81 protein-coding genes and 6 pseudogenes are annotated in these 108780 nt (G+C 68.2%); 48 read left to right on the top strand and 39 right to left on the bottom strand.

Annotation, left to right across the window (positions count from 1 at the left end):
- The first annotated feature begins 179 nt into the window (after nt 1-179).
- The 3 genes and pseudogenes from ACIBEI_RS43050 to ACIBEI_RS43040 form a co-directional block, all read left to right on the top strand.
- Nucleotides 180-1106 carry a hypothetical protein gene (locus ACIBEI_RS43050; RefSeq protein WP_398896392.1) on the top strand — a complete coding sequence of 309 codons (927 nt, stop codon included), beginning with the start codon at nt 180-182 and terminating at the stop codon, nt 1104-1106.
- The gene (locus tag ACIBEI_RS43045; protein WP_398896391.1) at nt 1070-1345 is read left to right on the top strand and encodes a hypothetical protein; all 276 of its coding nucleotides are present in this window, start codon (nt 1070-1072) and stop codon (nt 1343-1345) included. The genes ACIBEI_RS43050 and ACIBEI_RS43045 overlap by 37 nt, the downstream gene beginning before the upstream one ends.
- A gap of 716 nt (nt 1346-2061) precedes the next feature.
- A pseudogene (locus tag ACIBEI_RS43040) lies at nt 2062-2349 on the top strand (reverse transcriptase N-terminal domain-containing protein); the annotation flags it as partial.
- A 415-nt stretch (nt 2350-2764) separates the two neighbouring features.
- On the opposite strand, the gene ACIBEI_RS43035 reads toward ACIBEI_RS43040, so the two are convergent.
- The 6 genes and pseudogenes from ACIBEI_RS43035 to ACIBEI_RS43010 form a co-directional block, all read right to left on the bottom strand.
- Nucleotides 2765-3058: a hypothetical protein gene (locus ACIBEI_RS43035; protein ID WP_398896390.1), complete on the bottom strand. Its 294-nt coding sequence runs from the start codon at nt 3056-3058 to the stop codon at nt 2765-2767.
- A 106-nt stretch (nt 3059-3164) separates the two neighbouring features.
- Nucleotides 3165-4895 carry an ADP-ribosylglycohydrolase family protein gene (locus ACIBEI_RS43030; protein ID WP_398896389.1) on the bottom strand — a complete coding sequence of 577 codons (1731 nt, stop codon included), beginning with the start codon at nt 4893-4895 and terminating at the stop codon, nt 3165-3167.
- Between the two features lie 22 nt (nt 4896-4917).
- Nucleotides 4918-5601, bottom strand: a complete 684-nt coding sequence (locus tag ACIBEI_RS43025; protein ID WP_398896388.1) for a DarT ssDNA thymidine ADP-ribosyltransferase family protein — start codon at nt 5599-5601, stop codon at nt 4918-4920.
- The gene (locus tag ACIBEI_RS43020; protein WP_398896387.1) at nt 5598-7004 is read right to left on the bottom strand and encodes a 3'-5' exonuclease; all 1407 of its coding nucleotides are present in this window, start codon (nt 7002-7004) and stop codon (nt 5598-5600) included. The genes ACIBEI_RS43025 and ACIBEI_RS43020 overlap by 4 nt, the downstream gene beginning before the upstream one ends.
- A 491-nt stretch (nt 7005-7495) precedes the next feature.
- Nucleotides 7496-7580, bottom strand: a pseudogene (locus tag ACIBEI_RS43015) (IS5/IS1182 family transposase); the annotation flags it as partial.
- A 13-nt stretch (nt 7581-7593) separates the two neighbouring features.
- Nucleotides 7594-8043: a hypothetical protein gene (locus ACIBEI_RS43010; RefSeq protein ID WP_398896386.1), complete on the bottom strand. Its 450-nt coding sequence runs from the start codon at nt 8041-8043 to the stop codon at nt 7594-7596.
- 107 nt (nt 8044-8150) lie between these two features.
- On the opposite strand from ACIBEI_RS43010, the gene ACIBEI_RS43005 reads away from it, so the two are divergent.
- Complete coding sequence (locus tag ACIBEI_RS43005; protein ID WP_398896385.1) at nt 8151-8774, top strand: hypothetical protein; 624 nt, start codon at nt 8151-8153, stop codon at nt 8772-8774.
- A 641-nt stretch (nt 8775-9415) separates the two neighbouring features.
- Here the strand turns inward: ACIBEI_RS43005 and ACIBEI_RS43000 are convergent.
- The 5 genes and pseudogenes from ACIBEI_RS43000 to ACIBEI_RS42980 form a co-directional block, all read right to left on the bottom strand.
- Complete coding sequence (locus ACIBEI_RS43000; protein WP_398896383.1) at nt 9416-10873, bottom strand: UvrD-helicase domain-containing protein; 1458 nt, start codon at nt 10871-10873, stop codon at nt 9416-9418.
- A 75-nt stretch (nt 10874-10948) separates the two neighbouring features.
- Nucleotides 10949-11434, bottom strand: coding sequence for a hypothetical protein (locus ACIBEI_RS42995; RefSeq protein ID WP_398896382.1), 486 nt, complete (start codon nt 11432-11434; stop codon nt 10949-10951).
- Nucleotides 11434-12150 (bottom strand): annotated as a pseudogene (locus tag ACIBEI_RS42990) (DUF6083 domain-containing protein); the annotation flags it as partial. The pseudogene ACIBEI_RS42990 and the gene ACIBEI_RS42995, both read right to left, overlap by 1 nt.
- Nucleotides 12151-12162: 12 nt before the next feature.
- Nucleotides 12163-12321 carry a DUF6083 domain-containing protein gene (locus tag ACIBEI_RS42985; RefSeq protein ID WP_398896380.1) on the bottom strand — a complete coding sequence of 53 codons (159 nt, stop codon included), beginning with the start codon at nt 12319-12321 and terminating at the stop codon, nt 12163-12165.
- A 159-nt stretch (nt 12322-12480) separates the two neighbouring features.
- Nucleotides 12481-12744, bottom strand: a complete 264-nt coding sequence (locus ACIBEI_RS42980) for a helix-turn-helix transcriptional regulator (RefSeq protein ID WP_398896379.1) — start codon at nt 12742-12744, stop codon at nt 12481-12483.
- Nucleotides 12745-13442: 698 nt separating this feature from the next.
- On the opposite strand from ACIBEI_RS42980, the gene ACIBEI_RS42975 reads away from it, so the two are divergent.
- From ACIBEI_RS42975 to ACIBEI_RS42920, 12 genes are all read left to right on the top strand, one after another.
- Entirely contained in the window at nt 13443-14027 is a 585-nt protein-coding gene (locus tag ACIBEI_RS42975; RefSeq protein ID WP_398896378.1) for a hypothetical protein, read from the top strand.
- 326 nt (nt 14028-14353) lie between these two features.
- Nucleotides 14354-16054 (top strand): ATP-dependent nuclease, encoded by a 1701-nt coding sequence (locus ACIBEI_RS42970; RefSeq protein WP_398896377.1) that lies wholly within the window; start codon nt 14354-14356, stop codon nt 16052-16054.
- Complete coding sequence (locus ACIBEI_RS42965; protein ID WP_398896376.1) at nt 15975-16280, top strand: hypothetical protein; 306 nt, start codon at nt 15975-15977, stop codon at nt 16278-16280. Before ACIBEI_RS42970 ends, ACIBEI_RS42965 begins: the two co-directional genes overlap by 80 nt.
- A 3-nt stretch (nt 16281-16283) precedes the next feature.
- The gene (locus tag ACIBEI_RS42960) at nt 16284-18476 is read left to right on the top strand and encodes a UvrD-helicase domain-containing protein (RefSeq protein ID WP_398896375.1); all 2193 of its coding nucleotides are present in this window, start codon (nt 16284-16286) and stop codon (nt 18474-18476) included.
- 394 nt (nt 18477-18870) lie between these two features.
- The gene (locus ACIBEI_RS42955) at nt 18871-19161 is read left to right on the top strand and encodes a hypothetical protein (RefSeq protein WP_398896373.1); all 291 of its coding nucleotides are present in this window, start codon (nt 18871-18873) and stop codon (nt 19159-19161) included.
- Nucleotides 19158-19859 (top strand): restriction endonuclease, encoded by a 702-nt coding sequence (locus tag ACIBEI_RS42950; protein ID WP_234525418.1) that lies wholly within the window; start codon nt 19158-19160, stop codon nt 19857-19859. The genes ACIBEI_RS42955 and ACIBEI_RS42950 overlap by 4 nt, the downstream gene beginning before the upstream one ends.
- A gap of 850 nt (nt 19860-20709) precedes the next feature.
- The gene (locus tag ACIBEI_RS42945; protein WP_398896371.1) at nt 20710-21057 is read left to right on the top strand and encodes a PadR family transcriptional regulator; all 348 of its coding nucleotides are present in this window, start codon (nt 20710-20712) and stop codon (nt 21055-21057) included.
- Complete coding sequence (locus ACIBEI_RS42940) at nt 21054-21878, top strand: HD domain-containing protein (RefSeq protein ID WP_398896370.1); 825 nt, start codon at nt 21054-21056, stop codon at nt 21876-21878. Before ACIBEI_RS42945 ends, ACIBEI_RS42940 begins: the two co-directional genes overlap by 4 nt.
- Entirely contained in the window at nt 21875-22153 is a 279-nt protein-coding gene (locus tag ACIBEI_RS42935; protein ID WP_398896369.1) for a hypothetical protein, read from the top strand. Before ACIBEI_RS42940 ends, ACIBEI_RS42935 begins: the two co-directional genes overlap by 4 nt.
- Before the next feature lie 275 nt (nt 22154-22428).
- The gene (locus tag ACIBEI_RS42930) at nt 22429-23136 is read left to right on the top strand and encodes a hypothetical protein (protein WP_398896368.1); all 708 of its coding nucleotides are present in this window, start codon (nt 22429-22431) and stop codon (nt 23134-23136) included.
- A gap of 343 nt (nt 23137-23479) precedes the next feature.
- On the top strand, nt 23480-24217 hold the full coding sequence (locus tag ACIBEI_RS42925) for a hypothetical protein (RefSeq protein WP_398896366.1): 738 nt from the start codon (nt 23480-23482) through the stop codon (nt 24215-24217).
- Between the two features lie 142 nt (nt 24218-24359).
- The gene (locus tag ACIBEI_RS42920; protein ID WP_398896364.1) at nt 24360-25100 is read left to right on the top strand and encodes a hypothetical protein; all 741 of its coding nucleotides are present in this window, start codon (nt 24360-24362) and stop codon (nt 25098-25100) included.
- A 708-nt stretch (nt 25101-25808) separates the two neighbouring features.
- Here the strand turns inward: ACIBEI_RS42920 and ACIBEI_RS42915 are convergent.
- Nucleotides 25809-26879: a hypothetical protein gene (locus ACIBEI_RS42915; RefSeq protein WP_398896362.1), complete on the bottom strand. Its 1071-nt coding sequence runs from the start codon at nt 26877-26879 to the stop codon at nt 25809-25811.
- 304 nt (nt 26880-27183) lie between these two features.
- Here ACIBEI_RS42915 and ACIBEI_RS42910 point away from each other — a divergent pair, with 304 nt between their 5' ends.
- Nucleotides 27184-28341, top strand: coding sequence for a DNA-processing protein DprA (locus ACIBEI_RS42910; protein ID WP_398896361.1), 1158 nt, complete (start codon nt 27184-27186; stop codon nt 28339-28341).
- Nucleotides 28331-29554, top strand: a complete 1224-nt coding sequence (locus ACIBEI_RS42905; protein WP_398896359.1) for a hypothetical protein — start codon at nt 28331-28333, stop codon at nt 29552-29554. The genes ACIBEI_RS42910 and ACIBEI_RS42905 overlap by 11 nt, the downstream gene beginning before the upstream one ends.
- A 60-nt stretch (nt 29555-29614) precedes the next feature.
- On the opposite strand, the gene ACIBEI_RS42900 is transcribed toward ACIBEI_RS42905, so the two are convergent.
- Nucleotides 29615-30769 (bottom strand): hypothetical protein, encoded by a 1155-nt coding sequence (locus ACIBEI_RS42900; protein WP_398896357.1) that lies wholly within the window; start codon nt 30767-30769, stop codon nt 29615-29617.
- A gap of 375 nt (nt 30770-31144) precedes the next feature.
- Here ACIBEI_RS42900 and ACIBEI_RS42895 point away from each other — a divergent pair, with 375 nt between their 5' ends.
- The 5 genes from ACIBEI_RS42895 to ACIBEI_RS42875 all read left to right on the top strand — a co-directional run bounded on the left by ACIBEI_RS42895 (nt 31145) and on the right by ACIBEI_RS42875 (nt 35145).
- On the top strand, nt 31145-31363 hold the full coding sequence (locus ACIBEI_RS42895; RefSeq protein WP_398896355.1) for a hypothetical protein: 219 nt from the start codon (nt 31145-31147) through the stop codon (nt 31361-31363).
- A 43-nt stretch (nt 31364-31406) separates the two neighbouring features.
- Entirely contained in the window at nt 31407-33683 is a 2277-nt protein-coding gene (locus ACIBEI_RS42890; protein ID WP_398896353.1) for a restriction endonuclease, read from the top strand.
- A 265-nt stretch (nt 33684-33948) separates the two neighbouring features.
- Nucleotides 33949-34215, top strand: a complete 267-nt coding sequence (locus ACIBEI_RS42885) for a hypothetical protein (RefSeq protein WP_398896351.1) — start codon at nt 33949-33951, stop codon at nt 34213-34215.
- Nucleotides 34212-34475 carry a hypothetical protein gene (locus ACIBEI_RS42880; protein ID WP_398896350.1) on the top strand — a complete coding sequence of 88 codons (264 nt, stop codon included), beginning with the start codon at nt 34212-34214 and terminating at the stop codon, nt 34473-34475. Before ACIBEI_RS42885 ends, ACIBEI_RS42880 begins: the two co-directional genes overlap by 4 nt.
- A 28-nt stretch (nt 34476-34503) precedes the next feature.
- Entirely contained in the window at nt 34504-35145 is a 642-nt protein-coding gene (locus ACIBEI_RS42875) for a hypothetical protein (RefSeq protein WP_398896348.1), read from the top strand.
- Nucleotides 35146-35158: 13 nt separating this feature from the next.
- Here the strand turns inward: ACIBEI_RS42875 and ACIBEI_RS42870 are convergent, their stop codons facing one another.
- A complete protein-coding gene (locus tag ACIBEI_RS42870) occupies nt 35159-35497 on the bottom strand; it encodes a hypothetical protein (protein ID WP_398896346.1) in 339 nt (112 codons plus the stop codon).
- Nucleotides 35498-35902: 405 nt separating this feature from the next.
- Between ACIBEI_RS42870 and ACIBEI_RS42865 the strand changes: the two genes are divergently transcribed.
- The gene (locus ACIBEI_RS42865) at nt 35903-36586 is read left to right on the top strand and encodes an RNA polymerase sigma factor (protein ID WP_398896344.1); all 684 of its coding nucleotides are present in this window, start codon (nt 35903-35905) and stop codon (nt 36584-36586) included.
- 656 nt (nt 36587-37242) lie between these two features.
- Here the strand turns inward: ACIBEI_RS42865 and ACIBEI_RS42860 are convergent.
- From ACIBEI_RS42860 to ACIBEI_RS42840, 5 genes are all read right to left on the bottom strand, one after another.
- The gene (locus ACIBEI_RS42860) at nt 37243-38073 is read right to left on the bottom strand and encodes a DUF6551 family protein (RefSeq protein WP_398896342.1); all 831 of its coding nucleotides are present in this window, start codon (nt 38071-38073) and stop codon (nt 37243-37245) included.
- Nucleotide 38074: 1 nt separating this feature from the next.
- Nucleotides 38075-38932, bottom strand: coding sequence for a ParB/RepB/Spo0J family partition protein (locus ACIBEI_RS42855; protein WP_398896341.1), 858 nt, complete (start codon nt 38930-38932; stop codon nt 38075-38077).
- Nucleotides 38933-40582: 1650 nt separating this feature from the next.
- A complete protein-coding gene (locus ACIBEI_RS42850; protein ID WP_398896339.1) occupies nt 40583-41248 on the bottom strand; it encodes a hypothetical protein in 666 nt (221 codons plus the stop codon).
- Between the two features lie 174 nt (nt 41249-41422).
- Nucleotides 41423-42055, bottom strand: coding sequence for a hypothetical protein (locus ACIBEI_RS42845; protein WP_398896338.1), 633 nt, complete (start codon nt 42053-42055; stop codon nt 41423-41425).
- Between the two features lie 729 nt (nt 42056-42784).
- Nucleotides 42785-43015 carry a hypothetical protein gene (locus ACIBEI_RS42840; protein WP_398896336.1) on the bottom strand — a complete coding sequence of 77 codons (231 nt, stop codon included), beginning with the start codon at nt 43013-43015 and terminating at the stop codon, nt 42785-42787.
- 181 nt (nt 43016-43196) lie between these two features.
- On the opposite strand from ACIBEI_RS42840, the gene ACIBEI_RS42835 reads away from it, so the two are divergent.
- Both ACIBEI_RS42835 and ACIBEI_RS42830 read left to right on the top strand, forming a co-directional pair.
- Nucleotides 43197-44573 (top strand): helix-turn-helix domain-containing protein, encoded by a 1377-nt coding sequence (locus ACIBEI_RS42835; protein WP_398896334.1) that lies wholly within the window; start codon nt 43197-43199, stop codon nt 44571-44573.
- 102 nt (nt 44574-44675) lie between these two features.
- Entirely contained in the window at nt 44676-45536 is an 861-nt protein-coding gene (locus ACIBEI_RS42830) for a nucleotidyltransferase domain-containing protein (protein ID WP_398896333.1), read from the top strand.
- 159 nt (nt 45537-45695) lie between these two features.
- Here the strand turns inward: ACIBEI_RS42830 and ACIBEI_RS42825 are convergent, their stop codons facing one another.
- The 8 genes from ACIBEI_RS42825 to ACIBEI_RS42790 form a co-directional block, all read right to left on the bottom strand.
- Nucleotides 45696-48047, bottom strand: coding sequence for a transposase (locus ACIBEI_RS42825; RefSeq protein ID WP_398896394.1), 2352 nt, complete (start codon nt 48045-48047; stop codon nt 45696-45698).
- 311 nt (nt 48048-48358) lie between these two features.
- Nucleotides 48359-48772 carry an endonuclease domain-containing protein gene (locus ACIBEI_RS42820; protein ID WP_398896332.1) on the bottom strand — a complete coding sequence of 138 codons (414 nt, stop codon included), beginning with the start codon at nt 48770-48772 and terminating at the stop codon, nt 48359-48361.
- Nucleotides 48694-50709 (bottom strand): TniQ family protein, encoded by a 2016-nt coding sequence (locus ACIBEI_RS42815; RefSeq protein WP_398896331.1) that lies wholly within the window; start codon nt 50707-50709, stop codon nt 48694-48696. The genes ACIBEI_RS42820 and ACIBEI_RS42815 overlap by 79 nt, the downstream gene beginning before the upstream one ends.
- A gap of 146 nt (nt 50710-50855) precedes the next feature.
- Nucleotides 50856-51011: a hypothetical protein gene (locus ACIBEI_RS42810; RefSeq protein ID WP_398896330.1), complete on the bottom strand. Its 156-nt coding sequence runs from the start codon at nt 51009-51011 to the stop codon at nt 50856-50858.
- On the bottom strand, nt 51011-51889 hold the full coding sequence (locus ACIBEI_RS42805; RefSeq protein ID WP_398896328.1) for an AAA family ATPase: 879 nt from the start codon (nt 51887-51889) through the stop codon (nt 51011-51013). The genes ACIBEI_RS42810 and ACIBEI_RS42805 overlap by 1 nt, the downstream gene beginning before the upstream one ends.
- On the bottom strand, nt 51877-54033 hold the full coding sequence (locus tag ACIBEI_RS42800; protein WP_398896327.1) for a transposase: 2157 nt from the start codon (nt 54031-54033) through the stop codon (nt 51877-51879). The genes ACIBEI_RS42805 and ACIBEI_RS42800 overlap by 13 nt, the downstream gene beginning before the upstream one ends.
- Nucleotides 54030-54740: a TnsA-like heteromeric transposase endonuclease subunit gene (locus ACIBEI_RS42795; RefSeq protein ID WP_398896326.1), complete on the bottom strand. Its 711-nt coding sequence runs from the start codon at nt 54738-54740 to the stop codon at nt 54030-54032. The genes ACIBEI_RS42800 and ACIBEI_RS42795 overlap by 4 nt, the downstream gene beginning before the upstream one ends.
- Nucleotides 54741-55386: 646 nt before the next feature.
- Nucleotides 55387-56418: a hypothetical protein gene (locus tag ACIBEI_RS42790; RefSeq protein WP_398896325.1), complete on the bottom strand. Its 1032-nt coding sequence runs from the start codon at nt 56416-56418 to the stop codon at nt 55387-55389.
- 857 nt (nt 56419-57275) lie between these two features.
- On the opposite strand from ACIBEI_RS42790, the gene ACIBEI_RS42785 reads away from it, so the two are divergent.
- Complete coding sequence (locus ACIBEI_RS42785; RefSeq protein WP_398896323.1) at nt 57276-58901, top strand: helix-turn-helix domain-containing protein; 1626 nt, start codon at nt 57276-57278, stop codon at nt 58899-58901.
- Between the two features lie 204 nt (nt 58902-59105).
- On the opposite strand, the gene ACIBEI_RS42780 is transcribed toward ACIBEI_RS42785, so the two are convergent.
- Nucleotides 59106-59522 (bottom strand): hypothetical protein, encoded by a 417-nt coding sequence (locus tag ACIBEI_RS42780; protein ID WP_398896322.1) that lies wholly within the window; start codon nt 59520-59522, stop codon nt 59106-59108.
- A gap of 227 nt (nt 59523-59749) precedes the next feature.
- Between ACIBEI_RS42780 and ACIBEI_RS42775 the strand changes: the two genes are divergently transcribed.
- The 4 genes from ACIBEI_RS42775 to ACIBEI_RS42760 all read left to right on the top strand — a co-directional run bounded on the left by ACIBEI_RS42775 (nt 59750) and on the right by ACIBEI_RS42760 (nt 66047).
- Complete coding sequence (locus tag ACIBEI_RS42775; protein WP_398896321.1) at nt 59750-60346, top strand: helix-turn-helix domain-containing protein; 597 nt, start codon at nt 59750-59752, stop codon at nt 60344-60346.
- Between the two features lie 25 nt (nt 60347-60371).
- Nucleotides 60372-62507, top strand: a complete 2136-nt coding sequence (locus tag ACIBEI_RS42770) for a hypothetical protein (RefSeq protein ID WP_398896320.1) — start codon at nt 60372-60374, stop codon at nt 62505-62507.
- Entirely contained in the window at nt 62507-63229 is a 723-nt protein-coding gene (locus tag ACIBEI_RS42765) for a helix-turn-helix domain containing protein (RefSeq protein ID WP_398896318.1), read from the top strand. The genes ACIBEI_RS42770 and ACIBEI_RS42765 overlap by 1 nt, the downstream gene beginning before the upstream one ends.
- Nucleotides 63230-63665: 436 nt before the next feature.
- A complete protein-coding gene (locus tag ACIBEI_RS42760) occupies nt 63666-66047 on the top strand; it encodes a hypothetical protein (protein ID WP_398896316.1) in 2382 nt (793 codons plus the stop codon).
- Between the two features lie 132 nt (nt 66048-66179).
- Here the strand turns inward: ACIBEI_RS42760 and trpC are convergent, their stop codons facing one another.
- Both trpC and ACIBEI_RS42750 read right to left on the bottom strand, forming a co-directional pair.
- The gene (gene trpC, locus ACIBEI_RS42755; protein ID WP_398896314.1) at nt 66180-66983 is read right to left on the bottom strand and encodes an indole-3-glycerol phosphate synthase TrpC; all 804 of its coding nucleotides are present in this window, start codon (nt 66981-66983) and stop codon (nt 66180-66182) included.
- A gap of 205 nt (nt 66984-67188) precedes the next feature.
- Nucleotides 67189-67761 carry an RNA polymerase sigma factor gene (locus tag ACIBEI_RS42750; RefSeq protein WP_398896313.1) on the bottom strand — a complete coding sequence of 191 codons (573 nt, stop codon included), beginning with the start codon at nt 67759-67761 and terminating at the stop codon, nt 67189-67191.
- Between the two features lie 1825 nt (nt 67762-69586).
- On the opposite strand from ACIBEI_RS42750, the gene ACIBEI_RS42745 reads away from it, so the two are divergent.
- From ACIBEI_RS42745 to ACIBEI_RS42735, 3 genes are all read left to right on the top strand, one after another.
- Nucleotides 69587-69760 (top strand): hypothetical protein, encoded by a 174-nt coding sequence (locus tag ACIBEI_RS42745; RefSeq protein ID WP_398896311.1) that lies wholly within the window; start codon nt 69587-69589, stop codon nt 69758-69760.
- Between the two features lie 584 nt (nt 69761-70344).
- Entirely contained in the window at nt 70345-70866 is a 522-nt protein-coding gene (locus tag ACIBEI_RS42740; protein ID WP_398896309.1) for an RNA polymerase sigma factor, read from the top strand.
- Between the two features lie 25 nt (nt 70867-70891).
- Nucleotides 70892-71824 carry an RNA polymerase sigma factor SigF gene (locus ACIBEI_RS42735; protein ID WP_398896308.1) on the top strand — a complete coding sequence of 311 codons (933 nt, stop codon included), beginning with the start codon at nt 70892-70894 and terminating at the stop codon, nt 71822-71824.
- Nucleotides 71825-72041: 217 nt separating this feature from the next.
- On the opposite strand, the gene ACIBEI_RS42730 is transcribed toward ACIBEI_RS42735, so the two are convergent.
- Nucleotides 72042-72788 (bottom strand): hypothetical protein, encoded by a 747-nt coding sequence (locus ACIBEI_RS42730; RefSeq protein WP_398896307.1) that lies wholly within the window; start codon nt 72786-72788, stop codon nt 72042-72044.
- Between the two features lie 1081 nt (nt 72789-73869).
- Between ACIBEI_RS42730 and ACIBEI_RS42725 the strand changes: the two genes are divergently transcribed.
- Nucleotides 73870-77085: an NB-ARC domain-containing protein gene (locus tag ACIBEI_RS42725; RefSeq protein ID WP_398896305.1), complete on the top strand. Its 3216-nt coding sequence runs from the start codon at nt 73870-73872 to the stop codon at nt 77083-77085.
- Between the two features lie 19 nt (nt 77086-77104).
- Here ACIBEI_RS42725 and ACIBEI_RS42720 read toward each other — a convergent pair whose 3' ends face one another.
- Nucleotides 77105-78397, bottom strand: a complete 1293-nt coding sequence (locus ACIBEI_RS42720; protein ID WP_398896303.1) for an ArgE/DapE family deacylase — start codon at nt 78395-78397, stop codon at nt 77105-77107.
- 168 nt (nt 78398-78565) lie between these two features.
- Here ACIBEI_RS42720 and ACIBEI_RS42715 point away from each other — a divergent pair, with 168 nt between their 5' ends.
- Nucleotides 78566-79696: an IS701 family transposase gene (locus ACIBEI_RS42715; RefSeq protein WP_398896302.1), complete on the top strand. Its 1131-nt coding sequence runs from the start codon at nt 78566-78568 to the stop codon at nt 79694-79696.
- Between the two features lie 617 nt (nt 79697-80313).
- Here the strand turns inward: ACIBEI_RS42715 and ACIBEI_RS42710 are convergent.
- Both ACIBEI_RS42710 and ACIBEI_RS42705 read right to left on the bottom strand, forming a co-directional pair.
- Entirely contained in the window at nt 80314-80991 is a 678-nt protein-coding gene (locus ACIBEI_RS42710) for a hypothetical protein (RefSeq protein ID WP_398896300.1), read from the bottom strand.
- Nucleotides 80992-81243: 252 nt separating this feature from the next.
- Nucleotides 81244-82212 carry a hypothetical protein gene (locus ACIBEI_RS42705; protein WP_398896299.1) on the bottom strand — a complete coding sequence of 323 codons (969 nt, stop codon included), beginning with the start codon at nt 82210-82212 and terminating at the stop codon, nt 81244-81246.
- Nucleotides 82213-82395: 183 nt separating this feature from the next.
- On the opposite strand from ACIBEI_RS42705, the gene ACIBEI_RS42700 reads away from it, so the two are divergent.
- The 4 genes from ACIBEI_RS42700 (at nt 82396) to ACIBEI_RS42685 (ending at nt 85459) form a co-directional block, all read left to right on the top strand.
- Nucleotides 82396-82659 (top strand): helix-turn-helix transcriptional regulator, encoded by a 264-nt coding sequence (locus ACIBEI_RS42700; protein WP_360065628.1) that lies wholly within the window; start codon nt 82396-82398, stop codon nt 82657-82659.
- Between the two features lie 168 nt (nt 82660-82827).
- On the top strand, nt 82828-83688 hold the full coding sequence (locus ACIBEI_RS42695; protein WP_398896296.1) for a DUF6083 domain-containing protein: 861 nt from the start codon (nt 82828-82830) through the stop codon (nt 83686-83688).
- A gap of 2 nt (nt 83689-83690) precedes the next feature.
- On the top strand, nt 83691-84167 hold the full coding sequence (locus ACIBEI_RS42690) for a hypothetical protein (RefSeq protein WP_398896294.1): 477 nt from the start codon (nt 83691-83693) through the stop codon (nt 84165-84167).
- A complete protein-coding gene (locus ACIBEI_RS42685) occupies nt 84164-85459 on the top strand; it encodes a UvrD-helicase domain-containing protein (protein WP_398896293.1) in 1296 nt (431 codons plus the stop codon). The genes ACIBEI_RS42690 and ACIBEI_RS42685 overlap by 4 nt, the downstream gene beginning before the upstream one ends.
- 31 nt (nt 85460-85490) lie before the next feature.
- Here ACIBEI_RS42685 and ACIBEI_RS42680 read toward each other — a convergent pair.
- Nucleotides 85491-86669: pseudogene (locus tag ACIBEI_RS42680) on the bottom strand (AAA family ATPase); the annotation flags it as partial.
- A gap of 434 nt (nt 86670-87103) precedes the next feature.
- Here ACIBEI_RS42680 and ACIBEI_RS42675 point away from each other — a divergent pair.
- On the top strand, nt 87104-87883 hold the full coding sequence (locus tag ACIBEI_RS42675; RefSeq protein ID WP_398896292.1) for a hypothetical protein: 780 nt from the start codon (nt 87104-87106) through the stop codon (nt 87881-87883).
- A gap of 86 nt (nt 87884-87969) precedes the next feature.
- Here the strand turns inward: ACIBEI_RS42675 and ACIBEI_RS42670 are convergent, their stop codons facing one another.
- From ACIBEI_RS42670 to ACIBEI_RS42655, 4 genes and pseudogenes are all read right to left on the bottom strand, one after another.
- Entirely contained in the window at nt 87970-89139 is a 1170-nt protein-coding gene (locus ACIBEI_RS42670) for a WD40 repeat domain-containing protein (RefSeq protein ID WP_398896393.1), read from the bottom strand.
- A gap of 75 nt (nt 89140-89214) precedes the next feature.
- Nucleotides 89215-89565: pseudogene (locus ACIBEI_RS42665) on the bottom strand (WD40 repeat domain-containing protein); the annotation flags it as partial.
- 28 nt (nt 89566-89593) lie between these two features.
- Nucleotides 89594-91699, bottom strand: a pseudogene (locus ACIBEI_RS42660) (hypothetical protein); the annotation flags it as partial.
- A 179-nt stretch (nt 91700-91878) separates the two neighbouring features.
- Nucleotides 91879-92088: a hypothetical protein gene (locus ACIBEI_RS42655; RefSeq protein WP_398896290.1), complete on the bottom strand. Its 210-nt coding sequence runs from the start codon at nt 92086-92088 to the stop codon at nt 91879-91881.
- Nucleotides 92089-93414: 1326 nt separating this feature from the next.
- On the opposite strand from ACIBEI_RS42655, the gene ACIBEI_RS42650 reads away from it, so the two are divergent.
- From ACIBEI_RS42650 to ACIBEI_RS42620, 7 genes are all read left to right on the top strand, one after another.
- On the top strand, nt 93415-95178 hold the full coding sequence (locus ACIBEI_RS42650) for a hypothetical protein (protein WP_398896289.1): 1764 nt from the start codon (nt 93415-93417) through the stop codon (nt 95176-95178).
- A 377-nt stretch (nt 95179-95555) separates the two neighbouring features.
- The gene (locus ACIBEI_RS42645; RefSeq protein WP_398896288.1) at nt 95556-96710 is read left to right on the top strand and encodes an exonuclease SbcCD subunit D; all 1155 of its coding nucleotides are present in this window, start codon (nt 95556-95558) and stop codon (nt 96708-96710) included.
- On the top strand, nt 96710-99739 hold the full coding sequence (locus ACIBEI_RS42640) for an AAA family ATPase (RefSeq protein ID WP_398896286.1): 3030 nt from the start codon (nt 96710-96712) through the stop codon (nt 99737-99739). The genes ACIBEI_RS42645 and ACIBEI_RS42640 overlap by 1 nt, the downstream gene beginning before the upstream one ends.
- 190 nt (nt 99740-99929) lie before the next feature.
- The gene (locus ACIBEI_RS42635; RefSeq protein ID WP_398896285.1) at nt 99930-102173 is read left to right on the top strand and encodes a Helicase associated domain protein; all 2244 of its coding nucleotides are present in this window, start codon (nt 99930-99932) and stop codon (nt 102171-102173) included.
- 873 nt (nt 102174-103046) lie between these two features.
- Nucleotides 103047-103895, top strand: a complete 849-nt coding sequence (locus tag ACIBEI_RS42630) for a DUF6065 family protein (protein WP_398896283.1) — start codon at nt 103047-103049, stop codon at nt 103893-103895.
- 419 nt (nt 103896-104314) lie between these two features.
- A complete protein-coding gene (locus ACIBEI_RS42625) occupies nt 104315-105478 on the top strand; it encodes a hypothetical protein (protein WP_398896281.1) in 1164 nt (387 codons plus the stop codon).
- 9 nt (nt 105479-105487) lie between these two features.
- Entirely contained in the window at nt 105488-107863 is a 2376-nt protein-coding gene (locus tag ACIBEI_RS42620) for a lanthionine synthetase LanC family protein (protein WP_398896279.1), read from the top strand.
- Nucleotides 107864-108780 lie beyond the last annotated feature (917 nt).

The following is a 108780-nucleotide window of genomic DNA, read 5'->3' as shown; positions in this document are numbered from 1 at the left end:
CTGCGACACAACGCCCGCAACACGGACCGCCCGCTCGCCCTACTCGGGCTCAAGTGATCACAAAACGGACGCCCGCCGACTACGCCGAAGCCCTGCCGGAATGGGGCCCTTACACTCGCGAGATGTTCTCAGGACCACGGGCAATCCGGCGCGGTGCCGGAACGGGTCTACTGCGCCGCATGGTGGTGGCAGTGGCCGTGCTGCTGGTCGTGACCGGTTGCGACAGCGGAGGCAGGGACGATACCAAGCCGCGCTCGGCACGCTGGCAGCTCGACTACGTAACCACCATGTCTCGTGAAACGAACGTGATCGACATCGCTGCTGCTTCCCGGGACGAAGGCTGGGCCCTGGGCCGGGACATACGGGAAGACGGCCCCGGCGAATACTTCCTGATGCACCGCCACGGCACCACCTGGAAACGTGCCGAGACGCCGCTGCGGCCCGAGAAGGGGACGGAGTTCGACAACACCAACACCCACCTGGACGCCTCAAGCCCCGACAACGTGTGGCTGTTTGCCAGTCAGATCGGGTATGGCGGCTTCGAGTCCGTGGGGACGCCGAGGGCGGCACGCTGGGACGGCCGCAGGTGGCGTACGACGTCCGTCGACTTCAGCGTGTCGGACGTCGCCGTCCTGGCGCCCAACGACGTGTGGGCGCTGGACGCGAACCCCGCGGTCGGCCTGCGCCATTGGGACGGCGAGCACTGGGCCAACCACGACCTGCCTGGCGAGGCCGAGGCGCTGTCCGCGACCGGCCCGGACGACATCTGGGTGGTGGGCTCCCACGACGACCGGCACTTGGCGCCCTCTCCCCGCACCTGGCCCGCGACCATGCACTTCGACGGGAAGAAGTGGCGGTCGGTGCCCACGCCCGAGCTCCGCCTTCCAGGGCTGAAGCGGGACGGGGACGCGTCGCTGTTAGACGTCGTCGCCGTTTCCCGGGACGACGCCTGGACGGACGACGCCGAGATACACGAGATGGCGTTCGCCCTGCACTGGGACGGCAAGCGCTGGCGGAAGGCCCCGAAGGCCATCGACACCGCGCTGCGCAGCACCCCGATCTCGGGACGTTGGGGACCCGGGACGGCGCGGGCGGGTTCGTCCTGAGCGGCGGGCTCCACCACACCGCGGACGGCACACTGCACGCGATCAAGAAGCCGAAGCCGGTCGCTGGCCGCTCCGGGAAGATCACCAAGGCTGACCAGCGGCAGCGCTTCCACGTGAACGACCTCGAACTCGTGCCCGGCACCCACGAGATCTGGGCCTCCGGCGACGTGAGCGTCGAGCTCAACGGCGACGCGACCTTCCTGCGCGGCGTCATCGCCTCCTACTCCACCGGCGGCTGACTCCGAGAGCCGACCCTCCCTCCAGGCAACGCCACCAATCTCATGAGAGTGCGACACGAGGTCGCACCGGAGAAGTAAGGACAGCCAGATGAAGGAGAGATAGGTGGCTGGACTTCGAGCCAGTATCCAGGCTCGTCCCCGCGCTCACATGCGTCGCTGGCAACGGCGGGGTGTGGAGCTGAGCGTTCAAGCCCAAGGGTGCCTCGGCCATCGAGGAGCCACAGGTGAGGGGAAGGCTGGACGGGCGAACGCAAGTGAACCCTTGGTGATGCCCCGTGAGATTGAGGCTGCGCGATGGCACGTAGGCGGCGGTCGCAGGACCCGCGTGTTGGAAGGCACGAAGCGACCCCTGGGGATCTCATCCCAGGGGGCGGATACCGCTGGTCCCGGGGTGAAGAGGGCGCCCTCCCCAGCCGCATCTTCCTGGTGCGGAACGTGGAAACCCCGTCGGGGTCCAGGCCACGGCCTGGTAAGCCGACCGTGAGGAGAGCTGAACTCCCCGGCGGGAGAAGGATGACCCAAGAAGCGAAGGCCGGCGAGCCGAAAGGCCAGAGGAAACTGGGGGGTCGGGGCCTTCACCCGTTCCCGAATAACTCGCCGGATACGGGCCCTGGTGGCCCGGCCCGAAAGGGTGCCCACGTGGGTCAGGTGAGCCTTTGAAGGCTCCGACGCAAGGACAACGGAACCAAGGGACAAGTTGGACACCGGAGGCGTAGATGCAGGACACGGCTATCGCCGGACCCCGCACAGCTGCGGTGAACGGACCCGAGGGCGAGATCACCGACTGGCGCAGTATCGACTGGGCCAGGTGCGAGGAGAACGTACGGCGTCTGAGGCAGAGGATCTTTAAAGCGATGCAGGAAGGGGACCTGAAGAAGGTCCGCAACTTGCAGAAGCTCATGCTGCGCAGCCGCAGCAACACGCTGATCAGCGTGAAGCGAGTGACGCAGCAGAGCAGTGGTCGCAAGACCGCTGGCATCGATGGGCAGCGAGCCCTCACCCCCGAGGTGACAGTCTGCGGGGAAATGTCAGCTGGGCATCGTCATCTGAATGTCAGTGGTACAGCCTCGGTGACCTGGTAGTTGGCACTGACGGATGGTGCTCAGCTGTTGCTGACATGGGTGACGAAAGGCCAGGTCATTCTCACGCCGACTGCTATAGCGGGTGCGGGTTTGTGCTGGTCAGAGGTGTTGAGCCTTGGGGGAGCGTAGCGGGTTCGCTGGCCATGGCGGTCCTGTCGTGCACGCCGCCAGGGTTACGGTCCCTGCGCCTGGCCGCAGTTGGGGTCACTTGTGGGGCCTGAACCGAGACGCGAGGCGCCAGCCCGGGACAGCAAGTCCGCGATGATCTGGACGCGCTGCGGCATGCAGATGTTGGCGAACCACTTCATGGGCCAACTCGAGGAGGTCTGCCTGTGGTTCACCCCCCTGGCGTTCTGTCGGTGTCCTCGGCGGCGGAGTGGCGGACCCGGTCGAAGTCGGGGCGGATGACGCGCATGGGGTTGTTCAGATCGCCCAGTATGGTGGTCATCTGCTGAGCCTCGTTGGCGGAGCATTCCTGCCGGGTGCGCCAGTGCTCGACGATGCGGCCGCCCTCGGGCAGCCAGCGTTCCGTCGTGATGACGCAGTGCAGGCGCAGCCTGTCGAGTACCTGCAGGGCAGCGGCTGCCATCGGGGTGGGGGATGGCTTGGGCAGGTTCTCGGCCACGCACATGAAGCCATGCTGGTGTTCTGCAGCGCCCTGAGCTGGCCCGCGAGGTCGTGCGACGGCATCTCAATCCCGAGCGCCGATGGCAGGGACACGTGGACGGAGTGTCACGTCAGTCGGGCCGCTCGGAAGCCGGGCGGTGTCCTGGCCGGTTGAGGGTGACGGTGAGCCAGGGGTCCACGAGCACCAGGAAGTTGGTGTTCCTGTTGTCCACCGAGCCCGGCAAAACGTGCTCCTGGGCGCGTTGCCAGATCTCCTGCGGACGCTCGGACGTCAGGCGCAGCTGTGCGCGTGGCGCTGAGGCCGGAGGAGGAACAGGGGAGGCGTCCTCGGCGATGACGAGGTTGCCGTAGGCGACCCAGGTTTGCCCATAACGGTCTGGGTGAAGGCCGAAGACCAGGTCCAGGACCTGCCGCACACGCTGGACGTCGGTCACTGCGAGATAGGCACCCTGGAGTTGTGCGCTAGGCGGATCCGGATGCGTGGCTTGCGGGGGCGTGGCACGGTGCACGGAATGCAGGAGGTGCAGCCGTTGCCCGTCGTCGGTGAGCAGTAGAGCCTGGCGTGCTTTCCATTGCCCTGCACTTACTTCTTCGTCGTCTTTGACCTGGGCGGTGCGCTGGTAGGGCATGGGGATGACGCTTCCCGGTACGGCGTCGGCCAGTTGGTCGTTGAACTCGGCCAGCGCCGCGCGGGCCTGCTGTGGTGAGGGTGGCTGCAGACGAGGTGGCAAGGACGGCACCAGGAGGTCCTGTGCGAGAGCTACCAGCAAGGGTCGGTCTTGAATGTTGCGTCCATTGGAGCCCAGCCATTCTTGTCCCAGTGCTGCTCCCAGCAGGCTGCCCGTCATGGATGCAAGAGTGTCGGTGTCCGCACCCTCCAGACGGGCGGCGGAGGTGAGGGCGTGCTCCGGGCTGGCGGCTGAGCGGGCGGCGAGGTAGGCGGCTGCGACGGCGCACAGGGTCCCGGAACCGCGGGACTTGCCCGTGAGGCCCTGAGACTTCAGGAAGACGCTCGGTGCGCTGACAGCGCCGCCCCTGAGTTCCTTGTGCGCGAGTGCGAGGAGCTCCTCGACTTCGCGGCCGGTGGTCAGCCACAGCCGGTCGAAGGGGTGCTCAAGTGTGTGCGAAGCGCGGTTCTTCCACTCGTCCGCCAGGGACTCGAAGATCGGCTTTTGCCACTGCGCGGCGTTGTCCAGGAGAGCCTCGATCAGCCATCCGTAGGACAAGGGGGCGGGCTGGCGCATGCTCAGCCACAAGGCGTGGGCGTGGACGATGGCACCGAGGAGTGCTCGAGGATGGCCATGCGTGGTGGCGGCGTCGCGGACAACGTCGATGGCGAGGTCGTCGAACCGGGCGTCCGCGTGATGGCGGATGACGTGCGGCGCTACCCGCATCGCGGCACCGTTGGCGCCGGCGTCGAAGTACTTGCGCACGTCGCTGCCAGCGACCGTCCACGGGGAACGTCCCTGGGACCAGGCTTTGCAAGCACGTTTAACGCTGGCACCCGCGCCGCGTTCGTAGGACGGTAGGAGAGGCCATTCGACTCGTTGTAGCCAGGTGAGCCATTCGTCGCCAGCGGTGAGCAGGGCTCGCCCGACCGCGATGATCATCTGGGTGTCGTCGCTGTAGTCACCGGCCTTGACCACCTCGGTGAACGGCCGAAACCGGTTGCCCGCCATGCGTTCCCAGGCGACGAACTGATTGGGACCGCTGTCCGCCGGCAGGCGGCGGGTGCGGTCTCGGCGCTCGTACGGCCAGCCCAGGGCATCGCCGACCGCGGCAGCCAGCACCATGCCGACGGCACGATCAAGCCAGGGATGCGGCTGCGGTTCACGGTTCACGGGGTCACTCTGCCAGAGTCGGTCAGGGGATGAAGGGGAGCTCCGCGGGGCGGTGTCCGGCCCGCACGGTCTGGCTCAGCAGATACTTGTCGAACAGGGCGGGAGCGATGATCAGCGGCGGTAACACCGTGCCCATGTCGAGGTGTTGAGTGAGCCGGTAGCGTTCAAGCTCGGCCTGCGCAGCGTCCTTCACGACGACGCCGTGCACGTGGCTGAGCGGAATCGGGCCGGGGAGCAGGACCTCGGCCTGGTCGTCGGTGGGCCACCAGTCGGGATGCCGGGCGGTGCGGGTCCGCCTAGCGTTCCCGGAAACGGTGGCTTGGAACAGAGCAGCGAAGGCGGCAAAACCGCTGCTGATGCCGCCTCCTAGGCCTCGAGCAGCGTTGTAGGGGCAGAATTTCGCTCCCGGCAAGGCAAGCAGCGCAGGATCCAGGAGCAGAACGACCCAATCCTTGAAGTGCGGATCCTCGGCTCTGGCCCGGTCCAGGTACCACGTATTGGGGTACTCGACGCTGCAGTTGATGTGGTCCGGGTATCCGTCCAAACGGGCCAGGTCTGTAGGCCTGAACCCTTCAGTGCCCGCCCGCAGGGTCACCGCATCGCGTATCTCGCCGGTGGCCAGGATGTGGGCCAGATTCGCGGACTTGGTGAAGTGACACAGCCGCGTGATCCCACGGCGCTGTGCTTCGGCCCAGATCTCGATCATGACGCGAGCCTGAGAAAGAGATCTGACGCTTCGTCGGGTAGCAGAGGCGTCAACGCGCCCGAGCGCAAGATGATCAATCCGGTGCGGGCACGAGTCACCGCCACATACAGCTGGCGCGCCTCGCGCGCTTTGGCCTCCTCCAGCCCGTGCGACTCAACCTCGGAGGCCTTGGGCAGTTCATCCGCGTCACACAGCGGCAGGATGACCGAGTCGAACTCCAGGCCTTTGGCCGCCGAGTAGGTGCCGTAGTACACGCCTGGACCTGGCGGCCACACCGTCAAGTCCCGGTGCAGCCTGCTGATGCGGTGCCGCGGATCCAGGTGACGCACCAGCTCGTTCTCGTGCCCGCGGGTGCGCATGAGAACAGCGACCTGCTGGTCTGCTGCCAACCCGTTGGCGAACTCCGCTGCGCGGCGGATCTGTTCCACCTTGCTGGCGGCTGTGACGATCGTGGGCTGAGGGCCGTCAGCGGTTGGAGCCTTAGGCTGGACCAGGTCGACCTCGTCACGGAAGTGCGGCATGTCAGAGATGGCCTGGGCAAGTTGGGCGATCTGGCGGCTGTTGCGGTAGTTCTGCTCGAACTCGACCTGCCGGGTCACCCTCAGGCCCAGGGAGCGCCACGACATTCGGCTGCCGTAAATCTGCTGGGCGTAGTCCCCGAAGAACGACAACGTTCCGTCGGCAGGTATCGCTGCGGCCAAAGAGCGGATCATCTCGGGGGTGAAGTCCTGCCCTTCGTCCACCACGACGTGTTTGTAGCGGCGAGCGGTGGCATCCGCTGCGAGCGCCGCCAGGACGACGGAGGCCAGATCATCCCAGTCCTGGCCGTACCCGGCCTGGGTGCGTAACTCGATGTACCGGCGGTAGACGTCGTAGACCACCGCCCTGTCCGCGGGGGCCAAGGCCGTCCCCCTGCCGATCCGGCGTGCACCGTTGACGTAAGCGTCTTCACCAGTGACGCCGTGACCAGCCATCCAGTGCAGTTCGTCCATGAAGAAGCCCAGCGGTCGGCTGGCCACCGCTCGGCGACTGGTGTTGCGGACCTCGGACAGTGCCTTGTCGACCAGGGACTGCTTGCTGGCGCAGATGGAGACGTGCTGCCCGGCCGCATATTTGAGGTAGCCCCGGGCGAACAGATGGTAGTTCTCCACGGTCAAATGCGGGCCGGAGGCGCCGATGGCCCGCAGGTACGTGACCAGCGCCCGGTTGAAGGTGACCAGCAGCGTCCGGCCTCCGATCCCCGGTGCCTCGGACAGATAGCGGGCACGGTGTACCGCCATGGTCGTCTTGCCGCTGCCTGCGGTTCCCAGGACCACCAGATGGCCTTGAGCCGTCAGATACACCACTTCACGCTGCTGGCCTTGCGGCTCTGGAAGCGCCCCCATCGCGTCAGTATGGCGCACGAAGTGCACCTGTGCCCGATGTCGGGGGAATCTCGCTGCCATCTGCACGCATCCGACCACTCGCGCAGTTCGCTGCTACCGCATCCCAGGAAGCCCCGGGCGCCGTTCGGGCGAGGGACGGCAGGCCGTGCGGGACCGTGGGTATGGCTTCTGTGCGGTGAAGGCAATGCCACCCAGTAGGCCAACCCAGTTACGCAGCGTCTTCGGATTCCTCTCTGCAGTCCGCAGCGACTGGTCCGGTTCGGCGCGCAGGTGCTGTGCCGCACTCCCCGAACCCTCGACGACCGCCGACAAGCAGCCGCCCCCCAGCACCCCTTGATCCGGCACCCATGTCTGAGTGCCCGTGAACAAACTGATACTTTCGGTGCTTGGGGGTGGTCGGGGGGCGTGCCAGGCGGCGGACATGAGCATGATCATCGGCCACTTGGCCATCCCCTCGTGGTGCTGGGGTAATCGCTCGTAGTCGCGCACGCAGCACCGGCGCTGGCAGATCCACGACAGTGTTCGCTCCACGCACCAGCGGCGCGGCAGGACGACGAAGCCCTTGGCGTCGTCGCTGCGCTTGACGATCTCCAGGACGATCTGGAGTTCACGCCACGTGCAGGTGCCGATTTCGGCGCGGGGGCTCCTCGTCCTTCGTGGCGGGCGGTTCCGGCACGGCCTGGAGGGGGCCCGTCTCGGCGGTGTCCTCGGGCTTGCGGTTCAACTTCGACCTGAGGCCGTTGAGCTTGCTCTTGATGTGCGGCGCGGCCTTCACGGCGACGGCACCGAGCGCGGCGGCGGCGACGGTGGCGGCGACGCCGATCACCACGCCGTTCGCGACGCCTTCCTGGCGGCCTTCTTCCCTCGCCTCAGCCCTGATCTCGTCGAGTTCGGCGTCGGCCGAGTAGAGCACGGCGTGTCCAGCGAGCACATTAGCGGCGTCCCGCAGGAGGGCGCTGATCCCCCCGGGACTGCTCGAATCCGAGAGGCTCGTCCCAGCCGGGCGTTCCACCACGAACACGTCTCGGATGGTCCCGGTCTCTTCGTCATAGGCCATGGGAGCACTGTAGGGGGCATCGCCTTTGCCGGGACGGGGTATCCGGCAGGTGACTCTTGGCCGAGGTGCTCTTCTGCCGGCGGCGCTGCCGCACCACAATCTCGGACATGCGAGAAGAGGACCTCTACACCGAGCAGTACTTCGGCGACGAGCAGCAATCCGTCGCCGATGCGCCGCAGTGGGAGCAGCAGGCGTTGCCGACGACGAGGCTGAACGTGCAGTACAGGAACCCTTACCTGGACTCCATGACGGCGAAGGTACTGCTGGGCGACTACTTCGACACCGGGCGTCTGCCGCCCGCGGAGGTCGTCGCGGCGGTACGGCACCAGTCGTGGAGGGACCTGGAGTACAAGGGGGGTTCGCTCAACGTCGTCGGTGACCGGCTGTACGTCCTGTTCTTCCGGTCCATGTGCTCGAAGCTGTCGTACGTCAAGGTCGGCCGGACGAAGAAGGAGGACAAAGCGCAGGTCCGGAAGCGGATCATGGCGCATGAGGGCGAGGCCAAGATCGCCCAGGCGGTCCTTTTCGACGCGTGGATCTCCCGTCCCTGCGTGTCGGCCGTCGTGTGGGAGAGGGGCGTCAAGGCACACTTGAGTGCTGTGGCGGAGGAGGACATCATTCCGGTCGAGCAGGTGAAGGCGGAGTACTTCCGTGGCATCGCCTTCGGCGCTGCTATCCGGGTGGCCCGGATGCAGGAAGACCGCAGCGGGGTTGTCTTCCTCGCACCGTGATGTCCGGTCCGGGGCGTCGTCCTGCGCTGCGTGTCCGACGGCTGCGGGGGCCAGGGGTCTCTTGCGGTCGCCGCGCGCAGCGCGTCCTCTTCACGTTCCACGGCCTGCGGATTGCGTCCGACAGCCGGGGAGTGTGGAAGGGATGCAGCGCGGTCGGGCGGTGCGGGCCCCGTAGGGGCCTTGACAGCAGAAACAGAACTAGTCATCGAACCTGAATCAAGATCGGCCAGATGTCGCTACTGACCGTTCCGATCCTCCCCGAGGGCCCTGAAGCTCCGCCCGCCTGAACCGTCAGCAAGCCGACGAGGTTGGATGCCTCCATGGTGAGACGAAAGCGGGAGAAGAAGAGACGACCTCCCTTCGGCATGCCGAAGGGCATCGTCCTGCTCACGACGCCAGAAGGCTGGCGTCACAGTGTCCTCACCGCGGAAGGGGGATGCTCTGCGGGCATCTCGCCGACGTTCCGGTCACCGCTGACCCAGCCGAGGCACGGGCCGCCGCGGCGACCATGGTGATGGGACTCGCACACGACTTCCACAAAGTACGCGTCAACGTGACCTGGGATCCGCCCCGGGAACCCGGGTCCTGGACCGCTCAGGTCACCATGGCCTCGACCTCGCTTAAACAACAAGCTGAGTCACTCAGCGCGGTGGGTGGGAGTTGATCCATGAGAGGCCGCCGAGGTCGAGGCGCTGTCGGGCGCGGGTGACGGCGACGTAGGCGAGGCGGGCGTCGGTGTCGCTGACGGGTTCCGGGATGGGGCGTCCTTGGGCGTCGTGCTGGTCAGTGTCCTTGGGCGGCGGGAAGTCGTTGCCGATCTGGACGGTGGGCCATTCGCGGCCTTTGGCGGTGTGGGCGGTGGAGACGGTCACGTCGGCGTGGGTCTCGTCGGTGAGCTGGTCGACGGCGGCGATGATGGCGTCGGGGCCGTGGGTGTCGACGAGGTCGACGAAGGGCTGCAGGTCACGACCGGCGGGATCGTGGGCGGCGTAGTCCTGCAACTCGCCCCAGGAGGGGAAGAGCACGAGTTCGGGGTGGGAGGTGCGGCGGCCGTCCTTGAGTTCGCGGGCGGCGAGGGCGAGCGCGGCCAGCTGCTGCCCGCCGCGGGTGAGGGCGACGCGGTGGCCGGCGGTGAGCAGGCGCATGACTTCGGCCATGGCGCCGATGTTGGTGCGGCACAGCACCGCGTCCGGCCGGGTGAGGCCCCCGACTTCGGTAGCAATGGCGTCGGTGCCGGTCAGGCGGATAGGTGCGTCGGCGAGCGTGAGCCACCGGTTGGCCTCTTCGGCGATCAGGGGGCCGAAGCGGAAGGAGCGGGTCAGGGTGAGGGCGGTGGCGTCGAAGCCGGTCATCACGTCCCGGGCCCCGCGCCAGCCGTAGATGGCCTGGGCGGAGTCGCCGACCATGACGAGCTGGGCGTGGCGGCGCTGGGCGGCGAAGACCTCCTCAAGGACCGGGTTGGTGTCCTGGGCTTCGTCGAGGAAGAGGAAGTCGGCTTCGATGGTCGGCTCGGTCAGGGCCCACATTTTCAGGTAGTGGTCGTGTTCGAAGCGGACCACACCTGTCTCGGGGTGGTGCAGGTCGGCCCAGGCCTTGGCTGCGAACGGCAGCACTTCATGCGCGAGTTGGGTGTGCTCGTCGGAGGTCGTCAGGCCGCGCAGGTGCGGTACGTGGTGGCGGGTCAGGGTGCGGTCGGCGGAGTAGCAGTAACGGGTCACGGTGCGCAGCACGGTGTGGGAGAGCGTCCGGGGGCTGATTTCGTGATCGCCGATGCGGACCGGGCGAGTGATGCCGAGTGCCCGGCCGGTCTTCCAGGCCGGCTGGCGGGGGCTGTTGAGCCGGCTCGCATAGCGGTGGCCGACGGCGGCGTAGGCCGTGGCGTGGGCGGTCTTGCACACCACCGTGCGGGGGAAGCGGGTGGCGGCATCGCGCGCGATGTCCTTGTTGAAGGCGAGGTAGCGGCCGCTGCTGAGGGTGCTGGCGGCAAGCAGGCTGAGCGTGCTGGTCTTTCCCGTCCCGGCGCCGGCCTGCAGGACGAGATGGTGGCCGGCCCGGAAGGCGTCGACGGCGTGGGCCTGTTCGTCGGTGGGCGTGTGCAACAAGGGCTCCGCGAAAGATTGAAGAGGATCAGGAGGGCCTGCAGCCGCCGCGTCGGCGGCGGTGTAGGAGAGGAGTTATGGCGCTGTGCGAGCGGGATGGTGCTGGTGGCGGTGCAGGAGGACGGCCACACAGGCCAGGACGTCTTGGGGGGTGTGCTGGGTGAGCAGACTCTCGAGGCGAACCTCTAGGCGCCGGGCGCGTTCGTGATCGTCCCGGGCAAGGGCCGCGGTCACCCGCCGCCGGAGCAGGTCCTGGGGGCGTTGCCCCAGGACTGCCGCAGCCTGGTGCAGGGCCCTGTCGGCGGTGTGGTCCAGGGCGACGTTGAGCAGGACCTGGCCGTGCCGGTCGGGGTAGTGCGCGGTCAGGACGTCGATCGGCAGGCGCGTGCCCAGCCGGCGCCGCAGCGCATGCAGGGCACTGGCGGGACTGCGTGCGCTGTAGACCGTCATCAGCCGCGTGCGGTCCGCACTCGCGGCCAGGGACACGCCGCAGTGTGCATGCCGGAGTTCGCCGGGAGTGACAGGCCTGGTCAGGGCGATCTCGGCGGCGTGGTGCGGCATCACGGCCGGGCCGCCTGCCGTGCACTGCCTGCAGTCCTGGGGCGTCGGACGGGGGTGGGCAGGCGGGTGTGGATGTGTTCGTGGTGGTGCAGCGGGTCGAAGGGCTCCCAGCCGGCCACCGCCAGGTCGGCGGCCGTGGGCGTGGCGGCATGCTGCGGGCAGCGCTGGGCGCGCCAGCGCAGTTGCTCGGCGTAGGGGACGCCGGTGAGGTCGTAGAGGGCCATGACCTCGGCGGGCAGGGCCAGTTGGCCGCCCGTCGCGGTGGCGGGGACCAGTCGCCAGGTGCCGGCCGGGGCGTCGCAGGCAAGGAGCGGGCTGGTGCAGCGGTGGCGGCGCCGGGTCTGGGCGACACACTGGATTTCATCCACCGGCCGGGAGGCGAGGTAGCGGACATACAACAGCTGCACGATGGGCCGGGCCGGGCGGCAGACGGGCGGCCGGGGCGCAGAGCTGTCCGTCAAGGCCGGAGGAGGAGTGAAGACCCCGGCGTCGATCATGCGGCGGGTGTGCACGGCCAGCGACCGGCGCAGCCCGGCCAGTTCAGGGGGAGCCGGTGCCGTGTCGCGGGCGGGACAGAGGACGGCGTGCGGCAGACGGCACCAGCTGCTGCCGTCCCCGGCCGGGTGGGCGATTCCGGAGCTGACGTGCCAGCGGCAGGCGGCGGGCACCCGGGTGGCCGGCAGTTCCTGCGGATGGAGACGGACCGGCCGGCGGTCGCTGCGGTGGTATCACTCGATCCGGTTGCCGCAGTCGCGGCACCGGTCGCTCTGTCCGCAGCGCAGCAGCCGGCTGGCGCCGTGGGGGGTGATCTGCAGGGAACGGCGCGCGCGGTGGGCGAGGACGGGACTGCGGTCCCAGTGGCGGGAGGCGGGAGGTGTGGAGCGCATGCGCGTGAACCTGCCAGCCAACACGCCGCATCCGCGGCAGCGGTGGGGCCGGATCGCCCGCTCAGCCGCACATGGTGCAACTGGAGTGCGAACGGACGGTCGCGCGTTCGATGCGGTCTCGCCGGTTTGGGTGATCCGGGGCGGCCGCCCGGACGGGGGTCAGTCCCCGTTCGGCCCCGGCAGGTCGTGCCCGCTGCACAGCGTGCTGAAGAGTTCGTCGAACGGGGTGCCCAGAGCGTGGGCGAGGGCGTGCCAGGTCTTCAGCGTGCCGATGGTGCGGCCCTGCTCGATCTCGATGACGGTGCGTCTGGCCAGGCCGCTGCGGGCGGCAAGCTCGTCATAGGTCCACCTGCGCGCGGCCCGCAGACGCGCGAGTTCCAACCGCAGCGCGTCGAGGTCCGGATCGGGCGGCAAGATCGTCACCCGTCCATCCGACGGTGCAGACCCCTGCCCTGTCAGTGCAGACCTCTGCCCTAATTTCGCAGGTGGTGACGCCAGCGAAAGGGCAGACCTCTGCACTACGGTGGGCCGCCGCCCCAGCCCCGACGGGACCGGCGTGCACGCAACAGGAGGAACACGCGCCCATGAGGCTGCGCACAACATGCCCGGCGACGCCACGTGCCTGGACCGTGGAACTGCGCTCGCACCCCAGCGGGCTCGTCCTCGTATGCCAGCAATGCCCCCACGGCAGTGGACCGGTCACCGCGGCCTCCGCCCGCTCAGCCGCCCTCGCCCACCTCGCACGACACGCACGCGGCGACCTCCTCCCACCCCACCTGCGCACCTGCCAATGCCACGAACGCGGCTGCCGCTGGCATCCCCGCCACCGGGGCTGCGCCGGCCCGATCCGCCTCCTACTCGCCTGCGAACGCGGCGGACGAGTCTGGCGGCTCGCCGACGCCTGCAGTACCTGCGCCGCAGCCACGGCACACGCCGCCGTCGTCCCCGACACGGCCCTCGCCCGCGCACCGCATCCCGCAACCACCCGGCGCCGCAGACGACAGCCCAAGGGCCCGGGCGCCCGGATCCGAGTCCGCGAAACGCTCAGCTACCTCGCCGCCGCCCTCCCCGAAAGCACCCCGGCCGCAGCGCGCCTGCTCGCACTGCAGTGCGCGCTACGCATGAACACCACCATGCGTGTGCGGCTGCCCAAAGGCATGCTGCGCAGCCTCCGCCTCGACAACCCAGACCCGTGGCGCGACCTGGAACACGCACGATGGCTACGGATCGGCGCAGGAAGAGCCGCCAACGAGGTCGTCGCCGAACTGCTCGACGCAGCACTGCTCAGCCAGGCCCCTGCGGGCCCCGACCGAACGCAGGCCGCAGACTGGGCACTACGCGCCACCACGGCCTCGACAGCCGGGGCAACGGTCGGCCCACAGCTGCAACTGGCAAGCCTCTACCTCACAGCGAACGCCGACCCGGATACCGGCACTGGCCTGGCCGAACCCGGCCAGATGGCACGCGCCTGCGGAACCCATCCCGCGCGCCTGCCCAACACCCTTGATCAACTGACCGTGACGGGTCTGCTCAGCTCCTGGTACACCTGCCCGAACTGGGGAGACCTGCACTGGACTCTGGCGTACCCAGGGGGAGATCGGCAGCCGGCCCCCTCGAAAGATCCCGAACACCCTGCGGATCGGGCACAGAATCGAACGATCACCCGGCCCTGCGCCCTACAACGACGAGCGCCGTCAACCTGCTGAGACCGCCGATGGGTTGACGGCTGGCAGTGCGACCCTCGCCCTGTCGGCAAGTGCGGCAGTAGACCCGCCAGGAATGGACAGGAGGCGTCGCTCAGAAGCAGTCCGGCCACGTGGTCGCTTTGATCGAACAGGGACGTGGTTCGGGTGGGTGGGTGATTGGCGGCCGCGCACATCGCGCGCGGGTTTCTGTCTGGCTGAGGCGTGTGCGGCAAGTGACACAGTTCTGAAACTGTGGACATAGAGTGAAGGAAAGGTGCTTATGATGCGTCAAAGCCGTCTGTCCGACAAGGGGTTGGGAGATGAAGGCGGCTTGGAGCGCCTGCGTCATGCCGGACGTGGGAACGCAGGAACCATCGGGGGGCCGCTTCGTGTATCTGGCATGCCTGTCTGCCGAAAACTTCCGGATCTTCGGTCCCGCTCCCAAGCAGGGTGGTGATACAGACACCCGCCTTCGGATGGGCTTCGGCCCCGCCACCAACGTCCTGGTCGGCGAGAACGGCAGCGGGAAGACTGCGGTCATCGATGCCATCCGCCTGTGTCTGCAGACCACGGCGGGGGACTACTACCGGATCACTGCCGACGACTTCCACATCCGCAACGGCCACCGTGCCGACAGCTTCACCCTCACCTGTGGGTTCAAAGACCTCACGCCGCAAGAGCAGGCCGTTTTCCTTGAACTGCTGACCACCGAAGAGGACGGCAGAAGCTCCCTGTACGTCACCGTGCGGGCCCAGCTGATCGACCCCCTGCACTCAAGCAGGGTCTCTCTCGTCACCCGCACCGGCCCCGACGGCCAGGGTCCCACCCTCGACGGCACTGCCCGAGAACTGCTCAAAGCCACCTACCTGCGCCCGTTGCGGGACGCTGAAGCGGAGCTGCGTTCTGGCCGTGGCTCGCGCCTGGCGCAGATCCTCGCCGGCTATCCCACCATCAAGGACCAGGGGACAAGCGACTTCGACCCGGTCGAAGACACCGCCACGACCCTGGTCGGCATCCTGCAGCGCACCGAGCACCACCTCAGCGAGAACAAGGCCATCATCGCGGCCCGCGACGACATCAACGCCAGCTACCTGCAGAAGTTCGCCATCGGCTCCGACGTCCTGCGCGGTGAGATCGGCGTCTCCGGTGACGCCACCCTGGCCCGTGCCCTGGAGTGTCTGGAACTGCGTCTGTTCGCAGGCTCCAAGGAGTGGACCCGGCACGGACTCGGCTACAGCAACGCGCTGTTCATGGCCGCCGAACTGCTCCTGCTGAATAACAGCGAACTCGCCCCGCTGCTGCTCATCGAGGAGCCCGAGGCCCATCTCCACCCGCAACTGCAGACCCGCATCATGGACCTGCTGCGCGAACGCGCCGGAGAAGCCAGCGACAAGCCGGCCCTGCCGGTACAGGTCATCTGCACCACCCACAGTCCCAACCTCGCCTCCGCCACACCGGTGGAACAGCTCACGCTTGTCTCGCGTGGTGCGACCTTCAGCCTGGCCCCAGGGCAGACCCGGTTGCACCCCAATGACTACGCATTCCTTTCCCGCTTCCTCGACGTCACCAAGGCCAACCTGTTCTTCGCCCGCGGCGTCGCCATTGTGGAGGGTGACGCTGAGGCCATCTTCTTGCCGGCCCTCGCCAAGGCGGTGGACCGCTCGTTAAGCGATTGCGGCGTGAGCATCGTCAACGTCGGCAGCGTGGGTCTGTTCCGCTACAGCCGCATCTTCCAGCGTGACGGCGCGCAGATACCCGTCACCGTGGCGTGCATCCGTGACCGCGACCTGGTACCCGCAGGCACCCCCCCAGGACATGCGTGGAAAGCTGAAGTGCTCGGCCGAGATGAGCGCCGAGCAGATCGAGAAGCATGTGACAAGGCTGACGGCCGAGGACAGCGGCAATGTCCGCACCTTCGCCTCCGACCACTGGACCCTCGAGTACGACCTGGCCGCAGCCTCCTGGACCATGGCCACCCTCATGCACCAGGCCGTCCGCTCCGCCGTCGCCTCCAAGAACAAGTGGCCCACCGCGGAAAGGCTCGCTGAACTCGACGGTGAGGCCCAGCTCGAGGTGCAGCAGTGGAAGGACAGCGGCACATCCCTGGCCGACGCCGCGGTGGACATTTACAAACCCCTGCGCCTGGACGAGGCCAGCAAGACCATTGCCGCCCAACACGCCGCCCGACTGCTGCAGTCCACCCCGGTCACAGACGAGGAACTGCCCCCTTACCTGGTGGCCGCGTTCAACCACCTGTGCACCCCGGCGGCCTGACCTATGACTCTTCCCTTCGCCCCTGACACCTTCGCCAAGGACAAGGCCGAGGCCCTGGCCGCACAGCGCGGACTTGAACTCACCCACCCGCAGCAATGGGACTTCCTGCAGAGCGCCGAGTCACTCGATCTGCAAGCTGCTCCCGGGTCGGGCAAGACCAGCCTCATCGGCCTCAAACTCACCCTTCTCGCCCAAGGATGGTCCTCAGCGACCCGCGGAATCTGCGTCCTGTCCCACACCAACACGGCCAAGGACGAGATCACCCACCGCCTCTCCGACTCCCCAGCCGGACGCCGCTTGCTGGGATTCCCTCACTTCATCGGAACCATCCAGTCCTTCACCAACACCTTCCTCGCCCTGCCCGCCCTGCGTTCCCGCGGCATCGACATCCAGACCGTCGACGACGCCGCCTACGAACATGCCGCCCTGCGTCTGCTGGACAACCACCGTGGCTACTTCAAGCTGAAGGCATACACCGAACGCCGCCGTGACGGGCGGGACCTTGTCGCTGGCGCCCACTACATATGTGACGCCGGCGAACTCACCGTCACAGGACCAACCGGGACCCTGCCCTTCAAGAGCACCAGCCCCAGTGGACAGCAACTGATCCGCCTCAAAAACGACCTCGCCGACCAAGGCCTGTTCCGCTACAGCGACATGTTCGCCATCGCCGAGCACCATCTCCTGCACCACCCCGACATCGCCCAGGCCGCCGCGCACCGCTTCCCGTTCGTCCTGCTCGACGAGATGCAGGACACTAGCGACCTGCAGCAGCACCTCCTGGACCAGGTCTTCGGCAAGGTCGGCACCGTCGTACAGCGAGCCGGTGACGTCAACCAGGGCATCTTCACCGACCGCACCCAGGCGCCGTTGCTGCCCTCGGCCTTTCCTCACTCCTCCGCGGCCCAGCTCCCTGTCAGCCGCCGCTTCGGCACCCAGATCGCCGACCTGGCCAGCCGGCTGACCGTCCAGCGCCGACAGACCATCGACGGTGCCGGCCCCCAGGGCACCATCGCTCTGCTCCTCTTCGACGATGACTGCGTACCCGGCGTCATCCCCGCCTTTGAGCGCCTGACCCGAGAGACTGTCCCCGACCACCTGCTGGCCACAGCACCACCACGCATCCTGGCCTCACGGCTGGTCCCCGGAAAGGCCGAAGCCTTCCCCCAGTCGATGACCTGCTACCTGCCCACCTTCACCTCGCACACTGCTGCACAACCCGCCCTCGAGCTGATCACCACCGTCCGCGCAGCGCGCGCCCTGCTGGCCACCGGTGACCGGCGCACCGCAACGGTCCAGACCTGGGACGCTGTGCGCAGAGCGTTCCGGCAGGGCTCCGGCAACGCCCTGCCCGCGATCCAGCACATCGAACGCCGTGCCGACTCGGCAGGCCTGCAGATGCGCGTACTGCTACACGACCTGCTCAGTGCGGACACAGACGACCCGGCGCAGTGGAACGCTCTGATGGGGCGCCTGCGAGGGGTGTGGCCGCAGCTTGCCGACCTTTCGCCGCTCACCGCGCCCCGCATCGACGACCTCCTGCGCCACATTCCGCCGCTCGTTCCCCGAAGCGAAGCGGTTGTGGAGGAGGCGGCTCCGATGATGTCGGTGGCCACTTCCATACAGCGGGCCAAGGGCGAGACGCACGCGGCCACCCTCATCCTGGAGTGCCTCGACAGCCGCGGCCGTAAGTACGACGTCCACGAGACACTCGCACTGGTGGCCCAGTCGAAAGATGTGGCCGACGCCCCGATCACCGTGCGCAAAGCGGCTCAGTTGCTCTTCGTGGGAGCGACTCGCCCCACGCATCTGCTGGCCTTCGCTGCGCACCCGCATCGCACCACATATCGAGGCACTACAGGCCCGGGGGTGGCTGGTGCGGAGCGTGGCCCCTGGGCGGTGAGGTTCCAATCGCCCGAGCGGGCAGCGCAGTTCCCCGTTCATGGCCGGACCTGTTGCCAGGGCATGAACGGCGACGGCGCGCCAGACCTCGCGCCCCTCCGCTTGCCCGCCGTCGAACGGGACCCGAACGGCAGTCACTTCACTGCCACGGCGTGCGCTGCGTGCGTGGCGGTGGCACCGCGGAGATGGTGCTGGCCCGCCGCTTTCCCCCGTAGCGGCGGGCCACCCTTTTGTTCAGGGCGCGAGGGCGACCTCAGTGGGACGCGCTGGGCGCGCACGGAGCAGGCCTGCTGAGCGGCCCGCTCCAGGGTCGATCCCCAGACCCCGGGCAGCTGACTCTCATTTTTCGCCACTTGGGCGCTGTGCCCGAAATGGCCGGATCGCCCTCCGCTTGCTCGGTCACTGACCGGCCTGCAGCCGGGATTCTGCCCTGCCATGACGTTCGGCATGGTCCGACTGCCCTGGTGAATCCGCCTTCCGCGACCCTGCGGCGTGTACCCCAGTGCACTCGGCATCCCGACGCGGGGCTCGGACAGTAGGGACCCGCCAGCAGGGCATCCCGTTCGGCCTGTCTTGAACTGGCCGTGGAACCAGCAGAGTTGAGCCACTCAGGTTGATCGACTGTCAGTGGCGGCCGCCAGCATGGCAGAGATCGCGGGGAACTTACGAGCCCTTGGGGGAGGACCACATGCCAATTGTCCGGCCGTACGTGCGCTCCGACGGAACGCCAGTACGCGGGCACACCCGGTGGGCGCCGGGTGCGCGGCGGGAGATGACCGTCTTCGCCGTCTTCTGCCTGGCAGTACTCGGCTTCGGCAACACCTCGACCGCGGACGGAACGGACAGCCAGTCGCCCACGCCCTCGGTGACTTACCCGATCCGCTTCGACCACACCACCAACGACGCTCCACGGGTGGCTGTCCCGCACCCGACAGTGTCGTACCCGATCGACCTCTCTGCCCTGGGAGGTGGGCGATGACCCGGCGCCCGCCCGCCAGGCGACGGACCACCCGGCGCCCCAGCCGCCGGCGCAGCAGGCAGGACGCACCGATCACCGTCCTGGCCGTGGTCGCTGTGGCAGCGGTCGGCCTGGTGGTGATGGTGGTCAACTGGCTGCTCGCGCACTGGTGGCTGCTGCTCGTTGGGGCCGTCTTCGCTGTCCTGGCCGGCATCGGGTGGTGGCAGCAGCGGACCCAGCGTGTGCAGTGGGAGCAGGCGCGGGCGCGTGCCCTGCGCTATGGGCTGGCCCAGCTGGATGCGCTCTCCCACCGGCAGTTCGAATACGCCGTCCGCGACCTGATGAACCGGGATGGCTGCGCCGACGCTGTCCAGGTCGGCGGGCAGGGCGATCTGGGGGCCGACGTGAAGGCGACCGACCCGCAGGGTCGGCGCTGGGTGATCCAGTGCAAGCACCGCCGGCACGGTGAGCGGGGCGCCGCGGTGGGCACCCCGGATCTGCAGGTCCTCAATGGGACGGGCCGCCCGGTCCACAAGGCGGATGTCGTGGTGATGGTGACCAACGGCAGGATCTCCCGGCCCGGTCGCGTCTTTGCCCGGCAGCAGCGGTTGCACCTCGTCGACCGCCAACTGCTCGGTTCCTGGGCCGCGGGATCGCGGCCGCTGTGGGAACTGCTGCCCGCGCTTCCTCCGCCCCGGAAACCCTCCCAGCTCTCCTGAGTCCCCCCGCTCCTGCAAAGATCGCAAGAAGATGTGCGGCCGGCTTCCGCCCGAAGCACTTCGGGAAGCCGACCGTCCGTTTCTCGGACTCACCGGACGGGTTCAGGTGAGGCCGGGTTGTGGAAGTCGCGGCGTGCGAGGGTGTGATGCTCTTCCGGTGGGCCAGCGGGCGGTGGAACCCGATTCCATCTACAGGATGTCGTGACGCTCTCGGCGACTGGGCGGAGGTGCTTATGACAGCCAGGCGCAGCCGCCTCTGTGCGGGTGGTGGAGGGATTCCGCGGGCACGTGAACGCAGCGTGGTGGTGCATCCACGTAGGCACGTATGCGGGCAGCGCCCTGGCAGTCCGTTGTGTGCGTTGATCCGGGGGAAGCCGGCGTGTGCCGGTTGAAGAGGTGTCCCGGTCCTCTTTTGGTGAGCAGATCCTTGAGCGCTGACCTGTGGATTGCTCAGTTGGGGGAGCAGGGCGCATTCGGAGCTGACCATTAGTCAGTGCTGACCTAGTCGGTGCCTTGCGTCTGCGACCTGCGGTGTCGTGCATGTTTTAGCTGGCCTGCTCGCCATGACCGTTGATTGCTCACTGAGGGAGAGTCGCCGGTAGTAGCGGACGAGGTAGGCGGTTGGAGTGGCGGGTCGGGTGATCTTGCTTTGCCGGGCTTCAAGTGCTGCTGACTGGTGGGTTGTTCGTGGAGATCGGAGCGCTTGAGGCCAGTCGGAGGCCCCGGGCTGTCGCGCCGTGTCGGTCGTCGCAGCAAACATGGCGAGTAGGTCGCCGGCCGCAGGACCTGCATCGGTCCGGCGCGTTACGTTCCCTAGACACCCCATATATAGGCTATGTAGAGTACGAGTATGGGTAGTCCGCGTATGACCCTGCAGACCCAACTGGTCCTGCGGGCTTTGCTGGAGGAACCCGCCAAGCAGCGGTACGGCCACGAGCTGTGCGAACTGGCGGGACTGCCGTCGGGCACGATCTATCCGATCCTCGCCCGGCTGGAACAGGTTGGCTGGGCGGAGAGCACCTGGGAAGACCCGGCCGTACACGAGAAAGCCGGACGGCCGCGCCGCCGCTTTTACCGGATCACCGAAGACGGAGCCGAACGGGCCCGCCTAGCCCTCGCCCGTGCCTACCGTGCCCGCAAAAAGCCACTGCCGGGCTGGGTGGCAGCGCACCCGGTCGGCGATGGGGGAGTGTCATGAGGGCGTGGCACCGGTTAGCTGCCCGGCCGGGCAGCCGGCACGGCAACACCCCTTCCCTTGAAGGCCTGTTGGGTGTCGTGCGGGCACACCACCCCGCCGCCGATCTCGCTTCCATCGAGCTCGCCCACGAGGAGGCCGCCCGCTGGCACGCGGGACAGACCCGCCGCAGCGGCGACCCGTACCTGACCCACTGTCTTGCCGTTGCCCGGATCGTCGCCGATGTGGGTATGCCGCCGACCGTGGTCTGCGCCGCCCTGTTGCACGACGTCATCGAGGACACGCTCTGTCCGCCGAGTCGTCTGGCTGGGCAATTCGGGCTGAGCGTCGCCCAGTTGGTGGCAGATGTCAGCACCGTCGACCTGCGTGCCATCCCGCCGGACGCCGCGCCGCGGTCTGCCCGGCCGCCGCACAGCGAGGCGGTGCTGGTCATTCGCCTTGCCGACCGACTCCACAACATGCGCACCATAGAGTTCGTCGCCGCAGCCAAGCAGTACGGCAAAGCCCGCGAGACCATCGAAGTCTTCGCCCCCATGGCCCACGCGGCGGGCTTGGCCGACGTCGGCCGTGAACTGCACGACCTTTCCGCGGCCGTGCTCCAGCCAGCACCTACCGCCTACGCCGTCACCACACGCCTGCTGGCCCTGCTCACTCTGCTGCTGCCCGGCACGCAGCGAGCCCGATGGCGACAGGAATGGCAAGCGGAACTGGCCGCCCTGCCCACCCGCCGTACCCGTACCTGTTTCACCTTCCGGGTGCTGCTCAGCACGCCCCACCTGTCCCTGACCCTGCGCCGCCCCGTCTGCCAGGAACCACGACGATGAGCTGGACGGCCCGCATCGGCGGCCTGCTCGGGGCGGCGGCCGCCTTCACGACAGCCATTGTGAACGCAGGCCCACCCAGCTGGGTGGTCGCAGGACTCACCGCAGGCGCCTTCATCCTGCTCGTGCTTGTCCTGTTCCTCCCGAGCGAGACACCCGCCCGCCGCCTGGGTCAGCTCATCAGGGCCTGGCGAAACCCCACCGGAGCCCCTGCCGGACCAAGCCCCCGCCCGCTCTCCAGTGCGCCCTCCCCGCCCACCCGAAACGGCAGCATCTGACCTCGCCGGCAGCAAGTCCCCTCAGCAACGCGGGCTCTGACCTTGGCGGTGATCAAACCGAATGGTTCGGCGGTCAGTTGGCCAAGGCCGGTTCGGCAGCTCGCGTCATGGGTCCGCAACTGGCGCAGGGCCCGGACTGCCCGGTCCCTTCCCCTTCCGGCCGTGGCGGTCTTCGGTGCTCCTGTACGTCCGGGGCCTGGCAGGATGGAGCAGTTCACACGGCTTGGGGGAGAGCCGCGCAGTTAGTGGGGGGCATCGTGGGGATGGAACGTGAGGTGTCGGAGGAACTGTGCCGGCACTGCGGTGAGCCGATCGTTTTCGTCAACGACCGCTGGAGCCACGGTCGTTACGGGTTCGGGGGATGGGGAACGGTTGGTTGCAGCGCTTACAGCTACACCGCGCACGGTGACTGGGACAGGCGCCTGACCAAGTCGGAGAAGGCGGCACCGCGTACGCACGGACAGCGCATGGGGCGTGAGGAGTTCCCCGCCTGGCCGGGGCTGCAGCAGCAGCGGCGTGAAGCCGAGCGCAAGGAACGGGAGGCGGCCGAGCTGGAGGCGACGCGCTTCGCACCGGCCCTGGCCCGGGCCGTGAAAGCAGCCGAAGAGATCATCGCGGATCCGGCCAGCACCACGTTCCGGGCCCTGGAGCGGCGCCGTCAGGCGGTGTGTGTGGCGATGGAGCGGCAGGCCTCCCGGACCGCCGCTGCTCGCCTTAAGTCCGGCAGTATGCCGGGGTATTCCGCTGCTGGGGATGAACTCAACCGGCTTCTTCAGCTCACTCAAGAGCTGTTTCGAGCACTGCGTGCCGCAGAGGAGCTCCTGCCTCCTGCAGAGGCGGTCAAGGCCGCCACGAGCCGTTACGCCGCGCGCATCGACCAGGTTGCGACGGAGCGCTACAGCCGTCTGCCCGCCAACGCCGATGGCGCCTTCGAGGAACGTCGTGCGCTGGACGCGGCCCGGCGGCGCGTTCAACAGCCGTAGCGGTGTTGGGGCGCCTCAGCACAACGGCGAGGTGAGGGCCTCAAACATTGCTCGGGTCGGGCCGTTCCGGCGTTGTCGTTGCTGGGGCGTGGGCTCGCTACCGCCTGCGCCTGCTTATGCCTGTGCCGCTGAGGGGTGCCACGGTCGGCACGGAACGCGTCGCGCGGGTGCGGAGGCGTCCTTCGGCCTGACGTGCCCGGTACGCCATGGCACCGGTGACGCGACCGTACCGGTCCGGAAGCGGGGCCAAGGCGCCCAGCTCAAACGAGACCAGCCCACGTCCACGGTCCTGTTCGAACCGTTTCCCGGTGGGATGTCAGTGCCTGCTCCTAGTCTCTTTGCCATGACGTCAGTGATGCCCAAACGGCCGGTCAATGAACTCCCGGGCGATCCTGCCCGTCTTCACTTCCATTACGGCCATGGGCATCCCGCGGTGCCCTACGACTCCGAAGACACGCTGGAATCCTGGTATGTCACGGTCACCTACGGGATGGCGAGTGACGAGGAGTGGGAAGACGAAGAAGACGGGGGCGATGGTGCCCCGGCTGCGGGATCCGAGATCGGGCATCTGATCCTGTGGAGGCTGCGTGACTACACCGGCGACAACCGGTGGGAGGTGGCGGACGCCGAGTCCGGCGATCTTGAGGTCATTGTCTCCGCGGTCCTTGGCCGTTCCCAACGCGCCGGCTACAGCGCCGCGTTCAAGAAAGCTGTCACCCACCCCGTCGGTGATCTGCTGATCCTCGACCGCGTCAGCCTCGACAGGGAATGGAGAGGTTTCGGACTGGGGCCGGCCCTCGCCGGCGAGGCGGTCCGCCGCCTGTCCGGGGGCTGTTGCGCGGTGGCGGTATTTCCCGCCATGGGGGAGTACCCCGAAGGCCGTGAGCAGGTCACCGAGGCCTACCGGCGCCAGGCGAAGAAGAAGATCGCCGCGCTGTGGGAGAGCATCGGCTTCCAGCCGTTCCGCCGCGGGGTGTGGCTTCTGGACACCGCCCTGCGCCAGCCGGAGGAACTCATGCAGGCCCGGCGCGCTGAACTGCGCGCGCTCGGCACGGCCTTCCAACGCCGCCCGTCCGCCTGAGAGCGGGCCTGCCGGACCCCACGGCTACGGCAGATGACGGTACCCAGGGTTGGCGGCGGAGCCCGCGTACGATCGCGTCTTCTGGGGGCGTCGTGGCGCGGATGACGCGAACGCCGGGAAGAAGAGAAGGAGTTGGCGAGTCATGGGGGAGAGCGGAGCGGTGGACGAGGATATTCAGGATGCGCTGGGCTGGGCACGGCAGCGTCTTGAGGAGATGGGCGTCTTTGCGGCACAGGACGGATTGCGGTGGGCGGCGGCTCACGGCCTCGTCATGTCCGTGTGGCGCAACGGTCCGATCGAGAACGCGCATGCTTCCCGGCCGACCAGTCGGCGCAAGGCGTTGCGCGACGGGACGATGTTCGCCCGCAACACCTGGCTCATCCGGCAGGCGTTCGACGTCCTGGGCTCCGACGACGAGTTCCGTCTCTATAAGCTGGAGGACCTGATCCTGGACCGGGACATGATCTGGCCGGGATGTGAGGGGACCCTGACGGACTTCGGCTGGGGGTTTCTCGGGGAGATCAAGAAGCAGGTGAAACAGCGCATCGACATGTTCGGACACTTCGAGAAGGTCCTGCCGCCGGACGACTTCCTCGTCTTCGCTGGCGCTCCCCGGATCGGGACCCACGACGACCATTACGGCATGCCGAAGTGGCCTGCCTGCGTGGACGCGGCGATACGCCGGCTGCGCGGCGAGGACGAGGAGTTCTGGCACGCACGGGGGGACTTGATGACCCGTATCGGTCCCGCTCCTGCTTCCGTCACCGCGGACCTTGAAGCAACCCGGAAACTGCTGCTGGGGGCCCCGTGGGAACTGGGCGCCGAAAGTCTGGACTGGTTCGCCTGGAACCCGGTCCTGCGACCACCGCGCACGACACCCTAGGCCCAGGTAGGAAACAGCGGCCACGCCTCGCAGTACGCGCCGCCGCCCGTGACACCTAAACACCGCGGCCTGGCCCCGGCTCGCCCCTCCCGGCCGTCCCCCCCAGGGGGCGGGGCCGTGTGGCCAAGGACAGCCGGCAGTCCGGGAGTTGTCACCGCGACGGTGCGTTGCCTTCGTGCGGAGCGCCGTGCCGGATGCCGGGAGGACCGGCGTTCAGCACGAGAGGGCAGCCGCCCGGCGCAGGGGTGGTGTCAGCCCTCGCGAGGCGCTGCGGGACGGTGCGGGCCCCGTCCGGAATACCGGACAGCACCGTTGACGATCATGATCTCGTGGGCGGGGCCATGCGTGGTGGCAGCCGGCGCACACCGCCTTGGCCCACCCGGCCGGCGTGTCACCGCGCGCCCCGTGCCCGCGCAGAACGCGCCAAGCGCGGGCAGCCTCCGCCGCGGCGGCCCTGACGAACCGGGCGGCTGCCGCGCGGGCGGCCCGCTCACCCGTGTCGGTCTGCACCCGCGGGCCTTTGAACTTCGCCTTCACCCCAACAGCACAGTGGCCGGGCCGTCGGGGGGCCAACTGCTCGTGCAAACGGTGCAGTACGGTGTGCCGGCCCGGGCCGAGGCCGTTGGCAGGCGAGGAATCTGTATCACCGGCGGATCCAGTGCGGGGCCCTTCTCGTGCACGGCCTCCTCCTCGCCCGTTCTCCTGTCTTCAGGGCACGTCGAGGTCGAACTGCTCCAGCCAGTCGGCGTTGCCTGCCCCGGCGACAGCCACGACACCGCACGTCAGCCAGATCATCGCCGGCAGCAGATCGTCGCCCAGGTCCTCGGTCACCTCCGCCACGGTCACATCGCCGGCTCCGGGAACTCCGATCAGCCCTGACATCTGGGAGGCCGTTTCGCCTGCCCGGCCGCCGAGGTACTCATCGACCCACGCCGTGGCCGCCTTGGCCTGCGCCGGCGACAGACCCGACTCCCGTGCCCCGGCCAGCCATCCCGCCAGCACCCCGAACGACACGGCTCCTGCCAGCCCGGCGGCCTCGTCCCCGGACTCCTCCGCCAGCCGCTCCAGCCCGATCACGACCCGCAGCGCGATGCGCGGATCGCGCCGCGCCAGGATCGTGGCCACCACCTTGCGCAGACTGGCGACCGCCGCCGTCCGGTCGTCGTCGGGAAGATCCTCGCCCGCGACGGCTTCGGCCCCGGCGGCTTCCTGTTCGCCGAGTGCCGCCGACTGGTAGGCGTGCACGGCATCGCTGAAGGCCATCACCTCGGCGGCGGAGAAAGTGTGCCGGTTGTCCTCCGTCACCAGATACCCGCACTCGCGCCAGGCGTGCACGAACGCGGGATCCGCGCCCGAACGGTCCGCAGCCTCCAGCAACTTGCCCATCACCGGGCCGATGCCCTCCTGTGTCAACGGGCGCGGCTCGTCAGCGTCGGGATCGAAGAAGACCGGATCGTGCGGGCCGGGAGGCCGTCCGAACTTCTCTTCGAAAGCGGCCCGTTGCCCCTCCATCGCCTGCCGCATGTGCACATCCACCTCGGAGCCGGCCGCCCAGGACACCTCGACCGAACCATCCGCCCCCCGGCGCCGCTGCACGAACCGCGGATCGCCCTGACGCTGCGCCACCACCCGGGCGTGCTCCTCGGTGAACTCCTCCTCCACCGCCGCCGCCGTGCGCCGCTGCTGCTCCGCGCGGCCGCGCGCCCGCGCGTTGTCCCGCTGACGCTGCGCCTTCGACTTCTTTCCCAACGATCTGCCTTCCTCCTGCGGCCCGGACATGTCGACCCTAAGCAGTCCGCCGCTTCACGGACGCCCTTTGCACACAAGATGAAAGACCCGTCGGCCGCCCCTGCGAAATGCCCGGGCCCCAAGAGCCCGTCCTGCCGCCGTCCGAGGAGCGGTACGGTGGCAGGACAAGCCGGGACAGGCCCCCCGCCCTGCGCCCCCGCTGCCGGTTCGAAGGGATAATCCGACAGCGGTGGCGCACGAGGACCCGAAGCCCGCGATCCCGGCACGAGCCACACCTACGGCCGCCCACTGCACGGGCGCCTGCCGCCCGGCGTCTGCCAGGTAGGGTGCTGGGGTGGATCAGCACGGCACTCAGGGAGAACGCGGGCGTTCCGCTCCCGACGGGCAGCCCACGCTGTGGCAGGTCCCCGATGACTTGCCCGCCACCGGCATGCCCTTCGCGGTCGCGCTCCTCGCCCTCGGTGCCGCCCACGGCCTGGGACACAAGGGACTGCACGCGCTGGTACGGGAACACCGGGAACAACTCGGCCGGCTATGGGACGTTCCCGACAGCCGCCTGGCCGACGAGCTCGCCCGCGTCAAAGTCCCCACCGCCCGCAAGGTCGCAGACGAGATCAGCACCCATCGTGCCGACCTGCTGGCAACGGCCCGGGCCAAGGCCGACGAACTCGCCCGGCACAACATCAGCATCATCGGCCCCTCCGCGCTGCCGGCCCGGCTCGCTGCGCTCCCGGGCGCACCGTTGTGGCTGTTCGTCGAGGGCGACCCCAGTGCCCTGTACGAGGGCCCGCACGTCGCGGTCGTCGGCACCCGGGACGTGACACCTGACGGCGTGCGCGCCACCGAAGCCGCCGTGCGCACCCTGGCCGCCTACCCGGTCACCCTGGTGTCCGGTCTCGCCAACGGCGTCGACGCGGTCGCGCACCAGGCCGCCCTGCGCGACGGAGTACGCAACGTCGCCTTCCTCGGCCACGGCATCGACATCGTCTTCCCGGCCGAGACCGCGGACATCCGCGCCCGCATCGTCCGCACCGGCGGGGCCGTCGCCAGTGAGTACCTGCCCGGCGAGCACTACCGCAAGGCCCAGTTCGTCCAGCGCAACCGCCTCCAGGCCGGTCTCGCGGATCTCGTCGTCGCCGCCGAGGGACGGCGCTCTGGCGGCACCGCCCATACCGTGCGCTTCGCCGCCACCTACCGCCGCCCGGTCATCGGCTTCACCTGGCCCGGCGCCGGCGATCTGGCCGACCTGATCGGCACCGAGCCCACCGGACGGCTCATCGACATCTTCACCACGGCCGGCCGCCGCACCCTCGACGCCCTGTGCCGCAGCGCGGCCGACTCCTACGGACACACCACCTTCGGCCTGAGCCTGGTCGAGCGCCAGCTCGGCCGCGAGGCGGAACTGCGTGCCCTGCCCCCCGAAGACCTCATACGGCTACGGCAGTTCCTGGATGACCTGCTGGGCCAGGAAGACGGTGGTCATGCCCGCTAAGGTAGTCATCTTCGACTACAAGACCCTCCTTCTGAAGCCCGGTAATGCCGCGGCCGCCGAGACGGCCGCGCTGCTGCACAGCCTTGCCGCGCGGGGACTGCAGTGGTGCATCCTGTCCACCGACCCGCTCTCGCCGGCGCAGAAAGAGCGGATACAGCAGCTCGGCTATCCCGCCCCGAGCCTGCTGGTCGACCGGTCCCACATAGCCGGCGGCAAAAACCGCGGCTCACCGGCCTGGATCGATGCCGTCACCACCGCCCTGCACCTGCAGCGGTATGAGCTGCTGTATGTCGGCTGCACGGCCCTGGACTGGCGCACCGCCATCAACTCCGGCGTCATGTACCAGCACGCCGCCTGGGCCGCCCCGATGCCCGGCGGCACCACCTCGCTCGTCGCCCACGCTCCCAGCGACGTGGACAGGTTCCTGGAGATGTTCCTTTCGGGCGACCCGAGTTGGTCGCACCGCACCGATCAGGACAACTGGTCACTGCGCTCGCTGCTGCCGGCTTCCGCGCGGCTGCCCTCGACCTCGCCCGGCCCCACCTTCAGGCTCCAGGACGTCTTCACCTACAAAAGGCCGGTGGAGATCGGGGATGCGGACGCCCGGAGCGTCCTCATGCTGTTCGTCCTCGCCTACGCCTATCTGGAAGACCTGATCCCTGCCAGTCCCTACTTCTGCATCTACCCCAGCAGCACGAGCGGTCAGGTCAGCGAACGGCTGAAGACCTATCTGGACAAGGCAGCCGCACTCTTTCACGGCTACTACCGCGAGGACCTCTTGGTCCGCGCCGTCGACGCCCCGGACACCAGCCTGGAGCGCTGGAAGGCCAGCCAGGGCCAGGCGGCTAAGGACGTCTCCATCGCCACGCAGGCCCAGACGGTGCACCTGGGCCCCGGCTACCGCGGCAAGCTCGGCGCGAAAACCGTCGTCGTCGTCGACGACTTCACCACCCACGGCATGTCCCTGGAATGGGCGCGCCTCCTGCTGACCGCAGCCGGAACCCGGCGGATCGTCATGCTCACCGTCGGCAAGTACGGCAGCCGGCATACCCGCTACGACCTCAAAGACCCCAGCACGCTCGCCCCGTACCGGCTCAACACCCTTACCGCTGACAGCTTCACCACGACCTCACTGACCCCCGTCTTCGACCCCCAGGCCGAAGGCCGCCTCTACCAGCGCCTCGCCGCAGCTCTGGATTCCTCCCAGGACTGACAACACCACCGGCCGGCCCCGCACAGGCCGACAAGGCCGCTGGGTCTGCTCGCGGCCCGGTCAGATCAGCCGGTCCCGGTCGCGGGCCGCGGTGTCGCGGACGAGCCGGGCAAAGTGTTCGCGGCTGCGGTTCTGGTGCTGCTCGGTCTGCTCGTCGTCCCATTCCTCCACGTCGTCTGTGCCGGATTCCCCGTCGTGCTCAAGACCCTCGTACTCGTCATAGAGGAGCCAGCAGCCGTGGATACCCGTAAGAAGGTCTTCGAGGAGGTCACGTGCGGGGCGCTGAGGGTCGAGAGGAGTCAGGCGCAGAGGCATGCGGGTGAGGTCGGCCTCCGTTGTGCCGCTGTATTGGGCGAGCGTCCCCTCCAGATCGTCGAGTTGCTCCCGCAGCGCGGCAGCGTCGGGCAGCAGGCCGTCGGCGACGTGCATGGCGTGGCGCACCAGGCCGGTGACAGCCTGGTGGGGGCTGGCGCCCTGGCCGATGAGATCGAGGACCAGCGTGGGTGTCTCGTGGGGGAGAGCCTCGATGTTGTCGGCCTCAAGGACCACCTCGGTGGGGTTGAGCCCGGCCGCTTCGGCGGCGACGTCAGCCGCCGCGGCGAGCCAGTGCGCCGCCGCGACGGCGGCCGCAGTCGGGTCGACACCGACGAAGAGCTCGGCAGGGCCGAAGGGGTCTCCCTGCAGAAGATGGTTCGAAGCAGCAACCTGGACGGGAGAGGCGTCCTCACGGCTGAGAAGAACCGCCTGCTGGGCGCGGCCGCTGAGGTCGCCGAGTTCGGCGCTCTCCACGGCTGCGAGCTCGGCGGCTGCTTCGGCGGCCACGGCCTTCACCAGCTGCGGATCGTCCAGGCGGTGCAGCGCCCGTCCGACCCGGTGCGCGGATTCAAGGAGGCTGCTGTAGGAGACGGCCATCGAACCGCCGCTGGGCAGGTTCGGGCGGGTGATCGCGTCGGCGACCTCGCTGAAGTGTTTGCGCTCCTGCTCTCTGCGCCAGCCCTCGCTGTTGGCCTCCAGGGAGCCGGCAGCGCTGGCGGGATGCGTGTAGGTGCGCCACGCGGCACCGGAGAACTGGGTCAGAGCGCGGGCCAGACTCAGGAGCCCGATGGTGCCGGCGCCGGACGGCAAGACGGCTGCACTAGCGGCCAGGTCGCCTTCACCGGTTCCCCAGGCGGCTATCAGCTCGTGCCGGTCGAACACGACACAGTAGCGGGTCATGAAACTACTCCTCCGCAGACAGGCGATGCCATGGTGCTGAGCCTATGGGGACGGTCGGCAGAACCGGCACGGGATGACCCTGTGATGCACTGCCACCGCTGTGGTCGGGTGCCTCTCCGCGCGGCATTCTGATAAAAATTCCTCGCTGAGCCCGTGGTGACGACAGGTCAACTGTCATCCTGCGGCGTCCTGCCAGCCCTCATGCCCGCAAACTCTGCACTCCGGTAATACGTTGCCCAGCTGGCACCGTGCACCGCATCATCAGCCCATGACTGATCCTTCCCATCACCCCAATCCCGGTACAGGCCTGCTCGGCCCGAACTACGCCCGCCGCAACCAGCTCAGTGTCACCACGGACACTGAGGAAGGGGGGCGGTGGCTGTCGACGAATCGGGATGGGACGGGGACCAACTACACGGTGAGGAGCGCAGCCGTTACCTGTCGATCGGATCGGTCGCCACCAGCGACGCCGACGAGGCGCCCATCGTCGACGAGATCCGTACCGCCATTCGCCTGCAGGCACCCGAGCTGAAGTTGTCCAAGGCCTTCGCTGCGAGCCCTCTCCGTCAGAGGTGTGCCGTGGTGGGCCGGTGAAGAATGGCGCCCGACGGCACCACTGCGATTGTGTGAAGGCGGCATGGATTCTTTCGACTTGGGGCGCCTGACGGACCATGATTTCGAGGTCGTCTGCCGGGATCTTTTCGGTGAGATTCTCGGCATGCCGCTGGAGCTCTTCCCGCGCGGCCGGGACCGGGGGATCGATCTGCGTCACACGGCGGCGGACGGGACCATGACGGTAGTCCAGTGCAAGCACTGGCCCAAGGCTGCGCAGGCGACGCTGACGAAGCGTCTGGTCAAGGATGAGCTGCCCAAGGTCGTCGCGCTGAAGCCGGCCCGGTACCTCATCGCCACGAGCGTGGGCCTGACCGTCGGCGGCAAGGACACGATCCGCGATGCGTTCGCTCCTTACGTGCACACCACCGGCGACCTCTACGGTGTGGACGAGATCGTCGCCGAACTACAGAGCAGACCCGAGCTGGTCCGGCGCCACTTCCGTCTCTGGCTGAGCGGCACCGCCGTACTGCAGACAGTGCTGAACCAGGAGAAGTACGTGCGCTCGTCCTGGCTGCGCAAGCGGATCCCGCGCGCGGCGGACACCTTCGTACCGCACGAGGGCTTCGACCGGGCGAAGGCCATCCTGGACGAGCAGCACGTCTGCGTCATCGCCGGGATTCCGGGGGTGGGCAAGACGACGGTAGCCCTGATGCTCGCTGCGTGGCTCATGGGCAACGGGTACGAGGTGCATGAGATATCGCAGGATGCCGAGGAGATCGCGGCGCTGTGGCGCGAGGACACGCCCCAGCTGTTTCTCTATGACGACTTCCTTGGCCAGACGACGCTGGAGTCTCAGCTCAACAAGAACGAGGACGCCCGCCTCATCGACATCATCAGGGAAATTCAGGAGGCTCCGGACAAGGCGCTGGTGATGACGACCCGTGACTACATCCTGGAGCACGCCTTGCTGAAGCATGACAGGCTCGGCGCCCCGGATGTCTCACAGGCGACCAGCGTCGTCCACCTCACCGACCTGAGCCTCGGTGTCAGAGGCCAGATCCTCTACAACCACGTCCACCACGCGCAGCTGCCCGCCGGGCAGAAGAGGCCGTTCGCCGACCGGACGGTGTGGCAGCCCATCGTCGAGCACCCCAACTTCAGCCCCCGGCTGATCGAGGAGACGCTCCGGCTCGCCGCCCGGCAGGAGCAGGACGTCGCCGCCGCCGTACGGAAGAACCTCGACGATCCCCGCCGCATCTGGGAACGGATCGTGGAGAACGATTTGACCGACGCAGCGGTGCATCTGCTCGAAGTCCTCTTCACTCTGCGCAAGGCCACACTGGACACGCTGAGCGAATCCTGGTCCTGGTATCGCCAGGAGCGGGGGCTGGAGGCAGACGTCCGGACCTTCCGCAGGGCGCTGCAGGTGCTGGACGGCACGATGGTCGCCGTTGAGCAGCAGGCTGTGTCCTTCCATAATCCGTCGGTCGCGGACTACCTCCGCTTTCATCTCGACGCCGGGCGGGCCCCGATGGCCGCGCTCCTGGGCGCGCTGGTCGAGCCGGTGCAGATTCATAGCCTGATCGACGCGGCCGGAATGGCGGACGGGGCCGGCATTCTCGCGCAGCTCAAGGCGGAAGCCGCACGGACCGGGTCCGCGGTGCTGGAGACGGCGGAATTCGTCGAGTGGTCTCCTGAAGTCGCAGCCGAGAGCGAGGTGTCCAACCTCCAGTGGATCCTGGAGGCTGCCGAACTGCTGGACTCCGCCCCGCTGGCCGCGCATGTCGTCAAGGAGAGGGGCCCGGACCACTGGTACGGCGAGCACGTCGAGCACCTCGTCAGCCTGGTGCATGCCATCGCAGGCAGCCGGCTCATCGCCCAGGAGGACATGACGCGCTTCGCCGGTGAGGTGGCGGACGCAATCCGGCTGCAGCTGGCGGAGCAGGTGGAGGACGGCGACTGGTACGGGGCCATCGGCCTCTACGAAAGCCTGAAGGAGATTCCCGGTGGCGCGCTGAGCGGCCCTGTTCTGGAGGCCCTCGTCGACCGCGCGCTCGAAGCGCTTCACCTGGTCACCGGCGAGGATGAGTCCTCGCTCGACGCAGATCCGTTGGAGATGCTGCTGCAGTTCCTGTTCGACCAAGGCTATGAAGGTGGCGCGGACGACGAGTTCGCTGAGGACTTCGCCACCCTCCAGAAGATGGCCGACCGGTTCGGCAAGTTCCGTGAGGTGCCACGCTTCGAGCCCCGCCAGGAGACCGCCGCACCAGGCCCGTACAGCGACGAGGAGCGGGACCGCGAGGTCATCACCGAGCTGATGAAGGGACTGAGAGACCCCGACATCACCCCCGGCGTATGAGAAACCCCGGCCCGTCCTGTCCTTGTACCGGCGGAACCGGCTACGAGGCCCTGGGCTGTGCAGGCTGTCGCGTTCCCCGGTGATCGCATCACGAACATCACGGCCGTGCACGACGCCGCCCTCTTCCCGCTGTTCAACCTGCCGCACACGTGGGCGAAGAATCCGGGTCGTTCGTCGCCATGAGCGAAACGCAGGCGAGGGCGTTGAGTCGGGCAAGACTGGGGCGAGGCTTGTCCCTGGCCATGGGCACGCGGAGTATGTCGGCATGATCGAACGTGACCATGCGCCGAACGCCGGAACGGGACTGCTCGGAGCGAACTTCAGCCGCCGCAACCGTCAGGCGCCCACCGACGACCGTGCTGGCACCGGCCGGTGGATCGCCATCGATGCGTCCGGCTACGACGGCGATCAACTCCACGGCGGCGACCGCTACATGATCCTGGGCTCGGTGGCCATCGACGACGCCGACCCGCCGCGATCGTGGACACGCTGCGACGTGAGGCGGGAATCCAGAAGTCCGCGGCCGAGGTGAAGTTCCAGAAGATGTTCACCGGCGGGGGAGCCGGCCAGCGCCGCCGGCTCCTGGGCGAACTGCTGGAGCCCGGCGGCCCCTTGCACGACCGCGCCTCGGTGTACGTGATCGACAAACACTACTTCGTCACGGCCAAACTCGTCTCCCTCCTGCTGGAAGAGCGGTTTCACGCCGTGGGCCATGACATCGCCAGCAATGGTGCGGGCCGGCAGTTCGCACTGGATCTGGCCACCGAAGGCCCCCCGGGCGTTGGGCCGTGACGGATTCGACCGGCTCATCGCTACTGCCGTGGGCTTTTTCGCCAAGAAGAACCGCACGGGCGAGCGCGTGAGCGTCGACGACCTCTTCACTGTCATCCGGGAGTCCCTCGCCTACGCCCGCCGCCGCAAGGCCCCTCAGGCGAAGAAGGCGGCAGACGTCCTGGAGATGCTGCGCATGTGCCGCGCGGAGGCCGAAGCGTTCGCCCGCGAGCGTCCGGCCGAGGCCACCCCGACCGGAGAGCTCGGACTGCTCGACGACTCCACGGATCCCCTTGTCACCGCCGTGCCAACGGTCATCCTCCACGCGTCGCTACGGTACGGCGGCAGGCTCCAAGTCATCGCGGACGACCAGCGGTTGCTGACCGACGACAAACTCGACGTACTGGAACGCGGTGCCGCGGCTGTGGGTATGGTCCATGGTCTGATCAAGGGAAACCACCTCCAGGATCTGGTGCGCGGCCGTTCGGTGGACCACCCCTGTCTTCAGCTCGCCGATCTGGTGGCGGGTGCGGGCCGGGCGGTGGCACGGTGGCACGACGGCCAGGACGATCCCGCAGGAGAAGACCTCCACCCGGTCGTGGCACCCCTGGTGGATCCCGGCAGCCTGCTCATGGACGAAAAGCCCGAGGATTTCACGCGGATCGACACCGCCCGCGCAAAACGCCGCTGACGTCGGCCACGGTTCACCGCCCGCGATCCGCGGCGTCTCGGTGGCAGTCACGGTCGGCCACCTGGGGACGGGTGCATGTGCCGGGACGGATGCCGTTTGCCATAAGCCGGTCAGGTCGTCGCTTCGCGGGTCGCAGGCGCTCGTACTCCCGCTGGATGCCGTTGCCGTCGAGGGTGGCGGCCCAGTCGGCTTCGAGCCGGGAGCGGAACGTGGTGTGGCCGTAGCGGGTCGGGATGGCATCCACGGACGGACCGGGGACGTCGGGTGTACCGACTAAACCGAACCCCTGTCCTGCTGCTGCGGCCGTGTCGATGATGCCGGTGGCCGGTGCGGACCTCGCATTCAAGATCATTAGACCCGTATGGGGTATTTTCCGGGATTCTGTACGTATGCGCGTTAAGGATTGGCCTTCTCCCGACTAGGAACGGTGAAGGGCGGACGCAGCTCTTCCTGAAGAGCGAGAGAAGAGGATGACGTCGCAGATCCCGGACTATGTGATGGCCGTGGCGGGCGCCGTGACTGCGGCCCACGCCGTGGGAATGGGTGCGCTGCTCCGCCGTCGTTCCAGAAGCGAGCCGCGAGCACGCGTGGTGCTGTCCTCCGGGCGCAGGCACCGGATGAACGGATGCGAGGCGGTGGCGGCGGCGGTACGTCTGCTCCCGCACCTGCCTGATGGCACCGCAGTGTACTGCCGGGGCTCCTGCGGAGCGGAGGTCCTCGTGTGGCGGAGCTGCCCGGCGGGCAATGACCACTGCGAATGCCGGGCTCGCAAACTGTGGTGAACGAGGGCGCCGAGGCGTCTGCACCCAGCGAGTTCTCTTTCAGGGACGAGCGGCACTACCAGAGCACGAGAGACAAGATCGTCGCCGCTTTGCGGTTCCGTATCATCAACTGCGACAGCTACTTCAGCGAGGCCTGTCTCTACGACTTCGCGGACGACGCGATCGAGAAGAGCGTGCTGAGCGGAAGACTCGACCCGCGCAGGAGTCCCCTCACCTACATGGCGAACCAGGCCGTTTGGTGTGCGGTGCGCAGGATCAAGACGCGGTCTCCTGTCGACCTGATGGAGACGGTCGCCCTCGATGCGTGCACCCCCGACCAGCGCGGCCCCCATCACCTGGACTGCGCGCCCTGGGAGCCGACGGCCCTGCAGGCGGCAGAGGACTCCCGCGCCGCTGCCCTGCGCGCCTGGCACGAGCTGCCGGCTTCACAGCAGCGGACCGTGATGGAACTGAGGATCGAGGGCCTGACCGCCGAGGCCGCGGCCGAAAGGCTCGGCATCCCGGTCAATCAGGTCTACCAGCAATCGCACAAAGCGGTGAAACGCTTGCGCAGCGACCCCGCCGTCCAACCCCGTGTGAGGGCCGCACACGTGACGCGGCGCAAAGCCCCAACCGGCCACGAGGCGCTGCCCGGCTACCAGGACAGGAGTGAGGAATGACCTACATGGAGCGGTTGCGGCGGCAACTGCTGGCACAGGCCCAGCCGCGAGACCACTGGGACCGCCCCGGCGGCGACTGGGACGGGCATCCCAGGCAGGTCCCGCACCTGGTGTGCTCCCGGCGCGCCGAAGCCAACAGCGCATACCGCATCGGTTCCAGGGCCTTGCACCGCGGCGAGAACCAGACGGCCGAGTCCATGTTCCACTGCGCTCTGGCCGCCCGGCATCCGGGAGCGGCCTTCCGCCTGCTGGCGGCCGCCGCTCGCCGCAGCACGGCGGCCCAGCAGGAGGGACGCGGACATCTGCTGGGGATGCGCGCAGCCGTCCGGCACCTGCGACGTGCCGCCGGCTGGGGACACGGCGACGCAGCGCACCTGCTCGCCTGGATCGATTCCTTCCCCTCAACTCTGTGCCCGGCCGGCCCGGACGGCGAGAGAGTCCAGGACCTCACGGCTGTCTACACGCCCGAGGACAAGGACTTCTATCTTGAAATCTACCGATTCCTGTGCCGTCTGATGGCCGCCCGGTCCGCCGCACCCACCCCCTCTACGGCCCCGCCGCAGACCCCTTCCTCGAACGTCTCCAACCAGGGACAAAAAGACGGTGGGCCTGCCACTGCGAAGGCAGGCCCACCGTCCGAACGCCGGGATCCGACCTCACAGCTTGACGGTCATCTGCTCCGCGTGCCCAGAAGACCGCGGAGCCGGAGGGCCCCAGGTCGCGAGGCGTCCAGAACGCCGATTGCTGTTGTAGATGGCCCGGATGACCTGGTCGACGCCCTGGCTGACGGTGCATCCGGTCGCAGATTTGAACCCCCGGCCCTTGCCCAGGATGCTGCTGGGCCCGCCATCGACCGCAGCCAGTTTGCGGACCAGCGACTCGAGAGTCAGGCCGGGGGAGGCGTTGATGACCGACGCGAGTCCCACGAGCATGTGGGCGCTGGACGCATCGGTGGCGTGCCCCCACGCCTCCGTGATGACATGCAGCACGGCGTCAAGGGTGGTTCCCGCCTGGGAACTGGACCGGTAGACGGTGTTGAGGGCCCCGACCGCAGCGATGTTGCTGGCGCTGCCTGCGTCCGAAACCGTCCAGCCGTACTCGGCGGCGATCCTGGTGATCTCCAGTGCATCCGGCCGGCCGGCAGTGACCTCCGCCAGGAACTTGTAGATCGGAGCCACACGACGGTTGTCGTTGAGCCCGAGGAACAACTCGGCCTCCTGGGAGAGGGAAAGACCCCGGAAGACCTGCATATCGATCTTGGCTGCTCCGTGTCCGGCGGCCACACTCAAAGCCCCCCGGTTCTGCCCGTCGAGCCAGACAAATGTGCCCTCCGCGCGAGCCGAAACGGTGGGTACACCGATGCGTTTCCGGTCGTATCCCTCACGGATTTTCCGATTAACCCACGCGCGGTCGACGGGCCGGGTGTTGACCCGCGGATCGGTGGTCACATCATCCGGAGCGACGGACTCGATCTTCTTGTCTCGCATATCAATCACGGCTATTCCCCTGGAGGCTCTTCAGTACATCCCACAAAATTTGTCGGTTCTTCCGGATTTCGCGTGCAAGATAAGGCACATCATCAGCCGGAAGATCCGCAACGCACACGCTGGCGAGCCCTGCGCATGCTCCAGAAATGGTGTCGACGCCTCTGCGGATCTCATTCTGCGTACGCCTGCGCACCGGGCTGATCGGTGCCTGCCCGGCTCCCCTCTCGCCCTGCGCCGGCATCGGCAGCTTGGGGAGAGGCGCCTCACACGCATCCGCAAGGGAGGCCGGGCAGTCACCGGACTTCAGATAGCCGTACAGCCGCCGGACGGCCTGGCCGGCGCTGCGGCCCGCAGTAGGCTTCTCGAGCGCTTCGAACATCAGTAGCAGCACACGGTGCGCATTCTCCGCCGAAGGGCCGGATGCCTCCTGACCAGAGCAGCCGCGCGCAGCCGAGCGGAGGCCCTTCAAGATCGCGGCGGACAGCCCGACCGCAGGCCCTGCGTAGTCTTCGTGCCGCCATGGTCCCGCATGCTCCGGCCTGGGGAAATCCCGCAGGCGCTGCGACAAGACGAACCTGTCCCGCACGGACATCGGCTGCTGGTGCGGGTCGTTCTTGGCCCCCAGATGGGTTCGCACCAACTGGCAGGCCTCGGCGGCGTCGGCGGGGAACAATACCGGCACGCTCAGTCGGCGGAGCTGCCGCAGTGCCGCATAACGTCGGAATCCGCTGACAATCTGCAAAGTCCCAGGGTGCACGAGAAGCGGCTCACGCAGCTCATTGTTCCTGATGGAATATTGAAGTTTATCGGTCGATCCAAGTTCCTCCCGGGTCGGATGGTCGACCTTGAGGTCGCCCACCGGGATCATTTTTCTCTCCAATATGACCATCCATGAGCGTGCCGTACTGTTTCCTTTGCGTACATTCTTGGGCTGGATAAAGCCCGATGCAAGAACCGAAACGCGCGTGCCCGGCTGCTTGTCAGCCCGGGCCCCGGGAACACCGCGCACAAAGGGACGCGGACCGAAACCGCCTCGAACTCGGCCCCTGTAGGTACTCAACTTCGCGAGCCACGCCAGCCCGCAGCCCGGTACGCGCGCCTCACCTCGTGGCCCGTACACACCTGCCCGAGGACCGCGGAAGACCCTGCCGTCTGCATTCGCTCCGATATACGCAGGAGGACAAACCCGCAGATAGCCCCCTGCCGGACGGGATGCCAACGTGCCCAACAGGCCGTAGCCCCCTCGCGCACGTCCTGATCGGGAGTGCAACGCCACGCGCTGCCTCGACCGGCCGCGGCCCGCGCGACAGCGCGCTCCCGGCATGCAGCTACGACTCGCCAGAACACCGCGATCGATCCGTCCTCCCACCGCCCCCTTTGGACAAACCGCTGATCGCCGTGACGCTGCGCCACCACCCGGGCACGCTCCTCGGCGAACTCCTCCACCGCCGCCGTGCGCCGATGCTGCTCCGCGCGAGGGCCCCATGGGCCCAACGTGAAAGACCCGACTCGACGTTCGCGCCTTCGGCCCCGAGCCCTCTGTGTCACCAGCTGTCAGGGCGTCAGCGGCCGGCCCAGGCCACAGCGTGGAATACCGGGCCCCTGGCGGGCCGGGGTCCCGCACCGCAGCACATGCAGCGGTGTCAGTGGTGCGCCATACAGTGAGCAGTGCGCATCATCAACATCGGGGGGCAGGGCGTTGGCCAGGCAAACAGGGCACGACATGGTGGCACCGGAGGGGCGATACCTCTACGAGCGGTTAGGGGAGAAGACATTCCAGCGGCTGTGCAACGCCCTGCTCGCTCATGTTTTCAGCGACACCCGCTGTTACCCGGTCGGGCACTCCGACGGCGGCCGTGACGCCACCCGCGGCGACGGCGCCCGGCTGGCCATCTACCAGGTCAAATGGACAAGCAAACCCCACCAGAATCCGGTCGCGTGGCTGAAGGCGGCGATCAACGGCGAGGCCGACAACATCCGCCGTCTGGTGCAGGAGGGCGCCCAGGCCTACTACCTGCTGACGTCGGTGGCCGGGACAGCCGTTCCGCAGCGCGGCTCCATGGACACTGGATGCCGCCTTGGCCAAGTACACCGCCCAGTTCGGCATTCCCATCCATATCTGGTGGCGTGCCGACCTCGACGCCCGCATGGATGCCGCGCCCACCGAGCTGAAGTGGGCGTACTCGGACATGCTCGCCGGCCAGGACCTGGTGCGCTATCTCATCGACGGGGCCGGGCAGGCCGCACACGACCATGCCCTGCGCACACTGGCGATGAAGGTCATCGCCACCCAGTGGGACGAGGACGCCCCGGCATCACGAGATGGCGTGAGTGCACGCCGGCAGTCCCCGCGGCGGGAAAGGAACCATGACGACGGCGGGCAGAACGGCCTCTCGCGGGATGAGCCGAACGTCTCGCTGCCGTCAGGCAGGCGGGCAGTGGCCTGGTTGATGCCGTGGCGTGAACAGCTCCGACGCTGTCCTGGCCGTTGCCCCCGAGAGCAGGCCGGTCACAGCAGATCGTCCTCGGTACCATCGGTGAGGCCGAGTTCCTCATCGGTAAAGGGCCCGCCCAGGTCGGGCATCGCGAAGAGACCCCTGCCCGCGGAGGTCTCAACGAAGCGGACGAACCGGTCGACAGGCCGGTAGGCGTGTTCTTTCTCCAGCAGCGCCAGGCAGGCACGGCAGCGCCACGGGCGCCGGAGGGTGATCCACTGCGCCCGTGTGCACGCGGGGCATGACACGAAATACGCGGCTGGCCCGAAGGGGGCGGCCCAGTTCGCGTAGCCGCTGCGGGGGCGGTGACCGGGCTCGTTCCACTCGGAGGCCAGGGACGGCTTGCCGAGGAGGACGAACTCGCCTCCGGGCCACCGGCAGGTGCAGGGGGTCTGGCACCGGCAGGCGCGGGTGCGGGCCAGTTCTTCCGTTTTCTCGGTCCGTGGTATTCCGGGGCCTTTGACCTCGATCCAGGTGCCGAGTTCGGGCAGCCAGAAGTCAGGGAGGTAGAGAGTGCCGGACTCCAGGGTGATCGTCTCGGGCTCGTACTGCCACTGGATGCCGTTGCCGTCGAGGGTGGCGGCCCAGTCGGCTTCGAGCCGGGAGCGGAACGTGGTGTGGCCGTAGCGGGTCGGGATGGCGTCCATGGACGGACCGGGGACGTCGGGCGTACTGACCAAAGCGAACTCCTGTCCTACTGCTGCGGCCGTGCCGATTATGCGGGTGACCGGTCACGCTGTGGAGTGGGCGCCAGCCGTTGCCGCGTCGTCCACGGTCGTGGCGGCAACGGCTGTACGCAGTTCTTCGGGCGCCGGTCCGGGGATCCGGCGAGTAGGCCGGGCGGCAGCCCCCGTCTACTCGCCCCGCTGGCTCAGCGGAATGGGGGCGTCGAAGACGTCGACGACGAATTCCGAGGTTCCGCTGCCCTCGAAGTCGATGTCGTAGCGGCTGTGCAGCAGTGTATGAATCCTCACCCACCGGCCCATGGCCGTTGCATCCGCGGCCGCTTGGAGCGCGTTGCGGACAGGACCGGCATCGCCAGCCCGTTGCTTACTCGTCCAGGTCCGCGCGAGCTTCGCCCCAGCGGGGACGGCCCAGGTGCGCGGCTCGGCGCTGGCCGGCACGGAAACCTCGTCGTTGAGCAGCCGGATGACCCACCCGACGAGGCCATCGTGCTGACGCTCGTTCGACATACGGATGCCCAGCCCGATCGTGTAGGCGCACTCGAGGTACTCCTCGAGTTCCGCGTCGATCCCTCCGAAGAAGACAGTCTCGCGAACGACCTCGACCGGCCCGCACTCGGTGAAGGCTCCCATCACCGGTTCGCACTTGTCCTTGAGGTACTGCTGCACGGCCATGCGCACTGGTTTGGGGACCTGGTCCAGCACCTTTTCAAGGGCGCTGTCGTCGTGGTCGTACAGGAAGGAGTTGAGTGCGCTGACCAGTTCGCTGGTCAGGTGGAGATCGCCGGCTCCCAGTGTCGTCACCGCCTCCAGCTCGTCCCCAGGCCTCCTGGCAAGAGCGAACACCCTGCTTCGTCCGGGGCTTGTGTGCGCGATGAACGAATGAATCATTTTCTGTCTCACATCACATCTCGGGAGCGGTCCCCGGCACGGACACGGGCCGGGGCCGCAGAAGAATGAGGGAACCCTGCCGACCGACGTGTCGCACGAGCTACCGGCTCGTCCGCATGGGGCGGAGGTGAGTTGCTGTCAGACCCGGCGCTTCAGCCCGGGATCCGCATGGCTGCCAGCACCCTACCCAGGCGCCATCAGCGGTGGCAACGACGCATCCGCCACTTTCAGGACGCGGGCTGTCGATCCCCCCCCCGCCACCGTGACGATCCGAGGCCGGTTCAGCTCACCCAGATGCCCCCTGGGGGGCGAGTTGCCTGACGCCCCAGCATTCTCCAGGGGTTGGACGGGCCCCTGCATACAGCAGGGGTCCGTCCAACCGTTGGCGCCGGCCCTGGCTTGTGGTCGTGGGGCGTAGTGGAAAGCGTGGACGCGTAGGTCGTGCGGGCCGGCGCTGCAGGGGCCGACGGGCGTCTTGCGGGCGGCAGACCAGATCACCGAAGCTCTGGGCGCCCCGCTGCCGGCCGTGCGAGGCCCCGGCCTCGATCGACCTCGTCCGCGTCGGGACGCAAGATGCCAGGTGGGGACGTGACGGCAGAACAGTGCCGCGAGCCGCAGGTGACGACGTGAAGAGAGGCTTGTCTACTCGCTTGCGATGGCGATCGAAGAGGGCCACTTCACAGGGTGTTGCAGCGTCCGTTGCTCAATTTCTTGGGGTGTCACGCCACACAGGGTCGGCAGCATCGTCAGGATGGATGCGGTGAGCATGTCTTGTCCGCTACTCGTCTTGGGAACCTTTCCCAGGGACTGGGCACGCAGGAGGACTCCTTCGATCACAGTGTCGAAAAGCTTGGCCAACACCACATGGGTCACCTGGCGCACCCCTGGGAACGGCCGGCGGTGGATCACCTGCCGGAAGCAGCCCGTCGGGATCCCGCAGACCCTCCGTCCGATCACAGCTCCGGATGTCGTACCCCTCGTGCAAGATGGAGGACTGCCTCCGCACCACGGTGCGGCGGGAGTTGGGGACTGTTGCACTCAAGGGGGAGCGTTTGTGTTCCAGCGTCATCTTCACCGTCATGACGACGTCGATCTGGTGATGTCCGCGCTGGGGGACGATCCCCAGTGCCTGCCGGTCCTGATCGCACTGGGTGTGGCGCTGCGGCGGGACGTGGCTTCGGCGCTGCGGGAGGTCATCGCGACCAGAGCGTGGCAGAGCGACTCCCGCGTCCGCAGCGCTGCGGCCAACTGGCGTGAGGAACCCCGCTTCCAGGTCTTCCTCGACCAGGGGCTCGAAAAGCGCCGCAATCGAGGCCCCAAATATGAGCACCTGGACATCGCTCTGCTGACGTTCCCCGAAACCCGTGCCGCTCTCTACCGGGTGAGCGCGGCGAAGTGCCCGCAGCACTGCCGCACGGAGACAGGCACCTTTGCCGAGGACCGGCATGTGGATGACTACCGCGAGGCACTGTTCGGCTGGTACGCCGCCATCCAGCACGCGCACGCCTGCGTCGTGAGGGCGGCGCGCTGGTTCGCGGACGCGCAACCGTCCGACTCCCGCCGGCCTGAGACGTTCACGGCCTGGATGAGCGGAACACGGCTCCGCCACAGCAGCGGTGCTGCGGAGGAGACGGACCCGGCCACCCAGCGCGCCTTGCAGGAAATCATCCTGATGATGCACGCCTGGAGCCCGCACACCTTCGAAGCCATCGACGTGGCCTTCCAGAGGGCGGAGGGAGAAGACGCATCCCACGCCTGGGGCGGCAGCTTCGAGCCCGCCGGACGTCCCGAAGCCCAGGCGGCTGCGGAAGCACTCGCGAGCGTCCTGACCCCACAGGAACGCCGACAGGTCCGGGACGTCATCGACCAGATCGAGGCCGACGACGAGGACCGCGACATGGATCTGGCGAAGGACAGCACGCTGGCCTGCACCAGCGACCGCCACCGCACCTACGGCGCTGAATCCGGCGAGCGTGAGGACTGCGCCACGGCCCGAGGCCGTGTGTACGAGGAGGCCTCCCAGCCCTGGAACGAGGGCGTCGACCACGCGGCCGAAGCTGCCCGTCTCGCCCGGTTCCTGCTCGGACCCCGCAGCGACCGAATCCGCACCGCCCTCGCCGCGGCCCGCGCGGCCGTCGCCCGGGATACCACCGAGACGACGCCGCAGGTCTGGCACGACAACGCCCAACTCTTGAGGGAAGCCCGTGAAGCCGCGGGACTTGATCTCCACGACGCCGCTGGCCAGTTGGGCATCAAGTCCGCCACGCTCGAGCGCTTCGAACAGGCAGCGGGCAAGCTCCCCGGACGCCCGGTCTCCCTCGGCTACCTCCAACTCCTCACCCTGACCTGCACCCAGGCGGGCCGCACCGCTCCCGCCTGCATCCCGCAGGTCGTCTCCGAGCCGGTGATCTCACTGCCGACCACCCTGTAAGACACCACCGCACCTGCATCCCTGGCCAGACGCCCTGCGGTAGTCCGGCTGAACCACAGACCCAGGTGCACCGGCACCCGAACCGATCAGCGGAGGTCTTCCGTGAAGCGCGAGCGCGCCACCACGCTCCTGAACGACATGCTCGACCGGCTGGAGGAGGGAGGCTGGCCGCTGGACCTCGTCGACGAGATCCTCGTCTTCGGCTCCTACGCACGCGGTGCACTGGACCCCTCGGACGTCGACATGGTCGTCGAGCACCGCAGGGACGACCGTCTCGTCTCCGAGTTTGTCCACGCCCTGTCCTACGGCCGCGATCCTTCCGCCTCGATGAAGCGCGCCCTGAAGGGCAACAGCCGTGGCCTGCAGATCCACTTCGGTGAACGCAAGACCCTCGAAGCGGAAGGGTTCGAGCTGACCTTGCTGTGGACGCGGGGCGAACCCGTCGATGCCGCCCGCGCCCGGCTCGCCGCCATCACTCCTGACCCCGCAGCGGGCCGGGCCCCACGCGACCACATGATCGAGGCCTTCGACGGCATCGACCGCTGGGTTCCGCGCCCGGTCCGTATCGATCTCGCCGACCTCGTCGACCGCAAGGCCGCCACCATCCGTCAACTCCAGCTTCCCGACGCCGAACCCACCCATCCCGCAGCCCTCGAAGCCCTCACCCGCTGGAGCGAGGCCAGCCCGCTGCGCCGCGCCGCGGCAGCCGTCCTTGCCCATCTCGAAGCCACCTCCTGCCCCCTCGATTCCGTCTACCTGCACGGGGAACCGGTCATCGGCAGCCGCTACAGCGGCACTACATGGCAGACCGGTATCGGATTCGGCTGGAGCCATTACCGCAGCATCTCCCACCACCTGCAGGAGGGCACCGACTGGTTCGAGGTCGTCCGCCCTACACGGACCCAGTCCCTGCACACCCTCCACATCACCGCCCAGGACCGCTCGGCCCTACCCCGCCTGTGACGGACCGCCCATGCCCGGGTGAATCCCCGTCGGCCAGCGTTGCCGTCCGGTAGACCGGACGGCAACGCTCGTGCCAGATGCTCTGGCGGCACCGTATTGATGAACGCCTCCACCATCGGATGCACACCACGCTCTTGGTGCACGCGGTTACAGATCTCTTCAGGCAGGCAAGTCGATGTAGGCGGCCAGCCGTTGCTGCCAGACGGCGTCCCCTTCAGGCAGGACAGCGCGGCAGATCTGCTTGAGGATGCCGTCGTCGCGCCAGCGAAGGAAGCGGCGCCGGCAGGCCTGGAAGGGGCCCAGGGCTGGGGGAAGTCGTGTCCACGCCTGTCCGGTGCAGGCGATGTGGACGATGGCTTCCAGGATCTGCCGTTCGCTGCGGGGACGGCCCCCAGTATGCGACCGCGCGGGCAGCAGCCCAGACAGCGTCTGCCAGGCGACATCGCTGATCCGCGGCCGCCACATCGGCATCCCACCGGCCAGCGGCAGCAGTTCATCGATCAAACGCCGCTGCTCTGACAACAACAGTATCCGTCGCGCACTCTGCTCCTGCAGCCAGGCGGTGACGTGCTCGTCGCTCGGGGCGCCGGGCCACCACTCAGCACCGTCCGGGAGCCCGGTCAGGTGGTAGCGGCAGGCCCACCACATGCGTTGCCAGGCCACCGGCCAGGGCGGGTTCCACCATGCATCGAGGTCCGTCAGACGGTGTCCCAGCCGGGTGAGCCGGCCGAGACTGCGCTGCCGCTGGCGTTGATTTCTGAGCCAGGTCCCCAGCGCGAAACCGTCAACGACGGTGGGCTGAGACACGGCGAGATGGCCGTGACGAGCAATGTAGGTTTGCGCTACAGCCAGGCCATCGGCGACCGGACGCCGCCGCCCGGCCCACGTGTGGAACAGTTCGACCTCGCCCGTGGACAGCCCGAGCTCGGCCAGCAGCTCCCGCTGGACGTCGTGCAACTGCCCGTAGCAGGCGATCTGGTGGCGCAGCCACCGCTGAAGCCAACCGGGCAACCCGGCCAGGTTGTCGCCGCCGTGCACTGGCCCCTGCTCATGCACATGGGCGCGGGCGCGGTACCAGGCACGCTGCCAGTCGACGGGCCAGGGCGGGTTCCACCATGCATCCAGGCGTCGAAGCTGTTCCGTTTGCTCCACGGTCAATGACGCCGCGTCGGCACGCCGCTTGGCCAGCCACCGCCCCAGATCGAACCCTTCCCGCGCCCGGCCGTCGGTGTGCGCGATGGCCAGATGCCCGAACCGCTCTACATGAAGACGGGCCTGCTCGAGCCCTTCGGCGAACAGCTGCGCATGCCGCTGTTCCAGGCCCCGGCCGTGCCCGGCCTGCCGCGGCACCGCCAACTCCACCCGCCACCCTCGAGCCGCCGGCCCGCCACGTCCTGCTGCACCCGAACCCCCACGGGCGCCTGGGCCTGCCCCCGGAGGGTCTGCCAGCCGGCGCAGCCCCGTTCCTACTTCCACCGGCCGGTGCGCGCTGTGCACCCACCACAGCCCATACCGCCCCTGCTGCGGCGGCGACCCCGCCGGACGTCGCTGCTCGCGTACCACCGCGCGAGCCCAGGACGTCAACGGGCCGCCATGGCCGTCTGCTTCCAGTTCGCCCAGCCACACCCGTCCCAGACGCTCATTCAATGCGGCAGCAATCCGCTCACCGCCACCCCGGCCGCGCACCAGGGCACCCGCACCGCTTCCGGCGGCCAGCTGCTGCATCCGCGGATCCACCAGAGCTTCCGCGACCGCGACGACCTCCGGGAACACCACCACGTCCCGTACCAGCAGCCGCCACTGCTGCACGCCCCAGCCCACCTGATCCGGACACCACCGGCTCGTAGCCGCAACCACCTGCTGCAGACGCGGCTCCCACACCGCATCCCGCTCCCAGAATTCCGTCCGTCCCCACCACCCGCACACCACTGCACGTGCCAGCCCGAACACTTCACGCTGCGCCGCGCCAACCGTCGCCCCAGCCCGCGCCACCCGGCCCCAATGACGCTGCGCCCGGACCAGCTCCACCACCCAATCCCCGACATCGACAAACTCCACCGGATGCCCCTCACCCACATCCAGCAGCCACCGGCCATGCCGCGCACACAACCGCCGCCACCGCCGCCGGTACGCCCACACCCTCTCTCCACCGCTGCCCCGCCGGGCCGCGCACAGCCGGCAGCCGAACACCACCGGCCCCCACTCCGAAGCCCCCGCCCGCCACCTCGCCCACCCCTGCCCATCCCCACTACTGCTGGCCAACACCGCAAGCCCGGCCGCCCAGGACGGCAACGCCCGCGCCAGATGCCCCGCTGGCACGCGACACCACCCGGCCAGCTGCTCCTGTGCCACCTCGTCGAGGAACACCTCGCCGTCGGGACGGACATCACGTCTTCCCGGCATGGGGTTCGCCCACTGCCACCATGTCGTCAGGTCGGTCACCTGCAGCCGGTAGGCAGCCGCCACCCGGTGCAGAAAGGACCATGTGGTTTCCCCCTGAACAGGTGTCACCCGCAAGACCGCCTCCACGACATCGCTTTCCGCTCCGGTGGGACCGTGCGACCGGACTGCCAGGTCACCATGGCCGAGCCGGCGAGAGGAGCCCGAGGCTTCTCTCGCCCGCTCGGCGGTGGGGTTCGAAGTGTGCAAGCCATGACGTGTCGCGTTTCGTTGATGCTCGGCCTACGGGCGGACTCGGAAGGCGGAGAAGTTCAGGAACAGGAACGATGAGGGGACAGGCAGTCAGGCGGATTCCTGGCCGGGGTCGTCGGCACCGGCCTCCAGAGCCTTGTCGACGAACTCCTGTACCAGATGGCGTTCCGCTACAGCCCGGAGTCGATGGCTTCGTCGACGAACCGGCGTACCAGAAGCTTCACTGCGTCCGATGGGACAGTGACGGACCATGCAAGCTCCGGCTGATGCTGATAGCACTGGAACCGGGCCACGACCGATCCGTCGTCCTCGACGTAGAACCACCTCCAGGACAGCTCGTGCGTGCATGCCGCGTGTGGTTCGGATACGGCAAGGCGGCGGACGATGTCGGCGTGGTGCTGAAGGGGGAGAGTCCGCTGAGCGCGGCAGTCCGTGCACTGTAGAAGGTGCTCGACCGCTCCGGGACGGTCGATGAACCCACGAGTGCCCTCGGAGTTGTTGCACTTCACGCACAACGGCCCGCGGAACAGATCGTGGGAATGGCAATGGTCCCAGTACAGGGCCCGCCGAGGCTCAGGACACATCCGGCACAGGAAAACCTCGGCGGGAGAGCGTTTGGCGAACCCCTTCGTGTACTGGCGGCCTCGCAGATGGCCGGTGTAGGGCCTGGAGGCCTGGGCAGCACACGACGGCACAGGACGACGAATCCTGAGGCGCTGGAGGAACGCCACTGCTTGCGGCTGGCCGGCGTTCCGCAGCCGCTGCACACGTCGTCCTGCGCTGCGAGGCTGGCTTCGACCTCCTTGGCCCGGTCCAGCACAGCAGCATAGGCGCGAGGAATCAGCCACTCCTTCCCCGACCAGACCATCAGCGGCAGCGGCCGGGTGCTCGCGATGGTCCGCCGAGTGAAAGCTTCGGGCAGCTGCTGCCCGGTGAAATTCTTGGGTAGGACACTGGGGCCCTGCATCTGAGGAAGCTCGGACTCATAGGTGGCCTGAGGGATCCACTGCCAGACGCGAGAGCGCCAGGTGTGTGGCTCGCTGGCCCCCAGGCTGGCGTCGACTAGGTCGCCGGGGTCGATCGCGAGTTCGGCGAGCCGCTTGCCGGACTTCTGGATGTCCCGGTCGAGGAAGCGCCATTGCTGCCGGTACTTGTAGCCGGGCACGGCTGTATCACCGATGAGCACGTGGCTGGCAGCGGCGAACGTGTAGCGGTTCACATGATCCAGATATGCGGGGACTGTCGTGTGGTGGGTGAGGTCGGCAAGCCTTTGGTGTGCTGCCTGGAGTGAAAGCCACATGAGGCATAGCTCCTTGAGATCGCTGACAGGGAGAACGGGCGAGTCACCGAGCAGGCCGACGGGGCGGCACTGCCTTGCTGGGGGAGATGTCACGGGCAGGGCGCCAGCCCGGGCCGCGGCAAGGGCACTGGTTCCCCAGCCGCCGGTCAGGAAGGCTGCCCCGGCCTCTTCGCAGAGGCTGCGGCGACGGCGGTCGGTGAGGAAGCCGACGCGGTCGCTGTACTCGGTGGGCCGTACGACCGTCCGGTGCACCGTCCACAAGCCGTTGCTTTCGAGGCGGTCCGCAGCGGTGAGCCGGCGCAGCCACCGATGGAGCGGATCGGTTTGTGCGGCTGCCCTGGGTCTGGTGCGGGTGTAGGCGATCAGCCAGTCCGCGAGCCACGGCCTGCCGGCTCGGCGGCTGATTTCCCCGAGCAGCAATTCCATTGCGGCGCCTGCCCCTTGGGCTGCGGCGGTCTCGCGCAGCCGCTGCTGCCAGCGCGGAGCACCGAGCAGCCTGGCCACGGCGATCGTCTCCGGGTAGGACACCAGCGCATGCGGCACCACGGCCGTCGGCATGGATCCCGTGACCGCGGCCAGCCGCCGTACACGGTTCTGCCAGACCGTCTCGGATCGCCAGCCTTGTACTTGCCACGACCACACCACCGCCGCGGCGAGGGCCACCACGTCTGCCGCATCCGGACGGGCTCGTGCGAGAGCGGAGTGGTGTCGGTGAGCGGTGAGAACCTCGGGCAGGGTCTCCAGCGGAATGCTCGCCGGCCTCTCGGGATGCGCGAGGAGCCAGCGCCGGTGACGTCGGCAGACGTGCCCGGCCGTTCCCGGGTACACCAGAACCGGCTGTCCGGGCCGCCAGGCCCGCCCGGTACACGCAGGACAGGTCCCCACCCATGCCTCGCCCGGCATGTGCCAGGCCGCCCGCGGGTTCTCGTCGTCCGCGAGCCGCCCGCGCGGGGCGGCGAGAGCGGGTAGCAGGCGGGCGAGCCGGGACAGGGGAAGACCGGTGGAGCGGGCCAGGGCCGTTCGCGCGGGTGTGTTGAGGAACAGTTCCAGGCCGCTGCCCGGAGCGCCCGCCACCTGCACCCGGTGCGCGACGCTCAGGATGCCCCGTAGCAAGTCCTGCGCGGGCAGACCGTAAGGGGCGGCCATCCTGCGGAACCAGGAGCCGGTCAGTTCCCCGGCCACGGGCGGGATACGAACAAGCGTGGAGGCGGAGGCTTGCACCGGCATCGTCCTTTGCGCGTGAGGGTGTTGAAGGCAGGGCGGGGCAGAGGAGCGCGGCCATGGACCAGCGCCCCGTCGGCACGGGAAGGGGGACTACAGGGCGGGCCCGCGGCGGGAGGCCCGGGTGGGGCCTTTCGCCGCGCCGGTCAGTTGCCGGGGCGTTGCCGCAGGGTGGCGCGCGCCGCGTTCGTGGCCTGGACGTCGAGGAGTACCTGGGACAGCTGTTTCTTGGTGATCGCGAGGCTTCCGTCCAGGATGGAGCGGATCGCGGCCTCCCTGACAAGGAGGGAGAGACTGGCCATCACGCCGCCGGTGCGGAGATGGATGTAGGCGGCGTGGCGAACCAGCGTTCCGGGCCGGTGGCGGGCCAGCCGCAGCGCCCCCTCCATGTCGCCCAGGAGCGAGTGCCACATCTTTTTCTGCTCCGGGGTGCCGTTGAGCAGAGGGGGGTGCGCAGGAGTTTGCAGCGGGCGGCGAGCTGGGCACCGCGGGGCCCGGTCAGCAGCGGTGAGTCCTCCACGTTGACACCGGCCAGCACGAACGTCGCGGGTACTCGTTCCATCAGGGTCTTGACCTGGTCGGAGGTGTCGGCGCCGGGCCGGGTACGGGTGTTGAGCAGGTGCACGTCGTCGATGAACACCAGCCGGGTGCCCCGCTCTAACATGACGTGGCACACGGCGTTGGTGATGGTGTGTTCGGTCATCCGGTCGTGGATGGGAATGCCGGCGAACCGGGCGAGGACCTTGGCCAGGTTCCTGGGCGTGTAGGTGGGCGGGACGGAAGCGAACAGCACGGGCATGGAGCCCTCCAAGCCCGGCCGGCGGCGTCGTTCGCTCAGTTCGAAGGACCTGCCGAGTTCCATGAGCGTGGTCGACTTTCCCGCTCCCGGAGGCCCGGACACGATCAGCCCGCGCCGGGCGGTACCCGGCTGCTTGTTGTTCACCAGCAGAGTGACCCTCAGTTCCGCCATCGCCCGCTCCATGGAAGGCGTCTTGAGGGTGACGAACTCCGAGTGATAGTTCAGCAGCCTCGCCTGATCCCAGGACGGGTCGTCCACCGGCGGGGCGGTCACCCTCAGACGGCAGACGTACTCCTGCCACCGGACGCAGTCCGTGACTGCGCCGGGAGTGACATCGCCGTCGGAGAAGTCGCCGCCCGCGGCAGCAGTTACGGCAGCCACTGGTCCTCCTCAAGGTCCTGGTCGCTGAGGATGAGAGAGCCTCCCGAGATACGGCCGGCCTCCGGCCCGTCACCGCCGACGTCCTCGTCCTCGTCCGACAGGGTCTCGTCGTCGGGATCCGGCGCCGCATACACACCGGCCAGCCCGAACGACGGGGCGAGCACGTCCAGCACGTGGATCTCGCCCGCGGGCACCGGCACGGTCTCCGAGGCGCGAGACTTCGCCATCACCCGCCGCTCCGCGGTGGAGAGCTTCTCTTTGCCCGCGGCCCGCCTGAGGAAGGCGTCCAGGGCCAGGGCCAGTTCGGCCTCGTGTTCCTCACGCGAGCCGGTGCGCTCGACCACCTTGCAGAGGTGTTCCCAGACGTGGTGCGTGAACGGGAGCGTGACCGAGGTGGTGTGGATCCACGCCACCTCACGGAACCCCTCCGGCAGCCGGACCCAGATCCGGACCGGGTCGTAGGGGTTGTAGTGCACCTCCCACAAGCCCTTTTGCGCCTGTATCCCGGAGTGCTGCCCGCGGTGTCCGTTGAGGCAGCTGCCGTCGTAGGTGCGGTAGTCGAACCGGATACCGGCATCGGTGACCGGCTGCCAGCGCACCGGCAGCAGCTCCACGAAGTCGTCCGCCGACAAAGGCACCGGCACGTATCCGGCGACGGGCAGCAGCGCCGCCCACATCTGGTTCGGGGTGAGAGCCTTCTTCGGCATCAGTGGATGCCGCAGCCCCGTGTGCGGGCGGTGGTGCCAGTGCACGAGGAACTCCTCCCACAGCGCCCGGAGTTCAGCCGCGGTCCACAGCGGCTCCTGCTCGACCTTGGAGCCGCGCTCGCTCACGTTCGAGCCGGTGTGGCCGGGCAACCACTGGCAGAACAGCGAATTGATCGAACCGAACGACCTCTCCACATGGCCCTTGGCCGGTCCGTTGGCCGGAGGAACCGGCTGCAGCGAGATCCCCAGGCTCTCGCACGCGGCCCGGGTGGCCGCAGAGACGAACACCTGGCCCTGGTCGACCACGACCGTCTCGGGCACGATCACCGGACGGGCCGCCGCGTCCTTCAGCCGCTCGTCGATGCCGGTCAGCCGCTCGTGCGGCACGACCGAGGAGGCCATCGACAGCGCCGCGGACCAGCCGGGCCGCATCACCATCGGTGTCATCATCTGCGCCAGCAGCACAGCCACGTCCGTCAGCTTGCTCCCTACCGGCCGCAGCACCCCCCACAGACCGCGCATGGCCACATCCACGGCGATGGTCAGCTCCAGCCGCCCCACCACCCCGTCGTCCAGGACCACCAGCACGTCCAGCGGCGAACTGTCCAGCATCACGATCTCGCCCGGACGCAGCGCCAGCGTCGGAGTGAACGGCGGGGCCGGACGGGCGGCGCGGGCACGCCGCTGTGCCACCGTCCCCTGCAACCCGAGGGATGCCTCCACCGTGTCGAGGAGCCTGTTGAACGTGGACTGCGGCGGCACCTCGACAGTCCGCTGGCCGGGCTTGCCGTGGTGGTCGTCCAGCCACCACTGCACCTCTCCGCGCATCCGCTTCTTCCACCCTCGCGACCGGGAGCGGGAAGCCTCGACAGGCAGCAGAGCGCGCAGCGCCTCGACCACCCGGGCATCGGCGCTGATCAGCCGCGCCGAGCTGCGACGCTTTTTGACCAGCCCCCACACGCCGTCCGCGTGGTAGCGCGCACGCCACCTGCGCACCGTCGCCCGGCTCACGTCCGCCCAGCCCTGCGCGGCCAGTTCATCGGCCTTCGCCTGCTCACGTTGGGCCAGCGTGGTGGATGTGGGATCGTACTCAGGTCTCACCGACACCGTGGCGTCCGGGGTGGGACGCCCCGTCTCCACCTCGCGGACGTGCCGCTCCAGTTCGAACGCACGCCACTGCTCGCCCTCGGACACCGTCGACAGCAGGCCCATCCGCGGTACCCGCAGACGTGGCGGCCCCCCTACCGGCTCGAACGACGCATCGCCGAGCAGCTTCGCCAGCCCGAACACCGCCAGCGTGTCCTGCCCGTCCTTCTTCTCCGTTCCGGACAGCCAGATTCGCGCACCGGACACCGAGCATGCCTCAATACCCACGACGGTCCATTCCCGCCCGCCGTAGCGCACACCGGTGCCGGGCCTGAGCAGGGGCCGGCTCACCGCCCGTCCTCCGCGCAGGCCACCGCGACGGTCTGCTCGTGCAGCGGGCGCTCCAGCGGCACGCTCAGCACGCCCACCCACAGTGCGTGGAACACCGACGGCCACACCGCGATCGGATCACCCAGCAGCCGCACCCCCTCGGCCAGCGCCATCGGCGCCCGGAAACACTCGGCCACCTCCGGCAACCGGTCTTGCGCATACCGCGGATGCCGGTAGCCGGCAAGCCAGCGCACGTTGGCCTCCACCACGGGCTGCGGCGGTGCGATCAGACGGTAGTGCCAGCCTGCGGCGGCCGAAGCACCCTCCAGGTGGGCGGCCCGCCACACCAGTCGACGCCCCGCCCCGAACCGGCTCGCACAGTCCACCAGCAGTCCGCTGCCGTCCGCCAGACGTGCCATCAGGTGCGGTGCGTGCGACACGGTCCTGCCGCCCCGGCCGTGCCACGACAGCTCCACCGGCCGGCAGGCCAGAGCCGTCACCACCGGATCGTGGTCCAGCATCATGAGCTGCGTGCGCATGGCCTTGAAGCCGTGGTGCACCAGGCACCTGTCGGTCGCGGACCAGTACCAGCCCGGTGCCGAGCGCCGCCCCTTGCAGACAGGGAACCGCCGCACCGGCAGGCACTCCTCCAGCCGCTGTTCTCCAGCCGTCTCCAGCCAGGGCAGTTCGTACTCGGTGCCGTCAGGGCGGATGAACCGTGCGGTCATGTGCGCCGGATCAGCGAAGCGAAGGCCGATGCTCAGCGGCGGTGGGGGATCAGCCTGCCGGTGTGCTTCGAAAGACAGAGGGGTCACGAACAACTCTCATGTATGCAGGGAAAATCGGGATGGAAGTCACTGCTTGGAAAGCAGGACAGGCGTCTGGACGCACGCAGTGGAGACGCCAGTCGGACCCACGACGGCGAGCCGTGGCTCGCACGCCGCGCTCACACCGACAAGGCGCGCGGCTACAAGAAGCGGAAGCAGGGCGGCTCCAGCGCCACTCACCGATGGGAGCGCTGTCGTCGCCCGGAACGCGGGCAGGATTCCTGTCTGATCGCCTGCAGGGTCGCGCCCGCCGGCCTCTACTCGCAGCGGTGCCTTCCTCCAGCCGCGGACTTTGAGGCAGGAACAGGCATGGTGAACTCTGATTACGGCGTAGCAGCGCTCGGGAGGAGCTCGCGCGTCACCCGAGCATGCCCGCCAAGGCACGGAACTCTCGTGGAGTTCCTCGTCCTGGACCATGTGCTCAGCAGATCCTGTCGCGCAGCGGCCGTCGGCATGAGCGTTCACAAGAGGCAGGCAAGAGTCGTTCCACTCGCTGCCCTTTGCGCTTGTCGGCTGCCGTAGGGTCAGCTGGAGTAGCCGCAGTGGATCAGGTCAGGTCGCCAAAGAGGGTGTCTTGGACCGGCGGTGCGTTGCGCGGGAGGGGGAGCCGGCGGCGCTGGTCCTCCGGCGGCGGGGGTGCGCCGGCCGCGCCGTCGGTCAGCGCGTACCGGCAAGCGGCGCGCAGGTCAGGCAGCTCGAGCTGTGCACCCATGAAGCCAAGGAAGTCCGCGACGTTCCAGTCGATGAGGGCGCCCTGGCGGGACAGATACAGCCCCACGGATTCGATGGAGTAGCTGTCGCTGTAGTCCAGCAGAAGATAGCCAGCGAGCTGGTAGAGCTCAGCGCGGCCCATCCGCTCGGGGCGGATCGTGGCTTTACAGTCGATCAACTGGCCGCGGAGGATGAAGTCGGCGTCAGCTCCTCCTACATGGAGGCTGCCGTCGAAGACGGGCCCGCAGACGCGCTGCGCGACGGGCAGCTGCCGTAGGCCGTCGAAGGGCCCGGGATGCGCCGCCAACGCCATCTGCTGGCGAATGTCGTCGACGACATAGGCCGGCACGGCATGGACGATTTCGTCCAGCGTCGCTCCGGGCCGACTGGACCCCAGGCTGTTGCCGCGTACCCATCCCACGTGACGGAAGATCGCCTCAAAGCTCGAGGCAACATGACACAGCCGCACCAGACGCTCCTCCGTCTCGGAGTCGAGCTCCAACGGCTGGCCGTCGCTGCTTTCGTACTGTTCCAGCTCCTTCAGTAGTACCGCCCCCGCTGCCTGCACCGCGCTGATGACGGCGGGGCCCGGCCAGCCGTCGTCGTCGATCACCGCCCGCACGATGCCTTCTTTGATCGGCTGACCGGTGGGCGCTCCGAGGCTGATCCGCAGCCGGTGGTCGATCGTGTGACCCAGCATGCGGTACTCCGGTCGCCGCTCCGCTGTGGCAGAGGGGTTCACCGGCGCGGGATAGCGGGCCAGACGCCTGCGGTAGTCGGATAACAGGCCATCGGTACCAGGCAGATGCTCGGCGAGGAACCGCGACATCGCCGACGCCTGGTCCTTGAGGGACGAGGTGAGACTCATGGGCGCATCCTGGCGCACCCGCCCGGCAGCGCATGCCGTGTCCGGCACGGTACCGGGCGGTAGCCGAAACTTCACGCCATCCCCGCTGTAATGGTCGCGCGGACTCATTGTCAGACCCGGCCGCTAGAGTGCCCGCCGCCTCCGCGAGGACGCCAGCCCGAACTCGCACTCTGCCTGACGCAGGAGCCCTCCAACCTGCGCTGATGGTGCAGCGAACACCAAGAGGAGACGAAACGACCAGGCGGTGCCCGGCAGTGCAGTGGACAGTCAGCCGGGCATCGGCAACCAGGACAAACGGCAGACGGCCGAGTGCTACATGCGTTGCACCCGGCAACACATGGGAACAAATGACCGAAAGAATCACGGCGCGCTTGGGTCCGCCTTTAAGTTCGCCGTGTGTTCGAAACGCCACCCGTGTCAGAGCACATCGGAGCCATGCGCCCTTGACGCGCCTGCCCTATTGGCGCCGAGACCGCTACCGCAACCTTGGCCCCCGTATATGGCGCACACGCCCGCTCACAGCCCAAGACAGGTGCGCCCTGCCGACGCTGTGAGCAACGGCAACCATGCGAGAAAACCGCCAGCCGCTAGGCGGGGTTCCCTCGGCCGTATCACCACCCACTCCACCCCTGACTTCTACGCCCGCCTACGGCACTTCATCCGAGTTCTTGGCGAGCACCCCCGCCCTCGGACACCGATACCGCCTGGCGAATCAGCAACGCCGACGAGTCCTGGCGAGCGCACAGGCAAGAGCTTCCGGCCGACAAACCTGAGACCAAGCCTCCACCGTCCACGCCACCAACACTTACTGCCTCCTCTCAACCCCGGCTCCACGCCGTACCGAGAAAGATCAGACGATGAGTAGATATCCCGCGATCGACGACCTCCTCGCCACGTGCCGACCTCTGCCCGCACCCGCCGAACGCAGTCGGCTACGTACCAGCCTCGCCCTCACCGCTGAAGCAGTAGCCCAAGCGATCGGCGTCAGCCCCGCCACATTCCACGCATGGGAAGAGGGACAGACCGAGCTGCAAGGGCCCGCCCGCGACGCCTACGCCTACTTCCTCACGCACGCCCGCACCTGCGCCACCGACCAGACTCAAGCCGCCAAGCCCCACCTCACCACCAACCGACCGGCGCCTGACGACTCCACCGAATTCTTGCCACAGAGCGCCTCATGCGTGCTGTGCGGAAATCCGGCCACCCACGAAGTGGACGGCTATCCGCAACACCTCACCGTTGCCGAGTGCGCCGAGGCGGCCACCCCCGCACCAGCCCTCAGCCCGTCCAGGCCCGAGGCGACACCCAAGCACCTCATCCCACACCCCCGCTCCGGCGTCTCACAACGCTTCAACACCCGCCAGGACCCGATTGGGGAAGCTGTCGTTGCGGCCCTGGACGCCCACAACGGTGATCAGCGCCAAGCCGTCGCAGCACTCACCGCACGCGCAATTGCCGACGCCATGCAGCTGCTCGACGAGTGCCGAGTGGGCGCCCGGTATGACATCGTCCGCCACCCCGCACTGCCCGAGATGCTCCGCAAGCCGTCCCCGCACGCACCTGACCGCGTCTGGGAAGCACGCCCTGACTGGCAGCGTGCACAGGCACCAGACCAGACGGATCCGGTGGCAGCGCTGAATGTTAACGGTGCCTACCTAGCCGCTCTGAAAACCCATCTTCCCCTCGGCCAGCTCCGGCCCACTGCCCCCTACCCACACGACCGCCGTCGAGCCGGCATCCATCTCATCACCCCCTCAGCCTGGGAACATGACGCCTACCTGCCCAATCCTCTTGGCCTGAGCCCTGAACCCGGACCTATGTGGATTACCGAGTCCACTCTGCGGCTCCTGCTGCGCTTATCGAGCTCCAAGCACGCACTGTGCGACCCGCCGGTCATCCACGAGTCCTACACGTCCGGATCCACCGAGAACCTGCTTGAGAAGTTCCGCACCACTCTGCGCGACGCCCGGGCCCTCGAGGAGGAGGACACGGTCACGCTGGAGTACGTAAAGGCCCTGTACTCCCAATTCGTCTCCACCCTGGGGGAGTCGAGATCGAACAGGGATCTGCACCGTCCTGACTGGATGCACATCATCCGCGCACAAGCCTTCGTCAACCTATGGTCCAAGGCTTACAAGGCACACGCCGAAGGCCTGATCCTAGTGAGGGTGCGCGGCACCGAAGAACTGCACCTGCAAGGAGAGTGGCGACGAGTCTTCCAGGAAGGGCGGGACCTCACTCGGGTCAAACTGAAGGACACCTACGAAGTCGCAGCGCTGTACCCCGAGGCAGATACGAAACCCCAAAAGAGGTGCAACGACCCCTATATCGAGAAGCGACGCTACGAGTATGCAGGCGGGCGCTACGTGGGCTGTCGCAGCTGTGGGGGAGATCTGTGCACCTTGTGCCGGACCGCCCACCTTGTGCCGGCCGACATTCCGTACGAGGACAACGACGACAACATGTGCCCAGCATGCCGATAGACGGCTCGGCAATCGCCACGGAGCCGATCACCGACGCTGCGCACGATGAGCGTGTGTCGGCAGATCACAAGACCCTATGGGGGATACGGTGGTGCAGCGCGCTGGTGCGGCAATGCGGCTGGGCGCGCGTATGTGTCGGTCCGGACAGGCGCATGTCGAGATAGCGACGTTCTGCCCAGACCCTCGTAGGCTTCCGGCAGATCGCTATCTGGCCTGTTCAGGCGGATCCTTTGCCACGCTGGACTCCGGAGGCAGGAGCGCGGACTGCTTGTCGCCTTCGGCGGCAGCCACGCGCAGCGGGGGGAACGCCTCCTCCCATGCTTCCCGTACAGGGCGCCCGATCAGGGAACGCAGCATGGGCCACAGCTGCAGCAGCAGGCGGTGGTTGAGATAGCGGCACAGGTCCTCGCGCTGGCCTTCGGCCAGCACTGTCCGGTAAAGGCTCATGCGCTGGCGTGGCCGGTCCAGGTCGAAGCTGCGTAGCCCTGACCAGACCACGTGCAGGGGCAGGTCGACGACGCCGTGCACAGGCCCGGTCAGTTCCGCCAGTTCGCCCGGCAGCCGCTGGGTGTACCGCAGGCGATACAACGCCGCGTAGGAATCGGGATCTGAGCCGGACACAGCGGCAATCTATCCCGTGCTCTCGTGGCATGCCCGACGCGGCTCAACCGTGACGCATCGCCGACAGCGTCTTGGGCGATGGGACGACCAGCGTCCGTCCCGTCGCGCGCGGACCGCGGCGGGCCGGAAACGGCCCTTGAGCCTGAAGTGGTGCTTTGACGGACCCTCAGCAGATCCAGTAACGTACATGCCGAATCAGATATCAGATCTTGCATTGGGGGAGTGGGGTGCTGCTGACAACCGGACAGGCCGCCGAAGAGCTCGGCTGTGCCGTCACCACCTTCCGCCGCCTGGTGCGTGCCGGACTGCTGCCGGGCCTGTCCCGCCGTGGTGTGCGCGTCATGGTCCCGCTTGACGTGGTCCAGGCCCTCAGCCGGCGCCGTCACGCCCCGCTGGACCAGCTGGGCGCTTCGGAGTGCGCTGTCCTGCGGGTCGACGCGGCCAAGTCGGTACAGGAGCCGGACCGGAGCTGGATCGGCTTCGCAGCCTCCCTCACCCCTGACGACCTCCTGAAGGCGCTGCGTGGCTGGTGGCGTTGCGACGCGGCGAGCGTGGCGGCCGCCGGAGTCCTGCCGGTGACCCTGTCGGGCTACGTGGTGGCCGTCCTGACAGGCCTGGAAACCTGGGAGAAGAACGCCCAGGGTCGCCACGCCTTCCCCCACGCCCGGCTGTCCGGGTACGTCACCGACCTGGCCACCCCCGTCACGCACGTGACCGCAAGCGCCAAGACGGACCGTATGCTCGCTGATCTGCTGCTGGGCAGCACACTTGCCTCACACTCGGGCGGTGCGATCGCCTACGTTTCCACGAACACCGCCGACTGAACCCGCCGTCCGGACAAGGAACCTGATGGACGCACAGAGCTACACCGCCGCTCTCGCCGACCTGCGCGGCGTGCGGGACGAGATCAAGAAGGCCCGGGCGACCCTGGCGCGGCTGGAGACACAGCGGGACAAGCAGATCGGCCTCCTGGCCGGACACGACAAGGCGAAGGCGGAGCGGATCGCCCCGGCGGCCGGACTGAGCCTGGCCGAGATCGTCGCCCTGGTGCCCGCTCTGGCCCCCGACGGCCTCGCCGCCGACACACCGGAGAAGGCCCCGGCCCTGGGAGCGGCATCGGCCGCCCCCGACCAGCCCGGGGACGGCACGAACCTTCTCGCCGCTGAGGCGCCCGGAGCCGTGGCCCCAGCCATGAATACACCCGCGCAGAAAACCGCCCCCGCCCAGGCGACGCCCGCCGACGCCCAGACCCGGCACACCGCGGCTCAGCCGTCAGCCGGCATGCCCGCGGAGCAGGGCGCGCCGCGCACGCTGCCGTCGATCCCGGACGGCGCGGCAGGACAGGGATGGTTCACGCATACGGCGAACCTCCTCTCGCAGCGCCCGAACTTCACCCAGCAGGCCCGCTCCACCGTCTTCCTCGACACCGATACTGGCGTGCTGGTGCACCGCAGCCAGACCCACCGGCTGTCTCTCGGCGCAGGGACAGCCGCCGAGATCCTCACCGCCGTCTTCCACACGGTCCCCGAGGGCGTGGAGCGGATCTACATCACCGCCGGAGACCCCTGGCACCGTGACGCCGACCGATACCCCTACCTGCGCGACGCCGTCACGGCCTGGCTGAACGCCCCCACCCCTGGCTGGCGTACCGACACCGGACGCGGCCGCGACCGGATGGCCGGACACTTCGTCCACGCCCGCCACCCCGTCGGCCGCTACCAGCGCGAGAACGCCGACAGCCACGTCGAAATCCGTTCGGTGGGGGAGTGGTTCGACGCCGACGGCGATGACCCGCACATCGTCCGGGACGCCTTCGTGCTGCTGTGGCAGGCCCTGCGCCGCCACTGGTCCGATGCGGTCGTCATGGGCTCCCCTTCCCAGACCGGCCGCGACCTGTGGACGCGCACCATCCCCCAACGCGGCCAGTACGCCGAGGGCTACCCGGTCCTGTCCGAGGAACTGCGCGGCCTGCTGCACGCCACCGCGGGCCAGGGCCGCACCGAACTCATCACCCCGCCGCAGGTCCCCGACCAGCTGCCCCAACTCGTCGAGTACGACCGGACCTTCGCCTACGCCAAACACACCTGGAAGTCCCCGGTCGGCACCCCCCGCCGCGTCACCGCCGCCGCCTTCGCCGCCTGGTCGGAGAAAGAACAGATGCGCGCCCTGTACGGATGCGGGCACTGGCAGGTGCGCGTCACCGTCCCCGGCACTTGGCAGCATGTCGGCCTCCTGCCCGCCCCGGGCGAGCGCGCCTGGCACTACCCGAGCACGCCGGGCACCACGTTCACCACCTGGGCCGGCGGCCCCGAAATCCACACCGCCCTGGCCAACCCCATCACCCCGTGGAAGGTCGAGATCCTCGACGGCATCCTGTGGGAGGACGGCAAACCGCTCGACGACTGGGCCAAAAAACTCAAGGAGACCTGGACCAACCTCACTGCCCAGGCCCACTTCCAGGGCGCCAGCCAGCAGTCCCGCGCCGCCCACCTCGCCTCCCGCGCTGTACGCGCCATCCTGCTCTACGGAATCGGCTCCTTCGCCCAGCGCCCCCGCATGGTCACCGGCACCACCCCCCGCACCTTGGAACGTGACGTCCCCCCGGACGCCGAAATCATCGGCTTCGACGACGAACAGATCACCTGGCAAAAACCCACCGGCTTCAGCCGAGACCCCAACGCCCACCCCGAATGGGCTGCCGCGATCTGGTCCGGCGCCCGCGCCGCCCTGCTCACCCAGCGCCACCGAGACGACAACACCTACGCCGGCGCCCTGCACACCCCACCCGGCAGCGTGATCGCCTTCCGTACCGACGCCCTCTACCTCACCCAGCCCGAGCCGTGGCCCTACCACCATCAGCCCGGCGACTACCTCCTCAAAGGCCACCTCGCGAGCCCCGTCACCGCGCCCACCACCGAAGAAGAGCTCCTTACCCTGCGGGACGCCGGACGCGCCGCCCTCGCCCAGACCGCCGGGGAGGCCTAATGCCCCCCCGCCGTCGCCGCAACCGCCCCGCCCCGCAGCCCCAGTTGAACGAGGCCGCCCAACTGGCCGACCAACTTCAAGCAGCCGGCTACACCAAAAGCGGCATCGCCCGCATCATCAACCGCGACGCCTCCCTGGTCTCCCAGTTCTACACAAAGAACAAAGGCGCAGCCTTCGTCCCCGCGCTCCAACAGGTCCTGGCCGCCGTTCACACCGGAGGCATCACCGACCTGCCCGAACTCGCCGCCCTGGCAAGCCGCCACATCACCCGCCGCACCACGGCCAGCGGCACAAAAGCACGCGTCCGCAGCAAAGCCGTCCTGATCACCCCCACCGGCTCCGGCACCGGCCGCGTCGCAGCCCAGGCCATCGCCTCCGGCTCCTCCCGCCTGCGTCCCCTGATCGCCGAAGCCGCCCGACAAGGCCTGCGCCTGGCCTTCACCGTCCGCCTCGCCAAGACCAGCTACGTGCACCCCTCCGGCAGCCGCACCGACTCACCCGGCATCCGCCGCGACGTTACCCAACGCGCCGACCACACCGAAGAACGCTCCTACGGCTCCGCCCAGACCGGCGGCCACGACGCAGCCGACTTCGCCCGCCGCGTCGATGCGGCCGGCGGCGACGTCACCGCCGCGGTGCACCAGTGGCTCGTGGAGACCGGACGCATCAACCCCGACGCCCACATCCTTCACCTGGAAGTACGCACCTGGCGCCCGCGCTGAGCCTGCCACTGCAGTTGCCGAACGGTGTCTGCACCGGCAGTCGCCGTACGAACTCCGCCCCCGCCAGTAGCCTGAAACCAGGCAACTCGACTCCACTCAACTCGGGACAGTCCGGAGCCTCCATCAGACTCGGCGCAGTTCATTCTGAGCGGTGCTCAGTTTTCTGGAGCGGGCCAACGCATGGTCGTCTGATGGCGCTACTGTTCCGTGATGTGCTCCAGACTCACGACGGCTGCTCGCACTGCACACCATGCTGTTGGCATGCAGGGGCGACCGTGCAGTTCTGACTAACGCATCGGTGTGGCCGAGCGGGTAGACCGGCCTCGTCAGCCGGCAGCAACGGGGCGGTGAGGTTCGGGGCACCGTGAGTGCTGCTGCGTGTTATCACTCGTCTGCCGGATGGACAGCGGGTCCAACCGAGGACATGCTCCACGGCATGCCAGAGACAGTGGAGATTCGCGTCCATGGTGTCAGCGGGACGGCTGCAGAGAGCCTGCTGGAGATCTCATCCGTCGTGCAGGTTGGCGGGGACGACACGGCGCGCTTCATGCGGCAGGCGCCTGTCCCTCCGCCAGCGGGGCCGACTCAGGTAGAGGCGTTTCACTGGGGGACGATGACGTCGGGTTCGGTCTCCAAGGCGCTGTGGTTGCTCATGGCTCCCTTCGGCGTCGTCAACCTGGCACGGTTCACGCTGCCGATGGAGGCAGGGGAGAACGGAGGGCGGGACCGTGTCCGCGCGGTCGCCGACGTTTCGCTCCGCCTGATTGGCCTCGTGATGACCGGGCTGCTGGCCACCACGGTTGCCTTCGTGTCGATCGACTTGGTCGCCTGGCAGTGCGGTGGTGCCTCGGGATGCCAGCGCCACCACCTGAGCTTCTTCGGCCTGGAAGTGATCGAGTGGCGCTGGCGCCTGTTGCTCGGCATGGCCGTGCCAGCCGCGATGGTGGCCCTGCTGGGCATCATGAGTGCCCAGGTCTATCTCTACGCATCGCCCGGAGCCACTTCAGCGGCGCCCGACCCCGTCGGAAGCCTGGGAGCGCGCGCGTTCTGGTCGCCGTCGCCGCGGACCGCGCTGCTGCGCCGGCTGCACCTGTCCACCGCACTAGCTGTCGTGGCCATGCTCGTCGCCCACCTGTCCACACATGAGGTGGCTGGCCTGGCACCGGCGCACGGATGGTCCTGCACGGTGTTGTGGGTGTTGTTCTGGCTGTCCGCCGCGATCGTCGCTTGGTGCGCCCTGATCACTGGAAGGGGCCGTACCCTTGTGCCCTCCACCGTGGATGCGGTCGAGAACCCGCGTGCGGTCCCCAACCTCTATCGGGGCTTGACCGCCACCGCGTGGCTCGTCTTCGCGGCCGTCGCCGTGATCGCTGCTGGCTGGGGCGGCAGGGCCAATCGTCCCCGAGGGGCCCGGCCCGCAGGACTTACAGGATTCGACTGGGCCTTCCATGCCCACTTCGCCGCTGCCGCACTGTTCCTGCTCGTCCTGGTCGTGGCCAACGCGGTGCTCCGAGGGCCCACGTATAACGCTCCCGATCGGCTACACCCGATGTGGTGCGGCATGGCATGTTCCGTGCTCACCGGCTTCGCGGTACTCCTCGCGGCAGGCTTCACCGCAGGGGCCGCACTTCAGTCGGCCCGTCTGCTCGGGTGGGTAGACCGCCGCTCGGGGCTCACAGAGCCACTGGACGTACCTGTGCTCTTCAACGTAACTGCCCTCCTGTGGGGGCTCCTCACCTTCGTGCTTCTTGCGGTCGCCGTCGTAGTCCTTGTCCCCTACTACCAGACGAAGAATCTGCCGGACGGCACTACTTTGTCCGCACGGATCCAGTTGGACTATCCCGACCCGCTGCCCGAGCGGACCATGCAGCGCATCACCACGGCATGGCAGCGTGCCCGGCTCAAATACCGGCTGCCCCACATCCTGCTGACCCTCGGTTCCTTGGGCGGGCTCGCGGCAGTGGTTCAGGGAACTCTGGGCGCCATCGCCCTGATCCCCGGCCACGACCCCGGGTACGACTGGATCGAGAAACACATCTACGGCACGGGCCGACGTGATGACGTGTGGCGAGGCGTAGAGGTCGTCGGCACCTGGGTGCTCACCGCGCTGGCTGCACTGCTAGTGCTCCTCGGCGCCCGCGCGTTCCGCTCTTCCGGCTGGCGGCGGAGTGTGGGAGTGCTGTGGGACCTGCTCGCGTTCTGGCCCCGGCTGACCCATCCGATCGTACCCCCGCCATACGGCGGCCACGCGGTCCTGAGTCTCGCGCGCCGCACCGAGCAAGTGATCGCAGGAGGCAGAAGAGTTGTCCTGTCCGGGCACAGCCAGGGCAGTGTGATCTGCGCGGCTGCGGCGCTCACTGTGGAGACACCCACCGCACACAAGAAGATGGCCATGATCACGCATGGGTCCCAGCTACTGTGGGCCTACTCCAGGCTCTTTCCTGCATACCTCGGCCATAACAAGCTCACGGCGCTCTACACCGAGCAGTTGGACGGGCGATGGCGCAACGTGCACCGCTGGACCGACTACTTGGGAGGCCCGGTTCTCGCCCGCCCCGCAACAGGCCCGATCGAACCCGTCCTACCGCCTGACTCGGCCTGGGTGGCAATCGACGGCACGGCCGTTGAGCCTGCGGAGCTCGACGAGTCCGCAGAGGGGGGAGGCTGGCTGCGCCAACTCGGCCCCGAATACCAGCTCCGCGATCCCTTTAACGTCATTGCCGAGGTAGGCTCCCCCGTCTCGCCGCTTCTTGCCCACAGCGCCTACTACGCCGACCCCGCCTATGACCGGATCGTTGAAGGCCTTCTGCAGGACTAGCTCCTGCTGGGCCACCGCCAACCCGCCACATCCCGCGGACGTACATGAGCAGACCACCCTCGAGCGCTGGCACCAGGTCCGCCATGCATCCGTCTGATCGCCGTCACGGAGGCCTGGGGGCCTGGCAGTGGCCTACTGGCCGGTGCGCCGGACGGCATGATGTCCGCTGACGGTGACGAGGTCGGCGATGGCGGTCTTCGGGTCCCGGCCGGTGACGAGGGATTCGCCGACGAGGACGGCGTCGGCGCCGGCGTTGGCGTACGCGATGAGGTCGTGCGGGCCGCGGACGCCGGACTCCGCTACCTTCACGATCCCTGCCGGGATGGAGGGGGCGACTCGTTCGAACCTTGAGCGGTCGACTTCCAGGGTCTTGAGGTTGCGCGCGTTGACGCCGATGACCTTCGCGCCGGCGTCCACCGCCCGCTCGACCTCGTCCTCGTCGTGCACCTCGACGAGCGGTGTGAGCCCGATGGACTGGGCGCGCTCGATGAGGGACTCCAGGGCGCTCTGGTCGAGGGCGGCCACGATGAGCAGCGCGAGGTCCGCGCCGTACGCCCGGGCCTCCCACAGCTGGTAGGAGGTGACGATGAAGTCCTTGCGCAGCACCGGGATGTCGACCCGGGCACGGACGGCCTCCAGGTCGGCCAGCGATCCGCCGAAGCGGCGCTGCTCGGTGAGTACGGAGATGACCGCCGCGCCGCCCGCCTCGTAGTCGGCGGCGAGTGCGGCGGGGTCGGCGATCGCGGCGAGCGCGCCCTTGGACGGGCTGGAGCGCTTGACCTCGCAGATGACCTTGACGCCGTCACCGCGCAGGGCCGCGACACCGTCCTTGGCAGCCGGAGCCTTCGCGGCGCGCTCCTTGAGCTCGTCGAGGCTGACGCGCGCCTGCCGCTCCGCGAGGTCGGCACGGACTCCGTCGATGATCTCGCCGAGCACACCCCCTGGTACGAAGGGCGCATCCCCGCGTGTAGAGGGAGGAGCCGGAGGGTTGGAGGGCTGTTGTGGCGGCGGTGCGGGGGAGGGATGATCGGTCGGTCGTCCCGCTTGCCGTTTGAGATCAGCAAGGCGAGCGGCAAGCTCCTGGGGCGAATAGTGGATGTTCTGTGTCGCCTCGCTCAACAGACGCTCGATGTCATCGCCTTCATCCTGCACTGCGAGCCCCTCCTTCCCGAGGATCGTCTGCGTACCCCGGTGCCAGCCACTTCGCGAGGGCGGAGCGGGCGTCGTGCAGCGTGGATTTGACCGTACCCTCGGCAATGTTCAGTGTGGCCGCGACCTCGCTGACAGTGTGATCGAGGAGGTAGTACAGCGCCAGTACCTCACGCTGGCGCCCGGTGAGTTTTGCCAGTGCCTGCAGCACATCGATATGCCGGTCCGAGCCTTCGAAGCCTCGTTGCTCCCCTACGTGGTCAGCTGAAGCGATGCTGCTCAGTACGTCGTGGCGCCGCCGTGCAGTTCTGCCGAACTGGCGCCATTTGTTGACAGCGGTCCTTGCCACCCACGCCCCTGGCTTGTCGTATCGGCCGACCGTGTCCCAGTGATGCAGAGCGATCAAGAAGGATTCCTGGGCCAGATCCTCTGCTGTGGAGCGGTCAGCGCCCAAGAGCACCAAGGCACGTACCACGCCAGGGAACTTGGTCAGATACACGCCGTCGAAGTCGGCCAGCGTCCTCAAAGGGTCGGATCGCGATGGGTCCGTCGGGTGTTCGGTCATTGCACCAGCGCATTGTCGGATCCGTCACCAGAGTGGCTGCTCTGCCGCACGCGGAGAAGGCAACCGCCGGAACTGTGCTGGAGAAGCAGTTCCGAGTCCCTCTGCCGCTGGGTGTTCAGTATGCCAACCAATGTGGCACGGCGAGCCCGTTCACACAGGACAGCAGCGATAGTGCGCACGATGATCTGCCCCAGGCTGAACGCGGCGAGTGAGCTGATGAAGGCACTCGGGTTGTTCCCCACGGATCTCTTCCTCTCGGCCGGGTGGCTACGGGATAGCGACGTCGTTGCCTACTAACTGCCGTGAACCCGCCCGTCGGTTGGGGAAGTTCGTCAACAACTTTTGTCGGCGGAAGGGTCTTGCACGACCGGCCGTTGGGCAGGTGCTCCGCTGTGGTGGGCTCCCGCCACAGCGGCCTCGGTGCGCAGGGGGACTCCACGGGCCGGGCGGGTGCAAGCGACCCAGTCTTGGCGGGCGCCACTCTGTTCAGCGCCGGCCCGCCGTCTGTGCTGCCTCATCCAGGCTTGGCAGAGATCCCCGGCCGGTGCTGCCGGGCCCGAGCCGGGCCATCGTTCGCCACCGCCACCGCCACCGCCACCGCCACCGCCACCGCCACCGCCACCGCCACCGCCACCGCCTTCCTTTACCCGGGACGGGCAGTGACGGCAGCTGCGTACGGTCACCGTCCTGGCGAACCTGCACGTTCAACGCGCACAGAGTCAGGAGAGCCGCGAGGGCAGACGCCGATATCTCGCGAACTCGTGATGGAGCTGATCCGTGCCTCGATGGATCCGGCGAGCCGCAGGGCCCGGCGTCCCGTCGACTCCCTCGCTGGCCGTGTGGTGCCCGCGGGCCGCGCGAGCCGACGTGGATGAGAACGGGTACCGTCCGCATCTCCCTGCTGGCCCCTGGTGCGGCGGTCCCGCGAACCCTGTTCGGTGGACATGGCCCTTGGTGACCGACCTTCCACCGTGGTGCGCACGCCCCTGGGTGCTGTCGCGGTCGGGATGCTGGCCGGTAGGGCCGTGGGTGAGTTCGAGGCGGGTGGGCTGTTTCGGCGGCTGAATGCGGTCTCGTGGGTCTGCCTCCTGTAGTGCGGAAGCGTCTTCACCGGGCGACAGCCGTCCAGTTGCACGTCAATGACCGCAGGACCGCAGTTTCAACTGCCGCCAACTCCTGCAAGTTCCGGCTAACACGGAGAAGTTGGTGAGCAGTTGGCTGGTGTGATCGGGGCAAAACTATGATCGTGTCCGGGGTGACGTCGAGCGGCTCCCCTTCCCTGCCGGTATCGCTGCAGGTCGCCGCAGTCTGGCGGGCGGAAGCGGCGTGGTCTTCGGGTCGCGGGCGGGAAGCGGCGTGGAAGGTGTTTATCGATCCCGGTGGAACGGGGATAACCATAGTAGAGTTGGTCGCCAACTTGGTTAAGTTGGCACAACTTGGTTCTCGATCCTCCTGTCAGCCCAGGTGAGACGAGATCAACAGCCTGCCGAGGCAGGCATGCGGGGTCTGTAGCAGCAGACCCCGACGACGCGTGCGGCCCCGCCGGATTCCCAATCCGGCGGGGCCGCCGTCGTAGATACCGCACGGAAGATGACGGAGCGACAGGTCCTGCAAACACGTGCCTTGCTCCGGAGTCGTGTTCCGGCACATATGCGGCAGGGCATTTCCCGGACACGCATATGCGGCTGCTACCGCATGGCTCACTGCTCCACCTGTCTCACCTGGGCTGACACGAGAGGACCTGCCGATGAGGACCCGCCCACCCGAAGTGCACGGTCCCGGAACTCCACCGGGACCCGAACAACACCCCGTTACTGTGCCGCAGTTGCCCCTGTCCAACGCTGTGGCCGCCGTGGTCATCGCTATTGCCGCACTGCTGGGAGCCATCGCGGTGCTCCTGGTCATGCCCGGAGAGCTTGAAGCACTCGGGAGCGCCATGACGATTGCCGGCTCGGGATTCACTCTCGCAGCCAAGATCGCCGTGCCGCGCTCCGGCTGATATCCGGGAACGAGGCGGGCCCGGCTCCTACGGCAGGGGCTGGGCCCGCTGGCCGACATTGCGCCCATTGTGGCCAGCAGCAGTGCCGTGCCCTCTGCACACGCGGTCACCATCGCGCAGCCCTCCGGCGACCGGCTGGTCCATCTCCCGAGCACGCATCCCGGCCGCCGCCCCGCGTCTTCACCGGACGCAGCTGGCGCACACAGCCCGGCGCTGACAGCTGCCGCCCTGCCCAAGGGCAGTCCAGCCCCACATACCTTGCGACGGGGAAGCGCCGGCCCCTGGTCGTCTGGCGGCGTGTACACGTTTCCGGCGTCGTTTCCCTCTTCTTGGTAACCGCACGCCGAGCGCCGGGAGGCCAACGCCGTGACAGGGCTGTGGAGTTGGGTGATAGTGGGCACCGGGGCGGGTGCGGCTGCCGGCGTCGTTGCGCGGACGTGCGGTTATCTGCTGAGGGAGCGTACGCGGGCGCGGGTGATGGCTCTGATGGCGCGTGAACTGTCCGCGCGAGGAGGGCTGGTCGAGGTGAGCGACCAGGACGGCACCGCGTGGAGCGTCCGTCTGGACGCGCAGGAGCCCGAGTGATGTCCCCGCCCACCGACGAGGCGTTCGACACGCTGTTTCGTCAGTGGTACCGGCCTCTGCTGGCGCAGGCGATGTTCGTTTCCGGCGGGCGCCGGACCCTCGCCGACGTTGCCGTTCAGGAAGCCTTCCTGCAGTGCTGGCAGCGCTGGAACGCCCCGCATCTCGAACCGGTGCGGGCCTGGCCGGGATGGCTGCGGACCACCGTGGTCCGCGAGGTGCTGGGGCTGCAGAAGGAGGTCGGCTCGGCCGGTTTCGACCCGGACATGCACGACCGGGCCGCGGCCGAGGTCGACCTCGCGTCGTGGATGGACGCGCGCGGCGCCTACCGTACGGTCCTGGAGCGCATCGTCAGCCTCAGTGACAAACAGCGTGAAGTGATGAGCCGCTGCGCGATTGCCGGACAGCCGTTGGGGATGCCGCGAAAGAGATGCACATCCAGGTGGCCACCGCCCGCGTGCACCTGTACCGGGCACGCCAGGCCCTGGAAGGTGTGCGCAGGGAACTGCAGGAGCTGGGCGTGATCGGCGCAGGCGAGGGGAGGCAGTGATGGTCGACCACCAGGACGAGGACGATGTGGCCGCACTGCGCGAAACCCTGATGGCAAGCGAAGGACCCGTGGGCTCCGCCGTGGCCACGGCCCAGGACGTCGAGTCCGCGCTGGCCAGGCTCAAGCACCGGATGAGGACCCAGCCCACGTCGCGGCAAGCGCGCCCCAGCCCGCAACCCGCCGACCGCAGCGCAGCCAGGACCTTGTTCGTCGAACTGCGCACGCTGCCGGCGGGCACCCTTGAGTACGCGGAGCTGCGCAACCGGCTGGTGAGGATGCATCTGCCGCTCGTGGAGCACCTCGCGCGCCGTTTCCGCAACCGCGGTGAGCCGCTGGACGACCTCACGCAGGTCGCGACCATCGGCCTGATCAAGTCGGTCGACCGCTTCGACCCGGAGCGCGGCGTCGAGTTCTCGACGTACGCGACTCCGACGGTGGTCGGTGAGATCAAGCGGCACTTCCGCGACAAGGGCTGGGCGGTGCGTGTGCCGCGCCGGCTGCAGGAGTTGCGGCTCGCTCTCACCACGGCGACCGCGGAGCTCTCGCAGCGGCACGGCCGCTCGCCCACGGTCCACGAGCTGGCCGAGAAGCTGGGCATCTCGGAGGAGGAGGTCCTGGAGGGCCTGGAGTCGGCCAACGCGTACTCCACGCTGTCCCTGGACGTCCCCGACACCGACGACGAGTCCCCGGCCGTTGCCGCCACGCTCGGTGCGGAGGAGGAAGCGCTGGAGGGCGTCGAGTACCGCGAGTCCCTCAAGCCTCTCCTGGAAGACCTTCCGCCGCGCGAGAAGCGCATCCTGCTGCTGCGCTTCTTCGCCAACATGACCCAGGCTCAGATCGCCCAGGAGGTGGGCATCTCCCAGATGCACGTCTCCCGCCTGCTGGCCCGCACTCTGGCCCGGCTGCGGGAGAAGCTGTTGGTGGAGGAGTGAATCGCCTGCGCAACCGTTGCTCAGAGCAGCCACAAATGGAACCCGTCGACTGATCGTCCTTGGAGCTGGGGTGTTGGAGGGTCGCGGCTGTTGTCCCTGACGGAGCCCCCGACTTGTCGGGATCCTTTCGGGAAGCTACTGCGCATCTCACCCGCGTGATTTTGGCAAAGGGGGAACGGGAGCGCGGTGACCGGCGTGCTCCCGTTCGCGGGGCCCGTCAGATGGGGCCCAGGCGTGCTGCGGCATCGGGGTGGTCGTTCAGCCAGGCCGTTGCGTCGGAGTTCTCCCGGAGCCAGCGGGCGCAGACGGCCCATTCGACGTGGTCGCTGCCTGCGTCGCTCAGAACGATGTCGGCGATGAGCGGGGTGCAGGCTGCGGCTGTGCCGTGCGCGCTGCACGCTGTTCTGCTGTTGGAGTGCGGATCGATGGACAGGATGCTGGACTCCATCGTTTGCGCCTCGTCGGTGTAGGTGTGGTCGAACCACTTGATGAACTGGTGGACGGTGCCGATCCTGGCGACGCGGTCGTGCAGGGCTTTCTGGTCGTGGCCGGGCAGGAACCAGCCGAGGGTGACCGGTGCCTGGCAGCCGCAGCCGCACGTCCGGGCGGCGTGGGGGGAGTCGAAGTACGTCACGGGGTTGCGGGTCGGATCGACCGGCTGAGGCTTTCCGACGTAGGCATCGTGGACCGGGTGCCCGGCCTCCAGGTACCGGCCCTCGATCGCCCGACGGCCGCCGGCCACCGGAACCAGGTGGTCGATCTCTATCGCCTGGCGCACGGTGCCCTGCGAGGAGAGCAGTGCGTACTGCTCCCGGTCGGCCCGTTCACCAAGAACCCAGCACCCCCGGTTGGCGCGGAACAACGCCGCGTCGTCCATGTTCGGGTCCCAACCGACATGATCGCGGCCCAGCTGGTCTTCCTTCGGGTTGACGTAACGCATCGCCCCGAGCGTGATGTGAATCATCAGCGCACCCCCATAGGTGGATAGTCCGGGCCCCTTGCCCTGCAACTATCCATATCGTGCCTCACGCGCTCGATACCTTCAACCCCTAGAGGGCTAGGGTTATTTGTCGGCGTGTCAGGAGAGTAGTCGCGACGTGTCAGCGCGCAACTGGTTCAGCCTGCGCGGGTCACGTGCTCCGCTGGCCGCAGTGTGGCTGTGAACCGGCAGCCCCCGGAGAGAGCGGCCGGGGAACTCGGACTGCTCGGGCGCTGCTCAGGTCGCCGCGTGCAGCTCCGCACACCCGTACCCAGGCCCATCTCGAACAACCTGGAACCTTCCTGCCCAACGGGGCCGCTGCTAAAGCCGGGCTCAACAACTCGATCAACGGTGCCGGTTGGGCGTGTTCCTGGCGCTTGCCAAGGCTGAAAGCGCTGGACGGGACGTGATCGCCGTGGACCCCCGTGCCTACCCCCAATGCCTGCCCACCGTCAAGGAGAGCCGGGCCACACGGGATAAGTTCCACTGCGTCGTCTGCGCCCACAGCGCCCACGGTGGGCCCTGTGACGGTGTGTGAGGCAGCCGGTGCCGCTGCGCGTTCCGTGGATTGCCTGGCGGTCAGGGGAGGTTGAGGGAGCTCGATCGCACCGCTGACCGTGTGGTTTGTGTTGCTCTTGCGCGGCTATCCAATCGATCTGCGTCCTCGGTTCTATCCCGAGCGTGGGCCTGTGACTGGCGATTCCCGGGTCGGTGCTGCAGTTCGTCGGACACTGACGGTCACGCTCGGTACCTTTCTGGGGACGACTAGTTGCATCGGGGGAGGGGTCCCGTAATGCCACGTCGAAGGTCTAGCGGGGTGGGGCAGAGGCTCTCCAGGCAGGGGACCGTTACTGGGGCCTCGACGCTACTGGCGTTCGCGGCGGGTGCGCTGGCCAACCTGGCGACTTCGCAGTGGACTTGGACGGTTGGGGCCGCACTCTTCGTGCTGGTCGCAGTGTGGGTCGCTTTCGAAGTCTGGCGCGTGGACCACGAGGCTGATGCAACCGGGCGGGGAGGGCCGAACGGGAATGGTTCCGGGACGTCCGAGGAGCTCCGACGGCCGTGGATGGCGCCGCCGTTGGAACGGATGGTGGAACGTCCCGAACTGGCCGATCGTTTGATGGCTGCGCTGTCGGCAGCCGGGGCCACCGAGGTGGGAATGACCACCGGGCTGCGAGGAGCCGGCGGGTTCGGCAAGACGACGCTGGCGGCCTGGGCGTGCCACCAGACTCAGCTGCGGGAGCGCTATCCGGGCGGTCTTCTGTGGGCCACCCTTGGCCAGGAGATCCGTGGTGCGGATCTGGCTGAGCGGATCAATGACCTGGCCTGTGTACTGAGTGGACGGCGGCCTACGCTGTCAGATCCGGACGCCGCCGGAACCGAGCTGGGACGGCTGCTCGACGAGCGCGCGGAATCGGTGCTGCTCGTTGTCGACGACGTATGGGAAGAGTCGCAGCTTCGGCCGTTCGGGTTCGGCGGCCGGGACTGCACGCGGCTCATCACCACCCGTATTCCCGACCTGCTTCCCGCCAGCAGTCGTCACCTCGTCGTGGACGCCATGTCCGCTGACCAGGCCCGGCTGTTGCTCACCGGCGGCGTTGCGGGGCTTCCCGCAGAGATCACGGAAGGGCTGAGCAAGGCGGCCGGGCGATGGCCGGTGCTGCTCAACCTGATCAACGGCACACTGCGCCGGCGCATTGAGCGGGGCCAATTGGCGCAGGAAGCCGCCGAGCAGGTCATGCGGATGCTGCTGGCTGACGGCCCCGGCGCTTTTGATCCTGCGCGTCCGGCAGACCGGAGCCGGGCTGTGGCGGCCACTGTGGAGGCCAGTCTGACTCTGCTCGCGTCGGCCGACCAGATCCGTTGTCTGGACCTGGCTGTGTTCCCCGAGGACGTGGACATCCCACAGGACATTCTCGGGCTGCTGTGGCCTGGCGTGCGGGTGGACGCGCTGTGCGAGGAACTGGCCGGGCTGGGGCTGGTAGCCGACTACCGACTCGACGCGCCGGGACCCAGGCTAGTGCTGCACGACGTGATCCGAGCCTACCTGCGCACCCGCCAGGGACCCGACGCGCGCACCGAGACGCACCGGCGGCTGACCGCCGCCTCAGCTGCACTGTTGGCCCGACACGACGGCGCGCCGAGGCCGTGGTGGACCCTGCCCGCCGACTCCAACTACCTGTGGCGCTACCTGCCATACCATCTGGCCGCGGCCGATCAACACGAGGAGCTGGCCACCCTCGTGTGCGACCTGCGCTGGGTCGAGGCCAAGACGCGTCGCCTCGGTTCCGTGGTGGGCGTCATCGCCGATCTGGAGCTGTCAGACACTCCCACCGCCAGAAACCTGCGGCGGGTCCTCCAGTCCGCCGCCCATCTACTCGGCCCGATCGACCCGCCCGAAGCACTGGGCGCGACGCTGGCCGCCCAACTGCATGGCGAACCCGGCCTCGAAGCCGAACTGCACGCCTACCGACAGACCCTGCCGCACCCCCGGGTGGAGCCAACATGGCCCCTGCCCGACCGGCCTGACCCAGCCCACCCCCACCCGACCGGCCACAAGGGCGCCGTCACGAGCTGTGCTTTCTCTCCCGACGGGACCTTGCTGGCCACCACTAGCAACGACCACACCGCACGTCTGTGGCGGGTCGCCGACGGCACCGAACAGACGGTGCTGTCCGGGCACACCGAAGGCGTGTGGGACTGCGCCTTCTCCCCTAGCGGCGCTGTGCTTGCCACTACCGGCATCGACCACACCGTCCGGCTGTGGCGGGTCGCCGACGGCACCGAACTCGCGGTACTGATCGGCCACACCGACTGGGTGACGAGCTGCGCCTTCTCACCGGACGGCAGCCTGCTCGCCACCAGCAGCGAGGACGGCACCGCACGCATGTGGCGGGTCGCCGACGGCACCGTCGACGCCGTGCTGACCGGCCACGGCAAGGGCGTTACCAGCTGTGCCTTCTCTCCGGACGGGACCTTGCTGGCCACCACCAGCCACGACCACACCGCACGCATGTGGCGGGTCACCGACGCCACCGAACAGAGAGCCCTGTCCGGGCACACCCACACGGTGGACAGCTGCGCCTTCTCACCCGACGGCACGCTGCTCGCCACCTCGAGCCACGATGACACCGCCCGACTGTGGCGGATCGCTGACGGCACCGAACGGACCGTGCTGACCGGCCATTCCTCCATGTACAAATGCGTATTCTCGCCGGACGGCACCCTGCTGGCCACCGCCAGCGCGGCCGACGGCATCCGCCTGTGGACGGTCGCCGACGGCACCGAGAAGGCGCGACTCAGCGGGCACAGCGGCTGGATCCGCGGCTGCGCATTCTCCCCGGACGGCACGCTGCTCGCAACGACCAGCAACGATCAGACAACCCGCCTGTGGCAGGTCACCGACGGCACCGAACACACGGTCCTGACCGGCCACACCCGGGTGTACCGCTGCGCGTTCTCCCCGGACGGCACCCTGCTGGCCATCACCAGCGACGATCGCACAGCGCTGCTGAAGGAGATCCCTGGCGGTGCCGAACGGGGCGTGCTCACCGGCCACAGGGGGCGCGCCTACAGCTGTGTCTTCTCACCCGACAGCACGCTGCTCGCCACCACGAGCAACGACCGGACAGCACGGCTGTGGCGGATCACCGATGGCACTGAACACGCCGTACTCACCGGCCACACCTACTGGGTGACCGGCTGTTCCTTCTCCCCGGACGGCACGCTGCTCGCCACAGCCAGCCAGGACAAGACGGCACGGCTGTGGCGGATCGCCGATGGCAGCCAGGCAGCAGTGCTGACCGGGCACACCGAGGGAGTGACGAGCTGCGCGTTCTCTCCCGACGGCACCCTGCTCGCCACCACAAGCGGTGACCGGACGGCACGGCTGTGGCGCATGACCGATGGCAGCCAGGCAGCAGTGCTGACCGGGCACACCGACGCGGTGACCAGTTGCGCGTTCTCTCCCGACGGCACCCTGCTCGCCACCACCGCCGACGACCGCACCGTACGGTTGTGGCACGTTGCCGACCGCACCGAGCACGCCGTGGTCACTGGACACACCAACTGGGTGGAGAACTGCGCCTTCTCCCCGGACGGGACGCTACTCGCGACGTCGGGGCGCGATCAGACCATACGGCTGTGGCATGTAGCCTCCGGTCGCTGCCACTGCGCGTTGCGCCTCGCCAGCGATCTGACTGGCCTGTGCTGGCATCCTGACTCGGGACTGCTGTGCGCCACCGGTGGGGCGGGAGCGTACATGCTGGCGTACGTGCCTTGAGGATCCGTCGTAGCTCTGCTCACTTGGTGCCGACCGTTCGGAGCGCGCTGAGGACCAGCGCGCGGGTGACACGCACGACCTCAGAGACACAGACCTGCTCCTGGGAGCTGTGCGCAAGACGGATATCACCCGGGCCGAACTGCAGGGTCGGGATGCCTGCGGCAGCATAAAGACGCAGGTCACTGCCGTACGGTGCGCCATGCTCACGCGGTACAGGGCCACCGCCCGCGACGTCTTGGGCCGCCGCCCGTACGACATCCCGCAGCGGGTGCCCCAACGGCAGACGCCCGCTGGCGAACTGCCCCCCAGACCAGGTCACGGTCGCCGGGTGGTCGCGCAGCCAAGGGTCGGCGGCGCAGGCTTCCGCCACGCACAGCTCCAGGTCGGCGCGGGCGGCAGCCGGATCCTCGTCCAGTCGTACACCGAACCGCCCCTCGGCCACCAAGAGATCGGGCACACTGCTCGCCCAGTCGCCCGAGCGGACCATACCGACGGACAGCGCGTAGGGAATTTTGTACTCCGCCATCAGCGGATCCGGATTGGCGTTCCGCTTGGTCTCCAGACGAGCCAGCGCCCGGTGGACAGGCAGGTACGCGTCAAGGGCGTTGACCCCTGCATCACGGGAGCTGCCGTGGGTAGCCAGACCGGGGACGCTGATGCGGAAGGTCAGCGCGCCGGCGTTGGCCGTGATCAGAGCGCCGCCGGTCGGCTCGGTGATGATGCAGGCGTCGCCCGTGTGGCCGCGCTGGAGCGTGCCGAAGGTGCCGAGTCCGCCGTCCTCCTCACCGACCACGAAATGTACAGCCAGCCGACCGCGCAGCCTCGCCCCACTGACCCGGATCGCAGCCAGCGCGGCAAGGTGGGCCGCCAGCCCCGCCTTCATGTCACATGCGCCTCGGCCATGAACGGTGTCCCCAACAACCCTGGGAACGAACGGGTCCCCGTCCCACTGCCCGGGATCGCCGGGCGGTACGACGTCGACGTGACCCTGGAGGATCAAGGTCGGGCCGTCGCCGCCGCTTTCCGTGGCTCCCACCAGCCCCCACGCCTCGTCCCGCGGCGCCTCAGCCCCTGGGAAGCTGGGATGCGCCATCAGCGCGGGCAGATCCATGGACCACAAATCGACGTCCAGCCCGAGCTGGTTCAGTCGCCCGGCCAGATGGTGCTGAGCCTCGGATTCCGCGGGACTCCCGGTCACACTCGGGATCGCGATCAGCTCCAGCAGAGTTCTGGCGATGGCCTCCTCATCGACTGCAGCCAAGGCAGCAGCCTCCTGGGTACTCAACTCGGCAGTGAACACGTCAGCGGTCATGGATGGTTGCTCCTGTCACGGCTCAGTACGTCACTGCTCGTTGCAGGCGCTGAACCCAATTCCGGATCCTAAAGGGCGGCAATTGGGTGCTCAATCGTCATATCTGGCCGATTGGTGCTGTAGCCGCAGTTGCTGTGACCGGTGGTGTGCCTGCTCGTTTAGCCGGGCATGAGTGCGGACGGCACGGTTGATGAGGTGCATCGCTGGGCGGCTGGTCTGGATGCGCTGCATGCTCGGATCGGTGGGTACTTCCGTAGGTCGGAGCCGCGTCGGCGGGTGATGGAGTACCTGTGCGGGCTGCTTGCGCCTCTGGAGCGCAAGAACGGCTGGACGCTGGCCGAGCAGGCTGGTGAGCTGTGCCCTGACGGCATGCAGCGGTTGCTGAACCAGGCCGACTGGGACGCCGACGCGGTCCGCGACGAGGTTCGCGGCTTCGTGCTGGAGCACCTGGGCGTCGAGGACGGCGTACTGGCCGTGGACGAGACCGGCTTCATCAAGAAGGGGACCCGGTCGGCCGGCGTCCAGCGGCAATACACCAGCACCTCGGGAAAGATCGAAAACTGCCAGCTGGGGGTGTTCCTGGCCTACGCCTCCATCAGAGGGCGGGCGTTGATCGACCGGGAGCTGTACCTGCCCACCTCGTGGACCGAGGATCCGGCCCGCCGGACGGACGCGAAGATCGGCGACGACGTTACCTTCCGTACCAAGCCCGCGCTGGCCCGCGCGATATTGGAGCGTGCCCTGGCCGCGGAGTTGCCGTTTCGCTGGGTTACCGGTGACAAGGTCTACGGCCACGATCCCGTCCTGCGCGGCTGGCTGGCCGAGCGGCGCCTGAGCTACGTGCTGGCGATCGCCCCCAAGTACCGGTGCGGGCCGCGCGGGCAAAACGCCCGCACCGTCTCGGCGATCCCGCCGGAGCACGTCTGGGAGACCCGCTCCGGTGGGGATGGCGCCCACGGCCTGCGTGAATACGCCTGGGCCCTGGTCTCGCTGCCTGGCGAGCGGGACGACGACTTCGACGACGCCCTGCTGATCTGTCGCAACCTCGCCGACGGCGAGCGTGCCTACTACCTTGTCCATGCCCCGGCGGGCACTTCGACGACGGAGATCGTGCGGGCCGCTGACGCTTGCTCGGCAATTGAAGAGTGTTTCCAGGCCGCGAAGAACGAAGCCGGGCTGGACCACTATCAAGTACGCCAGTACCCGGCCTGGTACCGGCACATCACTCTGGCCATGGCCGCCGCCGCTCATCTGACGGTCGTGCGGACCACCACCGGTGAAGGAAGAGGATGGTCGTGACCTGATTCGACTGAGCGTGAACGAATCCGAGGCCTGCTGAGCAGACTGGCCCACGCCGTCCGACACGAAGCCGAACACCACCCTGCACCCGTCACGCTGGTGCCATCAACGTGGTCTGGTTTCAGCTAGTACCGCAGCCCAGGCCACTGCCCCTTGTAACTGCGGTTGCAGCACTACTGAGTTTTTCTACGTAGAGTGAATGGGCTGGCCCGATGGAGACTTTTAGACGCTGCTGACCGCCGCCGCGCTGGCGATCTTGCGGATTGAGCTGGGCGCGCTGGTGGTCTCGGCGACGGTGATACAGATAACGCCCGGGGCTCGGTGCTGGGCCGTCGCCTCAGATGTTGAGTTCGTGTGCTCCTGGCGTCTGCCGCCTGACCAGTAAACGTCCGCCGAGGCCGTCTGACGGCGCGGCCAACCGGGAGCGCCGGCCCCGCATCAGGCTTCCAAGGTCGGGCCTGGACGGTGACACCAGCTCGGCCACTCTCCGCATCCTGCGCCAGCGATGACCCCACCGGCCAAGGCCCGTGAGCCGGATCGGTACTGGCGCACCTTGACCGGCCGCAGCGACACCGGAGCCGGGCCGGTGGTCGTGCGGTGGGTGCTTCCGCGACTGCTCAGCTGGCTGCTGCTGCCTCCGGCTGCGGCTCAGCTTCCGGGGACTGCGTGGCGGTGGTGGCGGTGTAGAAGATGGATGAGCCCTGCTTGGTGCGGTGGGCGTGGCTCTTGGCGACCAGCCCTTCGACCGTGGTGCGCACGACGGTGGTTTTGATGGTGCGGTCGGGGTGGGCCTGGGTGAGTGCGGAGGAGATCTCGGCAGCGGAGCGCGGCTCGTTCTGCTGCTTGAGGTGGTTGCGGATCAGATCGACGAGGGAGGGCTTGCCGGCCGCCTCGGACGCTTTTGCGGACGAGGCCTTGGCGGAGGGCTTCCTGGACGCGGGCTTGCCCGCACCAGCGGCGGCCGTCTTCTTCGGCCCGCTCCGCTTGGGCTCGGCGGCGGCCTGGCGGGGCATGGACGCAACGGCCTTGGTATCCGCCTCGGCGGCGGGGCTCGCGCCGCCGAGGGCTTGCTGCATGTTCACCAGCACGGTGTGGTCATGCTGCAGAGTGCGCAGCTGCTCCTGCAAGGCCTCGACTTCCGCCCCGATACGTTGCTGCTCCTTGGTGTTGCGCTCCAGGTCACCTGTGATCTGGGCGATGTACTGCGACGTCAATTCTGTACCGCTGGTCTGGATTTCAGACATGACATGGGCCTTTCTGCAGTGCGCGAGCACGGTGGTGAAAGCAGGAACCATGTGCGTCGCTGGATGGAGGGAAGTATCGCGTCTGCGGTGACCGGAGGTCCCGCAGGACACCACTGCGGCAGCCTGCCGGAATCTAGAGATAGTACGCACGAGCGGAACCAGATGTTTCAGCTGAGTGATGTGTCACTCTCCCGTGAAGGCAAGACAGTCAGCAGATACGGGGTGCGCCACACCCAGAAATTGGCAGCCGTGCCGTCACTGTTGAACTGCCGCTCGGCCCACCTCGATCTGAGGTGACAAGCGTCAGACGATTTCCTCGTCGCCGTTGTGCCACCAGGCGGCCAGGAGGCGGGAGCGGACCAGTTGGTCGAGGAGGTCCTCCAGCTGTTGCGGGGACTGGCCGCACAGGCGGGTGAGCACGTCGAGTTCCGCGCTTCCGGTGCTGTCGCAGGTGTGGGCGGCGAGTGTCAGCGCGGTGAGCTGCACGGAGGGAGTCATCCCGCGCGGCGCGGCCAGGGAAGTGGGGCGCAGGGCCCAGTGGGCCGCGCGAGCACGGGCGCTGCGGCCGGAGGCCTGGTTCTGCATGGCCGCATCGAGCAGATGGACTTTCATGGGGGAGTGCGGTCGAGCAGGGCAGATCAGCCATCCGGCGTGCTCGAGTTCACTCCACAGTTCGGTACGGCCCCGCAGCCGCATGCCGCGCAGGAAGCCGTTGGGGAGCCGGACATGCCCCTGGTGGTCGGCGCGCAGCGCGCACTGCAGGGCCAGCAGGCGGGCGGCAGGGGAGGAGTATCGGGGCAGGGCCACCGCAAGGTAGGTGAGCATTTCCCTCACGCACAGCCGCTCGCCCGGCCCGCGAAGGGGATTGCTGCGCCGGGCTGTCCGACTCATCGCCTGTCTGGGCGCCGGACCGGGCAGCGTGTCGGGCACGACGGCGGTGTAACTGGTGGCGGCCGCGCAGCCGGCACAGGCATCGGCAAGGCGCCACATACGGCCGCTGCGGTCACAGGTCAGTGCCAGCAGCACCGGGCCGGCGCACCCGCGGCGGCGTGGGTGCCATGAGCAGCCCCGCGCCCGGCACTGGCAGGTCCGCAAATGCCCCGGCAGTGCGTCGTGTTGGGCATGGCGGGCCAGATGGGTCAGCACGGCCGACCGGGCGGAGGAGGCCGGCAGCCGGTAGCCGTGAAGTGCGCAGTGAGGGCAGCTCAACAGCGGTCCTCCCGGCTGCGAGTGCAGCCGTACGGTCCAGATGCGCTGCACCGTGTCATGCATGGAGAGCCTCATCCGGCTCGTCGTCCTCCGATCTGGTCCGTGCCGCTGAACTTCCGTGTCCCAGGCGTCGGGAAACGGGAGCCAGGCACGCTGCGGTGCTGATCCTGCACCGTCGAATGTCCCTAGCAAATAGTGCAGAGGTCTGCACTGACGGGGCAGGGTCCTGCACCGTCGGATGGTGGGGTGACGATCTTGCCGCCCGACCCCGACCTCACCGCGCTGCGTGTGACGCTGGCGCGCCTGCGGGGCGAGCGCGGCTGGACCTTCGACGAACTCGCCGACCGCAGCGGCCTGGCCCGGCGCACCCTCATCGATCTCGAACACGGCCGCACCACCGGCAGTATCACCACCTGGCACGCCCTCGCCCACACCTTCGACGTGCCCATCGAGCACCTACTGGGCCCCCTGTGTGACGACCACACCCCGCCCGGATCCACGGGCTCCTGACCCGGCCGCACCCTCCCTGGCGGGCCACATGAATCACCCGAACCGGCGAGCAGAGGTAGAACGCACGCTCGCCTGCACGGACTTGCATTCGACGCTGCTGGGCTGTCCGTGGGACACCGCCCTCGTCGCCCCCACCGCCGCGGCGTGGCACCTGGCACGGTCCGGGCCATGTGCCCCAACACCGCCTCCACCAGCCGCCACCGGGACGGCAGCCCCCGCACCATGCACCCGCGCCGCCCGCTGCGCGTGGCCGCCGCCAGCCCCAGCCGTCTGCTGCGCGCCGGCCAGAGCAGTCGCTGCCGCCAGTGCGGCCACCGCGTCGACCTCTACCAGCGAACCGACCAGCGGCCCATCGCCCTGCACCCCACCGAACTGGCCAGCGCCGACGTCCCACCACCCTGCCGCTGGCACCTGAGCAGCGGCATCGCCCACCCCCACAGCGACGGCAGCCCCTGGTGCCGCATCCCGCACGCCGTGCTCTGCCCCAGCCGCACCGCAACCACCCGGATGAGCCCGCACATCGAGGCCATGCGCCGCCAACTCGCCGTCCGCACCCGCCGCCTCATCGACACCGGCGCCATCACCCAAGCCCCACCCACCCCCTGCAAGACCCCCGCGAACAACGGCCGTCCGGACCGGGCTGTCGTACAGCTCTTGCTCGGCCGCTACCTCGCCGAGGGCCCCATCGACGGCATCCGCTGCGTCGCCCAGACACGCCAGCGCCGCCGCTGCCCCCACCCCGTCCTCGACCCCCGCACCTCGGTCGGCATCTGGACGCTCCTGCCCGTCGGCCCGCAGCACGGCCAACTCGCCCTGCCCGACGCCCTGATGGCCGTCTACGACCTCAGCCGCCTGCCCTACACCGAGCAGCTGCGCTGGCGCACCCAGCGCTGCACGGACCATGCCGCCACCCCCGGAGCCGCCGACCTCACCCTGGCCGGATGGCAGGTCTTCGACCCCCTCCTGCACGCGGCACACCTCCGCACCCGCCTGCCGCACCCGCCGCCAAGTCGCCGCAGGGAGGCGTGAGGATGCCGCACCACGCGCTGGAAATCACTCTGACCCGGCCCCTCGCACCCGCCGAACTCCGCCACGCCGCCCGCGTGATGCCGCCCGCGGCCAACCACGACACCACCCGCCTCATGGCCCTCGTGCCCGCCAAAACCCCCGGCAGGGCCGCGCACCGTCTGCGCCGGCTCCTCGACACACAGTTGCCCATCGACGTGATCACCACCCACTACTCGGACGAGCGCGGGCTGGTCCTGCTCATCGTTGCCCTCCCGCCCGTCACCCGCACCGCCCTGAAAGCCGCCGCCGACCGCGCCGGCCAAAGCCCCGAGCGTTTCGTACAGCTGGCCCTGCACCGCGCCCTGGCCCAGCACGCCAGCGACGAGACCGACCGCCTCGACCAGGAGGTGAAGCACCTCCTCACCCACACCGCCGCCGCACACCTCCTGTCGGCCGTCGGACGCGCTCTCACCCAGACCCCCGGAGTACCGCAGCCATGAACCCGACCGATGAACAGACCGCCGCAGCCGACGCCTTCCACACCGGCGGCCACCACCTCGGCATCACCAAAGGGATCCGCGTCGGCGAACGCGACCTGTCCCCGAAGGCACTCTCGTATGCCACCCTGCGCACCGTGGCCCGCTTCTGCCACACCGCCGACCCCGCCCTCACCCGTCACCACGTCCCGCACCTGCGCGGCCTCGAAGACCGCGACCTGTACGCCGAACTCGCCGCACACATCGTCCCGTTCGCCCGCAAGGCCTGGGCCGACCTTCAACACCCCGACGACGGAGCCGTCCGCTTCGACCACGACCACTACCTGAAGATCTGGGCCCTCACCCAACCGAAGATCGGCACCGACTTCCTCCTGCTGGACGAGGCCCAGGACACGAACCCGGTCGTGGAGCAGATCTTCCTCAGCCAGCGCAGCCACGCTCAGTTGGTCATGGTCGGCGACTCCGCTCAGGCCATCTACCAGTGGCGCGGGGCCAAAGACGTCATGACCGGCTTCGACGGCATCCAGCTCGCCCTGTCCCAGTCTTTCCGCTTCGGCCCTCGGCTAGCCGAGGAGGCCAACCGCTGGCTGGCCATCGCCGATGCCCCGATCCGCCTCACCGGCACCGCCACGGTGCCCACCGAACTCGGCACCGTCCCCCGGCCCGACGCAGTGCTGTGCCGTACCAACGTCGGCGCCATGATCCAGGTCATGGACCTGATGGCTGCCGGCTACCAGGTAGCCCTGGCCGGGGGAGGAGACAGCCTGCGCGCTCTGGCCCTGGCTGCCCGAGACCTCAAGGAAGGCCGCCGCACCACCCATCCCGAACTGCTCTTGTTCCCTTCCTGGAGCGAACTGCAGGACTACGCTGCCCACGACCCAGCCGGCCGTGACCTGCAGCCGCTGGTCGACCTTGTCGACACCCATGGCCCTGACGCCATTCTCGCCGCTGTTGCGCAACTCGCCCTCGAGGCGCAGGCTGAAGTGACCGTCTCCACCGCTCACAAGGCCAAAGGACGTGAATGGGCCTGCGTGAAAATCGCTGACGACTTCACCCCGCCCAAAGACAGCGATCAGCACGACGACGTGGGCCGTGCTCTGCCCGGCTGGAGTACGGCGTTTCCAGCCCGAACAGTTCTGACAGCACCGCGTCGTCCGCACTGCCGTAGACGACGCGGCGGTAGAGATCCTCGTTCACCACCGTGGGTGGCCGCTGCTCGTCCGGTCCCGGCAGACGGATCAGTCCGCCCTCGTCGGCTGCCTGGCAGATGTAGGGGCTGTGGCTGGAGACGATGAACTGGATGTTCGGGAAGTGCTCGCGCAGCCAGACGCCGATCTTCCGCTGCCAGATGACGTGCAGGTGTGCGTCCACCTCGTCGATCAGGACCACACCGGGCACCCCGACCGCGACGCCGCCGCGGCCGGTCACAACTGTCTCAAGCCGACCGTAGACGGCGTAGATCTGCCGGACCATGTCGAGCACCAGAGCGGCCACCGTGCGGTAGCCATCGCTCATCTCCCGCAGCGGGAAACCATCCGTGCGACCTTCCTCGGCCACCCAGAGTCCATCCGCTGTGACACCTCTGATCTGGTACTGGTCCGGCAGCAGACCGTCCTGCAGCAGAGCAAGCACGGTCTCCAGCAGCGGCCCGGCGGTGCTTCCGCGCGTCTCCAGAGACCGCAGGCGCAGATCGATCAGACACGCCTTCTGCGAGCGAGGCGTCCTCGTGGAACAGCGTGGCCGTCCGCCCGGCAGGTCCCTGCGCGAGCATGATTCTCTGGGCCTCACTGGAACCGCCTGTGAGCCGTCGGAAGGCCCGTAGCCAGCGCAGAACCACCCACGTGGATTCTGTGCCCACGGCCCGCGCCTGGCACTCTCCTCACCGACGGTGCCCTGCATCTCCATGGTCGGCGATGGCAGTGTGCCCAGCCGCTCACCGGCCTCCGGCACAGGACGGGTCCATTGCATATTCAGTGAGAAGGCGCCCTTTGGCGTACGGCCCTTGCCGACGAAGAAGTCGGCGGTGTCATCCGGCTGAACGTGAACGTCTGCTCGACCGGCTGGAGCTCCGGCCGAGATCCAGTCTCTGAAGTCCGTTACCAGACTCCGCGTGACCTCGGGCCCGCCCAGTGCCAGCGCAAGAGCCTGCAGCAGGGTCGACTTCCCAGAACTGTTACGCCCCGCGAGCACCGTCCAGCCGCCCCGCGCAGGAAGCTCCAGGTCCACAGCGCGCTTTCCGGTGAAGCCCTTGATGTCCGTGAGCTGGACTCTTGTGACGTACACCCGTGCCCCGTCTTCCCTTCCGCGCCGTGCGACTACCGTCCCAATGTCCCGTGCACACGCGCCCGGGAGGGGGTCTGACGTGCTCACCTTCTCATGAACTGGCTGGCTGGCACGGACCTGCAACAGGCACAACTCGGCCCAGGCGCGCTGGCCAACCGCGAACTCCCGGAGTAGCGGCTGAAGGCCAGATGCGCCCGGCCGGTTTCGAAAGGTTCTCTGCATTGCGACGGCGCGCTGCCAGAGCCGCAACCCCCGTCGAGCCATGACGGTTCTCGGATGCAGGAAGGTGTCAAGAGATCCGAAGGGTGCATTTTTTGTGGCGCCCTCCACGGCTCCTGCGCGATTTTCGTTGCGCAGGCCGACTCCTGTTTCTCTCTGCTGACTGACCTCATGCTGAGAAGCGGGGCCGTTTGAATGCCGACTGCGACGTGCGTCGACACCCCTGCTGAGAGGATTGACATGACTGAGCATCAGCATGAGTCCGCTACAAGGCGGTATAGCTGGGTAGCGGAGATCACTCCCATACTGTGGGTGCTGGCGGTGGTGATTACTGCCATAGCTGACCTGGTGTCAGCTGTTCGTGGTATTTAGGAGGATGAAGCGGAGTGAGGGAAATACGATTCTCCACGGGGGAGTTGGGATCGCAAGCTTCCGAGGTGGAGTCCCTCGGACTCGGGAAGAAACGAAAATCCCCCGAAGGCGGGCTAGGACCACAGATCTTCAAGCAGTACAAGAAGGCAATGATCCAGAGCCTCACTGAAATCCATGATCGACTGGACGTGCTGGAGTCCGACTTGAGCACGTCTCGCTCGGATACATTCCTGATCGCGGACCTGGTCACCGAGAAGGAGTATCGCCTGGGGGTAAAGAAATACGGGGAACACGTGGGGGAACTCCGTGACGAGTGCCTTGCCAACGGGATCACAGCCGAAGAATTCGACAGGGGGTTCGGCGTCGACAAAGACCAGGTTCGCAGGCTGAAAGACGGTAGGGGCTTCCCGCCGAAGGGTGAGGACGTGCGCCAAATGTTCGCCAACCTTGAGGGGAGGACCAAACTGTCGGAGAAGACGAGCTTCGACCCTGAACGGCAGGCTGCGTTGGAATGGGACGCGCATGAGGCGTATGAGGCGCGTAAGGCGCGTGAAACGCTCAAGGAGCGGATCGATCGCGTGGAGGCCAAGCTCCAGAGGAAAGCGGAGTTTGAAGCGAACCTTGCGGCTTGTGTAGGAGCGTTGCGCAGGAAGGTTGCTTCCCTGAAGCAGCAGCAGGCTGTCTCCGGCGGGCAGGGGCAGAGCCTGCGCCGTCGCATTGAGCTGGCAGAAGCCGCCCTGAAGAGGGCCCTGGAACGGCGCGAGGTGATAAAGGAGGAACTTGTTGCGTGCGCCATCAGGGCTCTCAAGGCCCTCGGCGAGGTTAGAGGCTTCCTCGATTTTTGAGGACGCTCTGGTTGCCGGCTATGCGATCGGTGAGTCTGGAAAGGCCGCGGGTCACGCCGGAGCGGCTGGTGCTGCCGGTGTTGAGTTCAGGTGCAGGGTGGGGCGAACGCGAGACCGGTGAGGTGCTGTTGCCAGGCGTCGCGGGTGAGTGCGTTGCGGGTTGTGTTGCAGATGCGGTGTTTGTTGTCCCGGCTGTCCAGGTGCCACAGCCATACGGAGCCTTCCAGCGATCCGCTGGCCAGGGATCGGCCGTCCGGGCTGAAGGCCAGTGCGGATACGGGGTCCCGGTGACCGGTCAGGGAGCGGTCGACGTACGTCGGGTGGGCGCGGTCCGTGATGTCCCAGAGTTGCACGACCGTGTCCCTGCCGCCGGTCGCCAGCAAGTGCGCGTCCTTGCTCACCGCTACGGTCAGTACGTCGCCTGCGTGGCCGGTGAGGGGCTTGCCGAGCGCTTTGGGGTTGTCTGGGTTGGCGACGTCCCACAGTCGTGCCTTCCCGTCGTGTCCGCCGCTGACGAGGGTTTGGCCGTCAGGGGTGAAGGCGAGGGACGACACCATGTCGGTGTGTCCCTTAAGGACTTGGCCGTGCCGGGGGTGTGTCGGATCGGTGACGTTCCACAGTCGGATGTGATGCAGACGGTTGGCGGTAGCCAGCGTCCGCCCGTCCGGGCTGAAGGCCAGCGCATTGTTCGTCTCGGGTTGACCGGGCAGGGGGGAGCTGAGAGGCGTGGCGTGGCGCGGGTCGGTGACGTCCCACAGTCGCATCGTGCCTCTCTGGTCGAGGCTGGCCAGGGTGTGCCCGTCCGGGCTGAACCGCACGGCCTGAAGCGTGGCGGTGTGTCCGGTGAGGGGTTTGCCGAGCGGGGTGAGGTGCGGCAGGTCGGTGGCTTTCCACAGCCCGACGGTGAGTTTGTTGCCGCCGGCCAGGATCCGTCCGTCCGGGCTGAGCGCTATGGCTGGTCCGGTTTCGGCCTCCGTGGGTGAAGGTTTGGCCGTATTTGTGGTCAGTAGCCGGGGGCGGAAGGGGTCTTTCAGCGTCCACACGCTGGCTACCCCGAGGGCTGTGCCGGCTACCAGGAAGGGACTGCGTGGGCTGAACGCCAGTGTGAAGGCGCCCTCGGCGTTGCCCGGCAGGGCCGTGGGGAGGGTCCACAGCATGATCGCCCGGTCATCTGCACCGCTGGCGAGCGTCTGCCCGTCGGGATGGAAAGCGACCGCGTTGACCGGCGCGGTGTGGCTGTTCAGTGGCCTTCCCACGGGTGCGGGGTACTCCGGCTGGTCGACGTCCCAGAGGCGGACGGCACAGTCCTCCGAGCCACTGGCGAGCGTGTCGCCCGCCGTGTTGAACGCCACCGACCGGACGGCTCCGGTGTGCCCGGTCAGCCGCTTGGCCAGCGCCTTCGGGCGGTCGCGGTTGCTCACGTCCAAGAGCCTGATGGTGCCGTCGGAACCGCCGGTGGCCAGGGTGTCGCCGTCCGGGCTGAAGGCCGCAGACAGCACCGAGCCGAGGTCGGCGGCGTTCACCGGCGTGCCCAGGGCCGTGGGCACGCCGGCCACGTCCCAGAGCCGGATCTCGCCGTTCGTATCGCCGGTGGCCAGAGTGTTGCCGTCCGGGCTGTACGTCAGGGCAGAGGGGAAGTACCCCGGGTAGGTGGCGAGTTGCTCGGCCGGCGGCTGTGCCACCCCGGTGGGCCCCCACTTGCCACAGCCGTAGCTTCCGGTCCCCGCTGACCACGGCGAGGGTGCGGCCGTCCGGGCTGAAAGCCGCGGTCATCGCGGCATTCTTGAGGGATGCCAGGGGGCCGCCCAGGGCTGTGGGACGGGCCGGGTCGGCCACGTTCCACAGCCGCACTGTGCCCCGGCCGCCGTACGCGCCGCAGGCCAGCAGGTGCCCTTTGGCGGACAGAGCCACCGTCGTGACCGTCTCGGCGCCGCACTTCAGGGGCGTGCCCAGGGCCTTGGGTCGGGTCGGGCGGGTCACGTCCCACAGCCGGACTGTGCCGTCGCCGCCACCGCTGGCCAGCAGCCGTCCGCCCGGACCGTACGCCACCGTCTGCACCACGCCCTCGTGCTCGGTCACCGGTGTGGCCAGCGGCCCGTTCGCGTCGGAGATCAGGTGCAGACGTACGGCGGCGTTTGGGGGCATGCGGTGGGCGACCAGGTCGAGTTGGGCTGCGAGTGAGGCCTCGGGGAAGCGGACGTTGTCGGCCTCCGCGGTGATGCGCTTGAAGATCGCGTCGTCGCGCTGGTCGCGTGCGGTGGCGCGTTGCTGCAAGGCGACGACGGCGGCCAACGAGGCGATCAGGGCGAGCGCCGTCACGACTGTGATCAGCGTGCGGCGCAGGCGTGTGGCCCGCCGCTGGTGCTGCGTCGAGGTGGTCAGGAAGCGTGCCGCGGTCGCACTGAGGCTCTCCCGGCGAGGGCCGTCGGCCCAGGCGCGGACGGCCTCCAGGCGATGACCGCGGTAGAGCAGCCCGGTGTCGTGGTGTGCCTTGGACCAGTCGGCCGCGGCCTCTTCGAGTTGTTGGTGGGCCAGGTGCCCGGCCTGGTCGGTGTCGATCCAGCGGCGTAGCCGCGGCCAGGCATGAAGGAGCGCCTCGTGGGTGATCTCGATGCTGTCGCGGCGCCGGGTGAGGAGGCGGCCGCGGGCGAATGACTCGATGACCGCGGCCGTGGCGGCCGGACCTTTGCCGATGGCCTGCAGCTGGTCGTGGGGGAGCGGGCGCCGGGTGTCGTCGACGCCGTCGCCGAGCCTGACCAGACGCAGGAAGACGGTGCGGGCGGCCTGTTGCGCGGCCGGTTCCAGAGCGGTGCACAGGCGCTCCGCAGTGGTGGCGACGGCCTGGTGGATGCCTCCCGTGATGCGGTAGCCGTCCACTGTGAGGGTGTGACCGTGCCGCTGCTGCCAGGTAACACGCAGGGCGTGCGCGAGCAGCGGCAGCCGGCCCGACTCGTAATTCTCCACAGGCGGTGTCGAGGAGTCTTCTGAACGAGGCAGTTCCCCTCCGCCCGCAGACGAAGGGCCATCGGCGCCTGTGCGGAACGCCGGAACTCCGAGGTCGCGCAGCAGCAGCTCGACCAGGCCAGGCTCGATGTCCAGGCCCACCGAACGGGCCGGGAAGAGAATTGCCTGCCGCAGCTCCGCATCGGTCAGTGGCGCGACCAGGACCTGGCCGTGGCTCAACACGGCCCGCAGCTGCGGGTATCGGGCACAGGAGGTGTAGAAGTCCGAGCGGAGCCCGAAGACCACAAGAGCCGCCGGAGGGCCGCCGCGCGGGTCGGCGAGGGCAAGTGAGGACAGCAGGTCGAGAAAGACATGCCGGTCCGGCTCGCTCTCACACGCGGTGAACAGCTCCTCCAGCTGGTCCACCACAATGACCAGGCGTTGCCCTTGCCCGTCGACCGCAGCGCCCAGGGCGGCACGTGCCGCCGTCGCCCACGACCGCGACACGGCCGCACCGGGCCCGGCCATCTGCCGTGGATCCAGGACCAGTGCCTCCGCGAGCCGGGTGGTGAGCACCCTGACCGGATCGGCAGTGGGCGTCAAAAGCAGTCGTGGCCAGCGGGCCGAGCCTGGCACGGGCAGAACCCCCCGGGCCAGGGCGGGGAGCAGCCCGGCCTTCAGCGCCGAGGTCTTCCCCGCCCCGGACGGGGCGACGACGGCCAGGGCCCCGCCCTCGCGCAGCCGTTCGTCAAGACGGCTCAACAACTCGGCGGTGAGCCGGTCCCGGCCGAAGAACCACTGAGCCTGGTCTCCCTCAAAGGCGGGCAGACCGGGATAGGGGCAGTAACTGGCGCCGGCCTCGTCATCGAACACGACCCGGCGGGCACCGACGGTGCCGTCCGCGTAGTGCAGGTGCAGATCGCGCTCGGCGATGTGCTGGTCCCGCCCCGCCTGGTAGATCCGGGCAGAGCCGGACGCCGTGGCCTCGAATCGCTGCAGGTGGCCGGGATCCTCGTTTGGACCGGGCGCCCCAGCAGGGTCACCAGGCACCGTCAGTCCCCGCTGATGTGCTGGTCACGGCCTGCCTGGTAGACGCGGGCGTGGCCCGATGCCTCGGCCTTCATCGTCAGAGTTCCGATGTGCACCTGCTCGTCCGCGGTCAGGGCCGGCATCAGCTCGGTGGTCAGCAGACGCCGTAACTCCTCGGCGGCCGCCGGGTTGTGACGGATCAGAGACTGCAGCCGCAGTTGCCAGTCCGACACCAGGGTTTGTTCAGCCCCGGCGTCCGACGACCTGCGAGCCGCCAGCAACTGGGCCCGGGTATCGGAAAGTTCCTCGCCGACCGCCTCAGCCTGCTCGGGACGCAGCCGTCGCCAGAAGGTAAGGAGGGCGGCACGGGACTGTTCCCATGTATCAGTGGCGATGGCCCCAACGAGCGCCGTACCTGCCGCCAAAACGATTGGATCCATAACTACCCCCCCGAGGGATGCGGATCCTGCGCCTGAGCGCGCCCATCCACGCTAGCCGAACGCGCCGGTGAAAGCTGCGGCCCGTTGCAGGCTTCCGTACGGCCGTTGCCACCGCATACCCATCACAGCGCAGCATCAGGAGCGCGAATAGAGGATCCGGCGTCCGCATCCGGAGACCGAGCACAGCCATCGGCTGCCCTACGCGGACTCGTGCGTACTGGCCGGAAAGTACTTGTTCCGCCTTGCTGTCAGCCAGGGTCTCCATCGCAGGCCACGCGGGCGGTGGGGCGTAGCGGAGGTGACGCCCGGCGGAGTCGGCCGCGGCGGCTACCGCCGGACGACTGGATCCTGGGTTGCCTTGTGCTCGATCTGCACGGTGTCACGCTCAGAGGAGCTATGGCTCCTCAAGGCCTTTTATGAGTGAAAGATCGTAGTGGCAGGAGCCTCGGGACTGCTCACCGACCGCAGATCACTGCGCTGAGCGAAGGCCGCGTACACGGTGGTGCGGAAGAGCGAGACATGGAGATGCTGAACCTCTGCGGCCGCGCTCGAACACCTTCGAACGGGTGGCGGGACTGCTCCACCTTCGATCACGCGCCCTGGACGGAGCCACATGGCTCAGGAAGCGACGAGAGCCATTGGAGCGGCGGGCTGATTGGGCGCCCCTCACGCTCTGGCACGACAGTTCAGACAGCCTGCGCTCGGTCGGGTGAAGAACACGTCGTAGTGCAACCCGTTGGGCGCCACAGGCGTGGTGCTGCACATGGATCGATCAAGAGACGGACGTGAGCGGGGTGGCCCTGGTCGTCTTCGACGTGGCGGCCGTCATCGACATCGCGGTGCGCAGCGACAGCAGAGCGGCTGATGCCGAGTCCCTATACCAGGATCCGCCGCGCTGCCCTTCCGCCCCGACTTGAGATAGGCGAATTGACGTAAACCGTACGGCCGTTACAGACGCCACCCCTAGGATGACGGACTCGTTGCGGGTGCTCATCAGCCTCACCCGCGCGCGTATTACTCGCACGTCCCACCCCTCTCTGTCCGCAGAGGGAGATTCGGAGCAGCCAGACCGTGTACCTCACCCGTTTTTCCGCGTGCGGCTTCCGCTCCCTGGCGCAGGTGGATGACCTCCCGGTCAGCAGTCCCACGATCCTGGCCGGCCGCAACGACGGCGGGAAGAGCGCGATACTGACCGCCCTGGCTTTCCTGCTCGGCGACTACCGCCTGACGGAGGAGGACCGGACCTACGCGCTCATCGACGGAGCGGCAGGAGGCCGCTGCGCCGAGACCTGGGTGGAGGGGGTCTTTACCCTCGACGCTGGTGAGCGGGCCCTTGCTGCACTGCCCGCGAGTCTTCGCATCCGCCGCATCGCCGAGGGCGGGCAAGCGGCTCAGTGGCAGTACTTCGGTTCGCAGCCCGCCGACAGCCGGCTGCACGACCTGGACCGGCTCCTGAAGCACGGCCTCGCCGAGCTGGTCACCGAGTTCGGACTGGCACCGGCCGGCTCCCTGAAGGACGACTACCTCCAAGCCGTCAAGGACTACGCTGTCACGACACCTCAGGTGGAGCGGTGGAAGTCGCTGCCCAAGGAACTGCGGGAGCGTCTGCCGCGCCTGCTGCAGTTCGGAGGCAGGGACGAGAGCCCCGACGACGCCGTGCGCACCGCACTGAACGGCTGCTACCAGACCCTTCTGCAGGACGAGACTCTGCAGGGACGGGTGCGGGAGATCGAGGGGGAGGTCACCCAGCGGCTGGAGAAGGAAGCCGACTCCCTGTGCCAGCACTGCAGCGACTTCGTCGGCGTACAGGTCAAGCCCGAGGTGTCCTTCAGCGGCGGCTTCAAGCGGGCTCCGCTGGAAGTCTCCAAGGCCGACGGGGAACCGGTCGACCTCACGCGCTCCGGCCAGGGCAGCAACCGCCGGATCGCGCTCGCCGTGTGGGAGTGGACCAGCAACCTGCTGGAGAACAGCGAACTGGCCGCCGCGGGGGAGGAAGGAGAGCAGGAGCCGACGCAGACCATCGTTGTCTACGACGAACCCGACACCCACCTCGACTACCGCCACCAGCGCACCGTCATGGACATCATTCGCAAGCAGTGCGCCCTGCCCCACGTCAGCGTCGTCGTCGCCACGCACTCGATGAACCTCATCGACGGTGTCGACATCGCCGACGTCGTTCACCTCAAACTCAGTGCCGGCGGCCGCACCGTCGTGGAACGCCTTCAGGACGACACGCACAACGGAATCGACATCCACCTCGGACAGATCGCCGCTGCCGTGGGCCTGCGCAACTCCGTCCTGCTGCACGAGCGCTGCTTCCTGGCCGTCGAGGGGCCCACTGAGCAGGAGAGCGTGCCTGTGCTCTTCCGCCTCTCCCAGGGGCTGTCGCTGCAGGCCGCCGGTATCGCCCTGTGGGCGTGCGGCAACAATGAGGGAGCCCTGCACCTGGCCGGCTACCTCGTCAAGCACCACCGCACGGTGATGCTCATGGTCGACGCGGACAGCCGCGGCAACAAGCACTTCAGGACCGAAAAGCTCATCAGGGCAGGTCTCGACCTGGCGGAGCAGGTCTCCTACGTTGGCGAGGCCGACGGCCACAACGAGCTCGAAGAACTCTTCACGGACGGGCAGTGGGCCGCTGCCGCTAACGCCCACTGGCCCCGCGAACCGGGAAATCCCTGGACCGCCGACGACTTCGCGCCCCATCGCGGCGGAAAGTTCAGCAGTCTCATCCTCGCGATGATCAAGCCACAGGCTGGGGAGAACAGCCCGAACGGAAAGACCGACATGGTCTACGGGCTGGTCACGACCCTGACCACCGCCGAGGATGTGCCGCACCAGTTGCAGAAGATCTTCACCGAGGTCCAGGCCCTGGCCTCCTGACCCGGCCGCTTTGCGCACGCCGCTGCTGCATGCGCTCCTTGCGTTGCTCGGAGGTTGGCTCCACCCACGCGTGCCAGCCGACCTCCGACAGCCATTGACGGCCGTGGCCACGGGCTTCGATTCCGCACCAGCGGCACCCCCCGGGCGCCACGGTGCGATCAGATGCAGAACGCGATAACGACATCACATCCTCCTTCCCCCACTGCCTATCCTGCCTCCTGCCACTGACAATCACCCTGTGAGCCGCCACCTGCCCGGACGTTTGGCGCCGCAGTGCAGAAACCTTTCATCTCATCTGCCCCGGTCTCCCCTTAAACATGACCCTTTATCGGGAAAACCACCCGCACCTGCTACCGCAATGGTTACGGTCTGTGCTCATGAGGATCCTGCACACTTCGGACTGGCACCTCGGCCGCCAGCTGCACCGAGTCCCCCTGCTGGCCGAGCAACGCACCTTCCTGGAACACCTGTTGGAAACGGTGCAACAAGAAGAGGTTGAGGCCGTGGCCGTTGCGGGCGATGTCTTCGACCGCGCCATCCCGCCGCTGGACGCGATCGACCTGTTCAAATGGATCCTTGAGGAACTCGCCGACCTCCGGGTCCCGCTGATCATGATCAGCGGAAACCATGACTCGCCGCGGCGGCTGGGGGTCAACGCCCGTCTGATCGAGCACGCCGGCATCCATCTGCGCACCGGCGTGGAGGACTGCGCCCGGCCAGTCGTCCTGCAGGACCAGCACGGGCCGGTGGCCTTCTACGGCCTTCCCTATCTCGAACCCGGTCTCGTCCACGCCCACTTAGGCGCGGAACAGGCCAGTCATCATGCGGTACTCGGCGCAGCCATGGACCAGGTCCGGGCCGACCTGGCTGCACAGCCTTCCGGTACCCGTTCGGTGGTCCTCGCCCACGCGTTCGTCACCGGCGCGGACACCAGCGACAGCGAGCGCGACATCACCGCAGGCGGCGTTCCCTCCGTGCCCGCCTCAGTTTTCACCGGGGCGGACTACGTGGCGCTGGGGCACCTGCACCGCTGCCAGAAGATCAGCGAACGCATCCGCTACAGCGGATCCCCGCTGGCCTACTCCTTCTCCGAGGCCGAGCACCCCAAGGCCATGTGGCTGGTCGACCTGGGCGCCGACGCCGTCCTTACAGCACGCAAAGTCCTCTGCCCCGTCCCGCGCCGCCTGCGTCAGATGTCCGGCACCCTGCAGGAGCTGCTGACCGGCCCCGAGTACAGCGAGTACGAGAAGTGCTGGCTGCACATCACGCTCACTGACCCGGCCCGGCCGCACCTGGCCATGGAGCACCTGCGCCAACGCTTCCCCCACACCTTGAAGTTGAGCTTCTCTCAGGAGCGCCAGCCCGGGGGCGAGTCCTACCGCTCCCGCGTCCAGGGCCGCACCGACCACGAGATCACCCTGGGATTCCTCCATCACGTCAGCGGTATCCAGGCCACCCGCGCGGAACAGGACCTGCTGCACGAGGGACTGGAAAGCGTCCGCACCCAAGCCGCCGCGCGAGAGGCCAGCTGATGTATCTCCACCATTTGACCGTCCAGGCATTCGGCCCGTTCGCCCGCACCGAAGACGTCAACTTCGATGCCCTGACCAGCGCGGGCCTGTTCCTCCTGCGCGGCGACACCGGGGCAGGGAAGACCAGCATCCTGGACGCGGTCTGCTTCGCGCTCTATGGCACCGTGCCCGGCATCCGCCCCACCCACCGCCTGCGCAGCGACCATGCCCCGAACGACATGCGCACCCGGGTCATCCTCGAGTTCACCGCAGCCGGCCGCCGCCTGAGGATCACCCGGACGCCCAAGCAGACCTATCCCAGCTCGCGCGCCAAAAGTGGCACCGCCACCGCCGAAGCCACCGCCCAGCTGCACGAACGGACCGTCACCGCGGACGACTCCGTCACCTGGGAGCCGGTCTGCGCCAAACCCGAAGAAGCCTGTAGAGAGATCGAGGCGGCGCTGGGGCTGTCCAAGGAACAGTTCTGCCAGGTCGTCCTCCTGCCCCAGGGAGACTTCGCTAAATTTCTGCGCGCCGACGCCAAAGACCGCGCCTTGCTGCTGCGCAGGCTGTTTGACACCGGACGCTTCCAAGAGCTGCAGAACTGGCTCACCGCGCGCAGCAAGACCGCGAAAAAGGACCTCGACGAGGTCGCCACCGCCGTACAACAGCTCAGCGAACGCATCGACCAGGAAGCCGGCCCTGCCCTCCAGGAGGCCGACACCTCCCCGGGCCGGCCCGTCCGCCCCGATACCGAGGATCCCGTCGACGCCCTCACCTGGGCCCAGGGCCTGCTGGCTGGCGCCCGCGATGCCCAAACCGCCGCTCTGGCAGACGAGGAGCGCAGCGACGAAGCCCACGAAAGGGCCAAGCAGGACCATCAGCGCGCCGTTGCCCTCGACAACCACCAGCGCCAGCACAGCCAAGCCCTCGCAAAGCGCGCCGCCCTGGACCAGAGGGCCGCCGGTCACCCACAACTGCGCGAGCAACTAGAGAAGGGCCAACGCGCCGAATCACTGCGCCCCTTGCTGGACGGCCTTGAGCGCAGCGCTCTTGCACTCAGTAAGGCCCAAACCGCACAGGACACCGCCCGCACCCTGCTGCAAGCCGCCCACACCCACGCCGAGATCCCTCAGCTGCAGATGGCCCTCGAACAGCACCATGCCGAGCGTGGCCGCCTTCAAGGTCTTCTGCCGGACGAGGAGCGCCACACTCAACTCGGCGCCCAGATGGGCGAGCTGAGCGAGAAGGAAGAGCAGGCGCAAGCCGACCACGACGAGGCCGCGCAGTGGGTCCAGGCATGGCCCGCACTGCAGGCCGAGCACACCGGCCGCGTGGAGGCCATGACCAAGGCAGCCGACCAGATCCCCCAGCTCGAGCGAGACATCCAGTCCCTGGACACGCAGCTCGCATCGGCCCGCACGCGCGACAGCCTCGCCGCCCTGCTGGCCACAGCCGAGGAGACCGAGACCAAACGTGAAGCGGCGGCACTGCACGCCAAGAAGGACTGGCTCGACCTGCGCGAACGCCGCCTGGAGGGCATGGCCGGTGAACTGGCGGCCGAACTCACCGACGGAGCCGCATGCTCGGTGTGCGGCTCAGCCGTCCACCCAGCCCCGGCACAGCGGCGGCCCGACCAGCCCACGCGTGAAGACGAGGAGAAGGCCCACACCGTCCACGAACAGGCAGAGGCCGCGCACAGCCGGGCCAGCCGTGCCCGCAGCGACCTCGCCGAGCAGCATGCGCAGGCGCTCGGAACGGCCGGACCGACTCCGCCCGATCATCTTGAGCTGCAACGTCAGGCCGTTCGCACAGCCCACCAGACCGCCTGCGACCAGGCCGGCAAACTGCCCTCCGCCCAGGAAGAACTGGCCCGGCTCCAACACGAGTGCGACACCCGCACCCAGCAGAGCCAGGAGTCCAAGGACCGCCTGACCGAATGCCAGACACGCCACAAAGCCCTGGCACAGCAGCAGCACACCATCGCCCTCGCCCTGGATGCCGCACGCGGCAGCGCCGCGACCTTGGGTGACCGCGTGAGCGAACTCACCCGAGCAGCGGAACACCTCGCAGCTGCCATTGACGCCGCGCAGACCACAGCCACGGCAGCCGACCACCACCACGAGGCCCGCACCACAGCCGACGACGCCGCCCACAACGCTGGCTTCCCCACACGCGAGGAAGCCGCCGCCGCACTGCAAACCGCCGCACACCTGCAACAGTGGCGCGAGGAACTCCAGCAGTGGGACAAGGACAACGCCGTTGTCACAGGTACCTTGAACACGCCGGACCTGCTCGAGGCCAGCGCCCAGCCCCCCGCAGAGCCGCAAGCCGCCGGCGATGCGCTCCTGCAGGCCGAAGCACACGTGAAGAACACCGCAGGCACATCCCAGCAAGCCCGCGACCGCTTCACCGCCCTGACCGCACTCGTCGCCGCCCTCGAAACCCGCCTGAGCGAACTCGCACCTCTGCAGGCCCGCTACGCCCTGGCCGACCGCCTGGCAGGCATCGCATCGGCCACCACCGCGGCGAACACACTCAGCATGGAACTGGAGGCCTACGTCCTGGCCGCGCGCCTCGAAGAGATCGCCGACGCAGCCAACATCCGGCTGCAAGCGATGACTTCGGACCGCTACCTCCTCGTACACAGCGACGAGAAAGACGCTGGCCGGCGCGGACGCCTCAAGGCCGGTCTGGGGCTACGGATCCTGGACAACTGGACCGGTACCGAACGCGAGACCTCCACCCTGTCCGGCGGCGAAACCTTCACTGCCTCCCTCGCCCTCGCCCTCGGCCTGGCCGACGTGGTCACCCAGGAAGCCAGCGGCCGCCCCCTGGGAACCCTATTCATCGACGAAGGCTTTGGCAGCCTCGACGAACAGAACCTTCAGGACGTCATGGACGTACTCGACCAACTGCGCGCCGGCAACCGGGCGGTCGGCATCGTCAGCCACGTCGCCGAACTCAGCCGCCGCATCCCCAGCCAGCTCAGCGTGATGAAACACCGCAACGGCTCCACGCTGCGGCCGCTGGTCTCAGCCGACCTGTGACCCCCTGCCCGCCCACGCTGCACCGAGCTCGTCTCCGGCAGCAGCGAGCCACGGCCGGACATCTTCTCCACCCGCCCACACAGACCCGAAGCATGATCGACGGCCAGCCTGCGGCATCAGAGCGTGGAGGAAGATAGGCCACAGAAGACCGACAGACACCTCGTAACCCGTCTCCCCACAGCAGGAGAGCATGCCGACCGCTGACATCGAACTCCGGCCACACCAGAAGGAAGCCGTCACCGCGGCCACCACCACGCTGCGCACGCACCCGCGAGCCAGCGTGGTGGCCGCCTGCGGCACGGGCAAGACGCTCATCGCTGCCCGCGCCGCCGCCCGCCTGGCTGCCCGCGGTCACGTGCTCGTGCTGCTGCCGACCCTGGATCTGTTGTCGCAGACGATCCGCTCCTGGCGTGCGGCAGGCCGCAAAGGACCGGCGGTAGCGGTGTGTTCGGCCCGGCAGGCCCTCGACCACGAACCGGTCAGCGCCGACGTGCCCATGACCACCGACCCCGGTGAACTGGCCGCCCACATCCGCGAGACGAGGCCAGGCCCGGTAACCGTCTACGCCACGTACGCCTCCCTGCCCGCCGTGGTCACCGCGCACCACGACCACGGACTGCCCGCCTGGGACCTGGCCGTGGTCGACGAGGCCCACCGCACGGCCGGCCGTCTTGGCAAGTCCTGGGCGGCGATCCACCACAACGACCAGGTCCCCGCCACGCGCCGCCTCTACCTGACTGCCACCCCCCGCATCTGGGACCCCGACAGCGACCAGGGCGAGGAGGCGGTGGCCTCCATGGACGACGAAACCCTCTTCGGCCCCGTCGCCTACCGGCTGACCCTCTCCGACGCCATCGATCTCGGCCTGCTCGCCGACTACCAGATCCTCGTCCCCGTCGTCGACAACACCGACCTGCGCGACTGGCTCGCCACCGGACCCGGCGCAGGCGCCGACGGTCTGCGCCTGGCCGGCCGCCAGGTCGCCGTCCTGCGCGCCATCCACGACCACCGGCTGCGCCGCATCCTCACCTTCCACCACCGCGTCGCCGACGCCCGCGCGTTCGCCACCTCACTCGCCGACACCGCCGCCACGCTGCCCGCCGAACTGCGCCCGCAGAAACTGTGGGCGGACTGGATCAGTGGCAGCCACGCACCCCAGGTACGCCGCCACCTGCTCCTGGAATTCGCCTCCCACACCGACCCGCAGACCCCCGCGGTCCTCTCCAACGCCCGCGTCCTGGGGGAGGGCATCGACGTCCCCGCCATCGACGCCGTCGTCTTCGCCGACCCCAAGAACAGCCCGGTCGACACCGTCCAGGCCGTCGGCCGCGCCCTGCGCCAGGACCCCGGCGCAGGCAAGAAGGCCACCCTCATCGTCCCCGTCTACCTGACCCCCGGCGAAGACCCCGACGATCTCCTCGGCGCGGACGCCTACACCCCGCTGTGGCGCACCGTCCAGGCCCTGCGCGCCCACGACGACCGCCTCGACGCCCGCCTCGCCGACCCGCGCACCGACCGGCCCACCATGGCGCCCGAGGACCCCGACGCCTGGCTGCACTTCGACCGCCCCACCCGGACCGAGGAAGTCGCCCTCGCCCTGTCCCTGCGGGTGCTGGCACCCAAGAGCGCCGAATGGCGCCGCGGCCTCACCGCAGCCCGCCGCTACCACCGCACCCACCACCACCTCGACGTCCCCCAGGCCTACGAAGACCCCTCCGGCTACCCCCTGGGCCGCTGGCTGACCTGGCAGCGCCACCTGCACACCAGCGACGCACTCGACCCGGCCCGCACCCATGCCCTGGAACGTCTCAGCATCATCTGGGACCCCCGGCAGCAGGCCTTCGACCGGGGCCTGGCCCACGCCACCGCCTATGCCGCCCGCCACGGCCACCTCGCCGTCCCCGTCGACGAGGTCAACGACGGCTATCCGCTGGGGCGTTGGCTGGCCACGCAGCGCACCCGCGCCGACCGCCTCACCGCAGAGCGCACTGCTGCCCTCACAGCCCTGGACCCGTGGTGGAATCCGCCGTGGCCCTTCACCTGGCAACGGGCCTACCACGATGCGCGTCGGAATCTGGAAAGAGCCGAGACAGCGAAAGCGGGAGAGTGGCTCGACGCCCAGCGGATCCGCGCCGACGACCTGCACCCCGGCCAGCGCGGTCTCCTCACCCAGCTGGGATGCGACTGGGCGCGTGAGCCCGGCACCTCAGCACAGCGCAGCCAGCAGCCCGCGCGTGAACGCGCCTTCCAGCGCGGATTGGCCGCCGCACGGTCCTTCCTCGAACGGGAGGGCCACCTCAACGTGCCCCAACGGCACATCGAGACCCTCGAAGGCGACCCCGTGCGCCTGGGACAGTGGCTGAGCAACGTGCGACGCCGCCGTCCCGCTCTCGGCCCTCACCGTCAGGCGGCCCTCGCCGAGCTCGGCCTATGAGCGGACGAGGAGGCAAAGCGAGTGCCGGGCGGAGCCGGAACGCCATGGCAGCCGACCAGCCCGGACGTGGTGTCCTGAGGCGCAGTTCCTGGTCTTCCCAGCTGGCCAGTCATAGTGATGAACGGGCAGGAAAGCGGGCACTCCTCGGTCTCGGATGATCAAAAACCGGACGTCATGCGACTACGCCGAAGCCCTGGCCTGTGCCCATCGCTGCAATGACAGCAGAGAGACCACATGTTTCCAGGGACTCCCACACTCGCACAGCTCTCCACCGACCCCCACGGAGCAGCACACCCTCATGACTTCTGGCATCGAGCTGCGGCCCCTTCAGAAAGAAGCCGTAGCCCGCAGACCCTCGCCGACCAGCATCGGCATTGCTGCCACGATCTGCTCTGCCGCTAGGACTATAGGAGCCTCCGCCGTATTGCCTCCCAGACTATCCCTCCGTTGACGTAATCCCGCTTGCCCACCTGCTGCACTCGTCCGTGGGCTGCAACCATGTCATGCGGCACGCACATGCTCACGGGCCGGGCAGGGACGGGGGAGCAGATGGCTGTCGGCAACGGAAGTTGCGTGTTCTTCGTGACGGGTGGCGGTCAGATCCCGATCACTCGCCGGGCTGGCAGTGGCTCCCCGACTCCAGAATCCGGCCTTGCCCGGTGCGGCAGGTGACATCGCGGTGAATCACCTCGGCGCCGCGGAGACGCAGCTCCTGGGATCACAGCTTTCGGCGAAGAGCTCTAGCCGTCCCTGCGGGACGGCGAAGGCAAGGCGCTCCAGGTCGGCAATGTAGGAGATACAGGCAGGTCGACTGCCCCTTTTCCGCAGTGTCGACACCGCTCACAGGAGCCTACAGGACAAAGGAAGTCGACTATGTGGGCGACGGACGATGACTCTCCGCCGATGTTGGCGGCGTACGCCTTTGAGGACTGGACGATGGAGATAGTCCCGGCGTCGGCCAGCCGTGAATGGATGTCTAAGACCGACCAGCGGTTTGCCAATCGCTGCCTTCCGATGCTCATCGCTAATCAGAGCGGGTGGCTGCTTACCAACAACGTCCCGTTCAGGGCCCTGTGGACGGGAGGGGACAAGGCTGAGTCGTTGACCATCTCGTACGAGCCTCGGGACCGACCTCCGCTCGCGGCGAGCCACTTCGGTTACGGACTGATCACCTGGAGCATCCCGTATCTGTTTAGAACATCGCCGGGCTACGGCCTGCTTGTCAGGGGCCCTGCCAACTATCCAAAGGACGCCGCCTACGCGCTGGAAGGCGTGGTCGAGACGGACTGGGCAGCAGCGACATTCACCATGAACTGGAAAGTGACAAGGCCGTTCACCGAGGTGTGCTTCCAGGAGGGCGAGCCGTTCTGCATGGTTGTTCCGCAGCGTCGCGGCGATCTTGAGGCATTCAGGCCCGTGCTGCGCCGACTCGACACGGCCGGCGAGGACGGCCACCGATACCAGGCCTGGTCGTCCTCACGCGCTGAGTTCTTGCGGAACATGGAGTCCGTACCACGCGGTGGAAACGGCTGGCAGAAAGACTACTTCCGGGGACGTGACGCGGATGGCATCGAGAGCAGGATCGAACATCAGACCCGACTCCACCTGAGGGCTTTCGACCGTCCGACCCCGGACGACCTCCCGGCCCAGGTCCAGGCACAGACCGACGTCGCAAGCAGCTCCCCGGACAGCGGGAGCGCGCCCCCTCGCGAAGACGAATAGCCCGAAAACGGAGGTACGCCAATGGCATTCCGTGCAAGTAAACTCCGAATACAGATCCCGTGCGGTGGGTCCGGCTCGATCCTTGAGGTGGACGGTGGATGCGGCGACTCGCCGGAGTCTGCGGTCTGCCCCGGGCCCCCGCCCCCGCCGCCCCCGCCGCCGCCCCCGTGCGGTGTGCCTAGCAACTTCTTCGATGGTGGTTGGCACACCTTGTGGTACCCGCCAGAGGAGCGATTCCTACTCGACGCGGGGGACCTACCGTTATTGCGGCAGCACCTCGAACTGCGGCTTCAGATGCTTGAGGGCTCTGCCGAAGCGGCGCGGCACCGCATTAACTCGTACCTCGACGACATCCGTCAGACAGAGGAGACGCTCCAAGCACGCGGCAGCAAGGAAGCCTAGTGGTACGGCTTTCGGCGTTGGACACGGTGCTGCGCGCCAATCCTGGTTATCAACTGGTGCTCCTGGACCGGCTGTCCCCGAGTGGTCAGAGCCGATTTCGTGCCGGATACGACGGCGACGACCTGTACGGCGCGCTAATGCCCGTGAACGGGTCCCGTCTCGAACCTCGGGCTGTATCGTCCGAGACAGCCCTGCTGCTGCTCACTCTGGCTGCACCGGGGCCGCTGCCCCGGTTTGTGGGTGAGCGTCTCGGGGCGGATACCGAACGCACCGTGCAACGCCTTGTCTTGGACGAGGTGTTGCAGGTGCTTTGTGATGGCGAGTTCGTCAGCGGATCAGGCGCGGTGGCCATCCCCGCTCGCGCAGCGGGCGACGGGGGTCGCGCGCGTACCCAAGAACTTGCCGTCGCCGCCCTGAAGTATGGTCAGCGGCTGTCCGGTCTGTCGGCCGAGGATTTAGGCAGGCGGCTCTACTCCTACGGCCGGCAGCCGATCTCGCCGCAACTCCGGCGTCGCTTTGGGAGCACTCTCGCGATCGGCGAACACCTTGGGCTCGCGCCAGGCGGGCGGGTTCGGTCGATGCTGCCGGACGGCTGGAGCGAGATGGCGTCCCCGGTTGGCGCCCGCCGAGACGTTCACTGGTGGCAGTGGGGGTACCGGCCAGCTCTCACCAGGACACAGCGCGGCGGCGGGCACAAGCTCTACGTCAGCCCGGCCCTCGACGGGCTTAGCGAAGCGCTCGAGCAGGTCGTGAGCGTCGTAGTCACCGTGCCATCTGTACGAGGGTTCAAGGTCGGAGCCGGGATCGAGGGCATCTGCCGACCGGACAAGATCGTCGTCTATGTCGAGGGCCTTGACGGCATCGGTGCAGTCACCGATCGGCTCGGGCCAGTGCTTTCCGGCTGCCAAGCGCATGGTGTGCCCTTTACCGCCGCGGTGTCACAGGATGGGCTGCTGTCTTGGGGCATTGATCCACCGCGGCGAAAGTCCATCACCGTACGGGCCGTCAGTTGGCGGATGTGGCTGACCCAGCGGTTGGCCCGCCACATCACCGAGTACGTCCCATCAGACAAGCTGGAAGCGTGGCAGTTCGCCATTGAACGGCTTGGCCTCAGCGGCGTTGACACCCGAACCTGGTCGCCGGTGGGCGGGCTGTGGCTCGGCTCGGTGGACGAAGATTAGAGGACGGGCATGAACGCTCTTGGCATCCTCGTGCTCCCACCCGACGTCGTCCTCGCACCCGTCGCGGAGCTCGAACCGGAAGTGCGCACACGTATCGGTGGGACTGCAGGAGACTTCACCGTCACCCGCCCTGGTACGCGCACGGTGTCCAGCGTCGTCGATCGCGAGACTGCCGTGCTTCTAGACCAATTCCGTACCCCTCGCACGATCGTCGACGCTGTGCTGTCGTTCTGCTCCGCGAATGGGGCGGATCCCCGGCACACGCTCGATACGGCCTTCGGCGTCATCGTCAGCCTCGTCGAGGAAAGGATGCTTGTGCCAGCCGACTCGCCGGCCGCTCAGCCTGTGGCGGGGTCCCTCACCGTAGGCGCCGTCGTCGGTGGCGTCACGATATTGAAGAGTATCCGGGTCCTCAACGACACCGAGGTTTACCGAGGACGAACCCTGGACGGCGCGCACGTCGCCTTGAAGCTGGCAGGTCCGGCAGCAGACTGCGTGGTGCTTGCCGCCATGGACAACGAGGCTGCTGTTCTGGATCTGCTGGAGGGTTCAGGCGCTCCGATGCTGCTCAAAACCGGAAGGTGGGAGGGAAGCCCTTTCTTGGTGACCTCGTGGGCCGACGGAGTGGACCTCCATCAGGCGGCAGAGGAGGCGCGGACGGCCGCGGAACAGGACGACTGCGACGGGCGGCTGCGGCTGGCAGGGCAGGTCCTGGAAGCCTACGCGTCCCTGCACGCGCGAGGTGTTGTGCACGGCGATGTCCATCCACGGAACGCCGTAGTCGACGGCTCAGGCGTGACCACCGTGCTCGACTTCGGTCTTGCAAGCGCACCCGGAGTGCCTGCCCTGCTGCTCCGCGGAGGAATCGACCTCTACCAGGCCCCCGAAATCATCGCCAGTGGACCAGAGGGCGCTAGCCGGACGTCCCCCGCACTCTGCGAGCAGTACTCCCTGGGCGCCCTGACCTTCCAGATTGTCACCGGCGGGCACACACACGCCTTCTCTCTCCTGCCAGACGAGATGCACCGACAGCTCATCGAGGACGCCCCGCTACCCTTCGACCAGTGGGGGGTTCGAGAGCTTCCCGCCGTCGAGGCCTGTCTCTCGCGCGCGCTGTCCAAACAGCCGGAGGCGCGCTACCACTCAGTTGCCGAATTCCACACGGCGTTCCTGGATGCCGCGAAGCAGAACTGTACGGCCCGCCGCCCTAGCTTCTCCCCGCGCCGCTCGAAAAAGTTGAATGCCGTCCTCGACGCAGTGTTGTTGCGGCTTGACCCTAATGGCAGCCGCTACGCCGCCGGTCTCGAGGCACCGACCGCATCGGTCACGTACGGTGCTGCGGGAATTGCGTACGCGCTGCTACGAATAGCCCGCGTACGGGGGGACGAGGCGCTTCTCGCTCACGCCGATCTGTGGGTCAACCGAGCCGAGGCCGCTTTGGGAACAGACGAGGCCTTCTGGAACCGCCCCGCTGGCATCACCCCTGGGGATTTCGGCGGCGCTTCGCTGTACCACCACGCTGCCGGGGTCCACTGCGTGAGCGCCTTGGTGGCGCATGCGCGCGGGGACTCTGGCACGAGGGACGAGGCTGTCCGAGCTTTCGTGGCAGCAGGTGAGGGCAGCAGATACAGCGATCTCGCGTTCGGGGACAGCGGACTGCTCGTCGGCTGTTCCTTGCTTCTCGAAACGCTGGGTGCCGACACCACCACCGAGGCCGTGCGCTCGCTTGGGATGCGCTTGGCGGACCGGATCCGGCCTGCACTCCGTTCCACCGCACTCAACGGCTCGGGAGAGCCGCCATTGCTCGGGGCTGCTCACGGCTTGGCCGGCCTGGCGTTCTCCGCATTGCAATGGTGCGCCGCAGCAGGATCTGAGCCCCCGTCCGAGCTCAGTGTCTTGCTCGACCAGCTGGCAGAGACAGCGGAACCGGCGGGCCGAGGTATGTGGTGGCCACGCAAGGCAGGCGACGGTCTGCCAGAATCGGCGCTCGTCGGGAGCTGGTGCAACGGCGCGGCAGGTTTTGTCCATCTCTGGACCTCAGCTGACCGGCGCTGGGACAGTGGTCGCTACGAATCGCTGGCCCACCAGGCCGCTTGGGGTGCGTATGAAGGCGTTCGGGTTGCACCCGGGGACTTATGCTGCGGACTGGCGGGTCGTGCTTACGCCCTGCTCGCACAGTATCGGCACACGGGCGACAGGCCCTGGCTGAGTCGGGCCCGGGTCCTTGTTGAGCAGGCAGCGGCCGCAACGGAAGCCCAGTCGCTGTACCCCAACAGCCTCTATCACGGGGACGTGGGTGTGGCGCTCATCGCGTCCGAGCTGGAGCACCCTGAGATCGCGACGATGCCTCTGGTTGAGGCGGAAGGCTGGACACAGAACCATTGAGCAAGGGTTTCCCGCCCCCGTGAGCTCCTGACGATAGCCCTGTTGTCACTGCCTGAGCGGTGAATGGCGAACTGTCAGGCTGAGGTGCCGTCAATCCAACGGACGTACAGGGGCGTTGGCTGGCGGGGCAGTAGGGAGGGCTGAGAGGATCAGCCTTTCTTGGCCAGCAGGTAAGTAGCTTCGATACCTGATGGGCTGTTACCACGGTGGCGTAGGTGTGCAGTCCGGGGCGAGTCCGTGCGGCCACTTCCGTTAGGGCCTGAACATAGACGGTCTGAAGGTGAGGAACAAAGTGGGTACGGCTCGCACCAGCGCGGCCTCACCCCCACTCAGGCCGGTCACATCCCACTCAGCACCGCCCGCCAGGGCCTGTCGAACCTCCCGGTGTCGCTCAACCACCTCCCGAACCCGTGTACCCAAAGCCACCTTGACCGTCATCAGTATCGTGCCCTCATCGCTCACCACCACAGCCTCCCAGAGACGCAATGCACCCCCGCTTCCAAACCACACAGGAAGCACCTGGCGCCAGCCAGGTGAAACCGCGATAACCACTCAGTCCGGCGACAGCCGGACACAGCCATCCGAGCTCCCCGGCAGGGGAGTGGAGACAACTCAAATATCTGCGCAACCACCCAGTTTTGACATCACCGGCGCCGGCAGGCGCCGGTACTCTTCCCCGCCAGGGGAAGAGGCCTCAACTTAATTCAGTCCTGCCGCCAGGCAGGACACACTCTCTTGTTGCAGCAGGCCGTCAGGCCTGCCAACTCCCATAGAAACCAACCTAGTTGGCCCGCCAGGGCCAACCCGTTCTATGACGCACAGTCGTGCCGTCAGGCACGACGACGATTCCCTTGACGGGCCGTCAGGCCCGTAGTTGGCCGCCAGGCCAACTTAAGAGCCGACAGGCTCTCCGCCCC

Origin of the sequence: Streptomyces sp. NPDC050988, assembly GCF_044456225.1 — a bacterium.
GTDB lineage: Bacteria > Actinomycetota > Actinomycetes > Streptomycetales > Streptomycetaceae > Streptomyces.
The sequence above is the reverse complement of the archived record's forward strand: the minus strand, read 5'-3'. Positions and strand labels throughout refer to the sequence as shown.

What these genes read in the sequence shown, in the direction of transcription:
- ACIBEI_RS43050 (WP_398896392.1), top strand. Translation starts at nt 180, where the DNA reads ATGGTGGTGGCAGTGGCCGTGCTGCTGGTCGTGACCGGTTGCGACAGC.
- ACIBEI_RS43035 (WP_398896390.1), bottom strand. Translation starts at nt 3,058, where the DNA reads ATGTGCGTGGCCGAGAACCTGCCCAAGCCATCCCCCACCCCGATGGCA.
- ACIBEI_RS43025 (WP_398896388.1), bottom strand. Translation starts at nt 5,601, where the DNA reads ATGATCGAGATCTGGGCCGAAGCACAGCGCCGTGGGATCACGCGGCTG.
- ACIBEI_RS43010 (WP_398896386.1), bottom strand. Translation starts at nt 8,043, where the DNA reads ATGGCCTATGACGAAGAGACCGGGACCATCCGAGACGTGTTCGTGGTG.
- ACIBEI_RS43005 (WP_398896385.1), top strand. Translation starts at nt 8,151, where the DNA reads ATGCGAGAAGAGGACCTCTACACCGAGCAGTACTTCGGCGACGAGCAG.
- ACIBEI_RS42995 (WP_398896382.1), bottom strand. Translation starts at nt 11,434, where the DNA reads ATGCCGCACCACGCCGCCGAGATCGCCCTGACCAGGCCTGTCACTCCC.
- ACIBEI_RS42985 (WP_398896380.1), bottom strand. Translation starts at nt 12,321, where the DNA reads ATGCGCTCCACACCTCCCGCCTCCCGCCACTGGGACCGCAGTCCCGTC.
- ACIBEI_RS42975 (WP_398896378.1), top strand. Translation starts at nt 13,443, where the DNA reads ATGAACACCACCATGCGTGTGCGGCTGCCCAAAGGCATGCTGCGCAGC.
- ACIBEI_RS42970 (WP_398896377.1), top strand. Translation starts at nt 14,354, where the DNA reads ATGCCGGACGTGGGAACGCAGGAACCATCGGGGGGCCGCTTCGTGTAT.
- ACIBEI_RS42965 (WP_398896376.1), top strand. Translation starts at nt 15,975, where the DNA reads ATGGCCACCCTCATGCACCAGGCCGTCCGCTCCGCCGTCGCCTCCAAG.
- ACIBEI_RS42960 (WP_398896375.1), top strand. Translation starts at nt 16,284, where the DNA reads ATGACTCTTCCCTTCGCCCCTGACACCTTCGCCAAGGACAAGGCCGAG.
- ACIBEI_RS42955 (WP_398896373.1), top strand. Translation starts at nt 18,871, where the DNA reads ATGCCAATTGTCCGGCCGTACGTGCGCTCCGACGGAACGCCAGTACGC.
- ACIBEI_RS42950 (WP_234525418.1), top strand. Translation starts at nt 19,158, where the DNA reads ATGACCCGGCGCCCGCCCGCCAGGCGACGGACCACCCGGCGCCCCAGC.
- ACIBEI_RS42945 (WP_398896371.1), top strand. Translation starts at nt 20,710, where the DNA reads ATGGGTAGTCCGCGTATGACCCTGCAGACCCAACTGGTCCTGCGGGCT.
- ACIBEI_RS42940 (WP_398896370.1), top strand. Translation starts at nt 21,054, where the DNA reads ATGAGGGCGTGGCACCGGTTAGCTGCCCGGCCGGGCAGCCGGCACGGC.
- ACIBEI_RS42935 (WP_398896369.1), top strand. Translation starts at nt 21,875, where the DNA reads ATGAGCTGGACGGCCCGCATCGGCGGCCTGCTCGGGGCGGCGGCCGCC.
- ACIBEI_RS42925 (WP_398896366.1), top strand. Translation starts at nt 23,480, where the DNA reads ATGACGTCAGTGATGCCCAAACGGCCGGTCAATGAACTCCCGGGCGAT.
- ACIBEI_RS42920 (WP_398896364.1), top strand. Translation starts at nt 24,360, where the DNA reads ATGGGGGAGAGCGGAGCGGTGGACGAGGATATTCAGGATGCGCTGGGC.
- ACIBEI_RS42915 (WP_398896362.1), bottom strand. Translation starts at nt 26,879, where the DNA reads ATGTCCGGGCCGCAGGAGGAAGGCAGATCGTTGGGAAAGAAGTCGAAG.
- ACIBEI_RS42905 (WP_398896359.1), top strand. Translation starts at nt 28,331, where the DNA reads ATGCCCGCTAAGGTAGTCATCTTCGACTACAAGACCCTCCTTCTGAAG.
- ACIBEI_RS42900 (WP_398896357.1), bottom strand. Translation starts at nt 30,769, where the DNA reads ATGACCCGCTACTGTGTCGTGTTCGACCGGCACGAGCTGATAGCCGCC.
- ACIBEI_RS42890 (WP_398896353.1), top strand. Translation starts at nt 31,407, where the DNA reads ATGGATTCTTTCGACTTGGGGCGCCTGACGGACCATGATTTCGAGGTC.
- ACIBEI_RS42885 (WP_398896351.1), top strand. Translation starts at nt 33,949, where the DNA reads ATGATCGAACGTGACCATGCGCCGAACGCCGGAACGGGACTGCTCGGA.
- ACIBEI_RS42870 (WP_398896346.1), bottom strand. Translation starts at nt 35,497, where the DNA reads ATGATCTTGAATGCGAGGTCCGCACCGGCCACCGGCATCATCGACACG.
- ACIBEI_RS42865 (WP_398896344.1), top strand. Translation starts at nt 35,903, where the DNA reads ATGCCGGGCTCGCAAACTGTGGTGAACGAGGGCGCCGAGGCGTCTGCA.
- ACIBEI_RS42860 (WP_398896342.1), bottom strand. Translation starts at nt 38,073, where the DNA reads ATGCGAGACAAGAAGATCGAGTCCGTCGCTCCGGATGATGTGACCACC.
- ACIBEI_RS42820 (WP_398896332.1), bottom strand. Translation starts at nt 48,772, where the DNA reads ATGTGTCCTGAGCCTCGGCGGGCCCTGTACTGGGACCATTGCCATTCC.
- ACIBEI_RS42810 (WP_398896330.1), bottom strand. Translation starts at nt 51,011, where the DNA reads ATGGCCAGTCTCTCCCTCCTTGTCAGGGAGGCCGCGATCCGCTCCATC.
- ACIBEI_RS42795 (WP_398896326.1), bottom strand. Translation starts at nt 54,740, where the DNA reads ATGACCGCACGGTTCATCCGCCCTGACGGCACCGAGTACGAACTGCCC.
- ACIBEI_RS42790 (WP_398896325.1), bottom strand. Translation starts at nt 56,418, where the DNA reads ATGAGTCTCACCTCGTCCCTCAAGGACCAGGCGTCGGCGATGTCGCGG.
- ACIBEI_RS42785 (WP_398896323.1), top strand. Translation starts at nt 57,276, where the DNA reads ATGAGTAGATATCCCGCGATCGACGACCTCCTCGCCACGTGCCGACCT.
- ACIBEI_RS42770 (WP_398896320.1), top strand. Translation starts at nt 60,372, where the DNA reads ATGGACGCACAGAGCTACACCGCCGCTCTCGCCGACCTGCGCGGCGTG.
- ACIBEI_RS42765 (WP_398896318.1), top strand. Translation starts at nt 62,507, where the DNA reads ATGCCCCCCCGCCGTCGCCGCAACCGCCCCGCCCCGCAGCCCCAGTTG.
- ACIBEI_RS42760 (WP_398896316.1), top strand. Translation starts at nt 63,666, where the DNA reads ATGCCAGAGACAGTGGAGATTCGCGTCCATGGTGTCAGCGGGACGGCT.
- ACIBEI_RS42750 (WP_398896313.1), bottom strand. Translation starts at nt 67,761, where the DNA reads ATGACCGAACACCCGACGGACCCATCGCGATCCGACCCTTTGAGGACG.
- ACIBEI_RS42740 (WP_398896309.1), top strand. Translation starts at nt 70,345, where the DNA reads ATGTCCCCGCCCACCGACGAGGCGTTCGACACGCTGTTTCGTCAGTGG.
- ACIBEI_RS42735 (WP_398896308.1), top strand. Translation starts at nt 70,892, where the DNA reads ATGGTCGACCACCAGGACGAGGACGATGTGGCCGCACTGCGCGAAACC.
- ACIBEI_RS42730 (WP_398896307.1), bottom strand. Translation starts at nt 72,788, where the DNA reads ATGATTCACATCACGCTCGGGGCGATGCGTTACGTCAACCCGAAGGAA.
- ACIBEI_RS42725 (WP_398896305.1), top strand. Translation starts at nt 73,870, where the DNA reads ATGGCGCCGCCGTTGGAACGGATGGTGGAACGTCCCGAACTGGCCGAT.
- ACIBEI_RS42720 (WP_398896303.1), bottom strand. Translation starts at nt 78,397, where the DNA reads ATGACCGCTGACGTGTTCACTGCCGAGTTGAGTACCCAGGAGGCTGCT.
- ACIBEI_RS42715 (WP_398896302.1), top strand. Translation starts at nt 78,566, where the DNA reads ATGAGTGCGGACGGCACGGTTGATGAGGTGCATCGCTGGGCGGCTGGT.
- ACIBEI_RS42710 (WP_398896300.1), bottom strand. Translation starts at nt 80,991, where the DNA reads ATGGTTCCTGCTTTCACCACCGTGCTCGCGCACTGCAGAAAGGCCCAT.
- ACIBEI_RS42705 (WP_398896299.1), bottom strand. Translation starts at nt 82,212, where the DNA reads ATGCATGACACGGTGCAGCGCATCTGGACCGTACGGCTGCACTCGCAG.
- ACIBEI_RS42695 (WP_398896296.1), top strand. Translation starts at nt 82,828, where the DNA reads ATGTGCCCCAACACCGCCTCCACCAGCCGCCACCGGGACGGCAGCCCC.
- ACIBEI_RS42690 (WP_398896294.1), top strand. Translation starts at nt 83,691, where the DNA reads ATGCCGCACCACGCGCTGGAAATCACTCTGACCCGGCCCCTCGCACCC.
- ACIBEI_RS42685 (WP_398896293.1), top strand. Translation starts at nt 84,164, where the DNA reads ATGAACCCGACCGATGAACAGACCGCCGCAGCCGACGCCTTCCACACC.
- ACIBEI_RS42645 (WP_398896288.1), top strand. Translation starts at nt 95,556, where the DNA reads ATGAGGATCCTGCACACTTCGGACTGGCACCTCGGCCGCCAGCTGCAC.
- ACIBEI_RS42640 (WP_398896286.1), top strand. Translation starts at nt 96,710, where the DNA reads ATGTATCTCCACCATTTGACCGTCCAGGCATTCGGCCCGTTCGCCCGC.
- ACIBEI_RS42635 (WP_398896285.1), top strand. Translation starts at nt 99,930, where the DNA reads ATGCCGACCGCTGACATCGAACTCCGGCCACACCAGAAGGAAGCCGTC.
- ACIBEI_RS42630 (WP_398896283.1), top strand. Translation starts at nt 103,047, where the DNA reads ATGTGGGCGACGGACGATGACTCTCCGCCGATGTTGGCGGCGTACGCC.
- ACIBEI_RS42620 (WP_398896279.1), top strand. Translation starts at nt 105,488, where the DNA reads ATGAACGCTCTTGGCATCCTCGTGCTCCCACCCGACGTCGTCCTCGCA.